We start from the raw sequence: 84986 nt of genomic DNA, 5'->3' as shown, positions 1-84986 counted from the left end.
GTGCGTGGCCAACCTCTCGCGCTTTGCGCAACCGGTCGAACTTGATCTGCGCAGATTCGTCGGAATGGTACCGGTCGAACTGCTCGGTGGGGTGGGCTTTCCACCGATCGGGGAACTGCCATATCTGTTGACCTTGCCCGGACACGGGCATTACTGGTTCGCGCTCACCAGTCCGGGGAAATTTACCCCCTGATGGACCGACACGTAAGGTCGACGAGATGAACCTCGATGATGACGCGCGGGGAGGCCAATGGTGGTAAGCGACGACTCCGATCTGATCGCCCTGCTGACCTCCTGGCTGCCGCGACAGCGATGGTTCGCGGGCAAGGGACGCACCTGGGGGAATCTGCACATCCTCCAGGACGTCCAGGTCTGCGAGCTGCTGCGACACCTCGTCGTCGAGGTTCGGTACGCCGATCGGGGACCAGCCGACCGCTACCAGATACCGCTCGTCACGAGACCGGATGCGCCCTACGGGCATGAGAGCTTCTTCCTCGGCAAGTCCGAGGACGGTCTCGTGTACGACGGCCTGCACGACCCGGACGGCAGCGCCGCCCTGCTGGCCTTCATCCAGGGGCGTCAGGCCCAGGACGGGCTCATGCCGTACACGCTCGAGGACCTGGAGACGCTGCCAGCCCACGCGGTCGGGGCCGAGCAGTCCAACACCTCGATCGTGTACGGCGACGCCTACATCCTGAAGGTCTTCCGGAGGCTGTGGGCGGGGACGAACCCGGATCTGGAGATCACCCGGGCGCTCGCGAGTGCCGGCAGTTCCGCTGTGGCCCGGCCGTTGTCCTGGCTGGACGGCACCCTCGACGGCGTCCCCACCACCTTCGCCTTCATGCAGGAGTTCATGCGCAGCGGCACCGAAGGATGGCGGCTCGCGCTCGCCAGCGTCCGCGACCTCTACGCCGAGGTGGACCTGCACGCGGACGAGGTCGGTGGCGACTTCGCGGCCGAGTCCGAGCGGTTGGGCGCCGCCACCGCGGACGTACACCGCCTCCTCGCGCAGACACTTCCGACTGCGACGAGCGACGCTGAGACGTTCCGGGTGGAATCAGCGCAGATGCACGACCGGCTGGATTCCGCGATCGAGGTCGTGTCGGACCTTCGGGCCTTCGAGCCGATGCTGCGGGACACCTACGACGTGCTGGCCCACCGGACCCGGCCGCTCAACCTGCAGCGCATTCACGGGGATTACCATCTTGGCCAGGTCCTGCGGGTCGACTCGGGTTGGGTGTTGTTCGACTTCGAAGGCGAACCGGCCCGCCCTGTCACGGACCGTACAGCACTACAGCCGGTTCACCGCGATATCGCGGGCATGCTCCGGTCGTTCGACTACGCGGCCCAGTCGCTGCTGTTGGAACGGGAGAACGAGTCCGCACTGATCTACCGCGCGCAGGAATGGGCGACCCGTAACCGTGATGCGTTCTGCGACGGGTATACCAGTACCTGCGGGCAGGATCCACGCGAGGACGCCGATCTCGTGCGGGCCTTCGAGCTCGACAAGGCCGTCTACGAAGTCGTCTACGAGGCGCGGCACCGACCATCCTGGCTGCGGATCCCGCTCGGCTCGGTCGAACGGCTGACGGCCGCGGCCTGATGACCATTTTCCTAGTAGGCCGAAGGCCGTGCGATCATAGTTCTTTTCGTGCGGCTGGAGGCCCCGAGCGGGGCTAAGGATGGCGTGTTGTCCATGATCAATACCGACGACGCGACGGGTGGTCCCGACCAGGACCACATTCACGGTCTTTCCGACGGTGATGCCGGCAGCAACGGCAGCAACGACGGCGGCTCGTCGTATCGGATCGCCCTGGCCGACCAGCAGGGTTCGCCTCCCCCGTCCCTGCTGGTCGAGGCAGGCGAACTCGAGCGGCTCGTGAGCGGATCGCACCACGACCCGCACAGCGTCCTCGGCGCCCATCCAAACGGGGGCTGGACGATCGTGCGGGCGCTGCGACCGGACGCGATGACGGTCGTCGTCCTCACCGGCGGCGAACGATTCGAATGCGACCGACTGCACAGCGGTGGGGTCTTCGCCGCAGCACTGCCGACCGGCACGGTTCCCGACTATCGTCTCGAGGTCGGCTACTCCGACGCGACGCACGTCGTCGACGATCCCTACCGTTACCTACCGACCCTTGGGGAGATGGACCGCCATCTCATCGGGGAGGGCCGTCACGAACAGCTCTGGAAGGCGCTCGGCGCGCACGTACGACGCTACCCGGGCACCACTGGCGAGATCAGCGGAGTCGGGTTCGCCGTGTGGGCGCCGAACGCCCGCGGCGTCCGTGTCGTGGGTGACTTCGACTTCTGGGACGGCCGGGCCTACCCGATGCGTTCGTTGGGGGCAGCGGGCGTGTGGGAGCTGTTCGTGCCCGACATCGGCGGCGGCTGCCGCTACAAGTACGAGATCCTCGGTTTCGACGGCGTATGGCGGCAGAAGGCGGACCCGCTCGCGCTGCACACCGAGAACCCGCCGGCCACGGCAAGCGTTGTCTTCGAATCCGACTACACCTGGGGCGACGAGGCGTGGCTGGCCCGGCGCCGGCGCACCTCCTGGCATGCCGCGCCAATGTCGATCTACGAGGTGCACCTGGGGTCCTGGCGCAAGGGGCTGTCGTACCGGGAGCTCGCGGACGAACTCGTCGCCTACGTGCGGGACATGGGCTTCACCCACGTCGAGTTGCTACCCGTGGCCGAGCATCCGTTCGGCGGATCCTGGGGCTATCAGGTCTCGGCCTACTACGCCCCGACCTCGCGGTTCGGTGATCCCGACGATTTCCGTCAGCTGGTCGACCAGCTGCACCAGGCCGGGATCGGCGTCATCGTCGACTGGGTGCCGGCGCACTTTCCCCGCGACATCTGGGCACTCGGCCGGTTCGACGGCACACCCCTGTATGAACATCCCGATCCACGCCGCGGTGAGCAGCCCGACTGGGGGACCTACGTCTTCGACTTCGGACGGCCCGAGGTACGCAACTTCCTGGTTGCGAACGCACTGTACTGGTTCGAGGAGTTCCACATCGACGGGCTGCGGGTCGACGCTGTCGCGTCCATGCTCTACCTCGACTATTCCAGGCCCGACGGTGGCTGGGTGCCGAACATCCACGGAGGCAGGGAGAACCTGGAGGCGGTGTCGTTCCTGCAGGAGACCACAGCCACGGTCTACCGACGGGTCCCCGGCGCAGTTGTGATCGCCGAGGAGTCGACGGCCTGGCCCGGCGTCACCCGCCCGACCCATCTCGGGGGCCTGGGTTTCGGTTTCAAGTGGAACATGGGCTGGATGCACGACACCCTCGACTACCTGGCCCGGGAACCGGTGTTTCGTTCCTACCACCACCAGCAGCTGACGTTCTCCATGATGTACGCCTACTCGGAGAACTTCATCCTTCCGCTGAGCCACGACGAGGTGGTACACGGGAAGGGATCACTGCTACGCAGGATGCCCGGTGACCGCTGGGCGCAGCTGGCCAATCTGCGTGCGCTGTACGGCTTCATGTGGGCGCATCCCGGCAAGCAGCTGGTGTTCATGGGCGGGGAATTCGCGCAGGACGCCGAGTGGTCCGAGGCACGGTCGCTGGACTGGTGGCATCTCGACGACCCGCGCCACCGCGGCGTGTCCACGCTGCTGAAGGATCTCAACCGGGTCTACCGGGCCATGCCCGCGCTGTGGGCACAGGACACCTCCGCGGACGGCTTTTCGTGGATCGACGCCAACGACTCCGGGGACAACGTGTTCTCCTTCCTGCGGTGGGCCGACAGCGATCCGGTATCCGGCCCCGCGGCGCCCGGCAACGGCATGTCCGGCCCCACGGCGCCCGGCGATGACGCGTCCGGCTCGGTACTCGCCTGCGTGACCAATTTCGCGGGGGTTCCCCACACCGGATACCGGCTCGGCCTGCCGTTCCCCGGCCGTTGGCGTGAAGTCGTCAACACCGACGCCACCGAATACTCCGGCGGCGGGCTGGGGAATCTCGGCGCGGTGGTCGCAGTGGACTCCACCCACCACGGCCGGCCGGCGTCGGTGACCCTGACCCTGCCTGCTCTGGCGACTCTCTGGCTGGCATACGAGGGCTCCGAGCAGAGCTGACCGAGCCCGCCACCCGCCGCCCGCCACCCGCCGCCCTCTGTCAGGCGGCGGGTTTCCGCCGTTTTCTTTTCCTCGCGTCCGGGATTGCAGTGATGAAGTTCTGACGGCCTGTCATCGACGTCGGGCGGCGAACCCGTCCGCGAACTGGAAGCGGACGATGAGGAAGCCGGCGAGCAGGAAGAACAGCAACAGGACATAGGTGGTCGAGTTTCCGCCGGTGGAGCCGGAAAGGACCATGTCCACCGGCGCGGTCAGGGTGGGTCCGCAGGTTGCCACCACGATCCGGCGACCGGTTCGGAAATCGGCGAACTGCACCGGTGCCTCGAACCGGCCGGCGGTGTCGGAGATCGTCGTCCCGACAATCTGGCTGTCCGCGGTCAGGACGACCTTCGCCAACGGATCGCAGCCCGCTCCCCGGGCGAACAGCGTGTTCCCTGCCGCCACGACAGACTGGTCGAGCATGAGTTCACCGAGGCGCGGAACCGGGATCGCCTTCGGCCAGGTGTTCGTGGATGGCGCAGGTGGTGTGGGGCAGGCCTGCGTGACCGGCACCCGCACCCCACCTGGGCAGAGCACCGGAGATGGCGCCACCGCACACTTCCCGGTGGCGTCCGGCCGGCTGCCGTCCAGGCACGTGTCACCGGGACCAACCCGCGGGCATTTCTGCCCCGCGGGAACCGTGGCCCCGCCGGCACAGTGCTGGACGGGTGGCGGGCAATCCTGTGCGTGCGGGGCACGCGAACCGTCGGCACATGTGACCAGTACCAGCGGGCATGCCGCTCCCGCGGGCACGGCAGAACCGTCCTGGCACACAGTCCTTGTGGTGCAGGTCCGGTCGGCGGCTCTCGTCGTTCCGTTCGGGCACGCCTTCTCGCATGTGCCGTTCGGCCCGGGAGTCTGTCCCGCCGGGCAGTCCTGCAGTTTGTGGCAGAGCCCGTCGGGACCTGGTTTCGTCCCCGCCGCGCACTGGGGTGCGGATACGCACCTGCCGGTTCCGTCGGTTTTACCGGTTGCGCAGACTGATTCGGCTGGCTTAACGCACTTACCGGAGCTGTCGAGTTTCCCGGTCGCGCAGACCTGATCAGCCGGGGTGACGCATTTTCCGGAGCTGTCGAGTTTCCCGGTCGCGCAGACCTGATCAGCCGGTCTCACACAGTTGGAGCCGTCGAGTTTCCCGGTCGTGCAGACAGGGTCAGCCGGGGTGACGCATTTTCCGGAGCCGTCGAGTTTCCCGGTCGCACAGACCGGTTCAGCTGGTGCAACGCATTTCCCGGCATCGTTGGGCGTGCCGGTTGCGCAGGTCGGGTTGGCCGGTGTGATACACCCGCCGGACCCGTCGGATCTGCCGGTTGCACACACGAAACCGCCCGAGGTCACGCACTTTCCGGAGCTGTCAAGGGTGCCTACCGCGCACACGGGTTCGGCCTGCGTTACCTTCACACACCGGCCGGAGCTGTTCTGTGTGCCGGTCGGGCATACCGGATCCCCACTACAATAGGAAGAAGGTGCCGCAACCACGCTGTTCGTGGGTTTGGTGGTGCTTGTCGCGGTGTTGTACGTGTATTTGATGGTGCCCGGCGGGCACGAACCGTCGCGTCCGACGGCTGCCGTGCAACTACCCACCTCGGTTGTCGTGGTGCCGCTCGGGCATTCCTTGTCCACCACGGTCGTGCAGTTCGACCCGGACCGGGTTGCGCCCGCCGGGCATGTCAGGGTGGGCTGGCTGGTGCAGGACGAACCGGTCCGGGTCGTTGCGGTGGGGCAGGTGACCGTCGCCGGGGTCACGCAGTCGGACCCTTTCAGGGTGGCACCCACCGGGCATTTCAGTACCGGCTGGGTCAGGCAGGTGGAACCGCTTGGCGTTGCGCCTTCCGGGCATTTCAGGGTGGGTTGGCTGGTGCAGGACGAGCCGGTCTGGGTCGTTGCGGTGGGGCAGGTGAGCCTGGCGGGGGTCACGCAGTCGGAGCCGGTGAGGCTTCCGCTCTTACAGGTGAGCTTCGGTGGGGTGGTGCAGTTCGTCCCGGCGAGAGTCGCACCATTTTGACAGATCAGTCCAGGCTGGCTGACACAGGTGGATCCGGTGAGCGTCGCGTCATCCGGACACGTGAGGCGCGGCTGCGACACGCATGTGCCGCCCACGAATGTCGAGTCGGCAGGACATGCCGTGGGCGTTTCCTGAGCCGCTGTCTGCATGGCGGCGGATGTGGTCGTTACCGGCGTAGCCGTCGGCGGTGTGATGGTCGTCAGGGTCGTCGAGGGCACGAAGGCGAGGCCGAGCAGAAGCAGGCAGGGAACGATGGCGGTCACCGCGAAGGCGGTCACCGCCCGCGCATTTCGATGACGAACAGTCACGACACCCCCCGTGAACATGTGACGTCATGGTCGACCGCGACTGACGGTTTTACCAGGGGATCGAGCTGTCCGGTACGGGACTTCTCGACACCAGAGACGTCAGACGGTCACTCCAGTAGCATCTCGGTGAGCATAATCGGACGGCCTAATGGGGCGAGCATGTCACGTCGTGGGCGGAAATGTCTCGCGGCTGTCGTTCTCCTGCTCGTATGTGTCGCACTGTTCGCTGTGGCAACGCCCGCGGAAGCCGCGGCCGGCGACGACATACGACTTTCAGCCACGATCAACGGCCGAACCGTCGGGGGCGAACGCATCACCCTGGCCGCAGACGAAACGACCCACCTCGTTATCACGGTATTCAACAACCGTCCGGAATCTGTTGATATCAGGTCGATCCGGACCAGCGGCCGGGTGTTCGGCCTGGTTTTCTACGTCTTCGACGTGTCGGTCAAGCTGGCCGTTCCCGCGCACGGTTCTGCCGTCTGGCGGCTCGATGTTGACACGAACGACCTCAACAGCCAGGCCACCGGCCTGCTACCGATCAATATTTCCCTACGGGACACCAGCCGTCATGTCGTCGCATCCACCGACGGGAATGCCGATGTCCGTGGCTCGCTGGCATCCACGTACGGCACGTTCGGGCTCGCCATGCTTGGGGTCAGCGCGGTCCTGTGGGTGGCCGTACTGATCACGATGGCCCGCCGGCGGCTTCCGGTGAACCGTGCTCGGCGCGCGCTGCGCTTCGTTCCTGGCGGATGTGGGTTGGGCATTGTCGCTGTCGTCAGTCTCTCCGTCCTGCGGGTGACAGCTCCTTCGGCTACGTCCGAGCCATTTTTGATCCTCGGGATGGGCCTGTTCTCGTTCGCTCTCGGCTATCTCACTCCAGACCCGGGTCCCCGCCGTCCGCCGTGGGACGACGCCGCAGGATCGCGCCGGCCGCCGGGTCGGGCGGCGTCCGCTGGTCGCCCCGCGTCACCGACTGGCGCAACGTCCTCCTCGCCGCGGCCGGTGGCATCCCCTGGAGTGGACAGGTGACGCCAGCTCCGCCGGAGCTGGTCGCCGCACTGCCCAAGTATCGGCTGACCGACGAGCTCGGCCGTGGTTCCGGCGGTGTCGTCTACGCCGGCTGGGACTCGGATCTTGCCCGTCGGGTGGCCGTCAAGCTCCTGCCCGCGAGGCTCGCCGCCGTCCCCGAGATCCGGGTTCGTTTCCGTGAGGAGGGAAAAGCCCTGGCCAGGCTGGACCACCCGCACGTGGTCCGGGTCTATGACTACACCGACGCCGAGGTCCCCGCTGACGGTCCGGCGCAGGCAGGGCGGGTCTGCGCCCTGGTGCTGGAGCATCTGTCCGGCGGCACGCTCCGAGAGCGTTTCACCGAGTACGGGCTGACGATGCAGCAGTCCTGCGCCGCGACGCTTTCCGTTCTCACCGGCCTACAGGCCGCTCACGACGCCGGGATGCTGCACCGGGACATCAAGGCCGGGAACGCGATGTTCGATGATTCCGGCTCGCTGAAGGTCACCGACTTCGGTCTGGCCCGAATCGTCGGCGGCGAAGCCACCCTGGCCACCCGCGATGGACGACCCACGGTCAGCGGCACGCTTGGCTACATGTCGCCGGAACAGGCTCGCGGCGAGCGCGCTCTTGACGAGCGCACCGATATCTATTCCGCCGCGGCCGTCCTCTACCTGCTGTTGACCGGTCGGCTGCCCTACTCGCCCCAGGGCGGCGTGGGTGCCTACCATGCCCGACAGACAGCGGGTCCCCCACCGCATCCCGGCGCGACAGTACCGGCGGCGCTTGCCGACATCACCATGCGAGGTCTCGCCTACCACCGGGAGCAGCGTCCACCCAGCGCCGGGAGTTTCGCCGAGGAGATTGCCGCGAGGGCCACCGTGGCATTCGGGGCAGGCTGGTTGGATGCCTCCGGCCTGCGACTGCGGGACATGTCGCCGGCCGTGCGGAAGGCACTGACCCCTGCGGCGCGGTCCGGACCCGTCCTCCCGGTACCCGGAGAGGATCCGGTGTCGGTACGACCGACCGTCATCGTGGACGTCACCCCGGCCCCGATTCGAGACAGCGCCTCCCTCGTCCCAGTGGAGGATCTTCCGCCTGGCCCGCCGTCCCCCCGGCTACCAGCCCTTGTCGCGTTGATTGCCGCGGTGCTGCTGGTTGTCCTCGCGTTCACCTGGCCGGCGAGGACAGCGCCGCGCTACGAGGGCCCGGACCTGCAGGTGGGAACCGGCGGATCGACGGTGCGTTTTGATCTGTCCGAAGCGGTCGAGGTTTCCGGTCGAGCCGCACGGGCAGCCACGTTCCGGGTACGGCTGTCGTTATCCGCGTCCGGGATTCCCCTGGGGACCTCGACCAGCGAGCCGGTCACCGCCGCCGCGGGCCAGGCCTGGCGCACCACCGTCCCGCCCACCTCGCTGGGCCGCTGGTTGGCGGGTGGCGCGGTCCAGGGCCGGATCGAGACCATCGTCGTCACGGACCGGAGCGACGCTGGGATCAGGACAGGAACCGGACTCGCTCTGCGCGAGTTGACCGTCAGGCCGACTCAACCGCCGATTGCCAGCGCCATGGGTTTCGGTGGCATCCTCGCCGTACTGATCGCCGCCGCGTATCTGGAAGGGGAGCGACGTGCGCTGCAGGAGGGCCGGCGGCACAGGACCGCTCCGGTCATCGCGGTGGGCTGGGGACTACTGCTCGGCGCCGGCCTGTGGACGTCGGTGTCGGCGCTGAGCCGCCGGAGCCCGACACCGGCCGGTGGGATCGTGTGCGTCCTGTTGGGTGCGGCGATGAGCGCGGCCGCGCTCATCGCCGTACGGTGCCATACCGATGCCGATGACGCCGGCTGACCACCGCCCAGGTCCGGAGCTGGCGGATCGGCGGAGCCGAGCCGCCAGGAACCCCGGTTCCCTGAGCTGACGCCCTAGAAAAGCGCGGCCGACAACGCGCGCCGGGCAGGCGCAACCGCCGGCTCCTCATCCCCGAGCGCCTGGAACAGGCTGACGAGGTGGGCCCGCACCCGTTCCCGCTCGTCGCCGGCCGTCCGCCAGACAACGCTGACGAGCCGGTTCAGGCCCGTCTCGACCTCGCCCTTCGCGACCAGGACATCAGCCAGCATGACGGCTGCCTCGACATCGTCGGGGTCGGCCGACAACCGGCTGCGCAGGCTGGCGACATCGATCGTGGCCACCCGCTGGAAGAGTTCGACCCGGGCAAGTCCCAGGACCGCGTCCGCGTCGTCCGGAGCCTCGGCGAGCCTGGAACGGTAGGCCTCGGCGGCGGCATCGAGGTCGCCCTGGGTCAGAGCCTCCTCCGCCGCGTTGTGGTGCGGGTCCGCCAGGTCCGGGTCCGCACCCGCAGCCAGGCCGGCGGACGCCTCATCGACAAGGGTGAGTAGCTGGTCGAGCCAGCCTCGGACCTCGCGCTCGGGCACCGCTCCGGTGAACTCACCGATGATCCGACCGCCGACGACGGCCTTGACTGCGGGGATGCCCTGGACGCCCGCGGCCTGGGCGAGCTGCGGGTTGGCATCGACATCGATCTTCGCCAGCACCCAGCGCCCGCCGTCGGCCTCCGCCAACCGCTCCAGAATGGGGCTGAGCTGCTTACACGGACCACACCACGCAGCCCAGAAGTCGATGACCACCGGGGTCTGCATGGAGCGTTGCAGGACCTCGGTGGCGAACGTCTCCTCGCTGACGTCGATGATGACCGGTCCCGTCGGGGAACCGTCCCGCGGCGGTGTCGGCCGGGACCCGCCGACACCCGCTGGCGGTCTCGTCGGCGCCGGTTTCGGGTCGAGTGGGACCGCTCCGGCAAAACGCAGACTCGCAAGTTGACTGGGAAGCCGTGGATCGCCGGACACGGCGTTCCTCGACCCAGGTGGCACCGATCCCGGCGGGGGGGACCCAGGTGACATGGTTGACCTCCGTGGCATGCCCCCATCGTTGCATCTGAACAGCGATACCGGACACTGCCTCGGCACACCTGAGGTCTACGGTGCGTCAACCTCGCGAATCCGACCGGGCTCCGCCAGACGTCGTTCGATCGAGGCGACCTTCGCGTGCAGCGCGTCGGTGGTCCCGGCTCGGATGTCGGCCTTGAGGACCAGGCTCACCCGCCCGCACCTGGCAGACACGGCATCGACCGCCCCTCGTACGACGGCCATGACCTCGTCCCACTCCCCCTCGACCGTCGTGAACATCGCGTTCGTCTCGTTGGGCAGGCCGCTGGCCCGCACGACACGCACGGCTTCGGCGACCAGGTCGCCGACGTCCTCGCCGGCTCCGATCGGTGTCACGCTGAATGCTACGAGCATCCTTCAGACCTACCACGTCCCGCGGTGCCACGACAGCCACCAGCATCCACATGATCAAAAATGCCATTCGATGGATACCCTACGTAACATTTCAATTTCGGAGACGATGTGACCAAGCCCTCGACCAAACCCGGGACAACGCTCCCTGAAGGCACGCCCTACCATTGCCCGCCGTGGAGTGGAAAATGCGGGACGACGAGGCATAGGTGGTTCCCCGGACCCTCCTTGACGCGCTGACCAGCCCGGTGCTGATCGTCGGCGCGGACGGCCGTGTACTCGACGCCAGTGTCGCCGCGAGGACGTTCCTCGGCGAACGGCTGGCCGGGACAGTACAGCTCCGAGACCTGTCCGACCTGGTCGAAGCGTCATCACGAATCCGGCTACGTGACGACGTGCCGCGGGCCCTGGCCCGAAACAGCCAGTGGCGCGGCATGGTCGATCTTGTCGACGCAGCCGGCAACGTGGCTCCGTACCTGATCTCGGTACGGGTCGACCCGTCGGGTGGCCTGGTGATCGTCGCGCACGACACCGAGGACATCCGCGCCCGCGAAGCTGCCGAGCGTGAGTCACGCGCCAAGGACGAGCTGATCGCGAGACTCGGTCACGAGCTCCGCACACCCCTGAACGCCGTTCTCGGCTTCGCCCAGCTTCTGGAACTCGAGCCACTGCCACCGGAACTGCACGAGGACGTCGAACGCATCATCACCGGTGGCCGGCACATGCAGGCGCTCATCGACGACGTACTCGATCTCGCCAGGCTTCGAGCCGGTCGAGGTGACATCAACAAGGGACCGGTCAACCTCCTGGAGATCGTCCAGGGTGTCGTCGAGCTGGTCGAACCGCTTGCCGAACAGCGCAGCATCCGGCGGGTCATCTCCCCGGCCGAACCGCTGGTCGCCGACGCCGACCGGCGGCGGCTCTGGCAGGTACTACTCAATCTTGTCGGCAACGCCCTGAAGTACGGGCGTGAAGGCGGCAGCGTCCGGGTGGGGATCGTGCCCATCACGGGATCACGGGTACGCATCGAGGTCGAGGACGACGGCAACGGACTGCCCCCCGAGGCCATGGACAGGCTGTTCCGACCGTTCGAGCGGCTCGGAGCCGAGCGCAGCGGTATCGAGGGCAGCGGCCTGGGCCTGGCGCTGTCCCATGCCCTGGTCACAGCCATGGGCGGCGTTCTCACCGCGGCAAGTCGCTACGGTGTGGGCAGTGTCTTCGCGATCGTCCTGGACACCGTCGATGTCCGTTTCGACGACGACTACGACGACGACGACGACGGGTTCGGCCCGGCGCGCACCGTCCCGCGGACGGCTCCGGTGTCAGGAACAGCGCCGGAGTCAGGACCGCCGGCGGGCCGCGGCGGCCACCCCCGGGTGGTACATGTCAGCGGCGATCCCGCCACCCGGACGATGGTCACCCACGTGCTGCGCGACTCACTCGGCGCGGACACGGTCACGGTTCCACGCGCCGCCCTTGCGCTGGACGCGGTGCGGCGATCCCGACCGGCGCTGGTGCTCCTGGACCGGGACCTACCCGACTCCACGGCCGAAGAACTGCTGCGAACGCTTGCGGCGGACGCTCAGGCGGGGCTGGTGCCCGCCGTCGTCCTCACCATGGACGACGACCCACGAGACCTCCTGCGGCTGCGGCAGGCGGGCGCCGTGGACGTTGTCGGAGCACCCCTGGACGTCGACGCGGTGGTCGCCGCGGCAGGCCACCTCGCCGCACCCTGACCCGGTAGCGCCATCTCAGTCGTGAGACGCGGAAGAAGCCACGATCGTGCCTCCTTCGGCCAGGCCGGCGATCATTCGGTCAGCGGCCGTGTACGGATCGGTCGTACCCGCGACGACCTCGCCGGCCAGACCGTCGAGCAGAGATCCGTCGAACAGCTCACCCATGCGCGCCCGCAGCGCGGCAAGCGCGATCTGTTCGATCTCGTCGGCGGCCCGTCGGCGCCGGCGGGCCGCCAGGACGCCGTGCCCGACCATCCACGCACGGTGCTCGGCGATCGCGTCCACTATCTCGTCGATGCCGTCGCCCCGGGACGCCACAGCCTTCACCACCGGTGGGCGCCACTCCTCCTCGGTGGTCCGCGTTCCGCTCAACTGGATCATGTGTCTGAGCTCGCGGTAGGTGTGTTCCGCGCCGTCGCGGTCAGCCTTGTTGACCACGAACACATCCGCGATCTCCAGGATGCCGGCCTTCGCAGCCTGGATGCCATCGCCCATACCCGGTGCCAGGAGCACAAGCGTGCAGTCGGCCAGCGAGGCGATGTCCACCTCGGCCTGGCCCACGCCCACCGTCTCGACCAGCACCACATCGAATCCGGCGGCGTCGAGCACCCGTAGTGCCTGCGGGGTCGCCCACGACAGGCCACCAAGGTGCCCGCGGGAGGCCAACGACCGGATGTAGACCCCCGGGTCGGTGGTGTGTTCCTGCATCCGCACCCGGTCCCCGAGCAGCGCACCACCGGTGAACGGGGACGACGGGTCGATGGCGAGCACGCCGACCCGCAGGCCGCGGGCTCGGAACGCGCCGACCAGGGCGGACGTGGACGTCGACTTACCCACTCCGGGAGAACCGGTCAGGCCGATCACCTGTGCGCGGCCGATCCGCGGTGCCAGCAGAGCCATGATCTCTCGTAGCTGCGGGGAGGCATCCTCCACCAGGGAGATCAGCCTCGCGAGCGCCCGCGGGTTTCCGGTGACGGCCGCGTCCACCAGATCGGCGGCGGACGCGGCACGCAACCGGGCCGGCGGAGCCGGCGCCGAAACCGGAGCCGGGCTCACGCCGGGACGCGCAGCACGAGGGCATCGCCCTGACCGCCACCGCCGCAGAGTCCGGCCGCGCCGATACCGCCGCCGCGGCGCCGCAGCTCCATGGCGAGAGTGAGTGCGATCCGCGTGCCGGACATACCGACCGGATGCCCGAGGGCGATCGCGCCTCCGTTGACGTTGGTAACGTCCGGACCGATACCGAGGCCACGCATGGACTGGATGCCGACCACCGCGAACGCCTCGTTGATCTCAAAGAGATCAACGTCCGCGGGTGTCAGGCCCTCCTTGCGTAGCGCCGCCAGGATCGCGTTTGACGGCTGGGACTGCAACGACGAGTCCGGACCGGCGACAAAGCCGTGGTGGCCGACCTCGGCGAGGATCGGCAGGCCGAGTTCGACCGCTTTCGCCCGGCTCGTCACGACGACGGCGGCGGCACCGTCGGAGATCTGCGAGGACGACCCGGCCGTGATCGTGCCGTCCTTGGCGAAGGCGGGACGCAGTTTCGCGAGGGATTCGGAAGTTGTCTCACCCCGCACACCCTCGTCCTGGCCGACGAGCACAGGGTCGCCACGCCGCTGGGGCACCTCGACCGGGACGATCTCCTCGTCGAACAGCCCGTTCTTGATCGCCGCGGCGGCCCGTTGGTGAGACCGAGCGCTGAACTCGTCCTGCTCCTCGCGGCCGATGTCGAGCCCGGCGTTGTGCCGTTCGGTTCCCAAACCCATGGCGACCTGGTCGAACGCGCAGAAGAGGGCGTCGTGGGCGGTGGCGTCGAGCAACTCGGCGCTGCCGTAGCGGACGCCGGCACGCAGGGACGCCAGCAGGTGCGGAGCCTGCGTCATCGACTCCATACCGCCGGCCACGACGACGTCGAACTCACCGCTGGCGATATAGGTGTCGGCCAACGCGATCGCGTCCAGGCCGGAAAGGCAGACCTTGTTGACGGTGATCGCGGGCACATCCATCGGGATACCGCCCTTCACCGCGGCCTGCCGGGCGGTCATCTGACCCTGGCCCGCCTGGATCACATGCCCCATGATCACATAATCGACCTGCTCGCCGCTGATACCGGCCCGTGCCAACGCGGCCTTGATCGCGAATCCGCCGAGCTCCACGGCAGAGAAGCTCTGCAGCACGCCGGACAATTTGCCGATCGGTGTCCGCGCCCCGGCCACAATGACGGAACCAGGCATGGCTGGCCTCCTCGGAGTACGACAACAGGTCCTGCAACCATAACGTGATCTTGTCCAGGATGCCCTGCCGAGCAGAGAGGCCAGGCACATTCCCGCGGTCCAGGGCCTGACTGTGGCAGCATCGCGGCCACGACCGCGAGAGGAAGAAGGCACAGGTCCACGATGTTCACGAGAATCGACCACGTCGGCATCGCCGTACGCGACCTGGAGAAGTCCATCGTCTGGTACCAGACGATGTTCGGACTCACCGTGGTCGCCCAGGAGATCAACGAGGAGCAGAGCGTCCACGAGGCCATGCTCCTCGTCGATGACGGACCCCAGGGTGGGTCACACGTTCAGCTGCTGGAACCGACCAGGCAAGACTCGCCGGTCGGGAAGTACCTGGCCCGCCATGGCGAGGGTATGCACCATATCGCCTACGGCGTGGACGACGTCGAAGCGGCGATCGCGACCATGGCAACGTCAGGAATTCGGGTCCTCGACCGGAAACCGCGCCATGGGGCGATGAACTCCCGGATCGCGTTCATGCATCCGAAGGACACCGGTGGCGTGCTCACCGAGCTGGTGCAGGCTGTCAAACACTGAACCGGTACTGGTCTCGGCTATGCGATCCCGCAGCCGGCGGTGAAGGGTGACGGGGCCGAGGCCAGGTCCACCGTGGAGGACGTCGGCGAGCCGACCTTCGTGAACCCCACCTTCGTCAGCTGCCACGTGGTGGAGGTCACAGAGTAGATCCTGTCGACAGTGTTGTCGCCCGCGACGGCGGCGAAAGTCCCGGACTCACAGCGGAAGCCATCACCATGGGTGCCGTTGAGACCGGCATGCAACGGACTGCCGCTCACGACCTGCAACTGTCCGTTCGGGGCGAGCCTGATCACGCCGAAGTTCCTGGTGTCACCACTGCTGTCGGTCTGGACGATCAGCTCACCGTAGCCGTTGGCGTCGATGTCCACAACGGAGGCAGTCAGCGGTGACACCACCGCCGGCAACGTCACCGAGACCGTTCCGAGCCGGCTGAGCGCGACCACGATCGTGCTACCGGACAGACTCGGCGAGTCGATCACGCCGTCGCCGTCGATGTCGCCCGGCTTCGCCGGAAAGGACACCGGAGGAGGGAGGGTTGGAGAATTGACGTTACTCGGAGTGGTACTCGGTCGGGTGGCCGTTGCTGTCGATGCCGGCCCGGGACTCGCATCCGTCGCCGTCACCGCGGGTTCCGACCGGCCCGGTGTGGCCGAAGGCCGGACCCCGCCACTCCCCGTGGACCCGCCATGACCCGCCGGCTGCGAGGACGCACGGACCGCGGTCGTGTCCGTCACCGACTGGGTGAGCGGCGGCCGGGCTGGTTCGACCAGGTTGGACGAGGGCCGCGGATCGATTGCCACATAGGCAAAACCGATCAGGCCGGCCAGCGCCAGCCCACCGAAGGTCATCGCCGGAACACGCATCCGCCGTCTGCGGATGACCCCGCCGCGGATCCGGTTGTAGGCCTCCGGGGATGACCGAATCGGCTCGACCGCCTCGAACAGCAGGCGACGCAGCTCGTCCGGCCGTATTCCGTCGGGCCGTAGCTCGTCGGGTTCGAGCCCGCTCACCGCAGGCCCTCCAGCTTCGTGCCCAGCGCGGCCAGCCCCCGCGACGTGTATGCCTTGACCGACCCGACACTGCACCGCATGACCGCGGCCGCATCCGCCTCGGACAGGTCGGCGTAGTAGCGCAGAACCACCGCCTCACGCTGCCGGCGCGGCAGTTCCCGCAGGGCCTGCACGACCGCTGCACGCTCGACCAGCGTGTAGGCACCCTCCTCGGCGCTTGCCGCGTCCGGCATGGGCTTGGGCGCGTGCTTGAGAGCCACCAGCCGTCGTCGAAGCGTCGAGCGAGCGAGGTTCACAACCGTCTGCCGCAGGTAGGCGAGCGCCTTGTCCCTGTCCTGCAGACGTCCCCAGGCCGCGTGCACCCGGATATAAGCATCCTGGACGACCTCCTCGCACAGACCGAGATCGTCGAGAAGGAGCGCGGCAAGGCGCACAAGCGACCGGTAGTGCTCCGAATACAGCGCGGTGAGGGCAGCATCGGCGTCCCGCGCGACCTCGCTGCGGGCGGCCTCGCTCCGCGCAGGCACGGGCCGCCACCCCTCCACTACTGTCATGGGCGCGGTCACACCAGATCAGACGCGCTCCTACCCCCAATGGTTGCTCTCAGGTTGTATCGCTTTCAGGGCGGACGCACACCCCCAACCCCGCGACTCATAGGCATACCCGTCGGTAGCATCTGCCCGACGCCCACAGCTGACGCACGGGAGGTCGATCGTGAAGGAAATCGTCGACGCGATTCTCGCCGGTGACACCCCGCAAGAGGAGTTCGCGGCCCTTCCGATACCCGAGACGTACCGTGGTGCCGTCGTCCGCAAGGAGGACGTCGACATCTTCGCCGGGCTCGCGTCACGGGACAAGGACCCCCGGCGCTCCCTGCACCTGGACGACGTCGCCACACCGGAGCTTGGCCCGGGCGAGGCACTGGTCGCGGTGATGGCCTCGTCGATCAACTACAACACCGTCTGGACGTCGATCTTCGAACCGGTGCCGACCTTCGGCTTCCTGGAGCGCTATGGCCGGCTCTCCCCGCTCGGCAAACGCCACGACCTGCCGTATCACGTGGTCGGCTCCGACCTCGCCGGCGTTGTGCTGCGCACCGGCCCAGCAGTACACGTATGGTCGCCCGGCGACGAGGTGGTCGCCCACTGCCTGTCGGTCGAGCTGGAGCGTCCCGAGGGCCACGACGACACCATGCTCGACCCCGAGCAGCGCATCTGGGGCTTCGAGACGAACTTCGGTGGCCTCGCCGAGCTGGCCCTGGTCAAGGCGAACCAGCTGATGCCGAAACCCGCGCATCTGAGTTGGGAGGAGGCCGCCGCCCCGGGCCTGGTGAACTCCACCGCCTACCGCCAGCTGGTCTCGCACAACGGCGCGAACATGAAGCAGGGTGACGTGGTGCTCATCTGGGGCGCCAGCGGCGGCCTCGGCTCCTACGCCACGCAGATGGCCCTAAACGGCGGCGCGATCCCGGTCTGCGTCGTGTCGTCCCCCCAGAAGGCCGAGATCGTCCACCGGATGGGCGCCGACCTGATCATCGACCGGGCTGCCGAGGACTACCGGTTCTGGAAGGACGAGCACACCCAGGATCCCAAGGAGTGGCAGCGTCTCGGCAAGAAGATCCGGCAACTCACCGGCGGCGAAGATCCCGACATCGTCTTCGAGCACCCCGGACGGGAGACCTTCGGCGCCTCCGTCTACGTCACCCGGCGAGGTGGGACGATCGTGACCTGTGCCTCCACCAGCGGGTTCATGCACTCCTACGACAACCGCTACCTGTGGATGAACCTGAAGAAGGTGGTGGGGTCGCACTTCGCGAACTACCGCGAGGCCTGGGAGGCCAACCGGCTGGTCGCCAAGGGGCTCGTCCACCCGACGGTCTCCCGGGTATACCCGCTGGCCGAGACCGGCCAGGCCGCCTACGACGTCCACCGTAACCTCCACCAGGGCAAGGTGGGCGTGCTCTGCCTCGCGCCGCAAGAGGGTCTCGGCGTCCGCAACCCCGCGATGCGCGAGCGCCATCTCACCGGGATCAACCGGTTCCGTGGCATCTAGGGCGTGTTTCCTGGACGAAAACGCACCGATCGGACGCACTGTCCGGGAGACTCGGTGTCGATGGGTTCGCCCGCGGTCCCGAGGAGGTCCACATGATGGTGGTCTGGCACGCTGATGTCCCATGACCGAGCAAACCGATCTCATCCCGATGTCCGACGGCACTGACGCCGCTCCGGACTTCGATCTGGTCCGTCGCGGCTACGACCCACACCAGGTCAAGGCACATGTCAACTGGCTCGTGGAGCAGCTGCGAGAGGCCGAGTCGCACCGGGCGGCCGCTGAGGCCGCGGCATCCGAGGCCGCCACCGAGGCCGCCTCGGTGCGGGACGATCTCGCAGCCAACCGCCCGGCGTGGGAGGAGTTCGGCGGCCGGATCACGCAGATCCTCCAGCTCGCCGAAGAGGAAGCGGCTGTGGTGCGCGCCGAGCGGACGCGGGAGGCCGAGGTCGCGCTGGAGGAGGCTCGGCAGGTGCATGCCGATGCGGCGCGCACCCGCGAACGGACGGTTCGGGATGCCGAGAAAAAGGCCAAGGAGATCATTTCGGCAGCACAGGCGGAGGCGGAACACATCGTCTCGGATGCCCATACCACCGCCGAGGTAGCCGAGGACGAGTCACAGCGCCGGTTGGCCGATCTCGGCCGGCAACGCGACCAGGTGACCGCTCAGCTCGGCCAGCTGCGCGACCGGCTTGCCGCGGCCATGGCCCCGCTGGACCTCGGATCCGACCCGACGCCGGTGCTGCCCGGTAACGAGCAGCCGGCCACTGTCCGTTCCTGACCGCTGTCCGTTCCTGACCGCTGTCCGTTCCTGACCGTGGACTCGTCCTTGTTCATCACCGGCCCGGTTGGATCCGGCGGTCGCGGCGGGTCCAGCAGACCGTGTGCCAGTGCCTGCGGTCGGCGATCCGATCGTCCGGCCAGCACACCACATGCGGGGTCGCCGGCCGTATCTCCTGTTCGCAGCCTGGGCAGCGGTACTGCTTGCGCGCGGCCGCGCCGCTGATCCGACGTACGATCCAATCCCCGTCCGACCGCCGTTCGGTTGTTTCGGATCCGACGACGGCAGGCAACCTTGATACCTCCGCCCGCGCACGGCGGGGCCGCCTGCGGGTCATCGTGGGCGTGATGCCAGCGGACCCTCCGGGCTGCGGGACCGCGACCGGTCGGCCTCGGGCGTCCGATCGATGACTTCACCTTCGATAACGACAATGCGGTCGGAGCCGTCACCCCCGCGCGGCTGGTGGCGGTACCCCCCCAACCGGTCCACTGCCGAGTCCGCGAGCGTCTTCACCAGTTTCACCTTGCGGATCATCCCGCGTGGCGTCGCCAGAGCGGACGAGGTACCCAACATGATCTGGAAGGACCGGTCGCTGCCGCGCCAGTGCTCCCGAAGCACGGCCTCGCCCGCGCCCACCTGTAGGCGGCGGAACGCAAAAGCCACGATCGCGACATCGTCGAGCTGACCCACCACCGGAATCAGATTCGTCAGGCGATTGCGCGGCGACACCAGATAGGCGAGGGCCGCGGCCGCCTCCACCTTGGCCGACTGCGACACCCGCGGGTCGGTGAGGACCCGCCGCAGCATCACCACGAGATCAGGCACGAATGTCACGATCTCGCGGCCGACCTCCCGTGCGGAATCCCTGCCCAGCGAGACCATCGTGGCATCCTCCGATAGGACGATGGGAGACACGGCGTGTTCGGATGAATCACGCCGTCCGGCGCCATCGTAGGCGACGAAACGGACTCCCGGTCCGTACCGGTGATGATCCGACAATCAGTAGACCCGGAAGCCACGCCGGGTCTTGCGGCCGAGATACCCGGCTTTGACGAGGTGTTCCAGCAGCGGCGCCGGCGCGTAACCGGGCTCCCGGAACTCCAGGTACAGCGTCCGCTGAATGGCGAGTGTCACGTCCAGACCGACCACGTCGGCCAGCTCGAACGGCCCCATCGGGTGGCCGCAGCCGACCTTCATCGCGGTGTCGATGTCCTCGACGTCCGCGTAATGGGCCTCCAGCATCCTCACGGCGTCGTTGAGGTAGGGGAACAGCAGGGCGTTGACGATGAAGCCGGCCCGGTCGGCGCAGAACACCGGATGCTTGCCCGTCCGGCGTGACACCTCGAAGACCGTGGCGGTGACGTCGTCCGCGGTCAGGACGGTCGGGACGATCTCTACCAGCCGCATGACCTGTGCCGGATTGAACCAGTGCATCCCCACCACGTCCCCCGGGCGGGAGGTCGCGGTCGCGCATTCGATGACCGGCAGGGACGACGTGGTCGTCGCGAGGATCGCCCCGGGACGGACGACCGCGTCGAGCTCCGCGAACAGCGCCCGCTTGACCGCGAGGTCCTCGACGACCGCTTCGATGACGAGGTCGCAGTCTGCGAGCGCGGCCAGCTCGGTGCTTGCCTGCACCCGCGACAGGGTCGCGGCCCGGTCGTCCGATGAGATCCTGCCCTTCTCGACGCCCTTGTCCAGCGACCGTTCGAGCCGCTTGCGGACAGCGGCGATCTTCTCCTCGCCCCGCCCACGGAAGATCACATTGTAGCCGTTGCGGGCGCAGACCTCGATGATCCCGCCGGCCATGGTGCCGGTGCCGACGACACCGATGGTCTGGACCGCCCGGGTCTGCTCACCCGAGCGTCCGACCGAGGTGACGGCATCGACGATCTCGGGCGAGTCGGGGGCCGCGTAGGTGTAGAAGCCACGCCCGGTCTTGCGGCCGAGCATCCCGGCGGTGACGAGCTGCTTGAGCAGCGGCGCCGGGGCGTGCAGGTGGTCGCGGGAGGTGTGGTAGATCGAGTCGAGGATCTCGTAGGCGGAGTCGAGGCCGATCAGGTCGAGCAGCGCCAGCGGACCCATCGGGTGCGCGCAGCCGAAACGCATGGCCGCGTCGATGTCCTCGCGGGTGGCGTAGTGCGCCTCCAGCATCCGCACCGCGTTGTTGAGGTACCCGAACAGCAGGGCGTTGGCGATGAAGCCGGCCCGGTCCCCCGCGACCACCGCGGTCTTGCCGACCTTCGTGACGAGCGCTTCGACGTCCGCCAGCACGACCGGGTCGGTGACCACCGTACGGATGATCTCGACGAGTCCCATGACCGGCGCCGGGTTGAACCAGTGGGTGCCGACGACCCGGGACGGGCGGGAGGTGCCGGTGGCAAGCTCGGTGATCGACAGTGAGCTGGTGTTGGTGGCCAGGATGGTCCCGGACGGGCACAGCGTGTCCAGCTCGGCGAGCAGGGCCTGCTTGTCCTCGATCCGTTCGGGCACGGCCTCGATGACCAGTGGGCAGTCCGCGACGGCCGCGAGGTCGGTGCCGGCGTGGATCCGGCCGAGCAGGGCGTCCCGGTCCGCCTCGGTCAGCTTGCCGCCGCCGACCGCCCGGTCCGTGGAGTGCCGGATGTGGCCGAGTCCCCGTTCCAGGGTCTCGTCGTCGAGTTCGACGCCCACCACCTCGATGCCGGCGCGTGCCAGGACCTCGGCGATCCCCGCGCCCATGGTGCCGAGTCCCACCACGCCAACCTTCGTGAAGTTCTGCGCCATAGTGACCGCCCCTCTCGTCACTGGTCTTTATGCCCGCCGCCGGTGCGCGAATACTCCCAGATCTTCGACGCACAAGCGCGCGATCATCAACCGAAGCGACGCCTGTTGACAAAGAGAAAGTCACCTTCTGTGCCGGGAAATTTCACCCACCCCGACCTCCCCGGACCGCTCTGCGGCATACCTGGCGTCGGATCCGGGGAGCTCGCCGCGGTCGCCGGCGCGCTGTCGCATGCCGACGGGGCTGTCATGGCCTCGCTGCGGTCACCGCCACCCCGACTCGGATCCGCACAGGGTCCCGCGGCCCCGGTATGAGCACGAGACCGGCACGGACGGCCGTCGCGCATGCCATTGCAGGCCCTACTGAATCACGGTAGCAGCGTCAACGCCGGAACATGGCGAGGTTTGACCACGGTGAAGTGACGATGATCGATGGTGGCCACCCGTTCCGTTCCAAAGCGTTCGGCCACCGCGATGACCGACGCATCCACCGCGCCGAGCGGAAAATCCGCATACCTACGGACCAGATCCGCCATACGCACCGGATCGACATCAACAAGCGGGACAAGTTCGAAGGTTCCGCGTGCCGCCTCGTCAAGGAACGACGCTTCAACCTCTGGCCAGTCCTCCAGAAGCCAGCAGATTTCGGTGAGAACCGGGCTGGGTAGCAGGCGACGACCAGTGAGAGAGGCCAAAAACGAGGCACATTCGACATGCCGTTTGTCCCCTCGATCCAGCGCGGCGACCAAGGGGCCGGTATCCAGGACGGTGGTGGTCAAGCGGATCGGGGGTAACGGCGGCGCAGGCGTTCACGAATGTAGTCGTCGTGCCGTTCAGCGACATCACCACGCCCGGAATCGAAACAACCGATCAGCGCGAACAGACCTTCGGGAACCGGCTCCTCGTCGAGTTGCGGAGTGTTTGAGAGTGGCTCGACGACCTGGGACAGCTCCTCGTCCTGCGTCACGAGCAGACGAAGCCTCCGCACCTGGGCAAGGTTGAGCTGGTCTACCAGGTGGTGCATGTCCTCGTAGTCACGCGCGGCGTCCACAAGATGCAGTGTAGGCCGCACCGCCTGCCTGCATCGGTCCGATCCCACGTCTACGCCACGCCCAAAAAGCCACCTCATTTTAGGACACCCCACCGCCCGTGCTGTCCGACGCAGACCGAACACCGTTCCCCCACCGCAACCGGGGCGGCTCATCGCCATCGTCACCGGCCCGATCATGCGGCGTGAATCTCCGAGCCACCGGCCGAACCGGGACGAAGCTCCTTATCTCGCCCCATCTCACTTCGGACCACATCGAACGGATACGGGACGACCTGCGCGGAAAACGCGCGGTAGAAAGACCGGCGACGTGAAAAAGACACATCGGCCCGCGGGCAGCGTCATGCGCCCGCGGGAGGGGTCAGAAGAGGGTCGGATTCGCGGGCGCCAAACCGCGTAGGGCATCGTAGTCGACCGTGACACAGCCAAGACCGCGGTCCGCGGCGAGCAGCCGGGCCTGCGGGGTGATCGACTGGGCGACCAGGATCCCCCGCACCGGGTGCGGCAGGAACGGGTCGGCCTCCAATCGGACGAGATAGCGGGTCAGCTGCTCGACGCCGTCGATCTCGCCTTTACGCTTCACCTCGACCGCGATGCTCGCGCCGTCGGTGTCACGACAGAGCAGGTCGACCGGGCCGATGCCCGTCTCGTACTCGCGGCGCACCAGGGTGAGACCCTCGCGGATCGCATCCGGGCGTTGCGCGAGCAGCACCTGCAGATGCGCCTCGACGCCGTCCTTACGCAGACCCGGGTCCACGCCGAGCTCGTGCGACGAGTCGTGCATGATTTCTTCGAGGGTGATGACGAGCTGTTCGTCCGCGCGGTTCGTCACCCGCCACACACCGTCCGCCTCCGCGATGACGCACGGCGGGCTCATCCAGTTCAGCGGCTTGTAGGCCCGCCCGTCCGCATGGATGGACACCGACCCGTCCGCCTTCACCAGCAGCAGGCGGACCGCACTGGGCAGATGCGCGGTCAGCCGCCCCACGTAGTCGACGCTGCACCTGGCTATGACAAGACGCACGGTTAGGCACGTTACCGCGAGCGGCCACGATGGTCGCAGTCAGCCGGCCGGTCCGTGTCCACGTCGTGGTCACATGTCGTGGACACATGTCGTGGACACATGTCGTGGACACATGTCGGATGCGGCGCGAGCGTTCCGCTCGCGCTCGTCAACAAGATCGTCGAGTAGGCGGCTGCGGCCCGCGTAACGCAACACGTAGTGGTTCGCGAGATCCTCGGGCAACCTGGCCAGCCTCGCCGGGTCACTGTTGTCGGCCATGTCAGCCCGCTTCACGACGATAGCCAGGTCGTTGGCTGCAACGCGGGCAAGGTAGTCCTCCACCGACTCGGCAGGACGGTGGCTCAGCGCGTCGACAGCGGCGACGACCTCGGGCGGGTAGCCGAGGGACGCCAGGTCCTCCAAGGCGAGGTCCGTGTCCTCGACGACGTCATGGAGGACCGCGACCAACTGGGCCTGGACCCTGTCCACCCCGGTCTCGGCCACACTGTCGGCAACTGCGCGCATCACCCGCAGCGGGTGACCGATGTACTGCTCGCCGACCTTGTCGAGCTGGCCGGCATGGGCGCGGGTCGCCAGCTCCACCGCGTCCTCCAGTGACGGTTCGGATGACGGTTCGCCGGGACCTCTGTCCACGCCCATGTCTGGTGACGGTACCCACTCCTGGCTGCAGCACACGACGGGCGTTCGCGGCGATCGGGATGACGCTCAGCCGAGAGGAGTCAGGCCGTTCGCGGTGCGAATCACGTCCACGACCCCCCGCATGATCTCGGTGATACCGAAGTCCTTCGGCGTGTAGACCGCGGCAACGCCCAGTGCCTCCAACCACTCGGCGTCCGCCGCCGGGATGATGCCACCGACCACGACCGGCACATCGCCGACGCCGGCCGCGCGCAGCCCGTCGAGAACCTGGGGCACCAGTTCCATGTGCGAACCGGACAATATCGACAAGCCCACGACGTGGACGTCCTCCTCGACCGCCGCGGCGACGATCTGCGCCGGGGTCAACCGGATGCCCTGGTACACCACTTCGAACCCGGCGTCACGGGCCCGCACGGCGATCTGCTCCGCGCCGTTGGAATGCCCGTCCAGGCCCGGCTTGCCGACAAGGAACTTCAGTCGGCGCCCGAGCTCCCGCCCGGTCGCGGCAACCTGCTCCCGGACGTCGGCGAGCTGCTGGCCGCCCGCATGGACGGGGGCGCCGGACACACCGGTCGGCGCCCGGTACTCACCGAAGGTGTCTCGCAGCGTGCCGGCCCACTCCCCGGTGGTGACGCCCGCTCGGACGCAGGCCAGCGTCGCGGCCATCAGGTTCGTGTCGGTCTTGGCCGCGTCGCGCAGCCCCCGCAGAGCCTCGTCCGCGGCACGTGGGTCACGCCCCGCCCGCCAGGCCGCGATATCGACGCGGGCGGCATCCTCGACCGCCGGATCCACCGTCTGGATCGCCGTGGTCAGGTCGGCGAGCAGCGGGTTCGGTTCGGTGGAGGTGAACGTGTTCACACCGACCACGACGTCCTCGCCGGACTCGATGCGTATCCGCCGGGCTGCCTGCGAGGCGACGAGCTCGGACTTCATGTAACCGCTCTCGACCGCGGCGACCGCGCCGCCCATGGCCTGCACCCGGTCCATCTCGGCCTGGGCTGCGTCGACCAGCTCGCCCACCCGCCGTTCGACGACGAGGGATCCCTCGAAGAGGTCCTCGTATTCCAGCAGGTCGGTCTCAAGGGCGAGGATCTGCTGGATGCGCAGGGACCACTGCTGGTCCCATGGCCTCGGCAGGCCGAGGGCCTCGTTCCACGCGGGCAGCTGAAGCGCCCGGCAACGGGCGTCCTTCGACAGCGTCACGCCGAGCGCCTCCAGCACGATCCGGATGACGTTGTTCTCCGGCTGCGCCTCGGTCAGCCCGAGGGAATTGACCTGGACGCCGTAGCGGAAGCGCCGGTGTCGAGGGTCCTCGACCCCGTACCGGGTGCGCAGCAGGGTGTCCCACAGCCGAACGAACGCCCGCATCTTGCACATCTCCTCGACGAAGCGGACGCCCGCGTTGACGAAGAACGACATGCGGGCGCACACCTCGCCGGTGCGCTCCGGTGGCACCTGCCCCGAGGCGACCACCGCGTCGAGCACGGCGATCGCCGTGCACATCGAGTAGGCGATCTCCTGGATGGGGGTGGCACCGGCCTCCTGCAGGTGGTAACTGCAGATGTTGATCGGATTCCACTTCGGGATCTCGGTCACCGTGTAGGCGACCATATCCGTGATCAGCCGCAGGGACGGGGCCGGCGGGAACACGTACGTCCCGCGGGAGAGGTACTCCTTGATGATGTCGTTCTGGGTCGTACCGACGAGCCTCGACGGGTCGGCCCCCTGTTCCTCGGCGACAACCTGGTAGAGCGCGAGCAGCCACATCGCCGTCGCGTTGATCGTCATCGAGGTGTTCATCCGGCCGAGCGGAATGTCACGGAAAAGCGCCCGCATATCACCGACATGCGCGATCGGCACGCCTACCTTGCCGACCTCGCCACGGGCGAGTTCGTGGTCGGGGTCATAACCGGTCTGGGTCGGCAGGTCGAACGCGACCGACAGGCCCGTCTGCCCCTTGGCGAGGTTACGGCGATAGAGCGCGTTGGTCTCCACCGGACTGGAATGACCCGCGTAGGTACGGATGATCCAGGGTCGGTCCCGCTGCGGACGAACCTGCTCCGACCGGTCCTGCCGCGCCGCGTCCGCCATCGCCACACCCTCCCGAAGGGTTGTCGGATGGCAGGAGCGTACCGGGGGGTAAGGTCACGCGCCCGAGCAGAGAGCCGGACGTCCCTTCCAGGCGGTGAACAGTGCGGGCGGCAGACTGTCACAGGCACCCGGCCCGTCCACGACCGGCTTCCAGGGGCTGTCCCTCGTCCGCTTCCACACATGCGGGTTGGCCGCCGGCACGCCCGTGACCTGCGCGAGACCGACAGCCCAGTACTCGTCGGAGGCGCTGTCCCGGCCTTCGACAGCACCGTAGAAGAGCTTCCCCTGCGGGATGACCACATCCGCGGCGGTCAACCGCTCGGCACCGGCGGTTTTTCGCAGGGCGGCCGCGAGGCTCGCGCTGAAAGCGAGCCGGTCCTGCTCCCGAACCATCATCTGATGCGGCGTCCCGGGCTGCCGGCTGCCCTCCCAGGAGGCCGGGTCCATGGCTGGTTGCACCTCGGCGGGAGGCGCGGCGGTGGTCGGCACGACCTGTGGCGTGGTCCTGCCACCCGGTGCGGTCACCAGACCGATAATCACTCCCAGGACGATCGCCCCGGCGAAAGCCACCGCAATGACAAGTGGGCGCCGCTGGTCCACCGGTTGGCCGCCACTTCTTCGGTACGCCCGGCCTCGGTACGCCCGACCGCCCGCTGGACTCAGCCGCTCCGCATCGACGTCGAGCATGTCCCTCCCCGTCCGGACCCATCATTCCATGCCGGACGTCAACGTCATGGCGCCAGGGGGGTCCTGTGTCGCCCGGGGGCATGGCGACCGGGGCCCGCCCCAGGCCGAGGCGGACCCGGTCGGGCACCGCATCCCAGTCAGGCGTGACCCATGTGCAGCAGGTCCGCATCCTCGACCCGCAGGATGCGCCCGAGACGGTTGGCAGCCAGCAGCTTCCCCAGGGCCGCGGGAACCTCCACCAGGACCATGGACCGCCCGGCACGCCGCGCCCGCAGTGCCCCGCCCAACAGGACACCGAGCCCCGCATGGTCGACAAGCTCCAGGCCCGACACGTTCACCCGTAGTTGCCCGACGCCTCCGTCGATCGCGGTATGCAGCCGCAGTCGCAGATCACCGACCGTCCGCACGTCGACCCTGCCGCCCAGCCGCATGGTCTGGATCTCCCTGCGGCCTTCGTTGCGGAACATCACATTCTCGGTCATTCGACCTCCTGTCCCCCCGATCCACGCCCCGATCGGTCGGACGCCGACGGCATGTCCGGCGATCAGGCGTTGTCGGCCGCGACCGGAGCGCACCCCGGTCGCCGATTCACATAACCTTCCTGCCGGTCGGTGCCGCGCCGGCCACCCGGCGTACCACGCGTCACTTACAGCGTCAGTGTCCATAGTCGCAGAGTGGCCGCGCACACGCGGCGGCGCAGCTGGCCCCTGCTCTCGGATCGGTCCGCGTCGCGGACAGCCGGTACCGCACCGTCAGGACGCGCCTGGGCAACTGCGACGCGATCCACGTTTGAACGCCTGCGCGGAAGCCGCGGCGCTGAGACGATGAAGACCGTCCGGCCCGCCGGCCCGGACAGCCGGGAGGTGACCATGCCACTGAACAGCCTGCACTACACGATCGGCCCGGCCATCGCCGTCGCCGCCACGGCCGTGCTTGTGGCGGTGTGCCGATGGGTGTTCTCTCCAACCCGAACGCGTGGTTATCCGGGCGTCTCCCCCTACCAGGCCGACTTCGGCATGCTGGTGCCCGTGGCAACACTACGCACACCGTCCGAAGCGGACCGGCTGCGCCAGGTTCTCCGTCAGCACGGGATCCGATCGACGTCAGGGGCCACGTCGCCCGGTCCCGTCCAGGTGGACACCGACGGGCACATCCGCCGCCACCACATCTCGGGGTGGCACGTGATGGTGTTCCCCGAGGACTCGCCGAGGGCGCGTGCCGTCCTGGCGGGCACCGAGCGGGACTGGGCCTGACCGCTCAGCGCGCGGCGGGCGGTTCCCGCCGGACGTTCGCGCCAAGGTCTCGCAGCTGCTCGACGAAACCCGCGTAACCGCGGTCGATATGGTGAACCTCACTCACATCCGTGGTCCCGTCGGCTACCAGACCGGCGAGCACAAGCCCGGCTCCCGCCCGGACGTCCGAGGCCACCACGGGCGCGCCGACCAGCCGGTCGGTGCGGCGAACGACCACGTGGTGACCGTCTGTACGCAGATCCGCGCCGAGCTTCAACAGCTCACGGCAGAACACGAAACGGCTGTCAAAGACGTTCTCGGTGATGAGGGAGACCCCTTCGCTGACCGCTTCCAGGGCGATGGTCTGCGGCAGGAGATCCGTCGGAAAGCCCGGGTAGGGCAGGGTCACCACGTCGATCGAGCGCGGCGGCCGGTCCGCCACCACCCGGAAGCCGTCACCGCGGACGTCCACGGTGGCACCCGCCGTCGTCAGCTTGTCAAGCACGATGTCGAGGTGGTCGGCACGACCGCCCCGAATCAGCACATCACCGCCTGTCATCAACGCGCCGATGGCAAAGGTCCCGGCGACGATGCGGTCCGCAACGGTGTCGTGCACGGTCGGCCGCAGTTCGTCGACGCCGTCGATGACCAGCGTGGACGTGCCCGCTCCGTCGAGCTTCGCGCCCATCGCCGTGAGCATCGCGCAGAGATCGGCGATCTCTGGTTCACGAGCGGCATTATCGATCACCGTGGTGCCCTTGGCCAGCGCCCCGGCCATCATGAGGTTCTCGGTGGCGCCGACACTGGGGAAGTCCAGCCAGATCGAGGCCCCCTGCAGGCGGCCGGACGACCGGGCCACCAGGGTCCCGGCCTCGACGTCCACCACGGCTCCGAGCTTCGTCAGCCCGTTGACGTGCATGTCGAGCGCGCGCGCACCGATCGCGTCCCCTCCCGGCAGCGCCACCCGCGCCTCACCGCAGCGGGCGACCAGCGGCCCGAGCACGACGACCGACGCCCGGATCCGCCGGACGATGTCGCTGTCGGCCGCCGCGCCGGGCCTTGCCGGCACGTCGATCGACAGTGATTCCCGGGTCAGGTCCCGGTCGACAGCAGCCCCGAGCGCTCGCAGCACATCGGCCATGACCTCGACGTCGAGAATGTCAGGCACGGCGCGAAGAGTCGTCCGGCCGTGAGCAAGCAGGCTCGCGGCCATCAGTTTGAGTACGGAGTTCTTCGCTCCCGGGACGCCTACCTCGCCGGCAAGCCGAGACCCGCCCGTGACGAGGAAGCGTTCCACGGGACTCGATGCTATGGCCTTGCCGCCCGGTCTTCAGTGCCGGCCGGCCGGCACGGTGAGGCCAGGTCGGCACACCCAGTCCTTGCCAGCTCAGCGCAGCCAGCTCGGCGCCCGCAGCCGAACCGGTTCGGCATAGTGTGACTGCCATGGCCATCCACCTGACCCGGATCTACACCCGGACCGGGGACGACGGGACGACCGCTCTCGGCGACATGTCCCGGGTCCGCAAGACCGACCCACGACTCGCCGCCTACGCGGACGTGGACGAGGCCAACGCGGCGATCGGCGTGGCGCTGGCGCTCGGAGCACTCGCCGAGGACGTCCGGGCGCTGCTCGCCCAGGTACAGAACGACCTCTTCGACCTCGGGGCGGACCTGTGTACGCCTGTCGTGGAAAATCCCGGGTTCCCACCACTGCGGGTGACCGAGGCCTACGTCGAGCGCCTCGAGGAGGCCTGTGACCACCACAACAAGGACCTGCCCAAACTGGACTCGTTCATCCTGCCCGGCGGCTCGCCGGGCGCCGCGCTGCTGCATGTGGCACGGACGGTAACCCGTCGCGCCGAGCGTTCCACCTGGGCACTGATGGAGCACGATCCCGACCGCACCGGTGCCCTGCCCGCCCGTTACCTGAACAGACTTTCCGATCTCCTGTTCATCCTCTCCCGGGCAGCCAACCCCGGTGGGGATGTCCTGTGGAAGCCGGGTGCCAACCGCTGAGAGTCCTCACCGCAGGCCCCGGCGACGGCCAATGGTCAGGATTGGGCGGATCCGGCCGACAGGACCGCGTGTTCCGCGAGGATGCTGACGCCCTGCTTGGTCACCGACAGGAATCCACCATCCACCGCGACGGTCACGGTGCTCCCGCCGGTTTTCACCCGTACTTCACCGTTCGTGACGAGAACACCGAGCAGCGGAACGTGCCCCGGCTGCACACCGATCTCGCCTTCCGTGGTCCGGGCCACGACCATGTCGGCCTCTCCCGACCAGACTTCCTTCTCCGGCGAGACGATCGCCACGCGCATCGGCATCCCGCTGCCGTCCTTCCCGCTGTCGTCGGTCCTCGGTGCCGTCGTTCAACGGCTTGTCGTGCAACGGCTTGTCGTTCATGGAAGCTGTCGCCGGTCGGTCCCGCCTCGGCAACGACCGGTCGCGGAGCCGATCCAGCTCGATGACCCGCAGGCCACGGACCCGGACCGGCCGGCGGCGCGAGGCAAGCAATGATCGCGCCGCCTCCGGCTGTGGAGGCTCCAGCCTCCGGAAGTGGTTCTAGAGGTCCTTCGCCTTCTTCTCCGCGTCCTCGATCCCACCGCACATGAAGAACGCCTGTTCCGGAAGGTGGTCGTACTCCCCCTCGGTCAGCTTCTTGAACGACTTGATCGTGTCCTCAAGCGGGACGAAGGTACCCGGGATACCGGTGAACTGCTCCGCGACGAAGAACGGCTGCGACAGGAAGCGCTGGATACGCCGCGCCCGATTGACGAGGATCTTGTCCTCTTCGGAGAGTTCGTCGATACCGAGAATCGCGATGATGTCCTGCAGGTCCTTGTAGCGCTGCAGGATGCGCTGCACCTCGCGCGCCACGTCGTAGTGCTCCTGGCCGAGATAGCGGGCGTCGAGGATGCGGGAGGTGGAGTCGAGCGGGTCCACGGCCGGGTAGATTCCCAGGTCGGAGATGGCACGGGAAAGCACCGTGGTCGCATCGAGATGGGTGAACGTCGTGTGCGGGGCCGGGTCGGTGATGTCGTCCGCCGGGACGTAGATCGCCTGCAACGAGGTGATGGAGTGGCCACGCGTCGAGGTGATGCGCTCCTGCAGGACACCCATCTCGTCGGCGAGGGTGGGCTGGTAGCCCACGGCGCTCGGCATCCGTCCGAGCAGGGTCGAGACCTCCGAGCCGGCCTGGGTGAACCGGAAGATGTTGTCGATGAACAACAGCACGTCCTGCTTCTGGACGTCCCGGAAGTACTCGGCCATGGTCAGCGCGGCGAGCGCGATCCGCAGCCGGGTGCCGGGTGGCTCGTCCATCTGGCCGAAGACCAGCGCGGTGTCGTTGATGACGCCGGCCTCGGTCATCTCCAGGAACAGGTCGTTGCCCTCACGGGTCCGTTCGCCGACTCCGGCGAACACCGACACACCACTGAACTGCTTGGCAACACGGTTGATCATTTCTTGGATGACGACCGTCTTGCCGACACCGGCACCACCGAACAGGCCGATCTTCCCGCCACGCACGTACGGTGCCAGCAGGTCGATGACCTTGATGCCGGTCGGGAACATCTCGGTCTTCGACTCAAGCTGGTCGAACGCGGGCGCCAGTGCGTGGATCGGCATGCGCACGTCGGTATCGACGCTGTCGACGTCGAGCGGCTCGCCGAGCACGTTGAACACGTGCCCCTTGGTGGCGTTGCCGACGGGAACCGTGATCGGTGAACCGGTATCGTGGACGGGTGCTCCACGCACCAGACCGTCGGTCTGCTGCATGGAGATCGTTCGGACGGTGTTGTCACCGATGTGCTGTGCGACCTCGAGCGTCAGCGTCGCGGTCTGCCCGTTGATGGTGCGGTCGACGCGCAGTGCATGGTAGATCTCGGGGATCTCCTCGGGCGCGAACTCCACATCGACGACCGGGCCGATGACACGGGAGACCCGGCCGGTCCCAGGGGCCTTGCCCTCCGCCGCGGCGGGCGAGGTGGTGGTGACGGTCATGGTGTCCTCAATTTCATCTTCAGTTCCATCTTCGTGCCCTCCGCCGCCGGCGACTCCGCCAGGATGCCTGGATGCCAGCGACTTCGGGTGTTCTTCGGTGGACGGTCGTCGATGTCTACGATGCCTGGGCGAGTGCGTCGGCGCCGCCGACGATCTCGGAAATCTCCTGGGTGATCGCGTCCTGGCGGGCGGCGTTCGCGCGCCGGGTGTAAGTCTTGATCAGTTCTCCGGCATTGTCGGTCGCGGACTTCATCGCCCGCTGGCGTGCCGCCGACTCCGACGCCGCGGACTCGAGCAGCGCCGCGTACAGACGGCTCTCCACATAGCGGGGAAGCAGCGCGTCGAGCACGCCCTCGGGAGACGGCTCGAACTCGTACTGCGGGAGCGGGCCTCCTGGCGGGGGTTCGGAGGTCGCCTCAAGTACCAGCGGGAGGATGCGGTGCGCGACCGGCCGTTGCGTCAGGGTGTTGACGTATTCGGTGTAGACGACGTGGATCTCGTCCACGCCGCCCGCGTCCGTCGACTCCACGAACCGGGCGATCAGCGCGTCCGCTACTTCTTTGGCGTTGTCGTAGCTCGGCTGCTCGGAGAATCCGGTGAAGTCCCCGCCCAGCTCCCGGCCACGGAAGCGGTAGTAGGTCACGGCCTTGCGGCCGACCGCGTACAGCACCGGCTCCTTGCCCTCGGACCGCAGCAGTTCCAGCAGCTCACCGGTCCGACGAAGCACGTTGGCGTTGTAACCACCGGCAAGCCCGCGGTCGCTGGTGACCACGAGGACCGCCACCCGCCGCGCATCGGTGTGCTCGGTCGTCAGCGGATGGCGGATCGACGTCTGCGAGGCAACCGCCGAGATCACCCGGGTGATCTCATCTGCGTACGGCCGGGAAGCGGCAACCCTCGCCTTGGCCTTCACGATCCTGGATGCGGCGATGAGTTCCATCGCCCGAGTGATCTTCTTGGTCGACTGTACCGAACGGATGCGGCGCCGGTACTCGCGGAGCTGGCCGGCCACGGTCTCAGTCCTCGGCCTTCGGCTTCGGAGTGTGCACCTTGATCGCCTCGTGTTCCACCTCGGACGGATCGAGGCTCTCGGGCAGCGGCTCGTTGACCAACGGCTGACCGCCCGTCAACGTGAACTCGCTCTTGAACTTCGCGATCAGGTTCTCCAGCGACGCCAGGGTGTCGTCGTCCAGCTTGCCGGTCTGCAGGATCGTGGTGTAGATCCCGCCCTGGGCCCGCTCGACGAACTCAAGGAACTCACGCTCGAAGCGGCGGATGTCCGCGACCGGCACATCGTCGAGCTGCCCGGACGTGCCCGCCCAGATCGACACGACCTGCCGTTCGACCGGGTAGGGCTCGTACTGCGGCTGCTTGAGCAGTTCGACCATGCGTGCGCCCCGGTCGAGCTGGGCACGCGACGCCTTGTCCAGGTCGGAGCCGAAGGCCGAGAAGGCCTCCAGCTCGCGGTACTGCGCGAGGTCCAGCCGGAGCCGCCCCGCGACCGCCTTCATGGCCTTGATCTGAGCGCTGCCGCCCACCCGCGAGACCGAGGTACCGACGTTGATGGCCGGACGGACACCCTGGTTGAACAGGTCGGTCTCGAGGAAGATCTGTCCATCGGTGATCGAGATGACGTTGGTCGGGATGTACGCCGAGATGTCGTTACCCTTGGTCTCGATGATCGGCAGACCGGTCATGGACCCGCCACCGAGCTCGTCCGAGAGCTTCGCGCACCGCTCCAACAGCCGGGAGTGCAGGTAGAACACGTCACCCGGGTACGCCTCGCGGCCCGGCGGGCGGCGTAGCAGCAGCGAGATCGCGCGGTACGCCTCGGCCTGCTTCGAGAGGTCGTCAAAGACGATCAGGGCGTGCTGGCCGTTGTACATCCAGTGCTGGCCGATGGCGGAACCGGTGTAGGGCGCGAGGTACTTGAAACCGGCCGGCTGGTCGGCGGGCGCCGCCACGATGGTCGTGTAGGCCAGCGCGCCGGTCTCCTCCAGGGTGTTGAGGACGGCCCGGATCGTCGACTTCTTCTGCCCGATCGCCACATACACGCACTTGACCTGGCGCTTGGGGTCACCCGTCGCCCAGTTCTCACGCTGGTTGATGATCGCGTCCAGAGCGACGGCACTCTTGCCCGTCTGCCGGTCACCAATGATCAGCTGACGCTGGCCACGGCCGATGGCCGTCATGGCGTCCACCGCCTTGATACCGGTCTGGAGCGGCTCCTTGACCGGCTGGCGCTGCACCACCGTGGGTGCCTGTAGTTCCAGAGCCCGGGACTCGGTGGAAACGATCTCCCCGAGGCCGTCGATCGGGCGGCCCAGCGGGTCCACCACACGGCCGAGGAAGCCGTCCCCGACCGGGACGGAGAGGATCTCGCCGGTCCGGCGGACCTCCTGGCCTTCCTCGATGTGCTCGGACTCGCCCAGGATGACGCAGCCGATCTCGGCCACGTCAAGGTTGAGCGCCAGGCCCAGTACGCCGCCGTGGAACTCCAGCAGCTCGTTGGTCATGGCGTGCGGCAGGCCCTCGACCCGCGCGATGCCGTCGCCTGCGACGACGACCCGGCCGACCTCCTCGCGCTCTCCGACGGATGCCTGGTAGGAGTCGACGTAGTCCCGGAGGGCGGCGCGGATTTCCTCCGGTCGGATGGAGAGCTCAGTCATCGCTTCGGTCCTTCAATAAATGGTGAGGGCACGTCCCGCAGGTCATGCGAGGTCTGGGTGTCCACGAGAGCGCTCTATCGGAGCAGCCGCCGGCGGGCGTCGGTGAGGCGGCGAGCGACGCTGCCGTCGACCACCTCGTCACCCACCCGCACGACAACGCCGCCCAGAACAGCGGGATCGACGTCGACCTGAAGTTGGACATCACGGCCAAAATACCGGCTGATCGCTGTCCGCAACCGGAAAATCTGATCGCCCGTGAGAGGAACCGCGGTGCGCACCACGGCGACAAGCCGGTTACGACGGGCCGCGGCAATCACGGTCAGCTGCTCAAGCCGGCGTTCAAGGTCACCGTGGTAGCGCTCGGCGACCGCACGTTGGATGAGACGGACCGTGACCGGCCTGCCCTTTCCGTCCAGCAACCTGCCCACCAGCGCCTGCTTGGCGGGCACCGGGACGGCCGGGTCGCTTAGGGCCAGGGAAAGCTCCGGCGTCCGGTTGAGGATGCGTCCGAACCGGAACAGCTCGTCCTCGACATCGTCGAGGGCTCCTTCTCGTTGTGCCCGGGCAAGCAGGGCCTCGACCCCCAGCTCCGACAGCGCGTGCTGGAGGTCCAACGGCCGGGCCCAGCGCCCGGTAACCGCGGTCTGAAGAACGTCCAGGGCCGCATCCGAGATCTGCTGACCGAACAACCTGGCCGCCAGCCCGGACCTGGCCGGTCCGGGCACTCCCGGATCAGCCAGCGCTCGCCGGACCGGCGGCTCCCGATCGAGCAGGTCCACGACCGCGTCCAGGTCGTCCGCGAGGCGGCCGAAGTCGATCGGGTAGCGGGACCGCGTCGTGGAACCTGGCGGTGGGGCGGCGGTCAGTTCGTCCAACCGTGCCCGTGCCGCCGCCAGTGAACGTCGGCTGGATCCCTCCACGCCTCAGCCCCCCGGCCCGGCCGGCGTCGGAACCGCCGAGTCGTCCGGCCGCTCCAGGCCCACGATGAAGTCGTCGACGAGCTGACGCTGACGGTCGTCCCGTTCCAGTTCGTGACCCACGATCTTCGTGGCGAGTTCGAGCGCGATGTCACCGACCTCGCGCCGGATCTGAGCAACGATCTGCGACCGTTCGGCGGCGAGCTGGGCCTCACCACGCGCCTTGATCTCAGCGACCTCGCCATCGGCCTGCGCGCGCAGCGCCTCGAGGATCTGGCGTCCCTGCTCCCTGGCGTCGTCACGGATGCGTCCCGCCTCGGCCTGTGCTTCGGCGAGCTGCGCGCGGTAGGACGTGAGCAGGTCCTGAGCCTCCCGCTGAGCGCGCTCGGCACGTGCAAGACTGCCTTCTATGCGATCCGTCCGCTCGGCGTATGTCCGCTTGACCTGCGGGTAGATCTTCCAGAAGAAAAAGGCCACGAGCAGGCCGAACGACAAGGCACCGATCAGCAACTCGCTGATCGGTGGGACGAGGACGTTCTCGTCCGAGCGTGAACTCCCCTCGGCTATTACCAGGAGGGCCGTGGTCGGCACAGTGTCTTCCTCCGACTCAGCTGAAGACGAAGGGGACGACGAAACCGATCAGGGCCAGCGCTTCGGCGAGGGCGAAGCCGATGATCATGTAACGGAAGGCGACCTGCTCGGCCTCTGGCTGGCGGGCGATGGCCTGCACACCCAGGCCGAAGATAAGACCGATACCGATACCCGGCCCGATGGCCGCCAGGCCATAGGCGACTGCTCCGAGGGAGCCGGTCACCTTGTCGGCGGCGGCAAGCACCAAGGTGGGGTCTGCCATGTCATATTCCTTTTCCAGTCGGGCACCGGGACCTGCCGCGGTGCTGATCGGGGTGTCCGAACCTTTTATGCGTGCGCCCCGGCGGGCGCGCCGCTCATAGCGGGCGCCCCACTCACGGCAGGAGCATGGTCGGCCGAGAGAGAACTCTCGTGCTCGCCCCCGTGCTCTTCGACCGCACCGGCGATGAAGGCAGCCGTGAGGATCGTGATGATGTACGCCTGCAAGCCGTCGATGATGAGTTCGAACCCGGTCAGCACGACCGTCACCAGCAGCGAGGCAGCACCGAAGACAAAGGGTGGCTTGGGTAGCAGGTAGTCCGCTCCGAGCGAGAAGACCAGCAGCAGGATATGGCCGGCGAACATGTTCGCGAACAACCGGACGGCCAGCGTGAACGGCCGGACGATCAGGGTGGACAGAATCTCGATCGGCCCGAGCAGAATCTTCACGAAGATGGGAGCCGTCGGAGCCGGGTTGAGCATGTGCCCGAAGTAGGCCCTGGCGCCGTTCGCCTTGATGCCCGCGTAGTTGAACAGCACATAGCTGATGGCGGACAGGACGATCGGAATCGCTATCCGCGAGGTCGCCGGGAACTGTGCGATGGGGACGATCGCGAGCAGGTTACAGATCAGCACGAAGCTGAAAAGCACAACAAAATACGGTGTGTACTTGCGCCCGTTCTCCCCGATGACGTCCCGGGAGATCTGCGTGTCTATGAATTCGTAGATCGACTCGCACACGTTCTGCAACCCACGGGGCACGATCGTGGCGCGCCGGAAACCCAGCCAGAAAACCACGCCGACGAACAGCGCGGCGAAGATCCCCAGCCCTGTCGCCTTGTTCAGGTAGAAATCAACCGATCCGATCTGGATGTCGAACCAGTGCGGGGGCTGGAACACCTCCTTGGTCGGGCCGTGGAAGCCCTCGTCAGCGAGGACCACGGAACCCGTGACGACCGGCACGACGTACACCTCCATGATCAAAATACACTCTTACCAGCGAGGAAGAGACGCAGCCGTACCGGCGGCGGTGTGGACTCACCCTATCTGGTTCAGGCGGGACAGCCCCGCCCGGCGCGGGCCGGCCCCACCCGGACACGGCAGTGCGCCAAACATGCACACCGCGCCGAGACGACCATCCCGCCAGACACGACGATCCAACGACATGGCATGATCATGACCCGGCAGGACCGACAGGAGACACGACTCACAGTGGATGTCAGCAAGCCGACATCCAGCACTGGCGATACTATCCACACCCCGGCGGTACGGGCATCAACTCCGAGACAGCTGGACCTTACTCACTCTTCTGTTCACCTGAACGTTACCTTAACGTTCACTTTCGCCGCCCCGGCATCAACGCTTCGACATCAACCGACTGCGGGATGTCATCCCAGTGGCGCAACGGAAACATCGCGACACACTAATGCCGCGTGGTCCGGTAGATCACGAGATAGACCGCGGCGGCCATGCCCACGAGGACCCCGGCCGGCAGGAAGACGGTGTGAAGGCCGGCGAGGCGGTCGATCCCGTAGCCGACCAGCCCCCAGAAACCGGTCCCCGCCAGCAGAGTGCCGACGACGCTCCACGCCTCTCCGGAGATCACTCCCGGCCGGTAGGGGCGCGGCGGCGGCCGGTCCCGCTCGGGCTGCCCTTCGCCGTCGCCAGAGTTGCGTTCCCCGTTGCTCACGGGTTCAGCGTGTCACGGCGGGAGTTTTCCCGCGCTCGGAAAACCTTCGGGTCGTAGAAGGGGACGCGGGTGTGGGTGGCAACCCACAGTTCGGCGCCGAGCCACCCGAGGACTCCCCCGAAGATGGCCCAGGCAAAGGCAAGAAGATCGATTGTGGTGGAGCCATCCAGGTTCACGAGAAGAGCTCCAAGGATAAAGATCTTCAAACCGTAGGTGCCGAGTGCCGTGGGCAGCACCAGTTCCTTCCAGCGACTGGCGACGACACTCACCGCCACCTTGCTGACCGTGAAGAAGAGTGCAACCAGACAAAGACCAAGGGTAACGCCGGCGAGCCCTGCCGCGCCCCGCAGGAACCCTGCGACGACAAGGGCCGGAACAGCGATCACGGCCATCACCAGCAGACCGGTCCGGATCGTCCGGGTGGCAGCAACAATCATGCGCGCCGCACAGAACGCTGACCGGCCAGCAACAGGACGAGAAGTCCGACGATCCCGAGGCCGACAACGCCGACAAGGATGGGCACCGGCTGCTGGGAGAAGGACGCGGCCACCCCACCGAAACCGAGCAGGGCTGCCCAGAAGTACATGACGAGTACCGCGCGGACGTGGGAATGTCCGATTTCCAGCATCCGGTGATGTAGATGCATTTTGTCCGGAGCGAACGGCGACCGCCCCGCGCGCGTCCGGCGGATGACCGCCAGCCCGAGGTCGATGAACGGCACGGCCAGTACGGCGAGCGGGATGGCCAGCGGAATCAGCGACGGCAGGGAGCGGGACGGCCCGGCGTACCCGCCGTAGGCGACCTGCCCGGTTACCGAGATCATGGACGCGGCGGAGAGCAGGCCGACCAGCATCGAGCCGGAGTCGCCCATGAAGAGCCTGGCCGGGTTGAAGTTGTGCGGCAGGAATCCGACGCAGACTCCGGCGGTGACGGCGGCGAGCAGCGCCGCCGGCGCCGCCCGGGAAAAGTGATTGATCACGGCAACCTCGTAGGCAAAGTAGAACGTGGCGCCCGCGGCGATGGCCGCGACCCCGGCGGCAAGGCCGTCCAGGCCGTCGATGAAGTTCATCGCGTTGACAAGAACGACCGTGGCAAGGATCGACAGGGGCACCGCCGTCTCCGGCCCGAGGCTGAAGGTGGTGTCGCTGTCCGGATTGACCGCGAATGACCACTGGACTCCGAGGAGCACCATCACCCCGGCTGCGGCCACCTGACCCGCGAGTTTGGTTATCGGATCGAGTGGCCACCGGTCATCCACCACTCCGAGCAGGCAGATCAGAACGCCGGCGACAAGAACCGCATGCGGTTCCGCCCAGTCCTGGGAGACCGCGGACAGGAACGGAAGCTGGTCGGCAACGAGTAACCCGGCGGCCAGTCCCGCGAGCATGGCCAGGCCGCCGAGCCGTGGCGTCGGCACCGCATGCACGTCGCGGTCGCGGACGGCCGCGACCGCGCCGATCCAGATGGCGAAACCACGTGCGACCGGCGTACACAGAAACGTGACCGCCGCTGATGCTGCAAAGACGAGCAGATACTCCCGCAATGACCTAACGCATTCGTCGATCTACCGAGGGTAGGCAGGATGCCGGCTCACCAGGGCGGAGACGGTCGTGGCGACGTCTGTGGCCGCGCCCGGATCCCGGACGGCCCGGGCGATGAGCGCCGCGATCTCCTTCATTTCACCTTCCCGCATGCCCTGGGTGGTCACCGCCGGCGTTCCCACCCGGATACCGGAGGAAACCGCGGGCGGCTGCGGATCGTACGGGATGGCGTTCTTGTTCAACGTGATGCGCGCGGCGTCACACCGGGTTTCGGCGTCCTTACCGGAAACCCCGAGATCGCGAAGGTCGAGCAGGGCAAGGTGTGTATCGGTACCACCGGCGACCGGTCGAACACCTTCGGCAGCGAGCCCGTCCGCGAGGGCCTGCGCGTTCACGATGACCTGCCGCGCATAGTCCTGGTAGGCCGGGGTCGCGGCTTCTCGGAGCGCGACCGCCTTGGCCGCGACCGCATGCATGAGCGGCCCGCCCTGGCTGAAGGGGAAGACCGCCTTGTCGATCCGCTGGGCCAGTTCCTCCCGGCATACGATCATCCCGCCGCGGGGCCCACGCAGGACCTTGTGGGTGGTGAAACTGACAACGTCGGCATAGGGAACCGGGCTCGGAATGGCCTTGCCCGCGACCAGGCCGATGAAATGGGCGGCATCCACCATCAGCCAGGCTCCGACCTCGTCGGCGATCGAGCGGAAGGCCGCGAAGTCGATCAGCCTGGGGTAGGCGGTGGCACCACAAATAATCATTTTTGGGCGGTGCTGGCGCGCGAGATCACGCACCTCGTCGTAGTCGATCAGTTCAGTATCCTCGCGGACGCCATAGGCGACCACGTTGAACCACTTCCCGCTGAAGTTCACCCGGCTGCCGTGCGTGAGATGGCCTCCGTGCGGCAGCGACATCGCCAGCACCGTGTCACCCGGTACGAGTAGCGCCGCATACACCGCGAAGTTGGCCTGCGCCCCGGAATGCGGCTGGAGGTTGGCGTGCTCGGCGCCGAAGAGCTCCTTGGCCCGGGTGATGCCAATCTCCTCCGCGCGGTCCACAACCTGACACCCACCGTAGTAACGACGGCCCGGATAACCCTCGGCATACTTGTTCGACAAGGTCGAACCGAGGGCTGCCAGCACCGCCGGCGAGGTGAAGTTCTCACTCGCGATGAGCTGGAGACCGCCGCGGAGACGGTCCAGCTCGTCGAGAACGACGTCGGCGATCTCGGCATCCTCGGCGCGGAGCTGATCGAAGTCCGGGCCCCAGAACGGGGTGCTCATAAGCTGCCTCTCCTCCTGCGGAACTTCCCTGCCCGCCAGGGCCTACGCACCAGTGACCAAAGAACATCCAGGGCGGCCGGGTACGACGCCGACAGCTTACGGCGCCAGGTGGTGGCGGGCCGGGAGCATCATCGGGTCGTCACGGGTACCTGCACCGACGGGAGGACCTCGCGCAACGCCGCCACGTCGACAGCGCCGGCCCGCAACACCCGCGGCACGTCACCCGTACAGTCGATAATCGTCGAGGCTACGCCAGCCGAACACGGTCCGCCGTCCAGGTACACATCGACGGATCCGCCGAGCTGGGCGATGGCGTCATCCACGCTGGTCGCGGGCGGCTGACCGCTGATGTTCGCGCTGGACACCGCCATCGGGCCGGTGCGGCCCAGCAGCTCGATCGCCACCGGATGCAGCGGCATCCGCACCGCCACGGTCCCGCGCGCGTCACCGAGATCCCAGCTCAACGACGGCGCATGTCGCACGACCAGGGTGAGCCCGCCGGGCCAGAAGGCCCGTACCAGGTCGCGGACGTCACCGGTGACCCGTTCCACCAGCCCGTCGAGGGTGCGCCACGAACCGACCAGCACCGGGACCGGCATGTCCCGTCCCCGGCCCTTGGCCGCCAGCAGCGAGCGGACCGCGACCTGGTCGAACGCATCCGCTCCGATGCCGTACAGCGTGTCTGTGGGCAGCACGACCAGTCCGCCGTGCCGCACCGTACGGGTCGCGGCGTCAAGACCCGCCGGACGCCGTTCGGCGTCCGCACAGTCGTACCGTTCGCTCACCAGCTCCTCCACTACCCTCGGGGTTCGACCCCCGAGGTTCGTTACCCCCGGGCTCGACGCGACGCGGTGACGAACCGGTCCCGTCCCGCCAGGTCTGGATGGTCCAGAACATCATCCCAGCATCCGTACGCCCGCAGGAGCGCGGGGGCCGCCGAACCGTGCCGATCGGAATGCTCGATCACCAACTGACCGCCGTCACCCAGCAGAACGGCAGCCGCCTCGGCGACGGCACGCACCCCGGCCAGACCGTCCGGCCCGGCCCACAGAGCGGCGGGCGGATCATGCCTGCCGACCTCCGGTTCGACCTGGTCCCGCTCGTCGTCGCAGAGGTACGGCGGGTTGCTCACCACGAGATCGACCCGGCCGACGAGGTCCGCCAGCTCGTCGACAACCGCCGGGACGTGCCCGGTGGAGCCGGCCGTGGAACGGCTGCGAGAGGTGTGGTCGAGGTTGCGTCCAGTGACGTCGATCCCCACATCAGCATGATGTACCGTCACTCCACGTCCTATAGACATAACATTGCGTCTCGCCCATGCCAGCGCGGCCGGCTCGAACTCGACAGCATGCACCCGGGCGCCCGGCAGCTCATCCGCCAGCGACAGGGCGATCGCGCCGGAACCGGTGCACAGGTCCACGCAGACCGGTTCCGCCCGCCCGGCCGCGCGCATCGCGTCCAGCGCCCACCCGACCACGGTCTCGGTTTCCGGCCGGGGGACGAACACCCCCGGCCCCACGTCCAGGGTCAGATACCGGAATCCGGCGGTGCCCACCAGATGCTGAAGCGGTACCCGCGCGACACGACGCACCACCAGATCACGAAACCGCTCCCGGTCCGGCGGACTGATCGTCGCGGTCAGGGCGAGGCGCCACCGAGGATGACCGGTCACGTATGCGGCGAGCTGTTCCGCGTCCGACCGAGGACTCGCGACCCCGGCCGCGGTGAGGGCGGCGACCGCGTCGTCGAGTTCGGCCGGCAGGCTGCCGGGGGTCCGGACGGACACGCAGGTCACGTCCCCACCCCGGCGGTGAGCCGCGCCGCCAGGTCCGCCGCGACCAGGGCGTCCAGCACCTCGTCGAGTTCGCCGTCCAGCACCTGGTCGAGGTTGTGCGCCTTGAAGCCGACCCGGTGGTCGCTGATCCGGTTCTCGGCGAAGTTGTAGGTACGGACGCGTTCGGAGCGGTCCACCGTGCGGACCTGGCTTGCCCGTGCCGCCGACGCCTCCGCCTGCGCTCGATCGCGGGCCACGACGAGCAGCCGGGCCCGCAGGATGCGTAGTGCGGACTCCTTGTTCTGGAGCTGGCTCTTCTCGTTCTGGCAGGACACCACCAACCCGCTCGGAAGATGGGTGATGCGCACCGCCGAGTCCGTCGTGTTGACGCTCTGCCCGCCGGGACCGGAGGACCGGTACACGTCGATGCGCAGGTCGTTCGGGTCGATGTCGACCTCGACCTCCTCGGCCTCGGGAAGCACGAGGACTCCCGCCGCCGAGGTGTGGATCCGACCGGCGGACTCGGTGACCGGAACCCGTTGCACCCGGTGGACGCCGCCTTCGAACCGAAGCCGGCCGAAGACACCACCGCTGGTGGCACGACCCGCCTTCACCGCCACACTCACGTCCCGGTACCCGCCAAGGTCACTCGGATTCGCGTCAAGGATCTCGGCACGCCAGCCACGCCGCTCGGCATAACGCAGGTACATCCGCAGGAGGTCCCCGGCGAACAGAGCCGACTCCTCACCACCCGCTCCGGCCTTGATCTCCAGGATCGCATCCCGGGCGTCATCCGGATCGGTGGGCACCAGGTGGGTACGCAGGCGGTCCTGCAACGCCGCATGCGCGGATTCCAGCTCCGTGACCTCAGCGCGGAACGAGGTGTCCTCGGCGGCGAACTCACGGGCGGTCGTGAGATCCGCGTCGACCCGGTCGAGCTCACGCGCGGTCTCCACAACCGGGGTCAGTTCCGCGTATCTGCGGCCGAGACTACGCGCCAGGGCCGGGTCGGCATGCACCGCCGGATCCGCAAGACGGCTCTCCAGCTCGGCGTGCTCGGCGAGCAGACCGTCGAGTGGAGTCGTCATTTCGGATGTCTCCTGGTCTGGGTGGCCAAGGCGGGGGACTACGATCTTCAGGTATCGCCGGAGACCCCACGGATTACCAGGGTGGCACGGTCGACCTAGGTCGGACAGCACCCGCGCCGTTGCGGATCGCACGGCACGGGCGCTGTCAACTCGCTACTTGGCTGCGGGTCCGGGCTTGTCGCCGGGACGGCGACGACCGAAGCGCCGCTCGAACTTCTCAACCCGTCCGCCGACATCGAGGATCTTCTGCTTGCCGGTGTAGAACGGGTGGCACTGCGAGCACACCTCGGCGTTGATCACACCGTCCGGCTTGGTGCTGCGGGTCGTGAACGTGGAACCGCACGTGCAGACGACCGTGGTCTCACGGTACGTCGGATGAATGTCAGCCTTCATGATCCTTCTTCCCGAAGTGGCCGCCGGGTCGCCCTGCCACATCTGCGAGGACGTGAACCGGTGCCGGGTGTCAACAGCCCAGTGTGCCAGAACCGCATGCCGTGCCAGAACCGCATGCCCGCCCCGGGCCGGCACCTTGCGGGTACCGGCCCGGGACTGCGCTCAGTCCTGACCCGGAGTGGCAGTCGCGATCTGCATCAGGAACTCGTAGTTCGTCCGCGTCTTCTTCAACCTGTCCAGAAGAAGGTCAAGCGCCTGCTGCGACTCCAGCGTGTGCAGGACCCGGCGCAGCTTATGCATGATCACAAGCTCGTCCGGCGCAAGCAGGATGTCCTCCTTACGGGTTCCGGAGGGGTCGACGTCGATCGCGGGGAAGATTCGCTTGTCTGCGATCTTCCGATCCAGCTTGAGCTCGGCATTGCCGGTGCCCTTGAACTCCTCGAAGATCACAGTGTCCATCGTGGAGCCCGTCTCCACCAGAGCCGTAGCGATGATCGTCAACGACCCGCCGTTCTCGATGTTCCTCGCGGCACCGAGGAACCGTTTCGGCGGGTAGAGCGCGGTGGAATCCACACCACCCGACAGAATCCGGCCGGACGCAGGTGCGGCCAGGTTGTAGGCCCGCCCGAGACGGGTGATCGAGTCGAGTAGTACGACGACGTCCTCGCCCAGTTCCACCAGCCGTTTGGCCCGCTCGATGGACAGCTCGGCGACACTGGTGTGGTCCGACGGCGGCCGGTCGAAGGTTGAGGCGATGACCTCACCCTTAACCGACCGCTGCATGTCGGTCACCTCTTCCGGACGTTCGTCGACGAGAACGACCATGAGGTGGCATTCCGGGTTGTTCGTCGTGATCGCGTTCGCGATGGCCTGCAGCACCATCGTCTTGCCCGCCTTCGGAGGGCTGACGATCAGCGCCCGCTGGCCCTTTCCAAGCGGCATCACCAGGTCGATGACCCGGGTCGTCAGCAGCTGCGGCTCGGTCTCCAACCGCAGGCGCTCCTGCGGGTAGAGCGGGGTGAGTTTGGTGAATTCGGGGCGGTTGCGCGCCTCGTCCGGTTCCAGCCCGTTGACCGTGTCGAGCCGGACCAGTGCGTTGTACTTGTCCCGCCGCTGCTCGCCTTCCTGCGGTGCCCGGACGACCCCCGTGATCGCGTCACCGCGACGCAGACCATGCCGGCGGACCTGGGCCAGGCTCACGTAGACATCGGTCGGGCCAGTCAGGTAGCCACTGGTGCGCACGAACGCGTAGTTGTCGAGAACGTCGAGGATGCCCGCGACGGGGACGAGCACGTCGTCCTCGCGGACAACCGGCTCCGACTCGCTGAAACCACCGCCCTGGCGAGCACGGCCGCGACCCCGCTCACGGAACCGGCCGCGGTTCCGCCGGTTTCCACCGCCGAAGTCGTCGTCGCGATCGGACTGCCCACGGTCGGACTGCCCACGGTCGGACTGCCCACGGTCGGACTGCCCACGGTCGGACTGCCCACGGTCGGACTGCCCACGGTCGGACTGCCCACGGTCGGACTGCCCACGGTCGGACTGCCCACGATCAGACTGCCCACGATCAGACTGCCCACGATCAGACTGCCCACGGCCCTGGCGGTCGCCCTGCTGGCGGCCCTGGCGCTCACCGGCTACAGGACGCTCGCCCGACGCGCGGTCGCCCTCGGGCTGCTGGCGCTCACGTCGGTCCTCCCGGCCCCGGGTGCTGCCGTTCTCCGAAACCCGGGGAGTACTGGCCGGCTCGACAACGGACGTCTCCGCCGAGGCGACGGAAACCGGTTCGGAGGATGCGGTTGTGCCAGGGGCACTGTCCTTCGCCGCGACGGACGCGGCTACCGGCACGGCTGAGGCCACTTCGTCCGGGACGGCGGTCCGCACGCTCTGCGAACCGCTCACGGAAGCGGGAGCGGAGGTGACCACCGCGCTCCGGGTGTCCCGCGGATCGGGCAGGACGTCGGTCAGGGTTCCCTGTTCGTTGGAGGCGGTGGACGGACTTCCCGATGCCCGGGAGGCGCCCCGCCGGCTGCGACTACGGGTGGCGACGCCCGCTGTCGTCCCAACCTGGCTCGCGACCGTCGGGTCGGTGGCATCCACGGCCTGTGTGGTCCGGGCCGGCTTCACGCTGGGGGCCGCCTCTAGACGGGTGGCTGCCACGTTCTCACCCTCGGTCGTGGAGATCGGTGCCTGCACGTTCTGGATGGCCGCGATGAGCTGCCCCTTTCGCAGGCGTCCCACGCCCTGGATACCCAACGAACTTGCCATGGCCTGCAGCTCCGGCAGGAGCATGGCTGAAAGGCCGGTGCCTGACCGCCGGCGTCGCGGGGAGCCAGCGTCCACGGATGACGTCGATGTCTGGGACTCCGCGGACTCGCGTGCGCTGTCAGGCAGCACGTCGGTGGTGTCGCTCAAGATGTTCCTTCCCTGAAGGGACCAGCTCACGGGAGCTGGGTGACGCTTGTTGACCTTCTTCACCTGGGCATCCCACATGGAAATGATGTTCAGCGCCAGGTGGGCAAGCAGAGCGCCCGTGGACGGCGCCAACGGCTGAGCACCGCGTGCGAACTCGTCAATCCCGCTGAGGACTTGTCGGTGCTGGCCGAGGCTTCGATGACGAGGCTGAGGCACCAAGTTCCGGTACCAGATCCGGCTACGACGAGCCGGTGGCGCCGACGGGCGAGCACGCGCCGCGGCGGCAGCGAGTGCAGTCATCAGACTATCCAGACGGAGTCACCTGGGCAACAACCTTCGAGCGGCTTTGCTTCCAGGTCCTCCGTTTCCCACCTGGGCCGCGACCATTTCGGTCGGGATGTCGCGCCTGACATGCCGTGCTCGGGAAGACGCGCATGGGCCGGCAGGGCATTTCGGGCAGTAGACGGTCGGGCGATAGACGGTCGGGCGATAGACGGTCGGGCGGGCAGGAGCTGGTGGCGTCAGCCCGCGACGACCTCGACCCGCGCCCCGTCGCGGTCGACAGCCAGGTCGAGCACGGTGAAGCCGCTCCCACCGCATTCACGCGCAAGCGCAGCCTGATCCTCACCGACGGCCAAGGCCAGCACCGTCGGTCCCGAACCCGACAGCACGGCGGCCAGCCCTGCCGCACGCAACCGCCCGATCAGGTCACGGGTTTCGGGCATGGCCGGCAGCCGGTAGGGCTGGTGCAGCCGGTCGTCGGTGGCCGCCACCAACGCCTCCTGCCAGGACGCCGTGTCCAGCCGACCGCCACGGGGCAGACCATTTCTATTCGGACTATTACCCGGCTCACTATCGCCGGGCTCACTATCGCCGGGCTCGGACAGCAGTGTCCCGGACATCGCCATTGCCAGCAGGGCGGCTCGACCCGCGTTCGCCGCCGCGTCGACATGAGGCACATCCACCGGCAGCGCCACCCGCGACTCGGACGTGAGTTGACGACGGCCGGGAACGAACGCCACCGGCCGCAGGTCAGCCGGGGGTGCGGTGCGTGCCACCCGCGCAGCGCCGGTACCGTCATACCAGGCAACGGTGAAGCCGCCGTACAGGGCGGCGGCGACATTGTCCGGATGCCCTTCGATCGCGCAGGCAAGGGCGAAGACGTCCCGGGTGCTCAGTCGGGCTTCACCGAGGGCGGCGGCGGCGATCAGGCCCGCCACGATCGCGGCGGCCGACGAGCCCAGGCCACGACCGTGCGGGATGCGGTTGACGCAGGTGAGGCGCAGCCCCGCCGGTGCGAGGCCGAGCGCGGCGAAACCGGCCCGCAGGGCACGCACGACCAGGTGGGTCTCGTCCCGTAGGCCGTCGTCCTCCCCGGTCACGTCGATCGACAGGTCGGTGCCGGTGACCGCGACCGTCAGCTCGTCGTACAGGCCGAGCGCAAGACCGCAGGCGTCGAACCCCGGACCGAGGTTGGCGCTGGTCGCCGGCACCCGCACCCGCACCGCCATCGGGGCGGCGACCCGCACCGGACGGCTCACGACCGCTGCAGGTCGAGGGCGGCAGCCGCGGCCACCACTGTCGCCGGGATGGTCACCGGTTTGGCCGCGCCGCTGATCGCCCAGTCGGGATCCTTGAGACCGTTGCCCGTCACCGTGCAGACAACCCGCTCGCCGGCCTCGATGAGACCCGCGGCACACGCCTGGAGCAGTCCCGCGATGCTCGCGGCGCTGGACGGTTCCACGAACACGCCCTCCCGCCGCGCGAGCAGGCGGTAGGCCGCCAGGATCTGACGGTCGTTCACCGCGTCGATCGAACCGCCGGATGCGTCCCTGGCATCCAGGGCGAACTCCCACGACGCGGGGTTGCCGATCCGGATCGCCGTGGCGATCGTCTGCGGTGCGGTGACCACGCTGCCCCGCACGATGGGCGCGGCACCGGCCGCCTGGAAGCCATGCATACGGGGCCGGCCCGAACCGTGGCGGGTGTCCTCCTCGACGTAGCCACGCCAGTACGCGGTGATGTTCCCGGCGTTTCCGACCGGCAGGCAGTGGACGTCGGGCGCCGACCCCAGATCCTCGACGATTTCGAAGGCCGCGGTCTTCTGCCCCTCCAGACGGAACGGGTTCACCGAGTTGACGAGGGTCACCGGGAAGGTGTCGGCGAGCTCACGGGCGACCCGCAGGCAGTCGTCGAAGGAACCGTCGAGCTGGAGGAGACGGGCCCCGTGGACCAGCGCCTGCGCCAGCTTCCCCAAAGCGATCTTGCCGCTGGGGACGAGAACAGCGCAGGTCAGCCCGGCCCGAGCCGCGTACGCGGCAGCACTCGCGCTGGTGTTACCCGTGGACGCGCAGATCACCGCCTGCGAGCCGGCTTCCACCGCGCGACTGATCGCCATGGTCATCCCACGGTCCTTGAACGATCCGGTCGGATTGGCACCCTCGACCTTGAGATGCACATCACACCGGGTCAGCTCGGACAGATGGGGCGCGGGCAGCAGGGGGGTACCGCCCTCTCGGAGGGTCACGACCGGCGTCTCCGGGGAGACCGGAAGCCGGTCCCGGTACTCCTCGATCACACCCCGCCACACCCGCCGGACCGGGGTCTCACCACGAGCTCCCGTTTCGGTTGTCCTGGCCACCGGTGATGTCATGGCTGTTTGCGATGCCATCGTCACAGCTCGCCTCCCTCGACCCGCATGACGCTCGCGACCGCACGCACGACGTCCAGTTCCCGCAGCTCCTCCACAGTCGCGGACAAGGCCGCATCGGTGGCGGTGTGTGTGATCAGAACGAGACTGGCGTCGTCACCGTGGCCGTCCTGACGGACACTCTGTATGGACACGTCCTGACGGGCAAAGGCAGCGGCAACCGAGGCGAGCACCCCGGTCTTGTCCGTGACATCCAGGTTGATGTGGTAACGCGTCACCGTTCTACCCATCGGCAGAACCGGCAGGTCAGCGTAAGCGGACTCGCCCGGACCCCGACGGCCGCTGAGGCGGTTGCGCGCCACCGCGACAAGGTCGCCCAACACCGCGGACGCCGTGGGCGAACCACCCGCCCCACGACCGTAGAACATCAGCTGCCCAGCCGCCTCCGCTTCGACGAAAACAGCGTTGAACACCTCCCGGACCCCGGCCAGCGGATGCGACCGGGGAATCATCGCGGGATGCACCCGCACGCTCACCCCCGGCGTGTCCGGTGAACGTTCGGCAATGGCGAGGGCCTTCACCGTGCAGCCCATCGCCCGGGCGCTGGCGATGTCCGCGGCGGTGACGTTGCCGATACCCTCCCGGTAGACGTCGTCCAGGGTCACCCTGGTGTGGAAGGCAAGCTGCGCGGTGATCGCCGCCTTTGCCGCGGCGTCGTAGCCGTCGATGTCCGCGCTCGGGTCGGCCTCCGCGTACCCGAGCGTGGTCGCCTCCTCCAGCGCCTCCGCGAATCCGGCGCCGGTCTCATCCATCCGGGTGAGGATGAAGTTGGTGGTGCCGTTGACAATGCCGAGGACACGCCGGACCCGATCCCCCGCGAGGCTTTCCCGCAGCGGACGCAGCAGCGGGATCGCACCGGCGACCGCGGCCTCGTAGTACAGGTCCACGCCGTTCGCGGCAGCCGCGTCGTGCAACTCCGCGCCGTGGGTGGCCAGCAGCGCCTTGTTGGCGGTCACCACCGACTTTCCCGCGTGCAGCGCCGCCAGCAGCCAGCTACGGGCCGGTTCGATGCCGCCCACCACCTCCACGACGATGTCGACGTCGTCACGGGTTGCCAGGCCGTACGCGTCCGTCGTGAAGACCGCCGAACCGACCGGCAGGTCCCGGGCCAGGGACAGCCGGCGGACTGCGATACCGGTGAGCTCTAGGGGCGTGCCCACCCGGGCGGTGAGGTCCTCGGCGTGGGTGTGCAGCAACCGGACGACGTCGCCGCCGACCACACCGCACCCGAGCAGCGCAATCCTCATCGTGGGTTCCTCATCGTGTGTCCGCACCAACCCCGTCGACCCCGCTCCGGTCGACCCCGCTCCGGTCGACCCCGCTCCGGTCGACCCCGCTCCGGTCGACCCCGCTCCGGTCGACCCCGCCCTCGTCGATGTCAGCCTCGGCTTCGTCGACGTCGAGGCGCAGCAGGTCCGCCTCGGTCTCCCGGCGGACGATCACCCGTGCCCGCCCGGCCCGGACCGCGATCACCGGCGGTCGGGGAACATGGTTGTAGTTGCTCGCCATCGACCGGTGATAAGCCCCGCTCGCCGGCACCGCGACAAGGTCTCCGGGCTGGACGTCGACCGGTAGCGCGACATCGTGCGCGACCACGTCGCCGGACTCGCAGTGCTTGCCGACAAGCGTCACCAGGTGCGGGGCGGACGAACTGCGCCGGGACACCAGCCGGGCGGTGTAACGCGCGTCGTACAGCGCGGTGCGGATGTTGTCGCTCATCCCGCCGTCGACGCTGACGTAGGTGCGCAGTCCGGGCAGTTCCTTGACCGTCCCGACCTCGTACAGCGTGATCGCCGTGGGGCCGCTGATCGCCCGGCCGGGCTCGACCGCCAGTCGCGGGACGGCGAGTCCGGCCGCCGCGCACTCCTTCCCGACGATCGTGCGCAGCCGGTAGGCGACGTCGGCGACGTCGAGCGGCGCGTCCTCGCTGGTGTAGGCGATACCGAGACCACCGCCCAGGTCGAGTTCGGGTAGTTCGACGCCATGGGTGTCACGAACGGCTGCGAGCAGCCCGACCATCCGGTGGGCGGCCAGCCCGAATCCGGCGGTGTCGAAGATCTGCGAACCGATGTGGGCGTGCATCCCGGCGAGTTCCAGGTGTTCAGACGCGGCCAGCACCCGCCTGATGGCCTCGGCCGCAGCACCGCTGGCCAGCGAGAAGCCGAACTTCTGGTCCTCCTGCCCGGTGGCCACGTAGTGGTGGGTGTGGGCTTCCACCCCGGGCGTGACCCGCACGAACACCCGCTGGCGCACACCGGCGTCGGCCGCCACCGCGGCCAACCGGGAGATCTCCATGAACGAGTCGACGACGATCCGCCCGACCCCGTAGGCGACCGCGCGCCGCAGCTCGGCTCCGGACTTGTTGTTGCCGTGGAAGAGCAGCCGCTCGGGCGGGAAGGCCACCGCCTCGGCGACCCCCAGCTCCCCGCCGGTGCAGACGTCCAGGCAGAGCCCCTCATCGGCCACCCAGCGGGCGATCGACCGGCACAGCAACGCCTTGCCTGCGTAGTAGACGTCACCGTCGGCGAAAGCGGAGCGCCAGGCCCGGCAGCGGGCCCGGAAGTCGTCCTCGTCCAGGAGGTAGGCGGGGGTGGCGAACTCGGCTGCCAGCGCGTCCACACGCAGCCCGCCGACGCGCAGCACACCGTCGGCGTCGAGGGCCGCCGACGCCGGCCACAGCCCGTCCTCGAGCTGCTGGGTATCAGGCTGCCGCTGAGCTTCGCACGAGGCCACCTCAGGTGAAGCGGCGTCAGGTACGTGGACCTGGTCGGGCACGGCAGTCACATCCTCGTCGGAGCCGACACGCCCAGCAGCCGCAGGCCACCCGCGAGCACCGCTCTGGTCGCATCGGCCAGTACCAGTCGCGCTCCGGTCAACGCGCCCGTCTCCTCGTCCCCCTGAGGCAGTACCCGGCAGGCGTCGTGGAACCGGTGGTAGGTGCCGGCGAGTTCCTCCAGGTACCGCGCCACCCGGTGCGGTGCCCGCAGCTCGGCGGCGGACTCGACGACCCTGGGCAGTTCGCCCAGTGCCCGCAGCAGGTCGCCCTCACGCGGATGGATCAGCAGCGACATGTCCGCGCCTTCGACGTCCACGGAGAGTCCCAGCTCACCGGCGTTACGCAGCAACGAACAGATCCGGGCGTGGGCGTACTGGACGCGGAAGACCGGGTTGTCACCGGTCTGCCGGGCGATCACATCCAGGTCGAGGGTAGGCGCGCAGTCCGACGACGCGCGGACGAACGAGTAACGCGCGGCGTCCACGCCGACCTCGTCCGCGAGGTCCTGGATGGTGCGCAACGCCCCCGCTGGCTTCGACATCCTCACCGGCTGACCCGCACGGGTCAGCGACACCACCTGCCCAATGATCACATCGGTGGTCGTCGGATCATCTCCCGCCCGCAGGACCGTCCGGGCGATCTCCCCGAGGGCCGCGCCGGCCAGTCGGATGTTGAGGAAACCCGGCCCGGCCACGTCGACACCGGCCACCGCCCCGTCCCGACGGAGCCGGACGGCCACCGTCTCGGCCACCTCACGGGGCGGGCGTCGCGCGGAACGGGCAAGCTGCAGCGCGAGCGGCGTGGCGTAGTCGCCATGGTCGGCCATCTTGGGACGCTCGACCGGCACCATCGCGGGAACCACCATGTCGAGCTCGCCGTCCGCTACAAGTTCCCGGACGACGGCCTTCAGGGTTTCAGCGAGGTCGGCGGGGGTCATGGCGTGATGCTATCGGCGCGGGACGCCCGAACCGGTCGCCGTGGCGTCATGAACCACATACTTGATCGCCCGGTCCGCCCGGCAGGGCACCGGAACGCCGAAGTGACCTGCCGTACTAGACGGTCTGGCCGTGGCCGGCAAGCCTGCGCACGACCCCGATCAGCTCGTCCGGGTCGAAGGGCTTGGTGAGGTAGTAGTCGACGCCGAGCCGCTCCCCCCGCTTGAGGTCCGCTGCCTGGGCGCGCGCGGACAGCATGATCACCCTGACGTCCGCCGTGTCGGGGTCGTTGCGCAGACGCGTGATCACGTCCCATCCGTCCAGGTGGGGCATCATGACGTCCAGTGTGATCACGTGCGGTGCGACGTCCCGTACCCGCTCGAGGCAGTCCAGGCCGTCGATCGCGGTATGCACCTCGAAACCTTCGAGCTCAAGGTTGACCACCACGAGCTGACGGATCACCGCGTCGTCGTCGACGACGAGGACGCGCGGGGGTTCGCAGTACACATCCGGAGCTTACGGCTCCCGGCCGCATGACAACCCCCGTGGCCCTGGTACGGTGTCACTGCTTGCCCTGATGCCCCCGTAGCTCAGGGGATAGAGCACCGCCCTCCGGAGGCGGGTGCGCAGGTTCGAATCCTGCCGGGGGCACCTAGTAGAACCCATGAACATCAATACGGAACGTGGGGTACCTCAGCCGACGTCGAGGGAGCCTGCAGCCATGATCGGCACGACCAGGTCTTCCCATCGCTGTCCGAGGCTGCGGCCACCGCGCGGGTCCTGCTCGCCCGAACACCCTACGGCGGGCCGGCAGCAGCGCCGGGCCACCCGCTCACACAGGCCATAGCCGATGCACAGCCTCCGCCTGAACCTGCTGACCCTCTACTCCTCCACCATCGCCGACTGCCAGGCCTTCCACGAAGGTCTCGGCCTGGTATCCACCGTCGAGCGCCACCGAGACGGCCCCGAACACGTCGCGGCCACCCTAGCCGGCAGCCACAACCACCGAATGCGGCCGGCCCCCGGCCGGCATCTGCTGCACGATCCGGACGATCACGCTGTCAACGTCACGGTGCTCAGCGGAACGGACAAAAAAGAGCACACCGAATCAGCATAGATAGCTAATATGTTGTTGCTTCAGTGGTCAACCGTTGTTCACCGATACTGGGAGCTCATGGCAGAACGTGCTAGCGTTCCTGGTGCCGGAGGGGACCGGACATATAAGGATTTGTTTTGTCAACGAACCTTTCCCCCGTATCGACCAGCCTGAAGTTCCGAGCCCGGTGGCGGCTCGTAGCCATGACGCTGTCGCTACCCATCGGTGTCGGTCTCGCGGCCTGCCAGGCCCCGAAGACATCCGCGTCAGCAGTGGATTCGACACCCCCGACCTCAATGGCGCAGCGAATCGCCGCGATACAGCCGGCGACTTCGACACCCGCGGTCGCAGCCACGTCACCCGCACCCGCGACCCCGCCCGCGGCGACGCCGAAGTCGCCGTCGAAGCCTTCGAGTCCGGCGGCTACCGCCTCGTCTTCCGCCCTGTCACTCACCGCCGCATCCACCAAGCCCCCAGGACTGGACAGCACCTGGAGCCTGGCATTCGACGACGACTTCGACGGAAGTTCCCTCGACACGGGCAAGTGGGTTACCAACATCTGGCAGGGTAACCGCTGTGGTGCCAACATCGGCACTCACGGCGCGCAGGACTGCTACTCACCCTCCGCGGTGACGCAAAGCAACGGAAAGGCGCATCTCACCGCCACCAGAAACTCCTTCAACTTCAACGGTTCCATATTTCCGTACACCAGCGGCATCATCAACAGTGACCAGAAGTACTCCTTCACCTACGGCTACGTGGATGTTCGCGCCAAGCTGCCGAAGGGTAAGGGGCTCTGGCCCGCCATCTGGCTGTACAACCCCGCCTACACCGTCGATGAGATCGACCTCATGGAATTCATCGGCGAGGACCAGGCGACCGTCTACCAGACGCTGCACGACAGGAACGGCGGCGAAAACCAGTTCAAGGGCAAGAACACGGACTGGAGTGCCGACTATCACAACTATGCCGTCAATTGGCAGCCCGGATCGTTGACCTTCTACATCGACGGCGTCGAGACGGGTCGGCTGACGAACCTGGTTCCTTCGGAGAAGATGTATCTCATGGTGAACCTGGACGTCGGTGGACCTTCCAGCTGGGGCGGCGCAGCCGACAACACCACCGCCTTCCCGAGCACCGTGGACGTCGACTACGTGCACGTCTACCAGCAGCACTAGGTCGACAACCGGAACAGCCGCCGGAAGGCGCTCGAACGATTGCACCCGACAGGGCTGGTCCTGACCGGATTTCTCCGGATACCAGGCTGACCGATTTCATGCGGGAGTGCCGAAGAGCTGCGTCCAGTAGGTGCCGTAGCTGCCGCCGCGGGCACAGCCGACCCCGATCTGGGTGAACTCGCCGTTGAGGATGTTCTTTCGATGTCCGGGGCTGTTCATCCAGCCGGCCACCACCTCGGCCGGGCTCTGCTGGCCCGCGGCGACGTTCTCACCCAACATGCGGTAACGGTAGCCGGCCGCGGTCGCGCGGTCGGACATCGTGCGGCCATCCAGGCCGACATGGTCCATGTAGCTGTTCGCCGCCATGTCCTCGCTGTGCAGCTGCGCCGCCAGGGTCAGGCATGCATCCGGTGTCAGCGGCCGCGCGCCCACCTTTGCCCGCTCGGCGTTCGTCAGCACGGCGACCTGCCGCACCACGTCCACAACAGCAAAAGCCGGGCCGGCAGGTGGACGGCCCACCGCCTGCCCCACCGCCTGCCCCACGGCCCGCTCCGCCGCCGGAGCACTGCCGTCGTCGTCGACCTGGACGCCGAAGTCACGGGCCAGTCCGGCCAGGCCGTCCGCATAGCCCTGACCGAGCGCCCGTATTCTCCAGCCGACCCCACGCCGGTAGATCTCAGCCAGCAGGAGAACCGTCTCGCTGCCTGGCCGCAGCGGGGTGAACCGCGCGAGCGGGGACCCGTCCCGACCGCGCAGGTGCATCACCGGTGGCGGCAGCTGCCCGAGCACCAGCCCGGCTGCGGCCGGGCTCACGACGACCACCGCCCTGCTGGCTCCGGGACGCAGCCCGCCCGGGTCGATGCCGATGCTGTCTCCGTCGAGTCGGGCACCGGGCGCGCAGGGCTGGTTGAAGAAGACGAAATCCGCGTCCCCGGCGACCTTCCCGTCGTCCCCGGTGATGAGAACCGACAGGTCGAAGGGGCCGGGCACCCGGACCGACAGGGCGCCGTCCGGTAACGGCCGGTTCGCACCGGCAACCAGCTCGATCATCATGACTCCGGGATGTGTCGACGCCGATGTCCGGACAGGCCCAGGGCGATGCGATCACCGCACCTCGCCCATCGCAGCAGGCCCCGGGATGCCGGCGCGCAATCAGCATGTCCAACCGCACGGCGGTTCGACCGCACGGCCAGGATCGGTAGATCTTGCACACATGCCCCTAACCGGAGGTAACCTCACATTTTGGCAACGGCGTCGGATGTTATTGTCCCCCGCATGGCCGAGACGGTGTCCGCCCCGCGGGGTTCTTCATCCACCCCTGACACACCTGCCGCACCCAGCGGGAAACCGTCCGACGCGTCCCGGCCGGGGCAGGTACGGACCTCGCCGGAGCGGGTACCGGCCGCCCCGGCCGCGGTGCCGAGCCGGCCGACGCCCGTGGCCGGCACCTCCATCGGACGATCCGTCAGGCTCTTTCGCGCCTGCCGCCGCGAACAGGTCGATCCCGCCGGGTTCTATTCGCTGCTCGCCGCCGACTCGGTGCACCAGCTCAGCCAGTTCACCTCTCTCACCGGGGCACTCATCCTGGACGTCGGAGGCGGCCCGGGCTACTTCCGCTCCGCCTTCCAGCAGGCCGGCGCCCGCTACTTCTGGGTCGAACCGGACATCTCCGAGATGAGCGCAGGCGGCATCGTGGAGCCGGGTCGGGTACTCGGCAGTGCTCTGGACATGCCATTCGCAACTGCCTCGGTGGACGTCTGCTACTCGTCGAACGTCCTCGAGCACGTGCCGGACCCATGGCGGATGTGCGCGGAGATGGTGCGGGTCACCCGACCCGGCGGTGTGATCTTCCTGAGCTTCACCAACTGGCTGTCGCCATGGGGCGGCCACGAGACCGCGCCATGGCACTACCTCGGCGGCCACCGTGCGGCCCGGCGGTACGAGCGCCGCACCGGCGTCCCGCCCAAGAACCTCTACGGCACCAGCCTGTTCTCCGTGTCGGTCACGGATGCCCTGGCATGGGCGCGCGCCCGGGAGGACATCCAGATCATGGACGCGATGCCGCGATATCTCCCGACCTGGGCAAAGCCCATCCTGCGGGTTCCAGGCGTGCGGGAGATCGTCACCTGGAACCTCGCGATGGTCTTCCGCAGACGCTGACCGACGGACTGGTCGGACAGGCGGACTGGTCGGACAGGCGGCCGTCAGACCAGCCGAAGCTGGCGTCCTTCCTTCGCGCGGGCCGAGCGGGACTTGGCCGGACCCGAACGCCGCTGGAGCAACGGGGCGTCGAGGCCATCTAGGAAGGGCGACGGCCGCACCTCGAGCACCTGACCGCCCCTGCCACGGCGAGCCGCATGTGTGAGGACGAGCCGCTCTTTGGCCCGGGTCATGCCGACGAACAACAACCGGCGCTCCTCGTCGTCCCCGCCGTCATCCCGCCCGGTGTCATCCCGCCCGGTGTCACCCCACCCGGTGTCACCGCCGGGCGAAGATCCGGATGCGGATCCGGATGCAGACGTGGACATGGACGTGGAACCGACCGAAGATCCGGACGTGGATGCGCCCGCCCAGCGCAGCGGCACCAGGCCGTCCTCACAGCCGATGATGACGACGAGGCCGAACTCCAGACCCTTGGACGCGTGCAGCGTCAACAGCGATATCCGGTCCGCGCGCGGGTCGAGGGTGTCGACCTCTGCACCCAGCGCGATCTCGGACCGGAACCGCTCCAGATCATCACCGCACTCGGTGGCGAGCGGCACCAGAATGTCGAGCCCGTACCGGATCTCGGCCTCGTTCGGAGATCCGGGAGATCCGGGAGATCCGGCCGCGGTCACCTCGGCAGCGCCGTCGATCGCCGTCTGCGCCGCGGCACGCAGCCGCGCAAGGACAGTCCGCCGGTGCGCCGACAGATCGGCGTCGTGCCCGCCGACAAGTTCCAGCAGACGCGCGACGCCAGGCGCATCCGCAAACCGGTTGTGGGACCGCCGTTGGAACGGGAACCCATGCCGATCAAGGGCGTCCATCACCGGCCGGGCCTGGCGTGCGGTGCGGTAGAGCACCGCGATGTCGGCGAAGGACAGCCGGGCCTCACCCGTCGAGTCCACCCCGGTGTCGAGCGCGTGGAAGGACGTGCCGCCCAGCGCCTCCTCGATGATGCTCACCACGACCGCGGCCTCCTCGGCCTCACCCGCGGCACGGCTCAGCACCACCGGGGTCTGGTCGGGGTGCGCGCCCACGGCCGTCAGCGTCCGGCCGGGTACCAGCGTGACCGGCTCGATCAGGCGAACGGCGGCGTCCACGATGGATGACGTGGAGCGGTAGTTGCGGGTCAGCGAAACCATCCGGGCGTCCGGGAAATCATCCCGGAAACGCAGGAAGAAACCCACGTCCGAGCCCCGGAAGGAGTAGATGGCCTGGTCCGGGTCACCGATCGCGCACAGGTTCGCGGCCGGCCAGCCACCCGTATCCGCGCTGGCGGGGCGCCCCGCCAGCGCGGTCAACAGGACGTACTGCAGTTCGTCCACATCCTGGTACTCGTCCACCCACAGATGCCGCCACCGCTGCCGATACGACTCGGCCAGCTCGGGATGTTCCCGCAGTGCCACCACGGGTAGCTGGACGAGGTCATCGAGATCCACCAGGTTGCGGCCACGCAGCGCCTGGTCGTAGCGGTCCGCCGGCCCGGCCAGCTCATGGCCGGCCGCGGACTCGCCGAGAGCGCGGGCACGCCGCAGTACAGCCATCTTGCGCCTGATCCGCTCCAGGTTCCGCACGCCCGAGACCGTCCCGGCCATCGCCTCCCGCAGGATCTCAACGCGGGTCGCCTCGTCCGCGACCCGGACGTCGGCATCCAGACCGAACAGGGCGTGCTGGTCCCGGACAATCCGCAGGCCCAGCCCGTGGAACGTGGTCGCGAAGACGCCTGCCGCCCCGTCCGTCCCCTCGTCGGGAAGAAGCCTGCCGAGTCGGTCGCGTAGTTCGGCGGCGGCCCGCCGGGTGAAGGTCACAGCCAGGCATTCCTCGGCCGGCACCGCGTGCTCCCGGACCCGGTGCGCGATGGAGTGGACCAACGTGCGTGTCTTTCCCGTACCCGGCCCGGCGACGATCAGCAGGGGGCCTTCGGTGACCGCCGCGGCAGCACGCTGCTCGGAATCGAGAGCATCAAGGATCGACGACCCGACCGACGACCCGGTCGAACCGGTCGACGACCCGACCGAACCGGTCGACGACCCGACCGAACCGGTCGAACCGGTCGAACCGGTCGAACCGGTCGGATCAACCGGGCGTCGCGCAGGACCCTGCGCCCGATCCGCGGTGGTGCCTGCCGCGGGTGAGGCCAATGGTGCCAGGGCGGTCCGTGCACGGCGCGCACCCCCGTGTCCGACACGGGTGCGGGTACCGGCGGACGTCCCCGACTTCACGGCCGTGGACGTCCCCGGGGCGGGTGCGAGGTCGAACAGGGTACCCGCGTCCGAGGCAAGCTCCTTCGGGTCGAACAGGCGGATGACGCCGTACTCGCCGTCGAAGCCGGCTTCGCGGATCACCTCCTCCCGCCGCAGCCGACGGATGGCTTCGACCAGCGCGGACGAGCCGACCTCACCGATCGCCTCGAGCGGGACCTCACCGAGGATCTCAAGCTCCGGCCCGAGCCGGGCGGTCAAGGTCGTGACCTGCGCGGCCACCGCCTTACTCTTCGGCCCGACCCCGAGGATCTCCCCGACGACCTCGGGCAGGGCGACCAGCGAACGCACCTCGCCCGCGGTCGCCGGGCGGAATCCCTCGTCGCGATCGGCAAGCGCGTCCACCCGGTGCAGGACACCGACGGTCAGCGGACGCCCGCACTCGGGACAGCGACCGTCAGCCTCCCGGGTCTGGCTCGGTTCGTAACGCACTCCGCACTTGCGGTGACCATCGAGGTGGTACTTGCCCTCTTCCGGGAAGAACTCGATCGTGCCCGCGAAGCCGTCCCCGCCGCGCAGTGCGGCAAGCATCGCGAAGTAGTCGACCTCGCAGGTGAACGCGGTCGCCTCCCGGCCGAGCATCGGCGGCGAATGCGCATCGGAGTTGCTGACGAGGCGGAACCGGTCGAGTCCAGACAGCCGCCAGAACATCGGCGGGTCCGCGGACAGGCCCGTTTCCAGAGCGAAGATGTTGTCGGCAAGGTCGAGGTAGCAGTCCTCGATCGCGTCGAAGCCGGACTTCGAGCCCAGCACGGCGAACCAGGGGGTCCACACGTGGGCCGGCACCAGGTAGCAGCCCTCCCCCGCACCCAGAGTGATCTCCAACAGGTCACGGGAGTCCAAGCCCAGGATGGGTCGCCCGTCCGCGGCGAGATTACCGATCTTCGCAAGGCTCGCGGTGATGCGCCCAGCGGCGTCGGTGTCCGGGGCGTAGAGAAGGTGGTGGACCTTGCGGGTCTTCTCCCCCCGCTTGTAGATCGTCGAGATCTCCGTGGAGAGCATGAACCGGGTCGCCACCCGGCAGGAGGCGGGCAGCGTCCGCAAGACGTCGGCCTCAAGGTCCGGGCGCAGCCGGAACAGACCGGGTTCGGCAGGTACGAGCTTGGTCGCGATCTCCTGCGTCCAGGCGGGGTGGGTGAAGTCGCCGGTGCCCACCACCCGGATCCCCTTGCGCGCCGCCCACCAGGCGAGATGCTCCAGGTCGCAGTCGCGGCTGCAGGCCCGTGAGTACTTGGAATGGATGTGCAGGTCGGCAAGAAACCGTGAGCTCACAGACGCGTATGTTGTCCTACCGCCATCCCCCTCTCCGCAACCGCCCTCTCCGTCCTGCTCGCATGGACCGGGCCGGGCCTGATGCGTAGGTGGTTTCAGTTGCTATAGCGACGGTTCCTACCTACGGATGTCGGTGAACCCCCACCGGCTGTAGGTGGAAACTGTCGTCATAGCAACGGTTTCCACCTACGCCTTCGGATGTCGCGCTACCCGGTACAACTCCGCCCGCACCGAAGGCGTCATTATTGACACGTTGCAACAGGGCGTGGCCGTCGGTGTGCACATCCGGCCTGACCGTCGGTTAAGCGGACGCCGCCGTCCGACAGGGACCAGCCGTCCGGAGAGGACTATGAGCGAACAAGCGGCAGGTCACGAGCTGCAACATCACGAAGAGCAGCGCCACGCCGTGCTGGCCGATCGGTGCCATCGCCTCGTCCGTTTCCTGCGCGAGATCGCGCTGCGCCAGGCTCCCCGGATCACCACGCTCGACGACCACCCGGTCGTGGTGTGGCTCGACGAGCTCCCCGATGGTCTGTCCCTGTTCGAACAGGCCGGAGGAGACGAGGTGGTACTCGAAGCGCCTGCCGCGGCAACCATCCCGTCCCCGCCCGCCCTGCCCGACACGCTGGCTGGATGGGTCGTCATGCCCGAGCCGGGCGAGCCACCCGAGGAGTTCCCGCCGCTGCGCGAGATCCGTCTGCTGCCACGGCTCGAACGCCGACCGGACGGCCTGCGCCCGCAGATCACCGAAACCGTCCGACTCGTGGACTCGCCCGACGTCCGGACCGCCTATGAACAGTGGCTTCCCACCTGGCGGATCTGGGCGGTCCGGGCCCGGGCGGACGCCGCGCGCCGGGCGCTGCACAACGTCCTGCACGGCGTGGTGCAGCGACTCGCGCAGGAAGGCGACGCGCTCGAACTCGTGCTCTGCACCGGTCTGCTGTCCTGGCAGGTCCCGGCGCCCGGCACCTCAGGAGGACCCGGCACCTCCAACCACGATCGCCCTGTCATGATCGTTCGCCATCACCTGCTCGCGACGAAACTGCTGGTGGAGGTGGACGCGGCCACATCCGCCATCCGGCTGCGCCTGCCTGCCGAGGCCGCGACCCGGCTGGAGGACGGGAACCTGCTCGACGGGGTACGCACCTTCCGCCCCGAACGGACCAACGCGCTGCACGAGCGGTTACGCGGACGCCGTGCCGTTCCCCTCGGCCTGGACGACGAGCGGGTACTGCGGGACTGGCTGACCCTTGCCGTGGATGTGTCCACCGACGGTTACTCGCCGTCCTGGCAGCCCACGGCGCAACCTGGCCCACGCCCGCAGGTGACCTTCGCCCCGGCACTGGTGCTGCGGGCCCGTGGACGCGCGGCGCTGCTGAACTACTACGACCAGATGCTGGACGCGCTGCGCGGCGCGGGCCGTCCTCCGCTCGGGCTGGTCCAGCTGGTCGAGACGTTGGAGACCGACGAACGACTGGCATGGCTGGCCACCGGTCCGGTGCCGAGCGGCACCGGCCTCGTCTCCGACCCGCTGTTCCCGCTGCCGGCCAATCCGGAGCAGGCACGTGTGATGGAACGCCTGCGGCACGACAACGGGGTGGTCGTGGAGGGACCTCCCGGCACCGGCAAGACCCACACGATCGCCAACCTGATGTCCGCCCTGCTGGCCCAGGGGCAGCGGGTGCTGGTCACCAGCCAGAAGGCACAGGCGCTGCGGGTACTGCGGGAGAAGATGCCTCCGGCACTGCAACGGCTGTGCGTCTCGCTCACCGACGTGAACGAGACCGGGTCGTCGGAGCTCGCGGCAAGCATCAGCGCGCTCGCGGCGGAGAAGGCCGCCTACCACGCCGAGGATCACAACCGCCGGATCGCGCAGCTTCGGGCCCGCCGGGACGCCGCCGCCGTGCGCGAGGCCGATCTCGGTGAGCAGGTGCGGCGGCGGCGTGCCGCCGAAGGTATCCGCCATGGCCCTGACGAGGTCCCGTCCGGTTGGGAGGGCACCACCGCCCAGATCGCCCGGCGGGTGCGCGATGGGCGCGCATCCCACGGATGGGTCCCCACACCCGTCCCCGGAGTCGGCGTCCGCAGAGCCGGTGGTACCGGCGGACCACCGTACGTACCACTGGACGCCGCCGAGACGGCCGAGCTGCTCGCCGCGCTGCGTTCCCGGACGCCCGGACGGGCCGGACGGCTCAGCCAGACCACCATCGATCCGGGCACGGTGACGCCGACCGACACCATCCGGGAACTGCTGGCCGCCGAGGGCGCCGCCACCGCGGTGGTCCGGGCGGGCGAGATCACCCTCACCGAGCCTGCGGTCGTCCTCGCGGACCGACTCGGCGGGCTGGCATCCGCGCAGGTGGACGCCTTACATGACGCAGCGGCCGTGCTCGTGGACGCGCTTGACATTGTTGCTCGCCACCGCGTCCGGTGGACGTGGGTGGACCAAGCCCTGGGCGACGTGCTCGCCGACCACGACACGGTGTTGTGGACCAAGGTCAGGTCGGTCTCGCCGGCCGTCGGGCAGGCCGCGGGCGCACTCGAACGGGTCGGGTTCCACAAGGTCGTCCTGCCCACCCTGACCGAGCAGGGGCCCGCCTGCCCCGACACGCTGCGAGCCGGCGGCCGGGCGCTGCAGGAACACCTCGCGGCCGGCCGTGGTCTGCGCCGCGTGTTCCGGCCGAAGGCGCAACGGGACGCGGCACTCCTGCTGACCGGGACGTCGGTCGACGGCGTCCCCCCACGGACAACCGAACTGCTCGATGTGGTACTCGCCCGGCTGACCGCCGAGGTCGCCCTGGCAACGGCCGGCCGGGCATGGAAGCTGGTCGGCGTCGACATCGACATGGACCCTGCGACCGCCCCTGAAACACGGCTGGCCCGCCTCCACGACCTGGCCGGTGCCCTCGACGCGGTCGGCAGGGTACGTGACGCCCGGGACCGTGCCCTCGATGTCACGTCATCGGGGAGCGTCACCGGCATGACGCTCACCGACGCACAGGCCTGCCGGGAGCTTGCCGCTGTCACCGACGTCGTCCGGCTGCGCCGGCGCGCCGCCGCGGCCGCCGAGGACCTGCGACGTATCCACAGCCGCTATGCGACGGCAGCTCGGGAGAAGGCCGGCCCGCCGGAACTGGGCATGCTCGCGGAGGCGCTGGCCGACTGCGACCTCGACGCCTACGAGGCGGCCCGCGCCGCGCTGGATGCGGCGGTCGTGGAGCGGGAGGTGGAGCTTCGGTGCAGCGCGCTACTGGAGCGCATCCGGGCCGCGCACCCGGAACTGGCCGTGATCCTGGCTGATGAGGTGGCCGTGGAACCGACCGGCGGGCCCGGTCCGACGGCGACCGGCCCGGTGGACTGGGACCACCGCCTCGGTTGCTTTGCCGAGGCATGGGGATGGGCATGCGCGGCGACCTGGCTGGCCGACGCGCGAACAGCATCCGGTGAATCCGACACCGACGCCGAGCTCGACGCGGCCGAGGACGCCGTCGCCGCCGCGACAGCCGACCTCGCCGGTGCACTCGCCTGGAAGCACTGCCTGGACCGGATGGGCGCCGAACAGTCCGCGGCGCTTCGCGCCTACGCCGACGCCGTCGCCGCGGGCGGAAAGTTCACCGGCCGTTACGCCGAGCGGTACCGGCAGGCGGCACGGGAAGCGATGGGTGTCGCCCAGACCGCCGTTCCCGCCTGGGTGATGCCGATCAGCGAGGTTCTCTCGACCATCCCGGCGGTTCGGGACTGCTTCGACGTGGTGATCGTCGACGAGGGCAGCCAGGCGGGGCTCGACAGTCTGTTTCTGCTGTGGCTCGCCCCTCGGGTGATCGTGGTCGGCGACGACCGGCAGTGCACTCCGACCGGTGCGACCTTCGACGAGCTGGAGCCGGTCTTCAACCGGCTCGACACGCTGCTGCCCGACGTCCCCGGCTGGCTGCGCGTCGCGTTCACGCCGCGTTCCAGTCTCTTCACGCTGCTGCGGACCAGGTTCGGCGAGGTCATCCGGTTACGTGAGCACTTCCGCTGCATGCCGGAGATCATCGAATGGTCGTCGGCGATGTTCTACCGGGACGCCCCGCTGGTGCCGCTGCGCCAGTTCGGCGCGGACCGGCTGCCACCCCTGCGCTCCCGGCACGTCCCGGGCGCGGTCACCTCCGGCGTCGCCGCCGGGTTGCGCAACCCGGCGGAGTCCGACGCGCTGGTGGCTCAGGTGCTCGCCTGCGCCGAGGACCCCCGCTACGACGGGAGGTCCTTCGGGGTCGTCGTACTGCAGGGCACCGCCCAGGCCGAACTGATCCGCGGCAAGCTGATCAGCAGGATGTCCCCGGCGGAGCAGCAACGCCGCCGGCTGCGGGTGGGGACCCCGCCGGACTTCCAGGGCGACGAACGAGATGTGGTCTTCCTGTCGATGGTCGTCGCGCCTGACACCCCCACGCCGTCGCTGACCCGGTTGGAGTACCAGCGCCGGTTCAACGTGGCCGCGTCCCGGGCTCGCGACCAGGTGTGGCTGTTCCATTCGGTCACCGAGGACGATCTGGAACCGGCCGACCTGCGCCACAACTACCTCAGCTACATACGCTCCCAGGTCCGGGCCACCGCCGGTGACTACACCGGTCCGGACCTACCCGGTCCGGACCTACCCGTGCCGGGCCTACCCGTGCCGGAGCTGACCGACGTCCGCCCGGACATCCCGCACCCACGGTTCGACACCCTGTTCGAGCAACGCGTCTTCCGGATCCTGTGCGGCCGTGGATACCGGGTACGGCCGCAGGTCGAGATGAACGGTCGGCGTATCGACCTGGTGGTGGCGGGCGGGCGGGCCCGCCTTGCGGTCGAATGCGATGCCGACACCGTCGCATCGCCTGAACAGATCGCCCACGAGTTCGCCCGCGAGCGGGAGCTGCGCCGCGCCGGGTGGCGCTTCTGGCGGATTCGCCAGTCGGACTTCGAGATCGATCCGGACGCTGCGATGACATCGCTATGGCCGATGCTGGCCGATGCCGGGGTTACACCGGTCACAACCGAGGCCGGGACAGGTAGAGATCCAGATATCGGCACCGGGTTACAGCCCGTTGGCCCTGGTATGGAGAAGAGCTCCGGGGACGCCCCGGACGGTGCGGCGGCCCGGGCGGCTCTACCGTCCTGCGGCGACCAGCGCCGTTGGACGCCGATCGCCCTGAGCGAGCTCGAGGGTCTCGACGATGTCCCTCGAAACGAGACCCTTCCCGCCGACACCCTCCGAAGCGGCACCTCTCCTGACAACGTCCCCGGCGGCCGGACCGCGCCCCACCGGTATGGCGAGGACGGCACCACCCCCCGACCGCGCCCGTCGGATGACGGCGGCGCAGGCTCGACGACCTGCGCGGGCAACGGCTCATCCTCCTGACCCGCAGCTGCCCGAGGCGAATCAGGGATGGTCGGTGGTCGGTGGTCGGATGGACCGGACCACATATCGGGGCCGCCGGCAACAGAAGTATCAAGCTCGGTTATCCTTGACAGGACACGCCTGATCTCTCTCCGGAGGACCAACGCGAGGAGGTGGCCGCTATGAGTCCTGGCGGGTGCTCTAGTAACGGCCGCTTCCTGCTGGCAGTGGACGCCGCGTAGCCTCACGCAACTGCGTGCAATCAGTCGTGGTTTACCACGACCGCATCCGCGTCCGCTGATCCAACCATGACAGCGCCCCAGCAGGCGCGGCCGTCCGCGTGCGTTCGTTCCGGCCAGGGCCACCTCACCGCGGGTGTGCCCTCATCGAAGTGCGCTCCCGCATCGTCGCCGCGGCGTGGCGTCAGCGTACGGATCGGGAACCTCCATGAGCGTCATGACCACACGCGGCTCCGCCGCATCACGGCTCGACGTACCGGTGTCCGGGCGGACCAGTCTGCTCCCAGCGGGGCTCGACCGGGAGGCATTCAGCCGCGTTGCCGAACTCGTGGCACGTTTTCTGGGTACCGCCCGGTACCTCGCAATCCAGACGGTGATCGTCATCATCTGGATCGGGCTCAACATCGCACTACCGATCCTGCGCTGGGACCCCTACCCGTTCATCCTGCTCAATCTGGCCTTTTCCACCCAGGCCGCCTATGCCGCTCCGCTGATCCTGCTGGCGCAGAACCGCCAGGACGACCGTGACCGCGCCGCTCTCGCCGAAGACAGGGCCGGGGCCACACGCATGAAGGAGGACACCGAGTTCCTCGCCCGCGAGGTGGCCGCGCTGCGGCTTGCGCAGGGGGACGCAGCCACCCGCACCTACGTCCGCAGTGAAATGGCCCACCAGCTCGAGTCGCTCAAAGCCGACATCGAGTCCCTGCTACGCGAGGCGCTCATCCCAACGTCTGGACAGTTGGTCCGGTCCGAGGCTGATGCGACCGTCGTCCCATCTCCGGGGGGTCTTCCCGCCAGGCTGATCGTGCCTGCCTCCTGGGCTGCGGGGACGGCCCCCCGTGACCCCATCGCGACACAGCGAGTAACCTACTCCCCATAATGAGTAACCGACAGTAACGTTCGCTAGGTGCCTCGGACTCGCCGACACTTCCCCTCAGCACCTGCGGACCGTCCGGCCGCGATGCTGGTCATCTCCCTGACGATCTGGCTGACCGTCGCCGTCTCGACCGCGGCGGTAGCCGCCCCCACCCCAACCACTCCCACCCCAACCACTCCCACCCCAACCACTCCCACCTCGGCCACTCCCACCTCGGCCACGACGGACCCGACCACGTCCTCGCCACCGAATTCAGTCGGAGGGCCGGAGCTGGCCAGCAGCGATGTCGTGGTGGACTCGCGGGCCACCCCACTTCCTCCGGACATCACCGCATCCAGCTGGGTCGTCGCTGACGCGGACACCGGTGCGGTGCTCGCGGCCCGTGACCCGCATGGTCATTATCTACCGGCCAGCACACTGAAAATTCTCACTGCCCTCGCCGTGCTGCCGCACCTGTCACCCACCCAGGAGATAACGGTCAGCAACGCGGCAGCGTCGGTTGACGGAACTCGGGTGGGGCTCGTCCCCGGCATGGCCTACACCGCCGCGGAGCTGGCCACAGCCATGCTCATCGCCAGCGGCAACGACGCCGCCATGACGCTCGCCGAAGCCGCAGGCGGCACCGATGCCACGATCGCGCTGATGAACCGGACGGCAGCGGACCTGAAGGCACGCGACACGTGGGCCGGGGATCCCAGCGGCCTGGACGCTCCAGGTCAGACAACCTCCGCATATGATCTTGCCCTGTTGGGTAGGGCCGCGCTGGCCAGCCCCGTCATCCGTGGCTTCCTTGCCGTCCCCCGAGCGGCCGTCCGGGGCCTCGGCGGGACATCCTTCGAGATCCAGAACCACAATGAGCTGCTCGGTTCCTATCCGGGAACGATCGGCGTCAAGAACGGGTTCACCACCTCCGCCGGCGCTACATACATCGGAGCGGTTCGGCGTGGCAGTCACACCCTCATCGTCACGCTCATGCATGACGTTCCGGTGTACGCCCAGGATGCCCGCGCACTGCTTGACTGGGGATTTGCCAATGTGGACTCGGCGACCCCCGTCGGATACCTCGTGACGGAGGATCGCAAAGCGCCCCGGACCACTCCGGCCCCGGGCGCAATACCCGCCGGCGGCCCGCAGCAGGTTGCCGCCGGCGGGGGCGCGGCCGGTCAGGATGACCAGCACCATCAGCGACACGCACTCAACCACGACATCGGACCGGCTACCTGGGCCGCGATCGTGTTCACACTCATGGTTGGAATTATTACTCTACGTCGTCGCCTGATACGGCGACGGTTGTTCCCCGGCATTAGCGCGCTGCCGGGCATGGCCGCTCGCCCCGTCGTCAGGACACCGCCGCCGTCCTCGCGGGAAGGTGCCAGCCGCATCCGACTCGTTGTTCATCGAACCGGCGACGACGGAACCTCGGTGGACCGCCGAGACACCGCTGTGGCCGGAGATCCCGCAGGTCCCGCACACGTTCCGCAGACAGCATCCGGCGTTTCCGACCTGCCGGTATCGGGCACGGTGCCGCCGGTGGGTTCCATCGCGGTGCCGACATCCATCGCGGTGCCGACATCCATCGCGGTGCCGACATCCATCGCGGTGCCGGATGGCGCGACATCGGACGAGTAAGGAGCGGTCACCGTCCATGCCGCCACAAACAATGTCCAGCGCATCACAATGTTGATCCAGATCAGCAGGCCGACCATCACCGCGAACGTCCCGTAAACGGGGTTACGGGTCGTCATGCCGATCAGCCAGGTCCCGACAACCTTGAGAATCTCCACCCCGACCGCACCCAACAATGCCCCCTTCGCCACTCGGTGCACTTCGGTGATTCGAGGCAGCCAGAGAAACAGGCAGAGAAAGAGCGCGACGTCCAGGGCCAGCGCGACAACGAGTGCGAGCAACGCTGTCACGGCAGCCGCGAGAACGCTGTCGGCCAGCCCGATCCATTTGAGAAACGCGCCCGAAACCGACGTCGCGAGACTGGTCACCGCGATGGACGCGAACACCGTCAGGCCGAGCCCGGCGAGGACACCGATGTCCTTCATGCGGCGTTTCACGACATTTCCGACGTCCACGCTGTGATGCCACACGATCCGGATCGCTTCCCGCAGCGCATCGATCCATGCCAACCCGGCAAACAGCAGACCGATCAGACCGATCAGACCGACACCGACCTTCGCGTTGCCGATACTGGCGACATCCAGTTTGTCCGCCAGACCCGGCAGATAGTTGTTGATCTGCTTGGTCAGTTCCTGCTGGACGTCCGGATAGGCGTCGACCACGAATCCCGTGATCGAGAAGGCCAGAGCGATCAGCGGAAAGAACGAAAGAAAGGCAAAATAGGTCGCGGCAGCCGCGAGACGGTCACCACCATCATCGGTGTACCGACGGTAGGCGCGCATAAAATGGTCGACGAAGGGTCGGCGACGGCGCATGGCACCGACCGCACCGGAGGCTGTCCGTGCACCAGAACGCATCGCATTGATCGATTTGGTCACCGATCCTTACTACCCACTCCTGACCTCACGGTCACCCCTGCCGTCGTACCTCACAGGCCACCGAGCCGCATCCAACGGGGTGGGGGTCCCGCCCCGAACGATCAGGACGAGACCCCCGGGCCGCTGCTCCGCGGACTGCTGCTCCGCTCAGGGATTTTCATTATCGCCCGCGAAGGCAGCCTGCTGAGCCAGTTCCCAACCTTCGGGGAACTGGATCGCGACGCGTCCCAGAGTGCCGCCATCCGTGGTCGGGAAGCAGACTCCGGACATGTAGGCGGACTCGTCGGAGGCGAGAAAGAGAGCGGCGTATGCGTTGTCGAGCAGGTTCGGTGGGCGACGCAGCTTCAACGGCATCGGGGCATAGGTCGGATCCCATGGGCCCGATACCTCCTCGTAGGACCTGCCGACCACCTCGGCGTCCGCCGGAAGGCCGAAGTTGACGGACATACCGTGCGTCGGGCAGATCGCATTGACCCGGATGCCATATTTGCCCAGGTCAAACGCGGCGCCCCGGACGAGCGCGTTCACCCCGCCCTTGCTCGCGGTGTAGATCGTGAAGCTCGGGTAGGCGGCCAGCGACGAAGCGGAAGACGTGACCACGATCGTCCCACCGCCCTGGTCCTTCATCACCCGGGCGGCATGCTTGATGGAGAAGAAAACGCCCTTGAGGTTCGTGTCGTGGACATGCGTCCAGCTCTCCTCCGTGGTGTCCTCGAGCGCCACGGTGCCCTGACCGGGCACTGTGACCCCGGCGTTCGCGTACATCACGTCGAGGCGACCGAATTGCCGGACCGCTGCGGCGACGGCCTCGGCCACGTCACTTTCCACTGTGACGTCGACCTTTAAGGCCACTGCCCGGCCACCCCGCTCGCCGATCAGGTCCGCGACGTCCTTCGCCCGCCGTTCGATGATGTCGGTGACGACGACGCTCGCACCCTCTCGGGAGAACAGCAGCGCGCTCTCACGCCCCAGTCCCGACCCAGCGCCGGTGATGACGACGACCTTGCCCTCAAGCCTCATCCTGTAGTCCTCCTGGTATCACGGAAAGCAATCTCGTGGAAATGGAAGGCGAATTCGATCATTTGACAGCGAGATCCCGCGTTCGGGACACGCTGCCGCACCGTCTCGTGTGCCTGCTTTCCAGGGCCGTGGGCATCTCCTCGGTGCTGTCGTCGGCCGGACTCCAGAGGATCCCTCATCGTCCAACGACTCCTCAGGCCGCCAGTAGTGTTGCGAAATTCACAGTGGACGGGCGAAAGGTGGGTGTCAAGGTATCACTGCTATCTAAAGTGGACGAATGGAGGCCGACGCCGCCGGACGGGTACCGTCGGGCCATCATGAGCGGGTGGAGGCGCCACCCTCGAAACCCCAGTCCCGACGCAGCTCGGCAACCGTGCGCTCGCTGGTTCTACGGGCCGCTCGGGATCTCTTCGACGAGCGTGGCTACGAACAGGTCAGCACCCGGGAGATCGCCGGCCGTGCAGGCGTGACCCAGGCCCTGGTCTTCCGGCACTTCACCACCAAGGCGAACCTGTTCGTCGAAGCCGCTTACCGGCCCTTCTACGACTTCATCGCCGACTACGTACGGCACTGGTCCGAGCGTGGCCACGGCATCGGCAGTCCCGAGCAGGACACCCTGGACTTCGTCGGGGGTCTCTACACCTTGCTGCTGAACAACCACAAACTGCTCCTGACGTTGCCTGGTGGCCCGAGCAGCGGTTCGAACGAACTGCGCGTACGCGCCCATGCGTTTCTCCAGGAGGCCCTCGACGACCTCGAACGGGAGATCAAAACGGAACTGGCCGTCCAAGGCACCCAGATCGCCGACGTCGCGCTGGCCGTCAGGTTCACCGTGTCGCTCGTCTACGGGGCGACCGTGTTGGACGAGGTCCTGTATCCCGCCGGCCGGCAGCGCCCGAGCAGGCAACACGTCATCGAGGAGATGGCCGGGTTCGTCCTGCGCGGTGCCCGCTACGCCGGATCCGATGCCCGACCGGCCGAGCCGCAGGCCTGACAGCCGTCCGTCACAAATCCACGGTCGTCCTGACGGTCGCGCTAGGCGGCTCGGACACGAAGACCCGCCACCACGTCGTCGGACAATCTCGGCCAGGCATCCGCAGCCCAGGCACCGAACTCGCGGTCGGTCAGGCCCACACAGGCGGCACCCACCGCAGGATCAACCCATAGAAACGTACCGCTTCGCCCGAAATGCCCGAAAGTTGCAGGAGAGTTGGCCGTCCCCGTCCAGTGCGGCTGCTTCCCGCCACGGATCTCAAAACCGAGTCCCCAGTCGTTCGGGTCCTGCACCCCGAATCCGGGCAGGATGCCGGCAGCACCGGGAAACGCCACCGACGTCGCAGCCGCGAAGGTCGACGGGGCGAGCAGCCGCGGGGCCAGCAGCTCACCGGCAAAGCAGGTCAGGTCGGACAACGTCGAGGACACCGCATGGGCCGGCGAACCCCGCAGTTCGGACCCGGTCATTCCCAACGGGCCGAACACGGCCTCGGCGAGGTAGTCGCCGAATGCGATCCCGGACGCCTTCTCCACCGTCTCACCGAGAACGTCGAAACCGGTGTTGGAGTACACCCGGCGCGCCCCGGGCCTGGTCAGTATCCGGGTGCTGGAGAAGCCCAGACCCGAGGTGTGGGCAAGCAGGTGGGCAACGGTCGAACCCGGCGGACCGGCTGGATCGTCGAGGCCGAAGACCCCCTCCTCCACTGCGATCAGGACCGCATAGGCGGACAGCAGCTTCGACACCGACGCCAACCCGAACGACCGGTCCGCGGCACCGACCGAACCCCGCGCCTCCACGCTGCCGGAGACGTCGCGGACCAGTACGGCCACGGCTGCGTGCTCGACTGGCCAGGTATCGACCTGGGTGAGGGCATCCACCTACCGAACTGTACGAACCCGCCCGGCCGAGCGTGCGTTCGACCCACTGGGAGACTGGGCGGATGTGGGAACACCGACACCTCCCGACACCGTGACCATGTCCGTCATGCCCGCCCCGCCGACCTCGGCCGGACCGACCGAGGTCGTGGACCTGCTCATCGTCGGAGCCGGACCGGCGGGCTGCGCCGCCGCGCTGCGCGCCCTGCAACTTCGCCCGGACGCCTCGGTCGTGCTCCTGGACGCCGCCGACTTCCCCCGCGACAAGGCGTGCGGCGACGGCATCGCCCCGCACGGCCTGGACGTCCTGCGTGCCCTTGGCGTACCGGACGCGGTCGCCGGATACGCGCCAGTGGACCGGATGCGGCTCCGCACCCCCGGCGGCGCGGAGGTGGCCACCCCCTGCCCGCGGGCGAACCATGTGGTCCCCCGCAAGGTCTTCGACGCACGGCTGGTCGCTGCCGCCCGCGCGCGAGGGGCCCTGCTGCTCCGGGCGCGGGTCAGGTCCGTGCTGGGAGGCGGCCACCCGGGCGAGGCGGTGGTCGTCAACGGGGACCTGCGAGCGCGGGTGGTGGTCGGTGCGGACGGGGCGAACTCGACCACACGGCGGGCTCTCGGCATCGGGCCGAACCCGCCGGGGGCACTCGCGATCGCCGTCCGTGGGTACGCCGACGCACCGCGCGCCGACCGCCCACCGGAACAGCTCATCGACATGACCGACGAGGGCTGGCCGGCCTACGCGTGGTCGTTCCCGATCGGGGACGGCCGGGCCAACATCGGCTACGGGATGCTCCGGTCGAAGCTGACCGCACTGTACGGCGGCGCGGGCGGGCGGACCGTGCTGCACGCCACCCTCGCCCGGATGCTGCCGGACCAGCCCGCGCATCCGGGGACGCTGCGCGCCCACCACCTGCCCCTGTCCACCTGGCGGCCCCGCCAGCCGGATGGTCCGGTCCTGCTCGCCGGTGACGCCGCATCGTTGATCAACCCGCTGACCGGGGAGGGCATCTACTACGCCCTGCTGTCCGGCTCGCTGGCCGGCGAGGCCGCGGTCACCGCCCTGCCCGCACGGGCGGGCGCGGCCTACCGGGACGCCCTCGAACGGGAACTCGGCCGGCATCTGCGGCACACCGCACTGTTGGCGGGGCTTGCGGGCCGCCGCCGAACCCTCATGGACTCAGCCGTCCGCGCGGCCCGCCACAGGACCGAGTTGTACGACAACCTGCTGGAGATCGGCCTGGGACGCGGGACGATCCCCACCGGGTCACTGGCCCGCCTCGCCGCGCGCAGGCTGGTCGCCGGCCGGCGGTAGAAACCCGCCGGCCCGGCCCTTTTTCTGGTCCTGCTGAATTTCCTGGTCCTGCTGGAGGTGTTGCAGCAAGAAGTGTTGCTACAGACTCGCCACGTCGGCCTGCTTGGCCCGGACAGCCTGGGCCGCGGTGGCGAGCGCCGCCTTCTCGTCGGCGGACAGGTCGATCTCGACGACCTTCTGCACGCCCTCGCGGCCGATCTGCGCGGGCACACCGAGATAGACACCGGAGATACCGAACTCACCGTTCACCCAGGCGCATACCGGCATCACCACGCCGGAGTCCTCCGCCACCGCCTTCACCATGCGGGCGGCGGCGGCGGACGGCGCATAGTACGCCGACCCGGTCTTGAGCAGCGCGACCACCTCGGCACCACCGTTACGGGTCCGCGTGACCAGTTCCTCGATCTTGTTGGCGGGCAGCAGCTCCGCAAGCGGTTTGCCGTCCACCGTGCACTGCGAGGGCACCGGAACCATGGTGTCGCCGTGTGAGCCCAGAGTCAGGGTCTTCACCGACTTCACCGGCACGTCCAGCTCCACCGCGACGAAGTTGGTGAAGCGGGCGGTGTCGAGCATCCCGGCCTGGCCGATGACCCGGTTACGCGGAAAACCAAGCACGTTCGCGGCGAGTGCGGTCATCTCGTCCAGTGGATTGGAAACCACGACGACGACGGCATCGGGCGAGGACTTGGCGATGTTCTCCGAAACCTGCCGGACAATCTTCGCGTTGACCTCGATGAGGTCCATCCTGCTCATGCCGGGCTTACGGGGCAGACCGGCGGTGATGACCACGACATCCGAACCCTCGGTGTCGCCGTAGTCATTCGTCCCGATCACTGTGGTCTCAAAATTCTCGACCGGACGCGACTGATTCAGGTCGAGGGCGATACCCTGTGGTTTACCCTCGACGATGTCGGTCAGAACGACAGTATCGAAAATGTCGTACTCGGCGAGGCGCTGTGCGGTTGTGGAACCGTAGAAACCGGCTCCGACAACAGTCACTTTCCCGGCCATCGGCTGTCAGCTCCTCAACTTCTCGATAATGGCGTCAGCGAATTCCTTCGTCGACGTCCACGCCGGCTTCCTGCACGTCCCGGTCGAAACCGGAACCGACGGTTGCGACGGCCGCCTCGAGCACCCGGCGGGGCGCCTCGGTGAGCTCAGGTCCAGTACCGTCACCGGGGATCAGGGTAACGCGATGCGTCGCCATATGCGCTGTTCACCCCGCTCGTCGGAACACGATGTCTGGATATCGGGAGGCTACCGCGACCGTCTCGTAGGTGAGTGGCCGTCGACCCGGTACGTGTGATCAGGCACTCAGCACACACAGCAGTACCGCCCTCACCCACCAGCCATTCCGGCCCGGACGGACGGGGCCTAAGAGCCCGGAGCCGGTACCGCCAACGTCACCGCGATGATCGAAATGCCGAGAACGGCGAGTGCGGTGACATCGAACACCCTGCCACGCACGGCGAGAAGCCCGACGCGCGAGGTCGGCAGGAGGAGCCGGAGGACAGCGCCGACGAACAGAGCCGCCCCGAGCCCGAGCAGACCCCGACGCCAGTGGCTCTGGGACACGACCACGACAGCGACCAGAACCGCGCCAAGCACCGCCGTGAAGACCGGTTCCCGCGCCCACCATGATTGTCTTCTGGTCGAGGATCGGCGATGTGGGCTCACGGCTGCATGGCGGACCTCCGCCCGGTCCGCCGTCGGATGCTCGGCATCCTCCCACCCGTTCACCCCGGCCACGCACGCAGTCTAGGCCGAAAATCGCAGAGATCCACAATGATCGTCGTCCAGGCCGAGGGCCGTCCCTTTCTCACGGCGCCCGCGCAGCGGCCCGGATGCCAGGCCCTGTCCGGCCCTGTCCGGCCCTGTCCGGCCCTGTCCGGCCCTGTCCGGCCCGCGAGCGTTGGTCCAACCGGTTGTCGCGGCACACGTCTGGTAGGTCACGGGCGCTGAGGCTGCGGCTGCCACCGGAACGAAAACCCGCACGACCCCCTGAATCGATCTTCCACAGAACACGCGACAGGCCCGAAAAGCCCTCCTGACCAGGTGCGACGCCATCGGGAAGGATTTGGTTGTCAGGCGCGGAAACGGCCCGCTCGCACCGTACAAACCCCACGAGATGGCCTCAACGCCGCGATCACCTCACCAGGTTCACAACCGTGCGGACCCCCCCGAGTGCATGCGTCGTGTGCGACTGCGGCAGAATTCCGCCGCAGTCCTCGGAGTGGGAGGGAGTAGGCCGTGGCAGACGAAACGCCACACAGCAAGAAGCTGCAGGAATTGATGTTCCGGGCTTGGGAGACCTTCGGAGATGCCCGACATCTGGACAGTGACGACCGGGTGTTCGTCCAGGCTCTCGCACGGCAGACGGCGGACAGGATCTCGGTCCTGTACGGCGCGAGTTGGCGTGAGGCTCTGGACTGGGTCGCTCAACGTTACGTGCCCAACGGTGATACGCCCGGGGGTACCGTCCCCGCGGCGGCATCGAACGGCACCACCGCAAGCGCGCGGCGCGGCGCGGCAGCGGCGGAGTCCACCTCCATCTCGTGAAGTGCTGGTGCCGTCCGGCAACGGCCAGACCGTCCGGACGGCACCGACGAACAGAAACATCCCGATCCAGTTACGCCGATTACCGTGGTGTGGGCGGGTTTCGGAGGATTCGGGCGCCGTTTTCGGTGAGCGACCTACGGGCTCCCGACGTGAACGACGGGTTTCGAACAGGCCCCCACCCGGGCAATACGGCCGGTACGGGAAATACTGTCAGTGCGCGAAATGCCGGACGCCGGTGAAGTAGAGCGTGATACCCGCCTCCCGCGCGGCGGCGACAACCTGCTCGTCACGTACGGATCCACCCGGTTCGACGACCGCCCGGACACCCGCGTCAAGGAGTATCTGAAGCCCGTCCGGGAAGGGGAAGAAGGCGTCGCTGGCGGCTACGGCTCCCTTCACCCGGTCACCCCCGCGCGTCACCGCCAGCATCGCGGCGTCCACCCGGTTCACCTGCCCCATGCCGACGCCCACCGTCGCGCCGTCCACGGCGATCAGAATCGCGTTCGACTTGACCGAACGGGCGGCTTTCCAGGCGAAGGCAAGGTCGGCGAGGGTCGTCTCGTCGGCCGGCGCACCGGCTTCCAGCGTCCAGCCCGACGGGTCGTCACCGGCCGCGTCCAACGCGTCCCGGGACTGCAACAGCAGGCCGCCGGAGATCTGACGCATCTCCACACCCTGCGGATTCGGCGGCAGCGGGCATTCCAGCAGCCGGATCGAGGGCTTGCGCGACAGAACCTCCGCAGCACCGTCGGAGTAGCCGGGTGCCACCACGACCTCGGTGAAGATCTCCGCGATCTGCTCGGCCAGGGCGACGCTGACGAACCGGTTCGTCGCGATGACCCCGCCGAAGGCCGACACGGGATCGCAGGCGTGAGCTTTGCGGTGTGCCTCGGCGATATCACCGCCGACCGCCAGCCCACAGGGGTTCGCATGCTTGACAATGGCCACGCACGGTTCGTCGAAGTCACCCACGGCACGGCGGGCGGCCTCCGCGTCCGTGAAGTTGTTGAAGGACATCGGTTTGCCGTGCACCTGCCGGGCGCTGGCAAGCCCCTGGCCGCCCTCCTCCGCGACGTAGAGCGCGGCCCGCTGGTGGGGGTTCTCGCCGTAACGCAGAACCTCCGCCCGCTGCCACACCGCCGCGACCGTGTCCGGCCACCCCGACTCACGGGCGATCTCGTCAGGCGCCGCGACGCTCGCGAACCACGAGGCGACCGCCGCGTCGTACGCGGCGGTGTGCGCGAATGCGCGCGCGGCAAGCCGACGGCGCTGTACAAGGTCGAAACCGCCGGCCCGAATCGCGCTGACCAGCGTCGGGTAGTCAGCCGGCGAGACGACAACAGCCACGGTCGGATGGTTCTTCGCGGCGGCGCGGATCATCGCCGGACCGCCGATGTCGATCTGCTCGACGGCTTCGTCCTCAGACGCGCCACCCGCCACCGTCTCGCGGAAGGGATAAAGATTCGACACGACCAGATCGAACGGTTCGATATCGAGTTCCGCAAGCGCCTCGGCATGCTCGACGTTACGCAGGTCGGCGAGCAGACCGGCGTGAACACGTGGATGCAGCGTCTTCACCCGACCGCCGAGAACCTCGGGGAAACCGGTCAGGGTACTGATCGGAGTGACCGCAAGGCCGTGCCGGGCGAGCACCTGCGCGGTCGATCCGGTCGAGACGACCTCCACCCCGGCGTCGGCGAACACGGCCGCGAGCTCGTCGAGGCCGACCTTGTCGTAGACGCTGACCAACGCCCGCCGGATGGGACGCCGACCCGTCGCGACCAGCTCACCGCTGCCGAGCGTGCCCGGGCCGGTGTTCGGCTCGGTGTTCGGCTCGCTGTTCGGGCCGGTGTTCGGCTCGGTGCGCGACCCCGCGACCGGCGCACCGGCCGAGGACGTCTGCGGGACCTCTGCGGACGTCATGTGTCCTCCTCCGACCGGACGATCCGGCCGATCGTCTCCACGTACAGGACGCGCTCGATCTCCTGGATGCGCGTACGCAGAGTTTCCTCCGTGTCGGACGCTTCCACCGCGACCACTGCCTGCGCAAGGATCGGCCCGGTGTCGACACCCTCGTCGACCCAGTGGACCGTTACCCCACTGACCTTCACACCGTGCGCAAGCGCGTCAGGGATGGCATGCGCGCCGGGGAACGCCGGCAGCAACGACGGGTGGGTGTTCACCGTACGGAAGCGCCCGACGACCTGCTTTCCCAGGATCTTCATGTATCCGGCGAGGACCAGCAGGTCCGGGCTGTGAACGGCGACCGCCGCCGCGGTGGCCTCGTTGAAGGCATCACGGTCCGGGGTGTCCTCAAGACGAACGGTGAACGATGGGATGCCGGCTGCCAGCGCCCGTTGCTGGGCACCGGTGCCCAGCCGGTCCGTCCCGACCGCTACGACACGTGCACCGAAGGACGGGTCTTCGCAGGCGTCCAACACAGCCTGCAAGGTGGTGCCCACCCCGGAGGCGAGAACAACCAGGCGTGCGGGCACGTGACCCCCCGGTACGACAGATAGGCGGCAACTCGCCGTCGGACGATGACCGTTCCGACTGTACTTACGTCGGGCGGTCCGCGCGCATCCACTTTGCCCATGGTGAAGCTCCTGCTCAGGCCCGGAACCTCGCGCCGACCGGCCGCGTGGCCAGCGCGACCGAGAGCCGCCGCATCGCCAACTCCATATCCCGCTGCGGATCGTCCCGGCGAAGATCATAATCTCCGCTGCCGTCGCCCTCAGCGTCCATGTCCATGTCCATGTCGTCATCGCCGCATACCGCACACCCGCAGGGGACATCACGCACGGTCGTGGCCGTGTCGCCACCGTTCACGAGTCGCCCCGGCTCGGCCGCGCGCCCGGGTATCCGGTCGCCCGTGTCCGAAACATCGTCGCGGCCCGTGTCAAGACGGCCGAAATCCTCCCCGTCCAACAGGTCACCGGGGCGGCACAGGTACAGCTCGGCGAGCCGCTGCAACGTCCGGGTCGATGGCGCCCGACCGCCCGCGGCGGGCCAGACCTCCCAGTACGAGAAGGACTTCCCGGTCTTGGCTCCGTCCGCGGACCAGCGCACGTTCCAGCGCCGAGCCGCCTCCTCCTGCGTCCAGCCGTGGGCGAGCCGGAAGGCGACCCGCGCGTTCAGCCGGTATCGGCGCTGCCATTCCAGGGCGATACGTCGGTAGGACCAGCCCAGCGCCCGCAGGCGACCCGACTCCGCCCGCAGCCCCGCGAAGCTGACAACCATGACGACCTCCCCGTAGTCGATTCAACGATCAGACGTTAGCGGGCAGGTCGGACATTTCTGACCTAAAGATCTTGAACTCTGGGACTTCCTCGGCCTTCCTCAATCGGATACTGCACATATACGCGTCAGACGCGGGCTCCTTCTCCCCATCCGCCGATATCCTGATCACTCCCGGCCGGCCGGTTGCGCCACCGGAGGCCCCGAAGAACCCGGAGGGACACCATGGCGACACCAGGGAACCCGCCCCGGGGCACCGTCCCCGACAGGGGTCGGAACATCAACAGCAGCACGCCGGACACTCCGCGTAACGGCTTCGGGCGGACGGCCCTCGCCCTCGGCCTGCTGGGTGTTGCCACATGCTGGATCGGCATCGGCGGTCTGGCTGGAATCGCCGCAGTGCTCTTCGGCATTCTGGGCCGTTCCCGGGCCCGCAGGATGCAGGCCACCAACGGCGGTCTCGCGACAACCGGGCTTGTGCTGGGCGTGCTGTCGGTGCTCATCACCCTGCTGCTCATCGGCAGCACCTGGACCTTCTACGAGCGATACCGCGATGACATGCACCAGTCTCACGACTGCCGCAAGGACCCCAGCCAGGATCCAAGCACCTGCCAGATACGTTTCGAGGATTCGGTCACAGGTTCGGGCGGCTCCGGAGGTCGGGCGTCATAGCCACGGGCCCGATGCCCGGCCGTTCGACGGCCACGAGCCGCCAGCCCCGTCGCCACCATCGCGACCAGCCCCACCTCCACCGTTGCGGCAAGGCCGACCCGAAGTCCCGACGGGCCGAACGACGCCAACTCGCCGGAACCGAGCGACCCGCCGGATGCCGCGGCGATCATCGCCATGACCGTTCCACACAACAGCGACGCCGGTCCCACCCGCAGCAGACATATCCGGGCGGGCCGCTCCTGCACGTCCCGCCGGACCAGACGCGCCATGACCCAGCCGGCTGTGACCGGCGCCAGCGCGAACGCGAGCCAGAGCGGCGCCGGTATCCCGTCCGTCGGCAGCCCGGCGAACATCGGCAGCCCTGGCAGGTCCGCGACGTGCACATCGGACGGCCGGACGACGCCGTGCACACCCGTAGCGAAGCCGGGTCCCAAGGTAAAAGCAGCCGCCCACACGATCACGTTGGGTAGTACGACCAGCTGGACGAGGAACAGACCGAATCCACCGACAGGAGCAGTCGTGAGTCGGTCGGCACCCTCGGCGATCTCCGGAATATGCGTCGCGAGAACCACTGCTGTGACCAGGGACCCCGCCGCGATGAGAACGGCGGTACCAGCGGCTGCCGCGGCGAGCGTCGTCCGCACCGCCGTGGGCACCATCTCGGTCAGGTCCCGCCACCATTCGTCGCGGGTGGCCACGAGGACGCCGGCCCAGGCACCGATCAGGCTCACCACGCTCGTGCCCAACATCGCGGACGGAATCGACGGACGGGCCGCGGGATCATCCGTCATGACAGCTACCAGCATGGCGACGACCACATAGGGGACGACCACCATGGCCACGTCCCGCCCGGCGCGTGCGCCAGGCCATCCAGCGGTACCACGGCCGCCATCCGGCCTGTGGCGTCTCGTACCGCCACGGGTCCGCGCGGACAGGTGCTCGGCCTGGCGCCGGCCCACCTGGGCGGGCCGTCCGAGACGACGCCGGGCACCGGTCATGCTGCTGCGCCACACGCGACGTTCTCGATGTGGTGAATGCGTGGACGCGAGCCGGTGACCCGTCAGTGCGGTCAGCGCGATCGGGATGAGTGCCATCCCGAACGGCACCATGGCGAGCTCCCCTTGAGGTGTGCCGAAACCTGTGCCATGGGCCATCAGCCACAGATCGGCGCCCACCCTCAGGGCCGTGGAGGCGCCGCCGTCCACCTGCCCGTCCGATATCCAGACCAGGAGAACGACGATCTCAGCGAGGGCAATGCCCGCGATCGGCGGAGTGACCGCCGTCAGCAGGTCCCCACGGGCTACTCGGACGCCGGTGAGTGCCTCCCCGATGACCGGCCGGAGCGACGCGATGCGGGACCGGACACCCCTCGCTCTCGATCGGGAGCGCAGGACGGAATCGGCCATTGTCCGACGCTCGCACGCAACGGCCGCAATCCCAGGTCCAACACGCCGGGATACGGTTCCCGGGTCGAAAAACAAAAACCTCCGGAAGCGGTGGGCACCGCTACCGATCGCTCACGATTGTGTCCGGGGTCTACTGGCCGGGCTGCCCCTGCTGGCCGTATCCGCCCTGCGGCGGCTGACCGTACTGCCCCTGCTGGCCGTATCCGCCCTGCGGCGGCTGCTGACCGTACTGCGGCGGCTGGCCGTATCCGCCCTGCGGCTGCTGACCGTACTGCGGCTGCTGGCCGTATCCGCCCTGCGGCGGCTGACCATAGGAGTCGGGCTGGGTTCCAGGAGCAGCCGAGCGCGGCAGCCGACTCCGGATGCCCCGTCCCGGCAGGTTGTATCCGCCGGCCATGGCCGCGAGAACCGCGAACACCGTGATGACGAGCGACGCGACGAAGCCGAGCCACAGACCCGCGGCACGGTCAAGGCCGTGAATGCCGATGGCCACCTTGAGCAGGATCAGGAGCGTTCCGAGCCCCGCGATCGCCGCGATGATCAGGACCCAGTCGGCGCCCACTGCCGGAAGCTGGACTCGGGCGAAGACCCGTACCGCCACCAGGGCAGCCGCCAGCAATCCGAGTTCGACGCCACCGTAGGCGAAGAAACCGACGCCCCACGCGTTCTGTCCCGTGCTGGCCGCTCCATAGGAGATCGAGAACCAGTCGAAGAGAGATACGACAAAAAGAACAACACCGGCAGCCAGAACGCCGAGATCGTTGTTCGATATGTCGCGGCCTGCGACACGTGCCACGAGGTGACCCCACTTCACACGATCAGTGATGACCAGACGGTCCCATCCCCACCACGGTAGCCGTTTCACGGCACAAGGTCATGATCATGCAATGGCGGACGCTTCGACCGCGCCGGTGGGCACACGCAAACCGGGTGTGGCCCGCCGCCCCAGCGGCGGGCCACACCCGGTTACGAACGGTCAGATCAGAAGGAGCGCATGATGTCAGCCATGAGACGGGCGGTCTCCGAGGGGGTCTTGCCGACCCGCACACCCGCCTTCTCAAGGGCTTCCTTCTTGGCCAGCGCCGTCCCGGAAGAGCCCGACACGATCGCCCCGGCATGCCCCATCGTCTTGCCTTCAGGCGCGGTGAAACCTGCTACATAACCGACGACCGGCTTGGTGATGTGCGCCTCGATGTAGGCGGCAGCACGCTCCTCGGCGTCACCACCGATCTCGCCGATCATCACGATCGCATCGGTGTCGTCGTCCGCCTGGAAGGCGTCCAGAGCATCGATGTGGGTGGTGCCGATGACAGGGTCACCACCGATACCGACACCGGTGGAAAAACCGAAGTCACGCAGCTCGTACATCATCTGGTAGGTCAGCGTGCCACTCTTGCTGACCAGCCCGATGCGGCCGGGCGGAGTGATGTCGGCCGGGATGATGCCCGCGTTCGACTTGCCCGGGCTGATGATGCCCGGACAGTTCGGCCCGATGATCCGGGTCGTGTTGCCCTTGGACTTCGCATACGCCCAGAAGTCGGTGGTGTCGTGCACCGGCACGCCCTCGGTGATGACCACGACGAGCGGGATGCCGGCGTCGATCGCCTCGATCACGGCGGCCTTGGTCCCCGCCGGCGGGACGTACACCACGGAGACGTCCGCACCGGTCTGCTCGATCGTCTCGGCCACGGTCGCGAAGACCGGGACGCCCTCGACCTCGGTGCCCGCCTTCTTGGGGTTCGTACCGCCGACGATCGTCGAGCCCGCACGCAGCATCCGGGCGGTGTGCTTGCGACCCTCCGAACCGGTGATGCCCTGAACCAGGATCTTGGACGTCTCGTCCAGCCAGATTGCCATTGTCGGAAGCCTCTTCCCGTCCGCTCAGGCCGCGGCCGCGGCGAGCTGGGCGGCGAGCTTCGCCGCACCGTCCATGGTGTCCACCGGCCTGACCACGTCGAGGTTCGCCTCGGTGAGGATGCGCCGGCCCTCGTCCGCGTTGTTGCCGTCCAGTCTCACGACCAGCGGCGTGGTGACATCGCCAACGATCTTGACGGCCTGAACGATACCGTTCGCGACCGCGTCGCAGGCGGTGATCCCGCCGAAGATGTTCACGAACACGCTCTTGACCGCGGGGTCGGAAAGAATGATCGACAGGCCATCCGCCATCACCTGCGCGGACGCGCCGCCGCCGATGTCGAGGAAGTTGGCGGGCCGCTGGCCGCCGAACTCC

The 84986-nt window shown here is 68.2% G+C and carries 77 protein-coding genes, 1 tRNA gene and 2 pseudogenes; 24 read left to right on the top strand and 56 right to left on the bottom strand.

Translation table 11 applies throughout. From position 1 onward, the window contains the following. From NBW77_RS05420 to glgB, 3 genes are all read left to right on the top strand, one after another. A partial coding sequence (locus NBW77_RS05420; protein ID WP_250279359.1) for an alpha-glucosidase C-terminal domain-containing protein occupies positions 1–193 on the top strand: 193 nt, incomplete at its 5' end. A 60-nt stretch (positions 194–253) separates the two neighbouring features. Further along, the gene (locus tag NBW77_RS05415) at positions 254–1603 is read left to right on the top strand and encodes a maltokinase N-terminal cap-like domain-containing protein (protein WP_502799438.1); all 1350 of its coding nucleotides are present in this window, start codon (positions 254–256) and stop codon (positions 1601–1603) included. Between the two features lie 93 nt (positions 1604–1696). After that, complete coding sequence (gene glgB / locus NBW77_RS05410) at positions 1697–4093, top strand: 1,4-alpha-glucan branching protein GlgB (protein ID WP_131748261.1); 2397 nt, start codon at positions 1697–1699, stop codon at positions 4091–4093. A 111-nt stretch (positions 4094–4204) separates the two neighbouring features. Here the strand turns inward: glgB and NBW77_RS05405 are convergent, their stop codons facing one another. Next, positions 4205–4645, bottom strand: coding sequence for a hypothetical protein (locus tag NBW77_RS05405; protein ID WP_250279358.1), 441 nt, complete (start codon positions 4643–4645; stop codon positions 4205–4207). Positions 4646–5627: 982 nt separating this feature from the next. Here NBW77_RS05405 and NBW77_RS05400 point away from each other — a divergent pair. From NBW77_RS05400 to NBW77_RS05385, 4 genes are all read left to right on the top strand, one after another. Beyond that, positions 5628–6137: a hypothetical protein gene (locus NBW77_RS05400; RefSeq protein ID WP_131748295.1), complete on the top strand. Its 510-nt coding sequence runs from the start codon at positions 5628–5630 to the stop codon at positions 6135–6137. Positions 6138–6284: 147 nt separating this feature from the next. Further along, positions 6285–6434 (top strand): hypothetical protein, encoded by a 150-nt coding sequence (locus NBW77_RS05395; RefSeq protein WP_165486272.1) that lies wholly within the window; start codon positions 6285–6287, stop codon positions 6432–6434. A gap of 170 nt (positions 6435–6604) precedes the next feature. Then, the gene (locus tag NBW77_RS05390; protein WP_165486273.1) at positions 6605–7480 is read left to right on the top strand and encodes a hypothetical protein; all 876 of its coding nucleotides are present in this window, start codon (positions 6605–6607) and stop codon (positions 7478–7480) included. Further along, positions 7477–9303, top strand: a complete 1827-nt coding sequence (locus NBW77_RS05385; RefSeq protein WP_165486274.1) for a serine/threonine-protein kinase — start codon at positions 7477–7479, stop codon at positions 9301–9303. Before NBW77_RS05390 ends, NBW77_RS05385 begins: the two co-directional genes overlap by 4 nt. Positions 9304–9377: 74 nt before the next feature. Here NBW77_RS05385 and NBW77_RS05380 read toward each other — a convergent pair whose 3' ends face one another. Both NBW77_RS05380 and NBW77_RS05375 read right to left on the bottom strand, forming a co-directional pair. Continuing rightward, complete coding sequence (locus NBW77_RS05380) at positions 9378–10391, bottom strand: tetratricopeptide repeat protein (protein WP_131748299.1); 1014 nt, start codon at positions 10389–10391, stop codon at positions 9378–9380. Positions 10392–10448: 57 nt separating this feature from the next. Beyond that, positions 10449–10772 (bottom strand): MTH1187 family thiamine-binding protein, encoded by a 324-nt coding sequence (locus NBW77_RS05375; protein WP_250279357.1) that lies wholly within the window; start codon positions 10770–10772, stop codon positions 10449–10451. A 206-nt stretch (positions 10773–10978) separates the two neighbouring features. Here NBW77_RS05375 and NBW77_RS05370 point away from each other — a divergent pair, with 206 nt between their 5' ends. Then, positions 10979–12505: a hybrid sensor histidine kinase/response regulator gene (locus NBW77_RS05370; protein WP_250279356.1), complete on the top strand. Its 1527-nt coding sequence runs from the start codon at positions 10979–10981 to the stop codon at positions 12503–12505. 15 nt (positions 12506–12520) lie between these two features. Here NBW77_RS05370 and meaB read toward each other — a convergent pair whose 3' ends face one another. Next, entirely contained in the window at positions 12521–13561 is a 1041-nt protein-coding gene (gene meaB, locus NBW77_RS05365; protein WP_175324773.1) for a methylmalonyl Co-A mutase-associated GTPase MeaB, read from the bottom strand. After that, positions 13558–14742, bottom strand: coding sequence for an acetyl-CoA C-acetyltransferase (locus tag NBW77_RS05360; RefSeq protein WP_131748301.1), 1185 nt, complete (start codon positions 14740–14742; stop codon positions 13558–13560). Before NBW77_RS05360 ends, meaB begins: the two co-directional genes overlap by 4 nt. Positions 14743–14904: 162 nt before the next feature. Between NBW77_RS05360 and mce the strand changes: the two genes are divergently transcribed. Beyond that, on the top strand, positions 14905–15327 hold the full coding sequence (gene mce, locus NBW77_RS05355; RefSeq protein ID WP_250279355.1) for a methylmalonyl-CoA epimerase: 423 nt from the start codon (positions 14905–14907) through the stop codon (positions 15325–15327). A gap of 17 nt (positions 15328–15344) precedes the next feature. On the opposite strand, the gene NBW77_RS05350 is transcribed toward mce, so the two are convergent. After that, positions 15345–16337, bottom strand: a complete 993-nt coding sequence (locus NBW77_RS05350; RefSeq protein ID WP_131748303.1) for a VCBS repeat-containing protein — start codon at positions 16335–16337, stop codon at positions 15345–15347. Next, a complete protein-coding gene (locus NBW77_RS05345; protein ID WP_131748487.1) occupies positions 16334–16891 on the bottom strand; it encodes a SigE family RNA polymerase sigma factor in 558 nt (185 codons plus the stop codon). Before NBW77_RS05345 ends, NBW77_RS05350 begins: the two co-directional genes overlap by 4 nt. Positions 16892–17051: 160 nt before the next feature. Here NBW77_RS05345 and ccrA point away from each other — a divergent pair, with 160 nt between their 5' ends. After that, entirely contained in the window at positions 17052–18389 is a 1338-nt protein-coding gene (ccrA, locus tag NBW77_RS05340; RefSeq protein WP_131748305.1) for a crotonyl-CoA carboxylase/reductase, read from the top strand. Between the two features lie 121 nt (positions 18390–18510). Next, on the top strand, positions 18511–19167 hold the full coding sequence (locus NBW77_RS05335; RefSeq protein WP_131748307.1) for a DivIVA domain-containing protein: 657 nt from the start codon (positions 18511–18513) through the stop codon (positions 19165–19167). 55 nt (positions 19168–19222) lie between these two features. On the opposite strand, the gene NBW77_RS22275 is transcribed toward NBW77_RS05335, so the two are convergent. The 10 genes from NBW77_RS22275 to NBW77_RS05290 all read right to left on the bottom strand — a co-directional run bounded on the left by NBW77_RS22275 (position 19223) and on the right by NBW77_RS05290 (position 27901). Next, positions 19223–19504, bottom strand: coding sequence for an Rv1322 family protein (locus NBW77_RS22275; RefSeq protein ID WP_131748309.1), 282 nt, complete (start codon positions 19502–19504; stop codon positions 19223–19225). Beyond that, positions 19501–20049 carry a YkvA family protein gene (locus tag NBW77_RS05330; RefSeq protein WP_131748311.1) on the bottom strand — a complete coding sequence of 183 codons (549 nt, stop codon included), beginning with the start codon at positions 20047–20049 and terminating at the stop codon, positions 19501–19503. The genes NBW77_RS22275 and NBW77_RS05330 overlap by 4 nt, the downstream gene beginning before the upstream one ends. A 117-nt stretch (positions 20050–20166) precedes the next feature. Beyond that, positions 20167–21933, bottom strand: a complete 1767-nt coding sequence (locus NBW77_RS05325; RefSeq protein WP_131748313.1) for a 3-hydroxyacyl-CoA dehydrogenase family protein — start codon at positions 21931–21933, stop codon at positions 20167–20169. A 365-nt stretch (positions 21934–22298) separates the two neighbouring features. Next, entirely contained in the window at positions 22299–22709 is a 411-nt protein-coding gene (locus tag NBW77_RS05320) for a type II toxin-antitoxin system VapC family toxin (RefSeq protein ID WP_131748317.1), read from the bottom strand. Continuing rightward, complete coding sequence (locus tag NBW77_RS05315; protein WP_207387160.1) at positions 22706–23002, bottom strand: hypothetical protein; 297 nt, start codon at positions 23000–23002, stop codon at positions 22706–22708. Before NBW77_RS05315 ends, NBW77_RS05320 begins: the two co-directional genes overlap by 4 nt. A gap of 337 nt (positions 23003–23339) precedes the next feature. Next, on the bottom strand, positions 23340–24002 hold the full coding sequence (nucS, locus tag NBW77_RS05310) for an endonuclease NucS (protein WP_131748319.1): 663 nt from the start codon (positions 24000–24002) through the stop codon (positions 23340–23342). 69 nt (positions 24003–24071) lie between these two features. Further along, positions 24072–24641 carry an HD domain-containing protein gene (locus tag NBW77_RS05305; RefSeq protein WP_131748321.1) on the bottom strand — a complete coding sequence of 190 codons (570 nt, stop codon included), beginning with the start codon at positions 24639–24641 and terminating at the stop codon, positions 24072–24074. A 66-nt stretch (positions 24642–24707) separates the two neighbouring features. After that, on the bottom strand, positions 24708–26732 hold the full coding sequence (locus NBW77_RS05300) for an ethylmalonyl-CoA mutase (protein WP_131748323.1): 2025 nt from the start codon (positions 26730–26732) through the stop codon (positions 24708–24710). Between the two features lie 54 nt (positions 26733–26786). Next, positions 26787–27419 (bottom strand): hypothetical protein, encoded by a 633-nt coding sequence (locus NBW77_RS05295; protein ID WP_131748325.1) that lies wholly within the window; start codon positions 27417–27419, stop codon positions 26787–26789. Positions 27420–27556: 137 nt separating this feature from the next. Continuing rightward, positions 27557–27901: an STAS domain-containing protein gene (locus NBW77_RS05290; protein ID WP_131748327.1), complete on the bottom strand. Its 345-nt coding sequence runs from the start codon at positions 27899–27901 to the stop codon at positions 27557–27559. A 342-nt stretch (positions 27902–28243) separates the two neighbouring features. Between NBW77_RS05290 and NBW77_RS05285 the strand changes: the two genes are divergently transcribed. Then, positions 28244–28672 carry a hypothetical protein gene (locus tag NBW77_RS05285; RefSeq protein ID WP_207387161.1) on the top strand — a complete coding sequence of 143 codons (429 nt, stop codon included), beginning with the start codon at positions 28244–28246 and terminating at the stop codon, positions 28670–28672. Between the two features lie 4 nt (positions 28673–28676). Here the strand turns inward: NBW77_RS05285 and murA are convergent, their stop codons facing one another. Then, positions 28677–29948, bottom strand: a complete 1272-nt coding sequence (murA, locus tag NBW77_RS05280; RefSeq protein ID WP_131748329.1) for a UDP-N-acetylglucosamine 1-carboxyvinyltransferase — start codon at positions 29946–29948, stop codon at positions 28677–28679. Between the two features lie 146 nt (positions 29949–30094). On the opposite strand from murA, the gene NBW77_RS05275 reads away from it, so the two are divergent. Continuing rightward, positions 30095–30667, top strand: coding sequence for a cob(I)yrinic acid a,c-diamide adenosyltransferase (locus tag NBW77_RS05275; RefSeq protein ID WP_131748331.1), 573 nt, complete (start codon positions 30095–30097; stop codon positions 30665–30667). A gap of 35 nt (positions 30668–30702) precedes the next feature. Here NBW77_RS05275 and NBW77_RS05270 read toward each other — a convergent pair whose 3' ends face one another. From NBW77_RS05270 to NBW77_RS05155, 23 genes are all read right to left on the bottom strand, one after another. Further along, positions 30703–30978 (bottom strand): F0F1 ATP synthase subunit epsilon, encoded by a 276-nt coding sequence (locus NBW77_RS05270; RefSeq protein ID WP_131748333.1) that lies wholly within the window; start codon positions 30976–30978, stop codon positions 30703–30705. A 238-nt stretch (positions 30979–31216) separates the two neighbouring features. Further along, a complete protein-coding gene (gene atpD, locus NBW77_RS05265; protein ID WP_131748335.1) occupies positions 31217–32656 on the bottom strand; it encodes a F0F1 ATP synthase subunit beta in 1440 nt (479 codons plus the stop codon). Between the two features lie 115 nt (positions 32657–32771). Continuing rightward, the gene (locus tag NBW77_RS05260; RefSeq protein ID WP_131748337.1) at positions 32772–33668 is read right to left on the bottom strand and encodes a F0F1 ATP synthase subunit gamma; all 897 of its coding nucleotides are present in this window, start codon (positions 33666–33668) and stop codon (positions 32772–32774) included. Positions 33669–33672: 4 nt separating this feature from the next. Beyond that, complete coding sequence (gene atpA / locus NBW77_RS05255; RefSeq protein ID WP_131748339.1) at positions 33673–35325, bottom strand: F0F1 ATP synthase subunit alpha; 1653 nt, start codon at positions 35323–35325, stop codon at positions 33673–33675. 74 nt (positions 35326–35399) lie between these two features. Further along, a complete protein-coding gene (locus NBW77_RS05250) occupies positions 35400–36245 on the bottom strand; it encodes a F0F1 ATP synthase subunit delta (protein WP_131748341.1) in 846 nt (281 codons plus the stop codon). A gap of 3 nt (positions 36246–36248) precedes the next feature. Next, positions 36249–36833, bottom strand: a complete 585-nt coding sequence (locus NBW77_RS05245) for a F0F1 ATP synthase subunit B (RefSeq protein WP_250279353.1) — start codon at positions 36831–36833, stop codon at positions 36249–36251. Positions 36834–36849: 16 nt separating this feature from the next. Further along, the gene (locus NBW77_RS05240; protein WP_131748343.1) at positions 36850–37095 is read right to left on the bottom strand and encodes an ATP synthase subunit C-like protein; all 246 of its coding nucleotides are present in this window, start codon (positions 37093–37095) and stop codon (positions 36850–36852) included. A gap of 65 nt (positions 37096–37160) precedes the next feature. Continuing rightward, positions 37161–38069, bottom strand: a complete 909-nt coding sequence (gene atpB / locus NBW77_RS05235; RefSeq protein ID WP_131748345.1) for a F0F1 ATP synthase subunit A — start codon at positions 38067–38069, stop codon at positions 37161–37163. Positions 38070–38514: 445 nt separating this feature from the next. Continuing rightward, positions 38515–38781 (bottom strand): AtpZ/AtpI family protein, encoded by a 267-nt coding sequence (locus NBW77_RS05230; protein ID WP_131748347.1) that lies wholly within the window; start codon positions 38779–38781, stop codon positions 38515–38517. Further along, complete coding sequence (locus NBW77_RS05225) at positions 38778–39218, bottom strand: Cg1360 family ATP-synthase-associated protein (protein WP_131748349.1); 441 nt, start codon at positions 39216–39218, stop codon at positions 38778–38780. The genes NBW77_RS05230 and NBW77_RS05225 overlap by 4 nt, the downstream gene beginning before the upstream one ends. Further along, positions 39215–40324 carry an MraY family glycosyltransferase gene (locus NBW77_RS05220; protein ID WP_131748351.1) on the bottom strand — a complete coding sequence of 370 codons (1110 nt, stop codon included), beginning with the start codon at positions 40322–40324 and terminating at the stop codon, positions 39215–39217. The genes NBW77_RS05225 and NBW77_RS05220 overlap by 4 nt, the downstream gene beginning before the upstream one ends. Before the next feature lie 21 nt (positions 40325–40345). Beyond that, the gene (gene glyA, locus NBW77_RS05215) at positions 40346–41602 is read right to left on the bottom strand and encodes a serine hydroxymethyltransferase (protein ID WP_131748353.1); all 1257 of its coding nucleotides are present in this window, start codon (positions 41600–41602) and stop codon (positions 40346–40348) included. Positions 41603–41730: 128 nt separating this feature from the next. Then, a complete protein-coding gene (locus tag NBW77_RS05210) occupies positions 41731–42387 on the bottom strand; it encodes an L-threonylcarbamoyladenylate synthase (RefSeq protein ID WP_131748355.1) in 657 nt (218 codons plus the stop codon). A gap of 41 nt (positions 42388–42428) precedes the next feature. After that, positions 42429–43397: a peptide chain release factor N(5)-glutamine methyltransferase gene (gene prmC, locus NBW77_RS05205; protein ID WP_131748357.1), complete on the bottom strand. Its 969-nt coding sequence runs from the start codon at positions 43395–43397 to the stop codon at positions 42429–42431. Continuing rightward, positions 43394–44464, bottom strand: a complete 1071-nt coding sequence (prfA, locus tag NBW77_RS05200; protein ID WP_131748359.1) for a peptide chain release factor 1 — start codon at positions 44462–44464, stop codon at positions 43394–43396. The genes prmC and prfA overlap by 4 nt, the downstream gene beginning before the upstream one ends. 153 nt (positions 44465–44617) lie before the next feature. Next, positions 44618–44857: a 50S ribosomal protein L31 gene (gene rpmE, locus NBW77_RS05195; RefSeq protein ID WP_131748361.1), complete on the bottom strand. Its 240-nt coding sequence runs from the start codon at positions 44855–44857 to the stop codon at positions 44618–44620. 162 nt (positions 44858–45019) lie between these two features. Then, positions 45020–47272 carry a transcription termination factor Rho gene (rho, locus tag NBW77_RS05190; RefSeq protein WP_349816967.1) on the bottom strand — a complete coding sequence of 751 codons (2253 nt, stop codon included), beginning with the start codon at positions 47270–47272 and terminating at the stop codon, positions 45020–45022. A gap of 521 nt (positions 47273–47793) precedes the next feature. Continuing rightward, on the bottom strand, positions 47794–48813 hold the full coding sequence (locus NBW77_RS05180) for a homoserine kinase (protein WP_242606056.1): 1020 nt from the start codon (positions 48811–48813) through the stop codon (positions 47794–47796). Further along, positions 48810–49925, bottom strand: coding sequence for a threonine synthase (gene thrC, locus NBW77_RS05175; protein WP_131748500.1), 1116 nt, complete (start codon positions 49923–49925; stop codon positions 48810–48812). Before thrC ends, NBW77_RS05180 begins: the two co-directional genes overlap by 4 nt. 20 nt (positions 49926–49945) lie before the next feature. Further along, entirely contained in the window at positions 49946–51229 is a 1284-nt protein-coding gene (locus NBW77_RS05170; RefSeq protein ID WP_131748363.1) for a homoserine dehydrogenase, read from the bottom strand. Positions 51230–51239: 10 nt separating this feature from the next. Next, a complete protein-coding gene (gene lysA, locus NBW77_RS05165) occupies positions 51240–52757 on the bottom strand; it encodes a diaminopimelate decarboxylase (RefSeq protein ID WP_131748365.1) in 1518 nt (505 codons plus the stop codon). Positions 52758–52762: 5 nt separating this feature from the next. Next, complete coding sequence (locus tag NBW77_RS05160; protein ID WP_131748367.1) at positions 52763–53695, bottom strand: DALR anticodon-binding domain-containing protein; 933 nt, start codon at positions 53693–53695, stop codon at positions 52763–52765. A gap of 115 nt (positions 53696–53810) precedes the next feature. Further along, positions 53811–54200 (bottom strand): response regulator transcription factor, encoded by a 390-nt coding sequence (locus NBW77_RS05155; protein WP_131748369.1) that lies wholly within the window; start codon positions 54198–54200, stop codon positions 53811–53813. A gap of 72 nt (positions 54201–54272) precedes the next feature. Here NBW77_RS05155 and NBW77_RS05150 point away from each other — a divergent pair. The 3 genes from NBW77_RS05150 to NBW77_RS05140 all read left to right on the top strand — a co-directional run bounded on the left by NBW77_RS05150 (position 54273) and on the right by NBW77_RS05140 (position 55967). Continuing rightward, a tRNA-Arg gene (locus NBW77_RS05150) sits at positions 54273–54344 on the top strand. A 199-nt stretch (positions 54345–54543) separates the two neighbouring features. Beyond that, positions 54544–54810 carry a hypothetical protein gene (locus NBW77_RS05145; protein ID WP_131748371.1) on the top strand — a complete coding sequence of 89 codons (267 nt, stop codon included), beginning with the start codon at positions 54544–54546 and terminating at the stop codon, positions 54808–54810. 116 nt (positions 54811–54926) lie between these two features. Further along, positions 54927–55967 carry a glycoside hydrolase family 16 protein gene (locus NBW77_RS05140; protein ID WP_165486275.1) on the top strand — a complete coding sequence of 347 codons (1041 nt, stop codon included), beginning with the start codon at positions 54927–54929 and terminating at the stop codon, positions 55965–55967. Between the two features lie 96 nt (positions 55968–56063). On the opposite strand, the gene NBW77_RS05135 is transcribed toward NBW77_RS05140, so the two are convergent. Then, positions 56064–57020 (bottom strand): CAP domain-containing protein, encoded by a 957-nt coding sequence (locus NBW77_RS05135; protein WP_349816966.1) that lies wholly within the window; start codon positions 57018–57020, stop codon positions 56064–56066. 222 nt (positions 57021–57242) lie between these two features. Between NBW77_RS05135 and NBW77_RS05130 the strand changes: the two genes are divergently transcribed. Continuing rightward, positions 57243–58127 carry a class I SAM-dependent methyltransferase gene (locus NBW77_RS05130; protein ID WP_131748375.1) on the top strand — a complete coding sequence of 295 codons (885 nt, stop codon included), beginning with the start codon at positions 57243–57245 and terminating at the stop codon, positions 58125–58127. 44 nt (positions 58128–58171) lie between these two features. Here NBW77_RS05130 and NBW77_RS05125 read toward each other — a convergent pair whose 3' ends face one another. After that, positions 58172–61702 (bottom strand): UvrD-helicase domain-containing protein, encoded by a 3531-nt coding sequence (locus NBW77_RS05125; protein ID WP_250279352.1) that lies wholly within the window; start codon positions 61700–61702, stop codon positions 58172–58174. Positions 61703–62051: 349 nt separating this feature from the next. Here NBW77_RS05125 and NBW77_RS05120 point away from each other — a divergent pair, with 349 nt between their 5' ends. The 3 genes and pseudogenes from NBW77_RS05120 to NBW77_RS05110 form a co-directional block, all read left to right on the top strand. Further along, on the top strand, positions 62052–67082 hold the full coding sequence (locus NBW77_RS05120; protein ID WP_250279351.1) for a PDDEXK-like endonuclease domain-containing protein: 5031 nt from the start codon (positions 62052–62054) through the stop codon (positions 67080–67082). A 426-nt stretch (positions 67083–67508) separates the two neighbouring features. Continuing rightward, a complete protein-coding gene (locus tag NBW77_RS05115; protein WP_131748377.1) occupies positions 67509–68180 on the top strand; it encodes a DUF1003 domain-containing protein in 672 nt (223 codons plus the stop codon). Between the two features lie 81 nt (positions 68181–68261). Continuing rightward, positions 68262–69143 (top strand): annotated as a pseudogene (locus NBW77_RS05110) (D-alanyl-D-alanine carboxypeptidase family protein); the annotation flags it as partial. 428 nt (positions 69144–69571) lie between these two features. On the opposite strand, the gene NBW77_RS05105 reads toward NBW77_RS05110, so the two are convergent. Beyond that, positions 69572–70681, bottom strand: a complete 1110-nt coding sequence (locus NBW77_RS05105) for a YihY/virulence factor BrkB family protein (RefSeq protein WP_242606062.1) — start codon at positions 70679–70681, stop codon at positions 69572–69574. A 147-nt stretch (positions 70682–70828) separates the two neighbouring features. Beyond that, positions 70829–71701, bottom strand: coding sequence for an SDR family NAD(P)-dependent oxidoreductase (locus NBW77_RS05100; RefSeq protein WP_131748383.1), 873 nt, complete (start codon positions 71699–71701; stop codon positions 70829–70831). 373 nt (positions 71702–72074) lie between these two features. Here NBW77_RS05100 and NBW77_RS05095 point away from each other — a divergent pair, with 373 nt between their 5' ends. Then, on the top strand, positions 72075–72695 hold the full coding sequence (locus NBW77_RS05095; protein WP_250279350.1) for a TetR/AcrR family transcriptional regulator: 621 nt from the start codon (positions 72075–72077) through the stop codon (positions 72693–72695). A 41-nt stretch (positions 72696–72736) separates the two neighbouring features. Here NBW77_RS05095 and NBW77_RS05090 read toward each other — a convergent pair whose 3' ends face one another. After that, on the bottom strand, positions 72737–73573 hold the full coding sequence (locus NBW77_RS05090; RefSeq protein ID WP_131748387.1) for a serine hydrolase domain-containing protein: 837 nt from the start codon (positions 73571–73573) through the stop codon (positions 72737–72739). Positions 73574–73670: 97 nt separating this feature from the next. On the opposite strand from NBW77_RS05090, the gene NBW77_RS05085 reads away from it, so the two are divergent. Next, positions 73671–74882 (top strand): NAD(P)/FAD-dependent oxidoreductase, encoded by a 1212-nt coding sequence (locus NBW77_RS05085; RefSeq protein WP_131748504.1) that lies wholly within the window; start codon positions 73671–73673, stop codon positions 74880–74882. A 78-nt stretch (positions 74883–74960) separates the two neighbouring features. Here the strand turns inward: NBW77_RS05085 and mdh are convergent, their stop codons facing one another. From mdh to NBW77_RS05070, 3 genes are all read right to left on the bottom strand, one after another. Next, the gene (gene mdh, locus NBW77_RS05080) at positions 74961–75893 is read right to left on the bottom strand and encodes a malate dehydrogenase (protein ID WP_131748389.1); all 933 of its coding nucleotides are present in this window, start codon (positions 75891–75893) and stop codon (positions 74961–74963) included. Positions 75894–75927: 34 nt separating this feature from the next. After that, positions 75928–76089 (bottom strand): isocitrate/isopropylmalate family dehydrogenase, encoded by a 162-nt coding sequence (locus NBW77_RS05075; RefSeq protein WP_131748391.1) that lies wholly within the window; start codon positions 76087–76089, stop codon positions 75928–75930. Positions 76090–76256: 167 nt separating this feature from the next. Beyond that, positions 76257–76631, bottom strand: coding sequence for a DUF3017 domain-containing protein (locus tag NBW77_RS05070; protein ID WP_242606063.1), 375 nt, complete (start codon positions 76629–76631; stop codon positions 76257–76259). Between the two features lie 501 nt (positions 76632–77132). Between NBW77_RS05070 and NBW77_RS05065 the strand changes: the two genes are divergently transcribed. Next, on the top strand, positions 77133–77441 hold the full coding sequence (locus NBW77_RS05065) for a hypothetical protein (protein WP_131748393.1): 309 nt from the start codon (positions 77133–77135) through the stop codon (positions 77439–77441). 210 nt (positions 77442–77651) lie between these two features. Here NBW77_RS05065 and purH read toward each other — a convergent pair whose 3' ends face one another. The 3 genes from purH to NBW77_RS05050 all read right to left on the bottom strand — a co-directional run bounded on the left by purH (position 77652) and on the right by NBW77_RS05050 (position 80681). Beyond that, positions 77652–79364: a bifunctional phosphoribosylaminoimidazolecarboxamide formyltransferase/IMP cyclohydrolase gene (gene purH / locus NBW77_RS05060; RefSeq protein ID WP_131748395.1), complete on the bottom strand. Its 1713-nt coding sequence runs from the start codon at positions 79362–79364 to the stop codon at positions 77652–77654. Next, positions 79361–79936, bottom strand: coding sequence for a phosphoribosylglycinamide formyltransferase (gene purN, locus NBW77_RS05055; RefSeq protein ID WP_250279349.1), 576 nt, complete (start codon positions 79934–79936; stop codon positions 79361–79363). Before purN ends, purH begins: the two co-directional genes overlap by 4 nt. Positions 79937–80051: 115 nt before the next feature. Then, complete coding sequence (locus NBW77_RS05050; RefSeq protein WP_242606064.1) at positions 80052–80681, bottom strand: helix-turn-helix domain-containing protein; 630 nt, start codon at positions 80679–80681, stop codon at positions 80052–80054. Positions 80682–80903: 222 nt separating this feature from the next. On the opposite strand from NBW77_RS05050, the gene NBW77_RS05045 reads away from it, so the two are divergent. Beyond that, positions 80904–81350 (top strand): DUF4190 domain-containing protein, encoded by a 447-nt coding sequence (locus tag NBW77_RS05045; protein ID WP_131748397.1) that lies wholly within the window; start codon positions 80904–80906, stop codon positions 81348–81350. On the opposite strand, the gene NBW77_RS05040 is transcribed toward NBW77_RS05045, so the two are convergent. The 4 genes and pseudogenes from NBW77_RS05040 to NBW77_RS05025 form a co-directional block, all read right to left on the bottom strand. Continuing rightward, a complete protein-coding gene (locus NBW77_RS05040; RefSeq protein ID WP_250279348.1) occupies positions 81248–82756 on the bottom strand; it encodes a cell division protein PerM in 1509 nt (502 codons plus the stop codon). The two genes, NBW77_RS05045 and NBW77_RS05040, sit on opposite strands and share 103 nt — an antisense overlap. Positions 82757–82886: 130 nt before the next feature. Then, entirely contained in the window at positions 82887–83552 is a 666-nt protein-coding gene (locus NBW77_RS05035) for a hypothetical protein (RefSeq protein ID WP_131748401.1), read from the bottom strand. 185 nt (positions 83553–83737) lie between these two features. Then, entirely contained in the window at positions 83738–84613 is an 876-nt protein-coding gene (gene sucD / locus NBW77_RS05030; RefSeq protein ID WP_131748402.1) for a succinate--CoA ligase subunit alpha, read from the bottom strand. Positions 84614–84637: 24 nt separating this feature from the next. Then, positions 84638–84986 (bottom strand): annotated as a pseudogene (locus NBW77_RS05025) (ADP-forming succinate--CoA ligase subunit beta); the annotation flags it as partial.

It is taken from the genome of Frankia sp. Cppng1_Ct_nod, assembly GCF_920656135.1.
GTDB lineage: Bacteria > Actinomycetota > Actinomycetes > Frankiales > Frankiaceae > Protofrankia > Protofrankia meridionalis.
Note: the sequence above shows the minus strand (reverse complement) of the source record. Positions and strands in the feature narration are given on the sequence as shown.

Excerpts from the sequence above, each read along its gene's own strand:
- glgB (WP_131748261.1), top strand. The coding sequence starts at position 1,697 with ATGATCAATACCGACGACGCGACGGGTGGTCCCGACCAGGACCACATT.
- NBW77_RS05395 (WP_165486272.1), top strand. The coding sequence starts at position 6,285 with ATGGCGGCGGATGTGGTCGTTACCGGCGTAGCCGTCGGCGGTGTGATG.
- NBW77_RS05390 (WP_165486273.1), top strand. The coding sequence starts at position 6,605 with ATGTCACGTCGTGGGCGGAAATGTCTCGCGGCTGTCGTTCTCCTGCTC.
- NBW77_RS05380 (WP_131748299.1), bottom strand. The coding sequence starts at position 10,391 with ATGCCACGGAGGTCAACCATGTCACCTGGGTCCCCCCCGCCGGGATCG.
- NBW77_RS05375 (WP_250279357.1), bottom strand. The coding sequence starts at position 10,772 with ATGCTCGTAGCATTCAGCGTGACACCGATCGGAGCCGGCGAGGACGTC.
- NBW77_RS05360 (WP_131748301.1), bottom strand. The coding sequence starts at position 14,742 with ATGCCTGGTTCCGTCATTGTGGCCGGGGCGCGGACACCGATCGGCAAA.
- mce (WP_250279355.1), top strand. The coding sequence starts at position 14,905 with ATGTTCACGAGAATCGACCACGTCGGCATCGCCGTACGCGACCTGGAG.
- NBW77_RS05345 (WP_131748487.1), bottom strand. The coding sequence starts at position 16,891 with ATGACAGTAGTGGAGGGGTGGCGGCCCGTGCCTGCGCGGAGCGAGGCC.
- NBW77_RS05335 (WP_131748307.1), top strand. The coding sequence starts at position 18,511 with ATGACCGAGCAAACCGATCTCATCCCGATGTCCGACGGCACTGACGCC.
- NBW77_RS22275 (WP_131748309.1), bottom strand. The coding sequence starts at position 19,504 with ATGACCCGCAGGCGGCCCCGCCGTGCGCGGGCGGAGGTATCAAGGTTG.
- NBW77_RS05330 (WP_131748311.1), bottom strand. The coding sequence starts at position 20,049 with ATGGTCTCGCTGGGCAGGGATTCCGCACGGGAGGTCGGCCGCGAGATC.
- NBW77_RS05325 (WP_131748313.1), bottom strand. The coding sequence starts at position 21,933 with ATGGCGCAGAACTTCACGAAGGTTGGCGTGGTGGGACTCGGCACCATG.
- NBW77_RS05305 (WP_131748321.1), bottom strand. The coding sequence starts at position 24,641 with ATGGGCGTGGACAGAGGTCCCGGCGAACCGTCATCCGAACCGTCACTG.
- NBW77_RS05300 (WP_131748323.1), bottom strand. The coding sequence starts at position 26,732 with ATGGCGGACGCGGCGCGGCAGGACCGGTCGGAGCAGGTTCGTCCGCAG.
- NBW77_RS05295 (WP_131748325.1), bottom strand. The coding sequence starts at position 27,419 with ATGCTCGACGTCGATGCGGAGCGGCTGAGTCCAGCGGGCGGTCGGGCG.
- NBW77_RS05290 (WP_131748327.1), bottom strand. The coding sequence starts at position 27,901 with ATGACCGAGAATGTGATGTTCCGCAACGAAGGCCGCAGGGAGATCCAG.
- NBW77_RS05285 (WP_207387161.1), top strand. The coding sequence starts at position 28,244 with ATGAAGACCGTCCGGCCCGCCGGCCCGGACAGCCGGGAGGTGACCATG.
- NBW77_RS05275 (WP_131748331.1), top strand. The coding sequence starts at position 30,095 with ATGGCCATCCACCTGACCCGGATCTACACCCGGACCGGGGACGACGGG.
- NBW77_RS05270 (WP_131748333.1), bottom strand. The coding sequence starts at position 30,978 with ATGCCGATGCGCGTGGCGATCGTCTCGCCGGAGAAGGAAGTCTGGTCG.
- atpD (WP_131748335.1), bottom strand. The coding sequence starts at position 32,656 with ATGACCGTCACCACCACCTCGCCCGCCGCGGCGGAGGGCAAGGCCCCT.
- atpA (WP_131748339.1), bottom strand. The coding sequence starts at position 35,325 with ATGACTGAGCTCTCCATCCGACCGGAGGAAATCCGCGCCGCCCTCCGG.
- NBW77_RS05240 (WP_131748343.1), bottom strand. The coding sequence starts at position 37,095 with ATGGCAGACCCCACCTTGGTGCTTGCCGCCGCCGACAAGGTGACCGGC.
- atpB (WP_131748345.1), bottom strand. The coding sequence starts at position 38,069 with ATGGAGGTGTACGTCGTGCCGGTCGTCACGGGTTCCGTGGTCCTCGCT.
- NBW77_RS05225 (WP_131748349.1), bottom strand. The coding sequence starts at position 39,218 with ATGATTGTTGCTGCCACCCGGACGATCCGGACCGGTCTGCTGGTGATG.
- glyA (WP_131748353.1), bottom strand. The coding sequence starts at position 41,602 with ATGAGCACCCCGTTCTGGGGCCCGGACTTCGATCAGCTCCGCGCCGAG.
- prfA (WP_131748359.1), bottom strand. The coding sequence starts at position 44,464 with ATGACGACTCCACTCGACGGTCTGCTCGCCGAGCACGCCGAGCTGGAG.
- rpmE (WP_131748361.1), bottom strand. The coding sequence starts at position 44,857 with ATGAAGGCTGACATTCATCCGACGTACCGTGAGACCACGGTCGTCTGC.
- thrC (WP_131748500.1), bottom strand. The coding sequence starts at position 49,925 with ATGACATCACCGGTGGCCAGGACAACCGAAACGGGAGCTCGTGGTGAG.
- NBW77_RS05170 (WP_131748363.1), bottom strand. The coding sequence starts at position 51,229 with ATGAGGATTGCGCTGCTCGGGTGCGGTGTGGTCGGCGGCGACGTCGTC.
- NBW77_RS05160 (WP_131748367.1), bottom strand. The coding sequence starts at position 53,695 with ATGACCCCCGCCGACCTCGCTGAAACCCTGAAGGCCGTCGTCCGGGAA.
- NBW77_RS05145 (WP_131748371.1), top strand. The coding sequence starts at position 54,544 with ATGCACAGCCTCCGCCTGAACCTGCTGACCCTCTACTCCTCCACCATC.
- NBW77_RS05135 (WP_349816966.1), bottom strand. The coding sequence starts at position 57,020 with ATGATGATCGAGCTGGTTGCCGGTGCGAACCGGCCGTTACCGGACGGC.
- NBW77_RS05130 (WP_131748375.1), top strand. The coding sequence starts at position 57,243 with ATGGCCGAGACGGTGTCCGCCCCGCGGGGTTCTTCATCCACCCCTGAC.
- NBW77_RS05120 (WP_250279351.1), top strand. The coding sequence starts at position 62,052 with ATGAGCGAACAAGCGGCAGGTCACGAGCTGCAACATCACGAAGAGCAG.
- NBW77_RS05115 (WP_131748377.1), top strand. The coding sequence starts at position 67,509 with ATGAGCGTCATGACCACACGCGGCTCCGCCGCATCACGGCTCGACGTA.
- NBW77_RS05100 (WP_131748383.1), bottom strand. The coding sequence starts at position 71,701 with ATGAGGCTTGAGGGCAAGGTCGTCGTCATCACCGGCGCTGGGTCGGGA.
- NBW77_RS05085 (WP_131748504.1), top strand. The coding sequence starts at position 73,671 with ATGTCCGTCATGCCCGCCCCGCCGACCTCGGCCGGACCGACCGAGGTC.
- mdh (WP_131748389.1), bottom strand. The coding sequence starts at position 75,893 with ATGGCCGGGAAAGTGACTGTTGTCGGAGCCGGTTTCTACGGTTCCACA.
- NBW77_RS05075 (WP_131748391.1), bottom strand. The coding sequence starts at position 76,089 with ATGGCGACGCATCGCGTTACCCTGATCCCCGGTGACGGTACTGGACCT.
- purH (WP_131748395.1), bottom strand. The coding sequence starts at position 79,364 with ATGACGTCCGCAGAGGTCCCGCAGACGTCCTCGGCCGGTGCGCCGGTC.
- NBW77_RS05050 (WP_242606064.1), bottom strand. The coding sequence starts at position 80,681 with ATGGTTGTCAGCTTCGCGGGGCTGCGGGCGGAGTCGGGTCGCCTGCGG.
- NBW77_RS05045 (WP_131748397.1), top strand. The coding sequence starts at position 80,904 with ATGGCGACACCAGGGAACCCGCCCCGGGGCACCGTCCCCGACAGGGGT.
- NBW77_RS05040 (WP_250279348.1), bottom strand. The coding sequence starts at position 82,756 with ATGGCCGATTCCGTCCTGCGCTCCCGATCGAGAGCGAGGGGTGTCCGG.
- sucD (WP_131748402.1), bottom strand. The coding sequence starts at position 84,613 with ATGGCAATCTGGCTGGACGAGACGTCCAAGATCCTGGTTCAGGGCATC.